Origin of the sequence: Nostoc sp. (genome assembly GCF_036919555.1) — a bacterium.
GTDB lineage: Bacteria > Cyanobacteriota > Cyanobacteriia > Cyanobacteriales > Nostocaceae > Nostoc.
The window spans coordinates 115,343-228,682 of the sequence record NZ_JBALCS010000008.1 but is presented as its reverse complement, the minus strand read 5'-3'; the positions used below and the strand labels follow the sequence as shown (position 1 = coordinate 228,682).

At 41.4% G+C, this 113,340-nt stretch carries 80 protein-coding genes, 2 tRNA genes, 5 pseudogenes and 1 CRISPR repeat array (1 of these 88 running past the window's edge); of the genes and pseudogenes, 45 read left to right on the top strand and 42 right to left on the bottom strand.

The window, feature by feature from the left end; all coding sequences use genetic code 11:
* Positions 1-405: 405 nt before the first annotated feature.
* From V7K36_RS03520 to V7K36_RS03510, 3 pseudogenes are all read left to right on the top strand, one after another.
* Positions 406-720 (top strand): annotated as a pseudogene (locus V7K36_RS03520) (GDP-mannose 4,6-dehydratase); the annotation flags it as partial.
* A gap of 171 nt (positions 721-891) precedes the next feature.
* Positions 892-1,440 (top strand): annotated as a pseudogene (locus V7K36_RS03515) (NAD-dependent epimerase/dehydratase family protein); the annotation flags it as partial.
* A 93-nt stretch (positions 1,441-1,533) separates the two neighbouring features.
* Positions 1,534-1,999, top strand: a pseudogene (locus V7K36_RS03510) (IS4 family transposase); the annotation flags it as partial.
* A gap of 216 nt (positions 2,000-2,215) precedes the next feature.
* On the opposite strand, the gene V7K36_RS03505 reads toward V7K36_RS03510, so the two are convergent.
* A complete protein-coding gene (locus V7K36_RS03505; protein ID WP_334826425.1) occupies positions 2,216-2,920 on the bottom strand; it encodes a mobilization protein in 705 nt (234 codons plus the stop codon).
* 737 nt (positions 2,921-3,657) lie between these two features.
* On the opposite strand from V7K36_RS03505, the gene V7K36_RS03500 reads away from it, so the two are divergent.
* The 6 genes and pseudogenes from V7K36_RS03500 to V7K36_RS03475 form a co-directional block, all read left to right on the top strand.
* A complete protein-coding gene (locus V7K36_RS03500) occupies positions 3,658-4,695 on the top strand; it encodes a J domain-containing protein (protein WP_335113229.1) in 1,038 nt (345 codons plus the stop codon).
* A gap of 525 nt (positions 4,696-5,220) precedes the next feature.
* Positions 5,221-5,373, top strand: coding sequence for a hypothetical protein (locus V7K36_RS03495; RefSeq protein WP_335113227.1), 153 nt, complete (start codon positions 5,221-5,223; stop codon positions 5,371-5,373).
* Between the two features lie 6 nt (positions 5,374-5,379).
* Positions 5,380-5,589 carry a hypothetical protein gene (locus V7K36_RS03490; RefSeq protein ID WP_335113225.1) on the top strand — a complete coding sequence of 70 codons (210 nt, stop codon included), beginning with the start codon at positions 5,380-5,382 and terminating at the stop codon, positions 5,587-5,589.
* A gap of 63 nt (positions 5,590-5,652) precedes the next feature.
* On the top strand, positions 5,653-7,317 hold the full coding sequence (locus V7K36_RS03485) for an FAD-dependent oxidoreductase (protein WP_335113223.1): 1,665 nt from the start codon (positions 5,653-5,655) through the stop codon (positions 7,315-7,317).
* A 412-nt stretch (positions 7,318-7,729) separates the two neighbouring features.
* Complete coding sequence (locus V7K36_RS03480; protein ID WP_335113221.1) at positions 7,730-9,127, top strand: sensor histidine kinase; 1,398 nt, start codon at positions 7,730-7,732, stop codon at positions 9,125-9,127.
* A gap of 182 nt (positions 9,128-9,309) precedes the next feature.
* Positions 9,310-10,129 (top strand): annotated as a pseudogene (locus V7K36_RS03475) (IS4/Tn5 family transposase DNA-binding protein); the annotation flags it as partial.
* A gap of 429 nt (positions 10,130-10,558) precedes the next feature.
* Here V7K36_RS03475 and glmM read toward each other — a convergent pair.
* Entirely contained in the window at positions 10,559-12,031 is a 1,473-nt protein-coding gene (gene glmM / locus V7K36_RS03470; protein ID WP_335113219.1) for a phosphoglucosamine mutase, read from the bottom strand.
* A gap of 570 nt (positions 12,032-12,601) precedes the next feature.
* Here glmM and V7K36_RS03465 point away from each other — a divergent pair.
* The 3 genes from V7K36_RS03465 to V7K36_RS03455 all read left to right on the top strand — a co-directional run bounded on the left by V7K36_RS03465 (position 12,602) and on the right by V7K36_RS03455 (position 15,691).
* Positions 12,602-13,318, top strand: a complete 717-nt coding sequence (locus tag V7K36_RS03465) for a biliverdin-producing heme oxygenase (protein ID WP_335113218.1) — start codon at positions 12,602-12,604, stop codon at positions 13,316-13,318.
* A gap of 658 nt (positions 13,319-13,976) precedes the next feature.
* The gene (gene cobW / locus V7K36_RS03460; protein ID WP_335113216.1) at positions 13,977-15,017 is read left to right on the top strand and encodes a cobalamin biosynthesis protein CobW; all 1,041 of its coding nucleotides are present in this window, start codon (positions 13,977-13,979) and stop codon (positions 15,015-15,017) included.
* 203 nt (positions 15,018-15,220) lie between these two features.
* Entirely contained in the window at positions 15,221-15,691 is a 471-nt protein-coding gene (locus V7K36_RS03455; protein WP_335113214.1) for an ABA4-like family protein, read from the top strand.
* Between the two features lie 262 nt (positions 15,692-15,953).
* Here V7K36_RS03455 and V7K36_RS03450 read toward each other — a convergent pair whose 3' ends face one another.
* From V7K36_RS03450 to moaC, 5 genes are all read right to left on the bottom strand, one after another.
* Complete coding sequence (locus V7K36_RS03450) at positions 15,954-16,169, bottom strand: acetyltransferase (protein ID WP_335113212.1); 216 nt, start codon at positions 16,167-16,169, stop codon at positions 15,954-15,956.
* 280 nt (positions 16,170-16,449) lie between these two features.
* Complete coding sequence (locus tag V7K36_RS03445) at positions 16,450-16,758, bottom strand: DUF3181 family protein (protein ID WP_334832227.1); 309 nt, start codon at positions 16,756-16,758, stop codon at positions 16,450-16,452.
* Positions 16,759-16,877: 119 nt separating this feature from the next.
* Positions 16,878-17,135: a 2TM domain-containing protein gene (locus tag V7K36_RS03440; protein ID WP_335113210.1), complete on the bottom strand. Its 258-nt coding sequence runs from the start codon at positions 17,133-17,135 to the stop codon at positions 16,878-16,880.
* Positions 17,136-17,211: 76 nt separating this feature from the next.
* Positions 17,212-18,300, bottom strand: coding sequence for a HoxN/HupN/NixA family nickel/cobalt transporter (locus V7K36_RS03435; RefSeq protein ID WP_335113208.1), 1,089 nt, complete (start codon positions 18,298-18,300; stop codon positions 17,212-17,214).
* A gap of 453 nt (positions 18,301-18,753) precedes the next feature.
* Positions 18,754-19,260: a cyclic pyranopterin monophosphate synthase MoaC gene (gene moaC, locus V7K36_RS03430; RefSeq protein WP_335113250.1), complete on the bottom strand. Its 507-nt coding sequence runs from the start codon at positions 19,258-19,260 to the stop codon at positions 18,754-18,756.
* Between the two features lie 37 nt (positions 19,261-19,297).
* On the opposite strand from moaC, the gene V7K36_RS03425 reads away from it, so the two are divergent.
* Positions 19,298-19,371 (top strand) — tRNA-Arg (locus tag V7K36_RS03425).
* 38 nt (positions 19,372-19,409) lie between these two features.
* Here the strand turns inward: V7K36_RS03425 and V7K36_RS03420 are convergent.
* From V7K36_RS03420 to V7K36_RS03410, 3 genes are all read right to left on the bottom strand, one after another.
* Positions 19,410-20,663 carry an MFS transporter gene (locus V7K36_RS03420; RefSeq protein ID WP_335113206.1) on the bottom strand — a complete coding sequence of 418 codons (1,254 nt, stop codon included), beginning with the start codon at positions 20,661-20,663 and terminating at the stop codon, positions 19,410-19,412.
* Positions 20,664-20,826: 163 nt separating this feature from the next.
* On the bottom strand, positions 20,827-21,840 hold the full coding sequence (locus V7K36_RS03415; protein ID WP_334832235.1) for a glycosyltransferase family 2 protein: 1,014 nt from the start codon (positions 21,838-21,840) through the stop codon (positions 20,827-20,829).
* Positions 21,837-22,559: a C40 family peptidase gene (locus V7K36_RS03410; RefSeq protein ID WP_335113204.1), complete on the bottom strand. Its 723-nt coding sequence runs from the start codon at positions 22,557-22,559 to the stop codon at positions 21,837-21,839. Before V7K36_RS03410 ends, V7K36_RS03415 begins: the two co-directional genes overlap by 4 nt.
* Before the next feature lie 9 nt (positions 22,560-22,568).
* On the opposite strand from V7K36_RS03410, the gene V7K36_RS03405 reads away from it, so the two are divergent.
* The 5 genes from V7K36_RS03405 (at position 22,569) to V7K36_RS03385 (ending at position 26,237) form a co-directional block, all read left to right on the top strand.
* Positions 22,569-23,501, top strand: a complete 933-nt coding sequence (locus tag V7K36_RS03405; RefSeq protein WP_335113202.1) for a serine hydrolase — start codon at positions 22,569-22,571, stop codon at positions 23,499-23,501.
* A gap of 642 nt (positions 23,502-24,143) precedes the next feature.
* Positions 24,144-24,452 (top strand): toxin HicA, encoded by a 309-nt coding sequence (locus V7K36_RS03400; RefSeq protein WP_335113200.1) that lies wholly within the window; start codon positions 24,144-24,146, stop codon positions 24,450-24,452.
* Complete coding sequence (locus V7K36_RS03395) at positions 24,445-24,771, top strand: type II toxin-antitoxin system HicB family antitoxin (protein WP_335113198.1); 327 nt, start codon at positions 24,445-24,447, stop codon at positions 24,769-24,771. Before V7K36_RS03400 ends, V7K36_RS03395 begins: the two co-directional genes overlap by 8 nt.
* A 151-nt stretch (positions 24,772-24,922) precedes the next feature.
* Positions 24,923-25,759, top strand: a complete 837-nt coding sequence (locus tag V7K36_RS03390) for a hypothetical protein (RefSeq protein ID WP_335113196.1) — start codon at positions 24,923-24,925, stop codon at positions 25,757-25,759.
* Entirely contained in the window at positions 25,740-26,237 is a 498-nt protein-coding gene (locus V7K36_RS03385) for a type II toxin-antitoxin system VapC family toxin (RefSeq protein ID WP_335113194.1), read from the top strand. The genes V7K36_RS03390 and V7K36_RS03385 overlap by 20 nt, the downstream gene beginning before the upstream one ends.
* Before the next feature lie 309 nt (positions 26,238-26,546).
* Here the strand turns inward: V7K36_RS03385 and V7K36_RS03380 are convergent, their stop codons facing one another.
* Positions 26,547-26,687, bottom strand: a complete 141-nt coding sequence (locus V7K36_RS03380; protein ID WP_335113192.1) for a hypothetical protein — start codon at positions 26,685-26,687, stop codon at positions 26,547-26,549.
* A 120-nt stretch (positions 26,688-26,807) separates the two neighbouring features.
* Between V7K36_RS03380 and V7K36_RS03375 the strand changes: the two genes are divergently transcribed.
* Positions 26,808-27,587 (top strand): MBL fold metallo-hydrolase, encoded by a 780-nt coding sequence (locus tag V7K36_RS03375; RefSeq protein WP_335113190.1) that lies wholly within the window; start codon positions 26,808-26,810, stop codon positions 27,585-27,587.
* Between the two features lie 197 nt (positions 27,588-27,784).
* Here the strand turns inward: V7K36_RS03375 and V7K36_RS03370 are convergent, their stop codons facing one another.
* Positions 27,785-28,795 (bottom strand): mechanosensitive ion channel family protein, encoded by a 1,011-nt coding sequence (locus V7K36_RS03370; RefSeq protein WP_334832248.1) that lies wholly within the window; start codon positions 28,793-28,795, stop codon positions 27,785-27,787.
* A 104-nt stretch (positions 28,796-28,899) separates the two neighbouring features.
* Between V7K36_RS03370 and V7K36_RS03365 the strand changes: the two genes are divergently transcribed.
* The 10 genes from V7K36_RS03365 to V7K36_RS03320 all read left to right on the top strand — a co-directional run bounded on the left by V7K36_RS03365 (position 28,900) and on the right by V7K36_RS03320 (position 47,984).
* Positions 28,900-29,817: a histone deacetylase family protein gene (locus V7K36_RS03365; RefSeq protein WP_335113188.1), complete on the top strand. Its 918-nt coding sequence runs from the start codon at positions 28,900-28,902 to the stop codon at positions 29,815-29,817.
* Positions 29,818-29,988: 171 nt separating this feature from the next.
* Positions 29,989-34,473: a translation initiation factor IF-2 N-terminal domain-containing protein gene (locus V7K36_RS03360; RefSeq protein WP_335113186.1), complete on the top strand. Its 4,485-nt coding sequence runs from the start codon at positions 29,989-29,991 to the stop codon at positions 34,471-34,473.
* A gap of 156 nt (positions 34,474-34,629) precedes the next feature.
* Complete coding sequence (locus V7K36_RS03355; protein ID WP_335113184.1) at positions 34,630-35,226, top strand: Uma2 family endonuclease; 597 nt, start codon at positions 34,630-34,632, stop codon at positions 35,224-35,226.
* A gap of 393 nt (positions 35,227-35,619) precedes the next feature.
* Positions 35,620-35,856 (top strand): hypothetical protein, encoded by a 237-nt coding sequence (locus tag V7K36_RS03350; protein ID WP_335113182.1) that lies wholly within the window; start codon positions 35,620-35,622, stop codon positions 35,854-35,856.
* 360 nt (positions 35,857-36,216) lie between these two features.
* Complete coding sequence (locus V7K36_RS03345; RefSeq protein ID WP_335113180.1) at positions 36,217-40,503, top strand: translation initiation factor IF-2 N-terminal domain-containing protein; 4,287 nt, start codon at positions 36,217-36,219, stop codon at positions 40,501-40,503.
* A complete protein-coding gene (locus tag V7K36_RS03340; protein ID WP_335113178.1) occupies positions 40,481-42,313 on the top strand; it encodes a hypothetical protein in 1,833 nt (610 codons plus the stop codon). The genes V7K36_RS03345 and V7K36_RS03340 overlap by 23 nt, the downstream gene beginning before the upstream one ends.
* A 188-nt stretch (positions 42,314-42,501) precedes the next feature.
* On the top strand, positions 42,502-43,641 hold the full coding sequence (gene gshA / locus V7K36_RS03335; RefSeq protein ID WP_335113176.1) for a glutamate--cysteine ligase: 1,140 nt from the start codon (positions 42,502-42,504) through the stop codon (positions 43,639-43,641).
* A gap of 438 nt (positions 43,642-44,079) precedes the next feature.
* A complete protein-coding gene (locus tag V7K36_RS03330; RefSeq protein ID WP_334947239.1) occupies positions 44,080-44,541 on the top strand; it encodes a tRNA (cytidine(34)-2'-O)-methyltransferase in 462 nt (153 codons plus the stop codon).
* Positions 44,542-45,433: 892 nt separating this feature from the next.
* Positions 45,434-47,743, top strand: coding sequence for a peptidoglycan DD-metalloendopeptidase family protein (locus V7K36_RS03325; RefSeq protein ID WP_335113175.1), 2,310 nt, complete (start codon positions 45,434-45,436; stop codon positions 47,741-47,743).
* A gap of 167 nt (positions 47,744-47,910) precedes the next feature.
* Positions 47,911-47,984 (top strand) — tRNA-Met (locus V7K36_RS03320).
* Positions 47,985-48,507: 523 nt separating this feature from the next.
* A CRISPR array of direct repeats spans positions 48,508-49,050; the repeat unit is 37 nt; unit sequence CTTTCAACCCGCTCAACACGGGAAGGGTCATTGTAAC.
* A 454-nt stretch (positions 49,051-49,504) separates the two neighbouring features.
* On the opposite strand, the gene cas12k is transcribed toward V7K36_RS03320, so the two are convergent.
* Complete coding sequence (gene cas12k, locus V7K36_RS03315) at positions 49,505-51,430, bottom strand: type V CRISPR-associated protein Cas12k (protein ID WP_335113173.1); 1,926 nt, start codon at positions 51,428-51,430, stop codon at positions 49,505-49,507.
* A gap of 121 nt (positions 51,431-51,551) precedes the next feature.
* On the opposite strand from cas12k, the gene V7K36_RS03310 reads away from it, so the two are divergent.
* Positions 51,552-51,818 (top strand): helix-turn-helix domain-containing protein, encoded by a 267-nt coding sequence (locus V7K36_RS03310; protein ID WP_335113171.1) that lies wholly within the window; start codon positions 51,552-51,554, stop codon positions 51,816-51,818.
* A 127-nt stretch (positions 51,819-51,945) separates the two neighbouring features.
* Here V7K36_RS03310 and V7K36_RS03305 read toward each other — a convergent pair whose 3' ends face one another.
* Positions 51,946-52,251 carry a hypothetical protein gene (locus tag V7K36_RS03305; protein WP_335113168.1) on the bottom strand — a complete coding sequence of 102 codons (306 nt, stop codon included), beginning with the start codon at positions 52,249-52,251 and terminating at the stop codon, positions 51,946-51,948.
* Between the two features lie 196 nt (positions 52,252-52,447).
* Between V7K36_RS03305 and V7K36_RS03300 the strand changes: the two genes are divergently transcribed.
* Positions 52,448-52,705 carry a hypothetical protein gene (locus tag V7K36_RS03300; protein ID WP_335113166.1) on the top strand — a complete coding sequence of 86 codons (258 nt, stop codon included), beginning with the start codon at positions 52,448-52,450 and terminating at the stop codon, positions 52,703-52,705.
* 264 nt (positions 52,706-52,969) lie between these two features.
* Here the strand turns inward: V7K36_RS03300 and V7K36_RS03295 are convergent, their stop codons facing one another.
* The 12 genes from V7K36_RS03295 to V7K36_RS03240 all read right to left on the bottom strand — a co-directional run bounded on the left by V7K36_RS03295 (position 52,970) and on the right by V7K36_RS03240 (position 72,098).
* Positions 52,970-56,299: a Swt1 family HEPN domain-containing protein gene (locus V7K36_RS03295; protein ID WP_335113164.1), complete on the bottom strand. Its 3,330-nt coding sequence runs from the start codon at positions 56,297-56,299 to the stop codon at positions 52,970-52,972.
* 148 nt (positions 56,300-56,447) lie between these two features.
* The gene (locus V7K36_RS03290) at positions 56,448-59,177 is read right to left on the bottom strand and encodes a DUF1156 domain-containing protein (protein ID WP_335113248.1); all 2,730 of its coding nucleotides are present in this window, start codon (positions 59,175-59,177) and stop codon (positions 56,448-56,450) included.
* Positions 59,087-60,922, bottom strand: a complete 1,836-nt coding sequence (locus V7K36_RS03285) for a helicase-related protein (protein ID WP_335113162.1) — start codon at positions 60,920-60,922, stop codon at positions 59,087-59,089. Before V7K36_RS03285 ends, V7K36_RS03290 begins: the two co-directional genes overlap by 91 nt.
* 12 nt (positions 60,923-60,934) lie before the next feature.
* On the bottom strand, positions 60,935-62,407 hold the full coding sequence (locus tag V7K36_RS03280; protein WP_335113160.1) for a DEAD/DEAH box helicase: 1,473 nt from the start codon (positions 62,405-62,407) through the stop codon (positions 60,935-60,937).
* Between the two features lie 254 nt (positions 62,408-62,661).
* Entirely contained in the window at positions 62,662-63,183 is a 522-nt protein-coding gene (locus V7K36_RS03275) for a TniQ family protein (protein ID WP_335113246.1), read from the bottom strand.
* Position 63,184: 1 nt separating this feature from the next.
* Positions 63,185-64,012, bottom strand: a complete 828-nt coding sequence (locus V7K36_RS03270; RefSeq protein WP_335113158.1) for a TniB family NTP-binding protein — start codon at positions 64,010-64,012, stop codon at positions 63,185-63,187.
* A 9-nt stretch (positions 64,013-64,021) separates the two neighbouring features.
* The gene (locus tag V7K36_RS03265) at positions 64,022-65,764 is read right to left on the bottom strand and encodes a Mu transposase C-terminal domain-containing protein (protein ID WP_335113156.1); all 1,743 of its coding nucleotides are present in this window, start codon (positions 65,762-65,764) and stop codon (positions 64,022-64,024) included.
* An 851-nt stretch (positions 65,765-66,615) separates the two neighbouring features.
* On the bottom strand, positions 66,616-67,164 hold the full coding sequence (locus V7K36_RS03260; protein ID WP_335113154.1) for a hypothetical protein: 549 nt from the start codon (positions 67,162-67,164) through the stop codon (positions 66,616-66,618).
* Between the two features lie 55 nt (positions 67,165-67,219).
* On the bottom strand, positions 67,220-67,474 hold the full coding sequence (locus V7K36_RS03255) for a hypothetical protein (RefSeq protein WP_335113152.1): 255 nt from the start codon (positions 67,472-67,474) through the stop codon (positions 67,220-67,222).
* A 480-nt stretch (positions 67,475-67,954) separates the two neighbouring features.
* Positions 67,955-68,449, bottom strand: coding sequence for a zinc ribbon domain-containing protein (locus tag V7K36_RS03250; RefSeq protein ID WP_335113150.1), 495 nt, complete (start codon positions 68,447-68,449; stop codon positions 67,955-67,957).
* Between the two features lie 225 nt (positions 68,450-68,674).
* The gene (locus V7K36_RS03245) at positions 68,675-69,652 is read right to left on the bottom strand and encodes a DUF4351 domain-containing protein (RefSeq protein ID WP_335113245.1); all 978 of its coding nucleotides are present in this window, start codon (positions 69,650-69,652) and stop codon (positions 68,675-68,677) included.
* Positions 69,653-69,935: 283 nt separating this feature from the next.
* Entirely contained in the window at positions 69,936-72,098 is a 2,163-nt protein-coding gene (locus V7K36_RS03240) for an amylo-alpha-1,6-glucosidase (RefSeq protein ID WP_335113149.1), read from the bottom strand.
* Positions 72,099-72,228: 130 nt separating this feature from the next.
* Here V7K36_RS03240 and V7K36_RS03235 point away from each other — a divergent pair, with 130 nt between their 5' ends.
* Together V7K36_RS03235 and V7K36_RS03230 are read left to right on the top strand one after the other, a co-directional pair.
* Positions 72,229-72,840: a peroxiredoxin gene (locus V7K36_RS03235; RefSeq protein ID WP_334832267.1), complete on the top strand. Its 612-nt coding sequence runs from the start codon at positions 72,229-72,231 to the stop codon at positions 72,838-72,840.
* 722 nt (positions 72,841-73,562) lie between these two features.
* Positions 73,563-74,105 (top strand): peroxiredoxin family protein, encoded by a 543-nt coding sequence (locus tag V7K36_RS03230; RefSeq protein ID WP_335113147.1) that lies wholly within the window; start codon positions 73,563-73,565, stop codon positions 74,103-74,105.
* Here V7K36_RS03230 and V7K36_RS03225 read toward each other — a convergent pair.
* A complete protein-coding gene (locus tag V7K36_RS03225; protein WP_335113145.1) occupies positions 74,093-74,545 on the bottom strand; it encodes an HNH endonuclease in 453 nt (150 codons plus the stop codon). The two genes, V7K36_RS03230 and V7K36_RS03225, sit on opposite strands and share 13 nt — an antisense overlap.
* Before the next feature lie 366 nt (positions 74,546-74,911).
* Here V7K36_RS03225 and V7K36_RS03220 point away from each other — a divergent pair, with 366 nt between their 5' ends.
* Complete coding sequence (locus tag V7K36_RS03220) at positions 74,912-75,565, top strand: glutathione S-transferase family protein (RefSeq protein ID WP_335113143.1); 654 nt, start codon at positions 74,912-74,914, stop codon at positions 75,563-75,565.
* A 57-nt stretch (positions 75,566-75,622) separates the two neighbouring features.
* Here the strand turns inward: V7K36_RS03220 and V7K36_RS03215 are convergent, their stop codons facing one another.
* The 8 genes from V7K36_RS03215 to V7K36_RS03180 form a co-directional block, all read right to left on the bottom strand.
* Positions 75,623-76,630, bottom strand: coding sequence for a DnaJ C-terminal domain-containing protein (locus V7K36_RS03215; protein ID WP_335113142.1), 1,008 nt, complete (start codon positions 76,628-76,630; stop codon positions 75,623-75,625).
* 175 nt (positions 76,631-76,805) lie between these two features.
* On the bottom strand, positions 76,806-77,318 hold the full coding sequence (locus V7K36_RS03210; protein ID WP_335113140.1) for an AAA family ATPase: 513 nt from the start codon (positions 77,316-77,318) through the stop codon (positions 76,806-76,808).
* A gap of 86 nt (positions 77,319-77,404) precedes the next feature.
* Positions 77,405-78,694: a glucose-1-phosphate adenylyltransferase gene (locus V7K36_RS03205; protein WP_335113138.1), complete on the bottom strand. Its 1,290-nt coding sequence runs from the start codon at positions 78,692-78,694 to the stop codon at positions 77,405-77,407.
* Positions 78,695-78,948: 254 nt separating this feature from the next.
* Positions 78,949-79,248, bottom strand: coding sequence for a hypothetical protein (locus V7K36_RS03200; protein WP_335113136.1), 300 nt, complete (start codon positions 79,246-79,248; stop codon positions 78,949-78,951).
* Between the two features lie 168 nt (positions 79,249-79,416).
* Complete coding sequence (locus V7K36_RS03195; protein ID WP_335113134.1) at positions 79,417-80,916, bottom strand: pentapeptide repeat-containing protein; 1,500 nt, start codon at positions 80,914-80,916, stop codon at positions 79,417-79,419.
* Positions 80,917-81,080: 164 nt separating this feature from the next.
* Positions 81,081-81,455 (bottom strand): hypothetical protein, encoded by a 375-nt coding sequence (locus tag V7K36_RS03190; protein WP_335113132.1) that lies wholly within the window; start codon positions 81,453-81,455, stop codon positions 81,081-81,083.
* Positions 81,452-82,141, bottom strand: a complete 690-nt coding sequence (locus V7K36_RS03185) for a helix-turn-helix domain-containing protein (RefSeq protein ID WP_335113130.1) — start codon at positions 82,139-82,141, stop codon at positions 81,452-81,454. Before V7K36_RS03185 ends, V7K36_RS03190 begins: the two co-directional genes overlap by 4 nt.
* A 150-nt stretch (positions 82,142-82,291) precedes the next feature.
* Entirely contained in the window at positions 82,292-84,019 is a 1,728-nt protein-coding gene (locus V7K36_RS03180; RefSeq protein ID WP_335113128.1) for a S8 family serine peptidase, read from the bottom strand.
* 185 nt (positions 84,020-84,204) lie between these two features.
* Here V7K36_RS03180 and V7K36_RS33970 point away from each other — a divergent pair, with 185 nt between their 5' ends.
* The 5 genes from V7K36_RS33970 (at position 84,205) to V7K36_RS03160 (ending at position 88,099) form a co-directional block, all read left to right on the top strand.
* Positions 84,205-84,432, top strand: a complete 228-nt coding sequence (locus tag V7K36_RS33970; RefSeq protein WP_442948429.1) for a hypothetical protein — start codon at positions 84,205-84,207, stop codon at positions 84,430-84,432.
* A 23-nt stretch (positions 84,433-84,455) separates the two neighbouring features.
* Complete coding sequence (locus V7K36_RS33965; RefSeq protein WP_442948428.1) at positions 84,456-84,602, top strand: hypothetical protein; 147 nt, start codon at positions 84,456-84,458, stop codon at positions 84,600-84,602.
* A gap of 520 nt (positions 84,603-85,122) precedes the next feature.
* Entirely contained in the window at positions 85,123-85,407 is a 285-nt protein-coding gene (locus V7K36_RS03170) for an HU family DNA-binding protein (protein ID WP_292753636.1), read from the top strand.
* 26 nt (positions 85,408-85,433) lie between these two features.
* Positions 85,434-86,492 carry a threonine-phosphate decarboxylase CobD gene (cobD, locus tag V7K36_RS03165; protein ID WP_335113126.1) on the top strand — a complete coding sequence of 353 codons (1,059 nt, stop codon included), beginning with the start codon at positions 85,434-85,436 and terminating at the stop codon, positions 86,490-86,492.
* A gap of 152 nt (positions 86,493-86,644) precedes the next feature.
* Positions 86,645-88,099 carry a dihydrolipoyl dehydrogenase family protein gene (locus V7K36_RS03160; RefSeq protein ID WP_335113124.1) on the top strand — a complete coding sequence of 485 codons (1,455 nt, stop codon included), beginning with the start codon at positions 86,645-86,647 and terminating at the stop codon, positions 88,097-88,099.
* Positions 88,100-88,395: 296 nt separating this feature from the next.
* Here V7K36_RS03160 and V7K36_RS03155 read toward each other — a convergent pair whose 3' ends face one another.
* The 7 genes from V7K36_RS03155 to V7K36_RS03125 all read right to left on the bottom strand — a co-directional run bounded on the left by V7K36_RS03155 (position 88,396) and on the right by V7K36_RS03125 (position 97,003).
* Positions 88,396-90,039: a DUF4335 domain-containing protein gene (locus tag V7K36_RS03155; RefSeq protein ID WP_335113122.1), complete on the bottom strand. Its 1,644-nt coding sequence runs from the start codon at positions 90,037-90,039 to the stop codon at positions 88,396-88,398.
* 231 nt (positions 90,040-90,270) lie between these two features.
* Positions 90,271-90,876, bottom strand: a complete 606-nt coding sequence (locus tag V7K36_RS03150; RefSeq protein ID WP_335096626.1) for a DUF3038 domain-containing protein — start codon at positions 90,874-90,876, stop codon at positions 90,271-90,273.
* Positions 90,877-91,540: 664 nt separating this feature from the next.
* A complete protein-coding gene (locus tag V7K36_RS03145; protein WP_335113120.1) occupies positions 91,541-92,191 on the bottom strand; it encodes a Uma2 family endonuclease in 651 nt (216 codons plus the stop codon).
* An 11-nt stretch (positions 92,192-92,202) separates the two neighbouring features.
* Positions 92,203-94,626 (bottom strand): endonuclease MutS2, encoded by a 2,424-nt coding sequence (locus tag V7K36_RS03140; RefSeq protein ID WP_335113118.1) that lies wholly within the window; start codon positions 94,624-94,626, stop codon positions 92,203-92,205.
* Between the two features lie 63 nt (positions 94,627-94,689).
* A complete protein-coding gene (locus V7K36_RS03135; RefSeq protein ID WP_335113116.1) occupies positions 94,690-95,007 on the bottom strand; it encodes a DUF2288 domain-containing protein in 318 nt (105 codons plus the stop codon).
* A gap of 120 nt (positions 95,008-95,127) precedes the next feature.
* The gene (locus V7K36_RS03130) at positions 95,128-96,165 is read right to left on the bottom strand and encodes an AI-2E family transporter (RefSeq protein WP_335113114.1); all 1,038 of its coding nucleotides are present in this window, start codon (positions 96,163-96,165) and stop codon (positions 95,128-95,130) included.
* Between the two features lie 199 nt (positions 96,166-96,364).
* On the bottom strand, positions 96,365-97,003 hold the full coding sequence (locus tag V7K36_RS03125; protein WP_335113112.1) for a lysophospholipid acyltransferase family protein: 639 nt from the start codon (positions 97,001-97,003) through the stop codon (positions 96,365-96,367).
* A gap of 246 nt (positions 97,004-97,249) precedes the next feature.
* Between V7K36_RS03125 and V7K36_RS03120 the strand changes: the two genes are divergently transcribed.
* From V7K36_RS03120 to V7K36_RS03095, 6 genes and pseudogenes are all read left to right on the top strand, one after another.
* Complete coding sequence (locus tag V7K36_RS03120; protein WP_335113110.1) at positions 97,250-98,713, top strand: ATP-binding protein; 1,464 nt, start codon at positions 97,250-97,252, stop codon at positions 98,711-98,713.
* Positions 98,686-103,101 carry an ATP-binding protein gene (locus V7K36_RS03115; protein WP_335113108.1) on the top strand — a complete coding sequence of 1,472 codons (4,416 nt, stop codon included), beginning with the start codon at positions 98,686-98,688 and terminating at the stop codon, positions 103,099-103,101. Before V7K36_RS03120 ends, V7K36_RS03115 begins: the two co-directional genes overlap by 28 nt.
* A 132-nt stretch (positions 103,102-103,233) precedes the next feature.
* On the top strand, positions 103,234-103,485 hold the full coding sequence (locus V7K36_RS03110; RefSeq protein ID WP_335113106.1) for a hypothetical protein: 252 nt from the start codon (positions 103,234-103,236) through the stop codon (positions 103,483-103,485).
* Positions 103,442-105,178 (top strand): annotated as a pseudogene (locus V7K36_RS03105) (ATP-binding protein); the annotation flags it as partial. The gene V7K36_RS03110 and the pseudogene V7K36_RS03105, both read left to right, overlap by 44 nt.
* 73 nt (positions 105,179-105,251) lie before the next feature.
* On the top strand, positions 105,252-110,624 hold the full coding sequence (locus tag V7K36_RS03100) for an ATP-binding sensor histidine kinase (RefSeq protein WP_335113104.1): 5,373 nt from the start codon (positions 105,252-105,254) through the stop codon (positions 110,622-110,624).
* Positions 110,625-110,698: 74 nt separating this feature from the next.
* A protein-coding gene (locus V7K36_RS03095; RefSeq protein WP_335113102.1) for an ATP-binding sensor histidine kinase crosses the window boundary here: on the top strand, positions 110,699-113,340 show its start. It continues 3,220 nt past the right edge of the window; the window shows 2,642 of its 5,862 coding nt (coding positions 1-2,642); it begins with the start codon at positions 110,699-110,701; the stop codon falls past the right edge of the window.

Sequence of the window (113,340 nt, the reverse complement as noted above, 5' to 3'; positions counted from 1 at the left end):
ATGTTTGAGTGGTTTATTCGACACACTACCTTTGATTTTGCCACTCTTCAGATGTACGGAATTTGTTCAAAAATCAAATAGGAGTCCTATAGCTATGCAAAATTATTACTCTCATCTAACTTGAATTACTCCGATCTGCTGATCTGTTTTAGCTATTGATTTTTAACTGTATTTATTCTTTAAATTAAATTTTATTAATTAGTTAATTGAGAATTTTTATTGTTAGCAATTACTAAATAAATTTAGGAATTTATTTTAAATACAAGTATCTTAGTTTAATTATCTGTTATGTTGATAACCCTATAATAATGAATTTAAAAAATCCTCAATTAATAACGAATTATTGATTATAATTATTAACTCGTGACTATTAGAGATGAATCAGGATATAAAAAAATAGGCAACATGGCTAAAACTATCGTTACTGGAGCCGCCGGGTTTATTGGTTCTCATCTTGCAGAAACATTGCTGCAACAAGGGGAAGAAGTGATCGGAATTGATGAATTCAATGATTACTACGATCCGATGTTAAAGCCTAAGAATATTGTACACTTACATCGTTCACCTAGCTTTAGATTAATTGAAGGAGATATTCAGTTTTTAGATTGACAGAAACTCCTAAAAGATGTTGATGTAGTTTATCATCAAGCAGCACAAGCAGGTGTTAGAGCAAGTTGGGGTAAAGCTTTTCGAGGTTACACAGAACGAAATGTTAATGCTAAGTAAGTCGGCGCTAATATTCAAGCTATGTTAAGAAATTTAAATGTAGGGTGCGTTGTCGCCAAGCGCCGCACCATCAACGATTCAAGGTGCGTTAGCCTACGGCGTAACACACTCTACTTCAAATTCATATTTCTTCATATACATTGAATTTTTCTCACCGACTTACTTACACAAGTTTTGCTAGAAGCAGCTAAAGATGTTAAACATCTGAAAAGATTAGTGTTTGCCTCTTGATCGAGTGTATATGGTGATGCAGAAACATTACCTACTCACGAGATAATTTGCCCTCAACCAGTTTCTCCTTACGGCATTACAAAGCTAGCAGCAGAATTTTTCTGTGAACTGTATTACAAAAACTTTGGCGTACCCTGTGTGACATTGCGCTATTTTACAGTTTATGGCCCCAAACAACGGCCAGATATGGCATTTCATAAGTTTTTTAAGTCCATTTTACAGGATGAAGCGATTCCTATTTACGGTGATGGCCAGCAAACGCGAGAGTTTACGTTTGTTAGTGATATTATCGCTGCTAATTTAGCCGCCGCGATCGCACCCCAAGCAGTGGGAGAAATCTTTAACATCGGTGGCGGTAGCAGGGTAGTTTTAGCAGAAGTCTTGGATAGGATTGAAGAAATTGTTGGGAAATCAATCATAAGAAACTATATAGAAAAGGCAATGGGAGACGCCCACCACACTGCTGCTGCGTCAAGTATAGCAGTGGACAAAGCCGTTAGGACAATTCGGCGATAGACGCCTTCAACAAGCGTACATTGTGAATTGATTGTTGTCCTAAGCTTCCTGTCCGTTGCTATATCAGTTTTGTGGGGTAATACTTGGTATAAATATTTAACCAATGTGATTGACCCAGAGATCCTTTCGGCACAACAAATATGTGATTTATATAGACGACGTTGGCGGATTGAAGATGCTTTTTTACTTACAAAACGCTTACTGGGTTTATCATACCTCTGGGTTGGGGGAGCTAACGGCGTAAAGATGCTTTCTCTATGCAACCTGTATTTTTTACGCTGTACTTAACGACCTATGTGCTGATGTTGCTATTGCTCTACAGCAGCCTCTAGAACAAATTTCTATTGAGATGGTGTTCCGCAGTTTGTATTTCTTTAACCGTGCCTGCTTGCAGAACCCACAGTTAAAACTTATACCTTGGCTTCTCGAAAATCATCGCTTAATGGGACTTGTTAAAGCTGTTCGCAAACGGCATAGGGATAATGCCAAAAGGTCACTTGACATTTGGGAACCAGCCTTAACTTGACACCAATGGTGAGGACACCCATCCCACAAGAAAATTTGGGATGTTTTTTTATTGTAAATTAAAGGGTTTAAGACCCCTACCTCTACAGGTAGCTCGGAGGCGGAGTGTCTCTGACTCCGCTCAGTTTCAGTCAGGGTTTAAATCCCCTTATGTAAACGTCTAAAATGTTTTAATGCGTGAATTTTGAATTGTTAATTGTCAGTCTCTAGGGCTTTGCTATTCAACTTTTTCATACCAGATACCTACTCTCTCAAACGCACTATAGGAAAGCTTCAGAAAATTCACTACTCTCTGTCTCCCAATTATCCCAAATTCTTTATACTCTCTCGCCTCCGCAAACGTCAGACGATTTTGGTCAATTATGTTTCTTTCTCTATATGCTAACTTCGGAAAATCTATAACTTTTATCTTATATTTATTTACTATTTTCTGAAAGTTTGAGTCTGACTCTATATGCTCCCAATCATCACACAGCCCTAAATTCCTCACCAGAATATGAGGGATTCTCTCACCGTAGGTATTCAGTGACTGAGCAAACAGGTTCATGCTGTCGTATCCTCCTGTCGATACAAACCATTTGCAAAACATCACTCCCTGCGAACTCCCTAGTTCAAATAATTGATTAGAGTCAATCCACCCTTGTACTGCTCTATGCGATTGTGCGGCTAAATTCACAATTACTGGCTTCTCTATCGCCCACTCAAATATTTTATCTGCCTTATCTGCCTGTCGTTCATTCTCACTAAATACAGCATACTTACATATCTCCTTATACACCCCTGCTACGTCTGGATTCGACCTATCTGTATCCACTGGTACAAACGGGATTTTCTTATCCAGACAATACTGAATCATTGTCCTAGTAAAGAGAGACTTTCCTACCCCGCCTTTTTCACCATCCACCAAATGAATCGTCGGCATTACAGCCACCTCTAATACTTATTAAACTTGTCTGATACATCTTTCCCAGGCTGAGAACTTTTTGGCGGTTGCCGCCTAATAGTTTTGGTAGTTTTCTGAGATGCCTTTATCTCAAGGAATTTTCTGTCCTGGGGTTGTGCGTACCATTCGTTTTGTTGAATTGGCTCAAAATTTAATTAATCCTATCACCACACCCTCTTGTGTGCTTGATAAGATCATACATATTAATCAAACTTGATCCACTGAATGAACCAGTAGGCGACTTTTACCCCTTCCACTTTCTGAAACTCGCCAGAAAAGATGTAGTTACTCAAACTCCTTGGAATCACTAGGCATCCCTGACTAGGGTGTTGACTTTGAACCCTTTGAAATGATAGCTTTTCACACAGAACCTGTGCCACAAGATGTAATCTCGGAAGCCGCTCGTTGATGAAAAAGTTCAAAAGCCCAATCAGCCCTTATAAGAGAAGGCAGGAGGCAGACGGCAGTTCTTGGTGAGCAAACAATTATGAATGAAAACTTTACTTGGACAAGCTCAGTAACCATAGTTCTGGGTTTTATACTCAGTTAAAAAAGAAGAATTGTATGGAGACGTGCAGCGCGAGATACAAAGCGTCCTTGCGCCTGGATTCCAACTGAGCCTCCTGCCTTCTGTCTGAGGTGTCTTATTTTCGCATTGATCTAATAACTTTGACAGTTATAGTTTTTTTAAACCTTGAAAAAAGTATAAATCTTTTATGCCTCGAACCAACTCATCTCCATCCCACTCAACTAGAGTAACTCCACTGGCTCTTTCGGAATTACATCTGAGATTAGAGTTTTTAGAAAAAGAACATAAATCTCTACTGAAAAAGATTAAGAGAAAGCGAACGGAACTGAAGAACTTTGTTGAACAGATGCGAACTCTCGCCACAGAAATATTTCATCAAGCCAGTCCCAGCTTCCAAAAAATGGCTGAGTTAGACGATAATATTCATACTTTATTTGATGAAATCTTTACTACTAGAAAGTTTGGCAAACAAACTATCAAAAATATAGAAGCAGTTTATCTTAACCTCCAGATCACAGGAATCATTAGTCGGAAACAATTCAATACAGAGCTAGAGGAACTATTTAAAAGTTACGCTACAGAAGAAGGTTTCTCAGAAGAAACTGCTGAAGATCGCCATCAACATTGGCAAACACAAGAGTCTGTAGAATCTCCGTCTGTAACGAGAACAGAGGAATCTAGAAAAATTCGTCAAACATTTCTGAAATTAGCTGAAATCTTTCACCCTGATAAGGTAAAAGACAGTGAGACACAGAGATATTATACAGAAATCATGAAAGAAATCAATAAAGCTTACCAAGAAGGAGATTTGGCAAGACTTCTAGAAATTGAACGAATTCAGGAAGTCGGGGAAATTATTGACAATAATAACGAGGATGATTTAACTCGAAAATGTCGAACTCTAGAACAGCAAAATCAGATTCTGATCAATCAATATGAAAACTTTAAACGTGAACTACGTTTGGCAAAAAATACTCCAGAAGGAGCGATGGTTTCTGATTCTCGTCAAGCTGCTAAAAAAGGTATTGACTCTATGGCTATTATGGTAGAAACAATAGAATCTCAACTTGACGTTGTTTATCAGATTCGGGATTTTGTTAAGGACTTTAAAGAGCAGAAGATCACTATCAAAGAATTTCTCGCTGGCCCAGTAAGCTTGCACTCCTTAGACGAGGAAATTATGGAAGATATTCTTGAACAGATGTTGTCAGAATTAATCAGATAGTAAACGATCTTGCTCAAGCAAACGTTATTGTTTCTAAACTTTCGTGAAGAATAACTCCAGAATATCACTGCGATCGCTCGTGGAAACCGCGTCTACGAAGGGAAAAATAACGGCTTGTTAATTGATGACAACGGTATTTTAACAAGTCTCCGTGCCGCCCTTGCAAGATCCTCTCGCACGGAAGTAGGAAGCGAAGATGAAAGTATAAGAGGATGTTTGAAAAGTCTAAATTAATACCAGCCCCGGCGATTAGAAATCGCGGCTACACGAGACTTTACCCACCGATCTGGGTTAAAAATACTTGATTTTTTCTTAGTCCAGGTCGGAAGACGAGAGTTTGTGTAGTAGCGTTCGCGTCAGCGTGCCGGAGGCTCTATTCTATTTGCCCAATACTTTTCAAACATCCTCTAACACCTTGCCGTTTTTGATTTGCTTTGCTCATACATCCTCACGCTCAAAACCCGGCTGGTATAATTTCCGGATCAAAAATGGTTAACGATTAACATCAATGACCAAAATAGCTTTATGATTTTCTACGAAAGCAGATTTGAAATTATTCAGGTCTACTACCAAAATATTATCAAGCTCATTCTGGAACATGGTGAATCACCTTTAGGTAATTCCTACAATCCTGGTGTTGAACCTTCTGCCAGAGTCAAAGAAAGTACAGGGAGATGAAAAAGTATGGCTGAACATCCATTTAATGACCAACTGAGTTTAGAAGAACAAACTGAAAAACTTGGAAAGCAAGCACTAACATTAGGTTTGATTCCGAGCTTTGTGGTACATTACTTTGCCGATACCTGGGTATTTTATATACCTAATGAAAGTCAATCAGAACCACTGACACCAGAAGAGGCATACCTTCGTTTAAAGCAACTGCTTAAACAGTAGATATTTTCACCAGAGATTTTTGAAGATAACGGCTAGTACTGCAATTATTAAGTAACAGTAGTTATGGCGAAACCTGCAATTTTAACGGTCGATGATGATCCAGAAGTGTTGCAAGCCGTGTCACGAGACTTGCGGCATCAGTATGGCGATCGCTTCCGCATTGTCCGGGCAGATTCCGGTATTACCGCTCTGGATGCGGTGCAGCAATTAAAATTGCGGAATGAAGTAGTTGCTCTATTTTTGGTGGATCAAAGAATGCCCGAAATGGGAGGTGTGGAGTTCCTTGAACAGGCAAAAGGCATCTTTCCTGATGCAAAACGTGCTTTGCTGACGGCGTATGCAGATACAGATGCTGCCATTAAGTCAATTAATAGTGTCAGACTTGATTACTACTTACTTAAGCCCTGGAATCCACCAGAAGAGAGACTATATCCGATTTTGGATGATTTGCTAGATGACTGGCTAGCTGGATTCCGCCCACCCTTTGAAGGGATTCGAGTCATTGGTAATCGCTGGTCGCCTTTCTCCCATCAGGTAAAAGACTTTCTGGCGCGTAACCAGATTCCCTACAAGTGGTTGGATATTGAACTGGAGCCGGATGCAGCAAAATTAGTGGAATACGCAGAAGCTGATGGCAGACAGCAATTGCCCTTGGTGCTGTTTCCCGATGGTTCCCGATTAATCCAACCATCTAATTTAGAGATTGCCGCTAAAATTGGACTGCAAACCCAGGCAGAACGCCCTTTTTATGACTTGGCGATCGTCGGTGGTGGCCCTGCCGGACTAGCAGCAGCCGTCTATGGCGCTTCTGAGGGATTGAGTACGGTCTTAATTGAGCGTGAAGCGCCGGGCGGACAAGCAGGCACGAGTTCACGCATTGAGAACTATCTGGGGTTTCCTGTTGGCTTGAGCGGCAGCGATTTGGCCAGGCGGGGAGTCACTCAGGCGCGGCGATTTGGGGTAGAAATTCTCACTCCTGCCGTAGTCATCGGAGTTAGGCTGGAAGATCCTTATCGGGTTCTGCAATTGGGAGATGGCAGCGAGATTAGTTGCCATGCACTTTTAGTTGCAACCGGCGTTTCCTACCGTTGGTTAAATGTCCCAGGAGTCGAGAAGCTCACAGGAGCAGGAATTTATTACGGTGCTGCCATGACTGAGGCGATCGCCTGTAGCAATGAAGAGGTTTACTTAGTAGGCGGGGCAAATTCTGCGGGACAGGCAGCAATGCATTTTTCTAAGTATGCCAGCAAAGTGATCATTTTGGTGCGGGGTGAATCGCTTTCATCGAGTATGTCCCAATATTTGATTGACCAGATTGCAGCTACTGCAAATATCAAAGTTTGCACAGGTTGTAGCCTCGTGGAAGTAAAGGGAGATGAACATCTAGAAGAAATTGTGATTGCCCATGCTCAGACTGGACAAACTCAAACCCTGCCAGCGCGATCGCTTTTTATCTTCATCGGTGCTAGCCCTAAAACTGATTGGCTCGATGGTGTTATTCAACGCGATGCTCAGGGTTTTATCATTACAGGGCCGGACTTAATGCCTAATCAAAAATCTCCTCCAGGTTGGCGTTTAGAACGCTCTCCTTTTTTGCTAGAAGCCAGCGTTCCTGGGATCTTTGCAGCCGGAGATGTGCGATCCGGGTCAATTAAGCGGGTGGCATCCAGTGTGGGTGAAGGTTCAATCGCCATTCAATTCGTTCACCGCTACCTGAGCAATGTTTAGCTGGAGCAAGAAAAACTAAATACAGCATTTCATTAATTCATAGTAAATTAAATTTAGCAATACGTTGCAATGCTAAAACATCGGGATGCATTGTTAATGCGTCCCTCTACAATGCCAATGCATCCTAATACAATGTTAATGTGTCTCTGTGCAATGCCAATGCATCCCGATGCATTGTTAATGCGTCCCCTTGCAATGCTAATGCATCCCAATACAATGTTAATGCCTTCCCCCGCATTAAAAACGCTACGCTTTTACGCAAAACTGTACTAAGAAACGCGGATTAAATAAAATGCAAAACTTCATCCTGTCTCACGATCCCTCTCCTTTATAAGGAGAGGGATTGAGGGTGAGGTAAGCCAGGAACATAAATTGGATGTTATTTAATTCTTATTCTTAAGGAGGTTAATTGATGTTGTGTATTGAGGAATTGATTAACTTAGACCCCTTTCAACAGCTTCCGAAAGAGCAATTGGAGTGGGTTTGCGATCGCGCTCAAACAGTTGAACTCCGTGCCGGAGAAGTGTTGGCGCATGAGGGAGATCCTGGACACGGCTTATTTATCCTAGTTAAAGGTAAAATTTATCTTACCCGCCGCAGTCAAGGAGTTGAAATTCCCATCGGGCAACATGAAGCCCCATCCTTTTTTGGTGAAATTCCAGTCCTCACAGATGAACCTGTACCTGTGACAATGCGGGCATTGACAGATTGCAACCTCTATGAAGTTAAGGCAGAAGACTTCCGTAAACTGCTGCATGAATGTCGTGATTTTGAGCGGATGGTCTTCCGCATTATGGAACGTCATCTTCGGGGGCTAGAGTCTTTTATTCGTGGACGGGAAAAGATGGCAGCTTTAGGGACACTTGCCGCCGGTCTGGCTCATGAACTCAACAACCCAGCCTCAGCCCTCGTTCGGACTTTAGAGGAAATGCCAGCTGCCATCCTGGAGCTACAACGAATGAACTTAGTTTATGGGCAACGCAATGTTGACCAAGCCCATACTGAAAACTGGTTGAGAGTGCGTGATCAGGGCTATGATGCAATTTTGAATAATCGCCTAGATCCAGTGACACTAAGCGATCGCGAAACCGTGTTGCTGGAATGGTTAGAAGATTATGGTGTAAAACAGGCATGGAAATTAGCAGAACCTTTAGCGGAAGGTGGTATTGAGGTCGAAACCCTAGATCAGATGATGGAACGTTGGCGCAACGACGACACTGAATTGCGAGAAATGGGATTGCATTGGCTATCGCTTTCCTTTGAAGTCATGTCGATGATTAAACATGGTTTGCGAGGAGCCGAGAGGATTTCCGAACTTGTGCAAGCGATGAAGTCTTATACTTACCTCGATCAAGGCGTTCAGCAAGAAATGAATCTGCATCAAGGTTTAGAAGATACATTGCGATTGTTTGCTCATAAACTTAAGTGCGGTGTCCAAGTTCAACGCAATTACGATCAACATCTTCCGAAAATTCTTGCTTATGGCAGCGAACTGAATCAGGTGTGGACAAACTTAATTGACAACGCCATTGATGCAATGGATAGTAAAGGACTGCTGGAAATTACAACACAACATTGCGATCGCTTTGCCCATATTCACATCATCGATTCTGGCAGTGGAATTCCACCTGAAATTCAAACGCGCATTTTTGAACCTTTCTTCACCACCAAAGCAGTAGGGCGTGGTTCAGGACTTGGTTTGGAAACCGTTCGCCGGATTGTAGAAAATCGCCATCACGGTACCGTCTCATTTGAGTCGCAGCCCGGTAGAACTTTTTTCACCATTTGCTTGCCCTTATCAAATCAATAGACCTCTTGCATAAATCAAAAATAAGAACCCCACCCCGCCAAAGCTACGCTTTGTCTCCCCTCCCGAAGAGCGGCTATCCATTACCCGGATCTTTCTTAATAAAAATACAAGTTACTTAAAACAAGCCAAAAGGATTGATGAGTATAGTTTTGGAATGAGAAAGAAATCGGAGGTAGTGGATTATGTTCAAGTGGGCAGAAGAAGAATTGAAACAAGCAGATTTAGGAGACACAAGGCGGAGCAAACGTCTAGTACGCATAGTAGAAGATTTGGCAACACAGCCAGCAAGTAGTGTACCTCAAGCCTGTGGAAATATCGCAGCAACAAAAGCAGCATACAATTTTTGGAATTCACCTTACTTTGAAGCAGACGATATACGCAACGCCCAGAGCAAAAGTACAATCTCAAGAATAAAAGAACATAATGTTGTACTGATAATTCAGGACACTACAAATATAGATTTAACTAGCCATCCATCTACAAGTGGAATTGGTTATCTAGATCACAGAAAAAGTCTCGGATTAAAAGTACATTCCACATTTGCAGCAAGCAGTAGTGGAGTGCCATTAGGAATTATGAATCAGCAAGTTTGGGCACGAGATATAGAAAATTTAGGGATTGCCAAAAAACGCCGTCAACGTGAAACACAAGATAAAGAAAGTCAACGTTGGTTAGATGCATTAAATTGAAATGGTACACCTACCATTGGTTGATAGAACGCTATCACTATGTATTAAAAAGCGGTTGCAAAATGAAGAATTACAACTCGAAACTGCAAAGCGAATCAATATGGCATTAGCAACATATTCAATTGTGGCATGGCGTTTATTGTGGTTAACTTACGAAGCAAGACATAATCCTGATATCAGTTGCGATACTGTTTTAGAAACAGTTGAATGGCAGTCTCTATGTGCCACTATTAACAAAAACCCAATTCCACCTTCAAAGCCACCTTCAAAGCGGGAAGCCGTACGAATGATTGCAACTCTGGGTGGTTTCATACAAGCAGAGAAAAAATCAAACTGAATTTCAAAGCCTCTCTCCGCTTCGGGGAGAGGAATGGAAGTGGGGTAAAAAGCCATGTCACAAAACAAGAATCAAGACTTATGTATTTTTCTTTCTTCGGATGAAACCACCCTGCTCCCCGCTCTTCGGGAGGGGAGCGTTTGCTTTACTCAAATGCGGGGTGGGGTTCTTAATTTTTGATTTATGCAAGAAGTCTATTTAATAATTTGCGATTAAAAATGCTAAATCTGAATCTTTTTGAATTATCAAAAAGATTCTCTCCTGTTTGCAAAATATAAATTAGCCAGATATGATCTAAGAATACAAATAGAAATGTCACAGCTTCTACAGATCACCAAGGCTGGTTAATTTGCAGAAGCTATGAGGAAAAATTGGTGCTTGTTAAAAGCTGAGATAATAGCTAATTTAGTCCATCAGATGTTGCTGGACTTGGAAAACTAATTCATTTGTCCAGTGGTTGGCGAGTTCGGCATTGGCAGCTTCCACCATAACCCTGATCACTGGTTCTGTACCAGAGGCGCGAACCAAAATTCTGCCGGAATCACCCATTGCAACTTCAGCAAGAGCGATCGCTTGCTGTAGAGGTTGGCAATCTTGCCATCCTAAACGGCGATCGCGATCGATGACTCGCACGTTCCGCAACAATTGCGGATAAGTCTGGAAGCTTTGATCTACTAATTCTGCTAGGGAAACACCCGCCTCTTTCACCAAAGCTGCTACATATAATGCTGTTAACAAGCCATCTCCAGTCATAGCATAATGACGGCAAAGAATATGACCTGATTGTTCACCGCCTAGCATTGCCCCAGTCCGCAACATTTCGGCTTGCACGTATTGGTCGCCGACTGCGGTGCGAATTAAGTTACCACCCTGTTGCTGCCAAGCTTTCTCAAAGCCTAAGTTGGCCATGACAGTAGATACAATCAGGTTGTCTGGCAGTTGTTGCTTTTGTTGTAAGTGGCGTCCCCAGAGATAGAGAATGTAATCGCCGTTAACTTGCCTTCCGGTATTGTCTACTCCTAAGACGCGATCGGCGTCGCCATCAAAGGCAAAGCCAATGTCGGCGTTGTGTTCTTGTACTGTTGCTGCAAGAATATCTAGGTGTGTGGAACCGCAATTAACATTAATGCGATCGCCATCTGGTTCGTTATGCAAGCAGATTACCTCTGCCCCCATTTCTGTAAATACTGATGGTGCTAACCCGACTGCTGCTCCCCACGCCAAGTCTAAAACAATCTTCATTCCCTGAAGATTTAGGGCACTGTTCAAGGGTTTTTTTAACGCCGAGCTATAATCTCCCACTAACTCCAAACGTGAGTAATGCCGTCCGCAATTACTGACTCTAGTAATAGGTGATATCTTGCCACGCAGTCCGGCTTCTATTTCTGCCTGCAATATTTGCGGTAACTTCCCACCATCGGCATCAAAAATCTTAATACCATTATCCTCTGGGGGATTATGGCTGGCGGAAATCATCACTCCGCCGATGGCTTCACTGATGCTGGTGAGATAGGCAATGCCAGGAGTGGGACATAATCCTAAATACCAGACCTCTAACCCTGCTGCTATTAACCCTGCACTCAATGCCATTGCCAACATATCGCTGGAGTTTCTAGAGTCCTGTCCGAGAATGACTGGACCTACTTGAGTAGCATGGTTACGTAAAGTAATACCCGTCCAAAAACCAACTTGTAATGCTAGGGGCGCACTTAGTAATTCTCCCACTCGTCCGCGAATCCCATCTGTGCCAAACAAGGGATTTGCTGGTAGTGGGATTAAATTCAGTGCAAAACTGCTTTCAATCCCTTTGCCCAATCCCTCAACTTCGGAAGCAGAACCCCCAGGAATGCCCGATGTCCGAGTTATAGATGAAACCATATTTTTAAACACTCCACACAATCACACTGAAAAATAGCAGTTAAGACTTTATTCAGCAATTTTGACATGCTTTTTCTCTTTAGAAATTCATTCTAGATCAGACTAGCTTTACGTAATAATACTTAATTGCTAGCTTTTTGATTGTAAATCTTCCATGAAATCAGTATTGGTTTTTACACGATCAGTAAAGTCTCCACATTTTAGCTAATTATTCTTTTAATACCCTCAACTTTAGTCTTAATTTTTATCTGTATTAGTTCACACTTTGCAATGCTACTAACAAAGAATAAAATGTAATAAATATTACCCTGGTTTGATCACAAGTGTTTTTCAAGAAAGCTGAGAATGAAAGCAAAATTCAGCTAATAACAACAAAAAATCGAAACACCAAAATGTAAAGTTCTATTTCTTAGCCTTTTGGCTGTGTAAAAAACTACAAAATTATTGCAGCTTAAAAAATTTTAATATAAATTCTCATCAAATAGTTTTAAGGTAACGTTTTAATGGCTTTTTTAGCCGTTAGTGAATCAAAACTTCGGTAGTTGACTTTTTAAAGTTGAGAAATTTAGCATGAGCAGCAATTTAGCAACCAAATTACGTGTAGGCACTAAAAAAGCCCACACAATGGCAGAGAATGTAGGTTTTGTCAAATGCTTTTTAAGAGGAGTAGTCGAAAAAAACTCTTACCGCAAATTAGTTGCTAACTTCTACTTCGTCTACTCGGCGATGGAAGAGGAAATGGAAAAGCATCGCCAGCACCCAATAGTTTCTAAAATTAACTTTCCCCAGTTAAACCGCAAGTATACCCTAGAACAAGACTTGGGTTATTACTTTGGTGTCAACTGGAGAGAGCAAATCAAACTATCTCCCGCAGGTGAAGCTTATGTAAAGCGCATCCGAGAAATATCTGAAACAGAACCAGAACTGTTAATCGCCCATTCTTACACCCGTTACCTGGGTGACTTATCCGGGGGACAAATTCTCAAAAATATTGCTGTTACAGCAATGAATTTGTCTGATGGGCAAGGAACAGCCTTTTATGAGTTTCCAGAGATTCCTGATGAGAAGGCATTCAAAGCGAAATATCGTCAAACTTTGGATGAATTACCCCTTGACGATGCTACAACCGATCGCATAGTTGATGAAGCTAACGCCGCCTTTGGCACGAACATGAAGATGTTCCAAGAATTAGAAGGCAATTTAATCAAGGCGATCGGTGTAATGCTTTACAACAGCCTCACACGGCGTCGTACACGCGGTAGTACTGAACTCGCCACTGCTGAGTAAGTAAAGAGTGCGGAGTGTGGAGTGTGGAGTTAAAAGTCTAGATAGCCTTGTGAAGGGTAATTTATAGGTATCTCTGGAGAAAGAGCGATGTCTAGATTGGGCTACGCCGACGCCAAAAACGCTTAAAATAAAACATTTAGGGGCAATAGCCTTGTGACTGCTTTTGATTCGTGAAAGCAAGCATGGGGAAATTGCCCCTCAATTATGTTTAATAAATACTAAACTCAGATATTGATTGCACCAGTTTCAAAACCCGCCATAGGTTTCTAACCTATGGCTAATAGCGAAAGTCCTCTCAAGAGGACTCAACTCTTTCATGGCATGGATTTAAGCTATTACATCAAGTTCGGATAATTAGTTATGATTCCCACAGTCATTGCACCCCACCCCCAGCCCCTAAGAGCCGGCTCTTAACTCGGTGTCCCCTCTGGGGATTAGGGGCAGGGAGACAAAGTGTAGCTTTGGCGGGGTGGGGTTCTTGGGGTTTTATAAGTAATCAAGCGGACATGATATTAGCCAAAGAATAAATTCTCTGGGAGAAGATTGGGCAGGTGCTTTCAGCTTAAAATAACTAAGTCAATCTTCAAACCAAGCTTAATCTCAGTATTTAAGTTTGTAACCAGTGAAACTTCCCATACTGAGGAAATCAGGCAAAAATATGGCTACAAAAATTCCTGTCACAGTGATCACAGGCTTCTTAGGTAGTGGAAAAACTAGCCTAATTCGCCACCTGCTACAAAACAACCAAGGACGCCGCATTGCCGTTTTAGTCAATGAATTTGGCGAACTCGGTATTGATGGGGAATTGTTAAAATCCTGTCAAGTTTGCCCAGAAAATGGTGAGGGCGACACTAATATCTTTGAATTAACTAACGGCTGCTTATGCTGCACTGTGCAAGAAGAGTTTTACCCGACGATGCAAGAGTTAATCAAGCGGCGAGATAGCATCGACTGCATTTTGATTGAAACCTCTGGTTTAGCCTTACCAAAACCGTTAATAAAGGCTTTTCGCTGGCAGGAAATTCGGAATGCGGCCACTGTGGATGCAGTGATTACTGTGGTAGATTGTGCGGCGGTAGCGGCGGGGACATTTGCTAGTGATCCAGAAGCGATCGCAGCCCAACGACAAGCAGATGATAGTCTAGAACACGAAACACCTTTACAAGAACTGTTTGAAGATCAACTTGCTTGTGCAGACTTGGTGGTGTTGAATAAAATTGACTTGGTAGATGCCGAGACAAAAGCCAGAGTTGAGGAATTAATTAAACAAGAGTTGCCCAGAGTGGTGAAGATTGTCGAGAGCGGTCATTCTCAACTCGATGCCTCTATATTATTAGGATTCCAAGCCGCAGTCGAAGATAACTTAGATTCTCGTCCTAGTCATCACAATACTGAAGAAGACCACAATCACGACGAAGAAATTACCTCAGCTAATTTAATTTTAGATCGTGCCTTTGATCCAGAAAAGCTGCAACAGAAGTTGCAAACATTGGCACAACAACAAGAAATTTACCGGATTAAAGGCTTTGTGGCAGTGCCAAATAAATCGATGCGCTTAGTGATGCAGGCCGTAGGAACCCGATTTGATAAATTTTACGATCGCCCCTGGAAACCAGAAGAGGCCAGACAAACTCGCTTAGTTTTCATCGGTCGTGATTTGAAGTCTTCAGAAATCGAATCACAACTTGTAGCTTTATAAGTTAGAAGTTAGGAGTTAGCGACGCGATTAATCGCGTCTGTACAGGAGTTAGGAATAACTACTTAATTGGAAAACTAAAAAACAATGCTAATAACTTAAAATTCCTAATTTCTTACTCTTCATTCCTAACTTCTCCGTTTTAATTCATAACTTATCACTCCTCATTCTTAACTATAACTTTTCACTCTTCACTTTCCAAAAATATGACAATTTCTCAACTATTTAACGTTGCCAATCTTTTCGTTTTGCCCTTTTGGACATTGATGATTTTATTGCCCAATTGGAAAGTCACACGGCAGATAATGTCATCATATCTACCTTTTGTGCTGTTAGCTGGGGCGTATTTATATTTGTTTATCAACAGCATTACGCCAGAAAATGCCAAAGCTTTATCGAATCCCCAATTAGCTGATATCGCGCGATTTTTTGGAGATGAAACAGCTGCTGCAACCGGTTGGATTCATTTCTTAGTGATGGATTTATTCGTCGGTCGCTGGATTTATTGGGAAGGACAGAAAACGGGTATTTGGACAATTCACTCTCTGGCTTTATCTTTGTTTGCTGGGCCTTTGGGATTACTGTCTCACATCTTGACTGACTGGATTGCTAAGACATTTTTTCCGAAGTTTCAGCAGAAGGAAACGGCGACAGTAGCAGAAAAAGCTGCGTCATGATCTGGTATATATAGGACTCGTATTTGATTTTTGAAAAAACTCAGTGTCAACTTAAGCTCCAGCGAATAGAATAGAGCCTCCGGCACGCTGACCCGAACGCGGCTACACAAACGAAGTCCGCCTGCGCGGACTAAGGGAAACAAGGGGATTTTGCGCCTTGTCTGAAACCCACGGAGGTGGGTTTTGTTTGTGTAGACGCGGTTTCTAACCGCCCTTTTAACGTTAAGTTGACACTATTACGAATTACCTGATTTTAAAATTATTAACCGTTGTCGTGTCTATAGTCGGCATCTAACCAACAACGTGGTAGAACTTCACCTGAAGGAAAAACGAGATTTTCTTTTTTAAAAGTCTCAGGTTGCTGTTCTTCTTGACCTTCTTGGTCTTTTGCGTGAACAACATCACTATTCGGATCAAGTAATTCCTGAATCTCAACAACCTTTACCAATTCTCCACTATCTTTGACTTGTAAAAGCATAGAAATTGCCTCAATAAGTTTGCATGAAAGTCAAGAGTGAGTCTCAATATCAACTCACTCCCATCTCAACCGATTTAGAACGTCGAGATTCCTTAATTGTTAAAGGAAATTTTTACCAGATATGGACACAGAAATTACCCAAGATTTGTCTATGTGTATCTGTGGTTTTTATTTTTATAAAATTGACACACCAAACAAATTCCCAATTCAGCATCTGAAATTTAATCAGGGAATGCTGACCGAGAAAACTGTCTAATTCAAATAATCTTGATTTTAGCAATTAGATTTCGCGTAGATATTTTTCTAAAATATCTACTAAAGTCACCTGACATTGCTGTGGCAGTAAATCGATTAAAGGAAGTTCACTTCTACCGCCGCCAATTTTTATTGGAATTGATCCCAAGACTTCTAAAACTCGGTCTTCATTTACAGTGTTGGAAGTAATTAAGGGATACAGTTGCTCGGCAACAAGGGTATGCAGCTTGGCATTAGATAAATAAAGATGCCATTTGGCAACGTCTATGTAGACGTTTTCGCCAATTTCAGCTGCTAGGGCTTCCAGTAGTTCTGTGGTGTTAGTCTTAGCCATAAAAATAACCCTACATTAAGAAAGAGTGCGAAATCTCAGGCTTTGATACATTATCGCTCAATTAACAGGCTGATTCTACTACCACAGGTTACAATCGCCCCAGCATCAGTAGTCCGTCTTCAGGTGGATTTAGGTGGAGTTTCGGTGTAATTAGCGATCGCAGTAATATATATCAGATGCACCAACAATATTCCTGTCCAACTTAAAGTGACCCAAGGCAGCCACTCCCAAGTAGTGCCTTTCAAGATGTGGAAAAACCACAAGCCAGAATTAATACTAGCAGCGATCGCCACATGGATGGCAAAATTCATCCGGTCATCGATCTTGCGGTAATCAGGGTCTTTGCGATCGGGTTCGCGAGGCCAACGAGGAGGCATAAATATTTGTTACAGATTTAAATACACCCTACTCATTCTAAGGTTTTTGGGGCATTCATGTCACGCATAGGCTCAATCAATGCCTATTCCTCCCGTGTTTAGGAGTTGTAGCACTAGTGACTTCCAACTCATCATACTTATTGACTTTGTAGATGATGGTCGAAAGTAACCAACTGAATATAAAGATGGCAATGATTAAGTAACCAATTGTGCCAAAGTTATCACCTAGTTGACTAATGAAATCCCAAAACGGACTTTTCAGTTGTAACTGATCACCAATAATGTTCAGAGCCTCAATTCCGCCAATGACCACAGCAACTAATACAGAAACAAGGGTGATGGTCATGTTGTAGTAAAGCTTGCGGATTGGTTTGACGTAAGCCCAGCCATAAGCACCAAGCATTAAAATGCCGTCAGTGGTGTCAATTAGGGACATACCTGCGGTGAACAAAGCTGGAAACAATAGGATCGACCAGATAGGCAGACCTTTAGCTGCTTGATTGGCAGAAATCCCCAGCAGTGCTACCTCTGTCGCCGTGTCGAAGCCTAAACCAAAGAGGAAACCCAAAGGAAACATTTTCCAGCTACTATCTATCAACCGAAACAAAGGACGGAAGATGCGACCGAGTAGCCCACGTTGGTTCAAAAATTCATCTAAAGATTGCTCGTCGTAGATTCCTCCCCGCTTGACGCTTTGGAAGGTCTTATAAACATCCCACAGCACCACCATATTGATTGCTGCAATTGCTAGTAGGAAAAGTGCAGAAACGGTACTGCTAATTAGCCCCCCAACCTTTTCAAAACTGGGAAAGTTGTTATGGATGGTTGTAGTGGTTAACGCGATCGCCACAGAGGCGGCAATTACTACGGTGGAATGACCTAGAGAGAAGAAGAACCCAACAGCAACAGGTCGTTTGTTCTCCTGCATCAATTTACGGGTAACATTGTCAATCGCGGCGATGTGATCGGCATCTACAGCATGACGTAGACCAAAGCTATAAGCTAATACGGCAGTGCCAAGCAGAAGGGGGTAGCGATGGAATGCAATTAGGGCTACTACCCAGATCAAAATATTCACGCTAATCAGGAACGCATAAATGTTGATAACTTTACGTCTAACGTTTCTGGAACTATCGTTGAAAACACGCGAAAATCTGGATAGCATTTATCACTCCTCATAAAGGCATATTTCGACAAGGTGAAAAACGAATCAAACTCTGTATGAGCCGTAGCAATATACTGAGCCAGCTATTTCGGTTTAATTCATGAAAATTACTTATATTGACATTCACGTAAGGTTTAGTAAAACCTATCTAAATGACAAAGGTATTGCAAAACTATGTCAAAAGTGTGGCTAGTCGGTCATACTTCATAACGGTGAGCAGCATTGGCAGGCTGAAATCTTTATAAATAGGACTTGTCAGCCCAGTAAGAAAATCCCATTCTTACTTCTTTAGGACTTACGCACAACAGATCCCCTAACCCCCTTAAAAAGGGGGCTTTCAGGGTTCCCCACTCAAAAAGGGGGTTAGGGGGAATCTAGGTTTCAGGTTTTCAGTTGATGAGGAGTTTGAAAGCCCAACCGATCTCAACAAAGCTATAGGTGAGATAATCTAGGTTATTGCTCTGGCAAGGAGTAATCTCGTGATTTCCCGCCACTCTTACTGATTAAACGAATCGATTCAATTTGAATCGACTTTTCTAAGGCTTTTGCCATATCATATAAAGTCAGGGCAGCCACAGAAACGGCAGTTAAGGCTTCCATCTCTACACCAGTTTCAGCTTTGGTTTTGACTATGGCTTGAATTTGATAACCAGGTAGTTGCGGGTCGGATATGATCTCGACTGCGATTTTTTGCAAAGGCAAGGGATGACACAGAGGAATTAAAGTGGCTGTTTGCTTGGCTGCCATAATCCCAGCCAATCTTGCAGTTGCTAACACATCTCCTTTTGGCAGATTTCCGGCTTGAATGGCAGCGAAGGTGGCTGGTAGCATCCGCACTTTGGCCTCGGCTACTGCTTGGCGGATAGTGGGTGCTTTCTCAGACACATCTACCATCTGTGCCTGTCCTTGGTGATCTAGATGGGTTAAGTTGGCAAAATTAGATGGAAAATTATCTTGCATCATTTAGTTAGAACGTGTTAATATTGATTGTCGGTGAGGGCGTGTAGCTCAGTGGACTAGAGCACGTGGCTACGGACCACGGTGTCGGGGGTTCAAATCCCTCCTCGCCCGTTTTTAAAAGTTAAGAGTTGAAAGTTAGGAGTGAGGAATTAAATTTCCTCACTCCTAATTTTTAAATTGTTCAAGGCGTAGGCATCTGGAGCTAGACCTAGTGCAAAGCGCAGGGAGTTAGATAGGTCTTTGCTTGATTGCGTGAGGAAGATGACAAGTGCTAGAGAAGTGATCACAGCACCGTAACCAAACATATTGCGGTAGCCTACAAGTTCTGCTATTGTACCCAGAATAGGAGCTGCGATCGCAATCCCCAGGTCAAGTCCAGCTATGCATATAGCAAAAATCTGCCCCCGTTCTTGCGGCAGTGAGCGGTCTGCCATCATAGTGATGATCATCGAGATTAGTGTACCACCACCAGCACCTTCAGCGATCCCAGCTAGTAAGAACACGATCGCGCTGTCAGCCTGCCACAGCAGTATTAACGCTAAAACGTAGCAGAAAATACCAAAGGTGATAAATAAACCACGACCGAAGCGATCATTTGCCTTACCAGCAAACACTCTGATACTAAAACTCGAAATTGCCCCAGCTGTAAAAAACAATCCGCCATTGAAGTCCACCTCAGTGGATTTGAGGAACAATGACACAAAGGTATGTACAGCACCGACAGATAAACCAACCAGCAACATAACTATAGTTGGAACTCTCACCCGTGGACTGCCCAAAATTTGCCAAAAGTTGCGATCGTTTCCCTCAGTTTGCTCCTGTGTCTGCACTGGTGGATTAGTGACTTGGACGATCCCCAAGAGAGCGACAAAACCCAATTCGGCGGATAACAAAAATAATATCCCGTAACCACTTGTAGCTTCTAAATACCCTCCCAAGGCAGGGCCAATTGCTAAACCAAGGGGAGTTGCTAGCGTCATGTAACCAATGATTTCGCCACGAGTTTCATCGGGAGCTAAATCTGCGATTAAGGCACTGTAACCAGTGGTAAAAGCGGCAACACTAATACCGTGAAAAATCCGCACCAGGATCAATAGCCCAAGAGATCGAGTTGCCAAATAACCAAAGGGTGCGATCGCAGCTACTATCGTACCAATCAACAAGACAATTTTTCGACCACGTTCATCGGCTAACCGTCCCAGCATCGGGCGAGATAGCAATAAGCCAATGGCGAAACTGCCCATCACAATCCCAATTTCTTGCTTACTTGCGCCCACATCATCGATGTAAAGCGGTAGGGTTGGTAAGAGCGAAGCCATGCTCGACCAGAATAATAAACCTGCTGTAAATAAAACAAGCAGGTTGCGCCGTAGTTCGGCGTTAAAGGTATTAAATGCTTTCAAGGTAGATGCAATTTAATGAGTTTTTGTCAATAGTTAGGAGTTAGGAGTTAGGAGTTAGAAGTTGGGAGTTAGGAGTTAGGAGTAAACCAATATTTACTCTTGACTGTTTACAAATGCCCAATGCCCAATGCCCAATGCCCCATGCCCCATGCCCATTGTTACGTTACTTAACATTTTTTGCTACTACCTCCCGCACGCGATAGATAGGCCGTCCTTGGGATTCATGGTATGTACGCATGAGCAATTCTGCCAAAAGACCGAAGCAAAATAACTGTACTCCAGTGACTAGCAGGAGAACTGCTAAAATCAGCAAAGGGCGATTGCCAATCATCTCACCAAAAGCCAATTTGACGAAAGTCAAGTAAATTCCGATCGCTGTCCCTGAAACCATTGAAATCAAGCCCAACAGCCCAAAAACGTGCATCGGGCGGGTGAGGAATTTTTTCATAAACAGAATGGTTAACAAATCCATCAATACCCGGAATGTCCGCCAAATCCCATATTTACTGTTACCAAAGCGACGGGCGTGATGACGCACGGGCATTTCGGTAATTCTAGCTCCTTCGATGTACGCCAGGGCAGGTAAAAATCGGTGTAGTTCTCCGTAGAGGTTCATATCGGCCAACAGTTCTGCACGATAGGCTTTCAGTGAACAGCCATAGTCATGAATATTCACGCTAGTGGTACGGCGAATTAGCCAATTGGCAATTTTAGAAGGGAGTAACCGATTGAGGGCACCATCTTGGCGTTTTTGCCGCCAACCACTCACCAAATCGTAACCCTCGTCCAGCTTTGCTAATAATATGGGGATATCAGCCGGATCATTCTGAAGATCAGCATCTAAAGTAACGATCGCTTTACCGACTGCATAATAAAATCCAGCAGCCATCGCCGCAGTTTGTCCGTAGTTGCGACGCAAAATCACCGCCTTTAAATCAGTGCGGATTTGCGCCTCTTTTTTGAGAAATTCCCCGGAACCATCTGTAGATCCATCATCCACACAAATGATTTCATAATTTATTTGACTAGAGGATAAAATAGATGCGATCGCTTCTAGTAAAAGCGGCAAACTTTCCACCTCGTTATGTATCGGCACCACTACCGAAACATCTGGGACAATTACGGAAATCACCCCATTTTCCTCACTAGTCCTTTCGGAAACTAACCCACTCCTCATATACCTGTGCGTCCTGTGCGTCTCTGTGGTTCGTAACTCTGAAAAACTCTACCAGCACCTCGCAGCTGCTGATAATACGACTGACTAACTGTATCTCCCTGTTCCGAGAGAATATCAATCCCAATACCATTCCGTCCCTGCTCTTTCCCAGAACTATGGATATAATAACCATCGGCCAAATAAAGTCCGACATGAGTTGCTTTTTGGCTAGTTCCAAAAAATATTAGATCCCCGGCGACTAATTCTGCAATAGTAATTGGTTGAGTGAATCCTTCCTGTTGATAGGCATCTCTAGGTAGCCAAATACCCAGCGAAGCAAACGCTGCCTGCATCAACCCAGAACAGTCATAATTTGGCCCAACTGTACCGCCCCAAAGGTAATAATTTGATTGTTGCATCGCTTTTTGGGTAAAGGCAATAACCTCTGCTAGGAGTTTTTTAATCTCAGATTCAGAAAATGTTGCAGCCTGATAAGGTACAGTAGCAAATTGTAATGAATCAAAATCTGAAAGGGATACCCATCCCGGATAGTCATCTTCACACAAATACACCTCAACCACGGAAATTTGATGATTTGATGTTACCCATAAATGTCGCCCAGATGCGGCTTGAGTTGCTAAACGTGTACATTCAGGAGAATCATATAAATTCAGGTCAGCTAAACATTGATACTCCCCTGATTGGTAATTTGGAATTTGGGATTTTAGATTAAAGGACATTATTAGAGAATGGTTTTTTTTAATAAAGACGAACAACTCGAAAATCTTGGTAATGGCATTTTAGATGCAACTTGGGCAGAATTTCCGACCTTAGCCCGGAATCAAATCGCCCTGACTTGGGTTGTTTACGATCCACCAGTGCTAGTAAATACTGGTGGTGCGCTGACTCCCAACGCTTTTTGGGATCACCCAGTTCGTGGTTTCACTTATCGCGGTGTGGAGCGGATTTATCCCGCCAGTGTAGTCAAATTATTCTACTTGGTGGCGGTAAACGAATGGCTAGAAAAAGCCATGAGTCAAACTTCCAAGGAGTTGGAGCGAGCCTTGCGAGATATGATTGTAGATTCTGGTAATGATGCTACCAGCTTGGTTGTGGATATTCTGAGTGGTACTACTTCAGGGCCAGAATTACCAATCGGGCCTTTTGAAACCTGGAAATATCAGCGTAATATTATTAACCGTTATTACCAATCTTTGGGTTGGGAAGAAATGCAGACGATTAACGTCTGTCAAAAAACTTGGAGTGATGGTCCCTATGGACGAGAACGGGCGTTTGTGGGAGAGTTACTGGAAAATCGTAATATGGTGACAACAAATGCGATCGCTCGGTTATTGCATAGTATTGTAGGTGGAGTGGCGGTTTCAAGTGGGCGCTCGCAAGCAATGATGGCTTTGCTCAAACGCAATCTCCACGATTTGCCCACTGACAGAGATGAAGATCAGGTAACAGGCTTTTTAGGGGGTGGAATCCCTAAAAATGCTCAAATTTGGTCAAAAGCAGGTTGGACAAGTCAAGTTCACCATGATGCCGCGTATATTGAGTTACCAGATAAGCGCCCCTACCTCCTAGTGGTATTTACTGAAGGCAAAGCCCAGGCTAAGAGTCGGGCTATTTTGCCCTTTGTTTCTGGGCGAGTTGCTGATGCGATCGCTAGTCTATGATCTACTGCGATGCGATCGCAAAAATACTTATTTCTTTCTTTGCGTCCTTCTCTGCCAGACGCTGCGCGTAGCTTGCTTCGACCTAGGAGTATGCGGTTCATTAAACAAGTAACTTTTACGGAGTTCAACCACTCATTAATGACTCCCGGTTCGCCCATTTTAAATTGAGTTAGAAAAAAGCTGAACGATTTAATAGGGATTCCAACCTGTGATACTAACTATACTCTCGTCCCGACTTTGCGCGATGCCCCAAGGGGGCTGCCAAGGGCATCGCACAAAAATAGAGCTTTTAGAGCCGGGTGGTAGTTCAAGGTAAATTTAGGGAAATCGCTAAAACCATTACTAAACCTATATTTTCTGTTTTTCGGCAATTTCTCGAACTCCAAAAAAAATCAGCGAACCGGGAGTAATGAAGTACAAGAAAGCAAAATCTCTCTTTTTCATCAGAGAGTATTTTGCAATTAATAGGCTGAAACCTATATATAGTAAAGATTTTCCAACCATTGACACTAAAATAGTCATCATGCTTGACATAGTATCAATATTGATACTATTATTAATTTAACGCTAAAACCAAGTTGTTTTTAATCTGTCATTTCGTAGACACGTTCTACTCATTGACTACAACTTGGTATAAGACGTATGTCACAAATAGAAAAACTCCTTGCTAAATTAAAGAAAAATCCTAAGAATGTAAACTTTACCGATTTAATGAAGGTTTGCAATCACTACTTTGGAGAACCCAGACAACAAGGAACTAGCCATTGTGTCTATAAAATGCCCTGGTCTGGAGATCCGCGTATAAACATTCAAGAAAAGAATGGAAAAGCTAAGGATTCTCAAGTTAAGCAGGTTATAGAGGCAATTGAAAAATTAGAAGCAATTGAAAAATTAGAAGCGATTGAAAAATTAGAAGCGATTGAAAAATTTGAGGAAACGAAAGATGGTTAACTACGACCACTACACCTATAAAGTTACTTGGTCAAGGGAAGATGAGGAATTTGTAGGATTGTGCGTTGAATTTCCTAGTCTATCTTTTCTCGATAAAAATCGTAATACAGCACTCGAAGGTATTACAGACTTGGTAAAAGATGTAGTAGCTGATATGGGAGCGAATGATGAAACTATTCCAGAACCCATTTCAGAAAAAAATTATAGTGGTAAATTTGTAGTTCGTATACCTCCAGAACATCATCGTAGACTAGCTATAGAAGCAGCAGACCAAAACATTAGCTTAAATCGCTATGTAAGCCTTAAACTTGCGTGTTAAAGTTTTCGCTTTATCTATCCCAACGCTCTACAGCCCGTCATATCCAATCAATCGACCTCAATATCCAAATGTAAATAGTATTTAGTATAATATAAGGGACTTATACTTTTAGCAGTTGTGTCAAAAACAAAATTGTTTTGGAGAGGAAAAGATGATTACATCTTTATCGACAGAAGATAATATTCAGATTACAAATTCGCTTCAGGAATTTAGTTTCATTTTAAATAATACAATAGAAGAAATAAGTATAAATTTAAATAAGTTATTAAAATATGATAACACCGACATTATCATACATGAAATAACTGAATCTACAAAAGTTATCAGTGAATTCACCTTAAAATTTCAAGAATTAGAAAACCCATTACATAAAATAAACTTAATACGGGATTTCCGTACTAATCTTCAAAAAATTATCATAAAGCGTCAAGAATATACAACACATGAAGCCATAGGGGAACTTCTTCATGAAAGTCTCGTCAATCTTGTAACTTTAGAAACCAGTCTTGTACCTTTAGAAAACGATCTCACAACTTTAGTAAAAAAGTTAAAAGAGGCAGAAGACTTACAAATTACAATAACATATTTAGAAGCTTTTAATAAACCAGCTGATGACAAACTCAATTGGCTGGAAAACTTATATTATTCGATGTGTTATGTATTGGAAATACTAGAGGATGAAAATGCTTCTTTAATCCCAAAAAATGCACTCAAAAACATTGAGACTACTTCTGAAGCTCTATCTTCCAATAAAGGTTGGAGAGATTATATAAAAATACCCAAAATTGATGAGAAAGAACAAAAAATCAAAAATTATATCAATAGTATTAGACACGTCGCAAAAGCAATTTTATGGGAATTAAAAAAGCTAAAAGAAGATCAGCCTAATGTACAATCGCTGTTAAAGTTTATTCAATCTTCCCCTGAATGGAAAGGAGATGATTTTGAAGAATGTTTAGATTTTATCAATGAAGAAAGAAGAAAGTGAGGAGTCAGTGTATTTATTAGATACAAATCATTGTAGTTTTATAATTATTCAAAAAGACACGAACGTAATAAATAAATTAGAATCGCTACCGAAAGATACCATACTAGCTATTAACAGTATTATATATGGTGAGTTAATTTTAATGGCTGAAAAATCAGATAAAAAAAAAGAAAATACAGACTTAATAGAGTCCTTTGCTAAAAATTTAGTTATACATCCAATAGATCAAGATACATCTAAAATTTATGGTCAGTTTCATGCTGAAATTTTTGATAAATTTGCACCGAAAGACAAGAAGGATAGAAGAAAATTAAAAATAAAAGATATAGGAATATATACTAACGATTTATGGATAGCCTGTACAGCCATTCAGTACAATCTAACTATAGTATCTGAGGATAGTGATTTTAAACAAATCAGTACCGTAAGAAGTCTGAATTTAGAATGTTGGAAATCCAAAGCGGGTTCAATTGTTTAATATAATATAGGACTTACGCATTGACAGGAAAAACTAAATATGTAGTATGGATTTCAGCCATTAAACCTAGATTTTTCGACGCTTTTTAGGCGATCGTTATTTATCAAAGGATGATATTTAAAAGCCTGAAATGACGTATTCTCGTTGATGCACAAGATAATAAATTTGTACAGTGCGTAAGTCCTATAATATTTATTATTTCCTTGTTTTTAATAAAATACTCACATTAATTTGATTTAAATGAACAAAGTTGACGAGGCATTAGAGGTTGATTTTTAGGACAAGCAAAACAAGCAAAGACTAAAGATGCTACAAATCGCCCCAATCAAAATTCAGCAAGCGTCGAGCATTCAGCCTAGTATATTTTTCAGTGTGTTTGATATCGCGGTGTCCGAGAAAGTTTTGGATTTCCCTGGTGTTGTAGAGCGAACCAGCAGTAATGAGGCTCAAATACTCATTAATGGTATAAGATAAGAAGCATTTTTTATGCAACCTGTTGCAAAGCTGTGGCTACTCTAGCTGTATACGTTTGATAGATAATAAAGGTAGGCGTTATCTTCACATAAGTTTATGTTCTTAACTTGGTTAGACAGCAATAGTTGGTTACTGGAAATCGGCGAGAAACGAATATTAATTGACCCTTGGCTGGTTGGTTCGTTAATTTTCAGGAATTTGGATTGGTTCTTTAAAGGTTCGCGATCGCAAAATCGTCCAATCCCAGATAATATTGATTTGATCCTGCTGTCTCAGGGTTTAGAAGACCATGCTCACCCACCAACGCTCAAGCTACTCGATCACAGCATTAAGGTTGTAGCTTCTCCCAATGCTGCCAAGGTAGTACAGCAGTTAGGTTACACCCAGGTAACTACTCTCGCTCATGGGGAAACTTTCACTTTAAATAATCAAGTTCAAATCAAAGCTTTTCCAGGCTCTCCAATTGGCCCCACTGTGGTAGAAAACAGTTATCTCCTCAAAGACTTGGAGAGTGGTTTAACTGTATACTACGAGCCTCATGGGTATCATTCCCCACAACTTAAGCAAGCTGCACCAGTTGATGTGGTGATTACACCGTTTGTTGACTTAACGCTACCTTTGCTTGGGCCTTTTATTAAAGGAGGAAATAGCGCCTTAGAAGTAGTAAGGTGGTTAAAACCTCAAGTCATACTACCCACAGCTGCCGGAGGAGATGTGATGTTTGAAGGATTGATCACGAAACTCCTTCAGACTAAAGGAAGTGCTGAAGAATTTCGTTCGCTAGTAGAGAAAAACAATCTTTCGACGCAGGTACTTGAGCCGAAACCAGGCGATCGCTTTGAACTACCATTGGTAAAACGAGCATTAGCAATCTAAGCTAGCCCTAGCGATTAAAAATCGCGGCTATACAAAGGTTCGCGCAGCGTCTCGCAGAGAAGTCCACCTCTGTGGACTAAGAGAAAATCAAAGGTTTTTAACCCAGATCGGTGGGTTTTGGCTGTGTAGCCAAGCCAGTGCGGTCTTGGGGGTTTCCCCCATGAGCAACTGGCGCGCGATTTCCAGTCGCCGGGGCTTTATGAATTATCTTGCATATACACTTCTCTAATCGGAAAAGGAATTTGAATTCCTGCTTGCTGATAGCGTTTGTGTAATTTTTTGACAAATAGATGTTTACCAATACGCTGATCAAAGTATTCATTGACGCGCATATAAAGCGTAAAATCTATACTAAAATCATTAAAAGTATGAAATCTGATATATGGTTCATTTTCTTTTAATTCCGGTGCAATTTCTTGCATGACTTCTTTGGCAACTTCTACAGTCACTTTTTCAACTTCTTCCAAATCGCTATCATAACTTACACCCACATCGATTGTTAAAGTAATTTCCTTTGCAGGTAAATGATAGTTGGTGAAAATCGCCGCAGACAACTTAGCATTGGGAACAATGACTACATTATTTGAAATTTCTTTAATTGTCGTATTGCGCCAAGTAATATCTATGACATATCCCTCATGCCCAGCATCTAATTTCACATAATCTCCGGTTCTAACTTGCTTAGAAATAATTAAGTAAAAACCAGAAAACAAATTTGCAAGTGTGTCTTGAAGTGCCAAACCAACTGCTAAACCACCAATCCCTAAAGTTGTGATTATCGGCGTAATTTCAATACCCACCGTTTGCAAGATAATTAATGTTCCCAAAACTAAAACAGTAATCTTAGCAAGGTTAGAAATTAGTGATGTGGGAACCCCTTCTGCTCTGCGAATAAATAAATTAACAAAACCAGCAGTCAATTTGGCTAAGACTAGCGTTACTGAATACAGCAATGCCATCGTCAGAATTTTTTGCAGTACGATCGCAATATCTGGCTTGAGGGGAGAACTCAGAATTGCCCAAAAAAAACCGGCAATGACAAACCAAATAAATGTCATACGATGCAGGGAATAAAATATAATATCACCCCCGGCAATTCGTTTATTCTTAACGAATATTTCCAGTTTTTTGAAGATAACTTTTTCACCAATTATTCCAGCCAGTAAGCCAGCTAGAATAAACGCAATCGGCGGAATCCATTCCATCATATAAATTTGGAATTTTAGATTTAGGAGAGCAGCATTTTTGCTGTGATTATGGCTAAATTTTACCTTGTTAGTTGTCGGATTAGCTGCTTGAGATTTTCTGGATTATGGACTTGCCAATTATTTACCACCCAGATTACATTGCCCCCCTACCTGAAGGACATCGCTTCCCGATGTCTAAGTTCCAACAACTCTACGAATTGCTGTTAGCTGATAGTGTAGCTAATCAAGAACAATTTCACACTCCCGAACGTCCGCAACCAGAGTTGATAGAGTTAGTCCATACCCCAAACTATGTTAAAGCTTATTGCGAAGGAACCCTAGACCCCAAAGCACAGCGTCGCATTGGTTTGCCTTGGAGTCCAGCATTAGCGAATCGTACTTGTGTAGCGGTAGGTGGTACAATACTTACTGCTAAACTGGCACTAAGTCAGGGTTTAGCTTGTAATACAGCTGGTGGAACTCATCATGCGTTTCCTAGTTATGGGTCTGGTTTTTGTATTTTCAACGATTTAGCGATCGCCTGTCGCGTTTTACAAAAACTTGGACTTGTCCAAAAAATCCTAATTGTGGATTTGGATGTTCATCAAGGAGACGGCACCGCTTTTATCTTCCAAGACGACGACAGCGTTTTTACTTTCTCCATGCACTGCGAAGTCAATTTCCCCGGTACTAAACAAAACAGCGATTTGGATGTTCCTTTGCCGGTGGGAATGGAAGATGACGCTTATTTACAAACGTTGGCGAATTACTTAGCAGATTTATTGTCTAAAGTCAAGCCGGATATAGTATTTTATGATGCAGGTGTTGATCCTCATATAGGCGATCGCTTGGGCAAATTAGCTTTAACCGATGCTGGCATTTTTCGCCGGGAAATGCAGGTTTTGAGTACTTGTATGAGTAGTGGTTATCCTGTCGCTTGCGTCATTGGTGGCGGTTATGCTGATGATATGAAATCTCTAGTTTGGCGTCATTCCCTGCTGCATCGCGCCGCTAGTGAAGTTTATCAGCAGTATAAACTATAGTCATTTAGTGGGCAATACTACCCAAAATCGTAAAGTTTTTAAACGAAAAGGTATGCAGAGTGTTGCCAAATTTAATTCGTAGCGAATCGCACTAAAATAATATTTTGCGCTCCTCTGCGCCCCTCTGCGTTTAAATTTAAACCCTCATTGTCCACGAATTTACGAAACTGGATGAATAACGGCAAACTCAGAATCTACGAACTCGCAAAAGAATTAAATTTGGATAGTAAAAAGCTATTAGCAATTTGCGAAAAGCTCAACATTGCAGTTAAAAGCCATAACAGTACAATCCCAGAATCAGAAGCAGAACGCATTCGTCTAGCCGCAAATAAACTAACAGTAAAATCCTCAAAAATTAAAACAAACTCTGAAGATTGGGGCTATATGTTTATAGCTTCAGCAATTGATAGTTTTATCCGCCATCTTGAAGGTAAAACTGCCCTGGAAGCATATCCCGAATTTAGGGAGCGGCGCGATCGCGCCAATGAGTTAATGTTGGAATGTGTCGGGAAAAAGCCTTCTCTATTTTATGTGCGTCGCAAAGGTGCAGGGAAAGAAGCAAGAGAAGAAATTTGGGATTTGACAATCGCAACAGACAGCGATGATTTTCAGTTACCCGCAAGACTTGAGCAGCTCAGAAAAACATTAGGATTTAGAGCGGCTGTACAAAAAGATGGACGCGGCGGTTTAAAAATATTATCGGCTCAGTTGTTACAACCATCACGGGGACACGCCGATAGTTATGCTGTGCCTTGTCGCTTACGTTTGCTGTCCAATCATCAGCATCATCTCGACATTCCGCCAGCAACATTGAAACGCATCGCCGCCGCGCCAATCTGTGGCGATCATGTGCCTACAGAAGATCAGCTGAAAGCTTGGAAAGCGTTTTTACAAATTGAAGAGAAAATCGCTAAAGCGCGTCAATTTTGCGTGCGTTATGTAAGTCATAACTATAACTTTAAAAGACGAATCAGTTTTGAAATTGATGTAGCCTCAGCCACCCTTGACGGCTTTTATCAAAATTCCCTCGACGTAGAAAACTTTTGGGAACGAGCAAGACGGACAAAAAACGAAGATTTGAAACTTTTTGAAACTGCTCCCGTCGGAAAAAATTGGATTAGCGGTCGTCAATTAGGGACTGTTGAAGATGTTGACCCCAACCGTTGTATTATCAGTCTCAGACTAGAACGCGACTTAGCTGAATACATGGCAGCAGAGCGTTATCAATTACCAGCTACCGGATTTTTATGTTTCGAGGCAGTTGGTGATATTCAGCAGATTCAGCGCAAGAAAAAAGCTTTAGATGATTTGAATAATGGTTACACTCAAAATCCCTACTTGGGTAACTTTTTATTCGATGCTTCTCAGGCTAGACAAATCAAAACCACTGTTGAACTTCAACCAGAAGATTTATTATTATCTTCTGCTAATCCTGGTCAGAAAGCAGCAGTAGAAAAGGTACTTGCCGCTAAGGATCTTGTTCTGATCCAAGGGCCACCCGGTACTGGTAAAACTACCGTAATTGCCGAGATTTGCTATCAAATTGCGCTTCGTGGTGGACGAACTCTAATTGCATCTCAAGCCAATTTAGCAGTAGATAACGCCCTGAGTCGATTAGTTCACAACCCAGTTATTCGCGCTGTACGCAAGGGTAGAGCCGAGAAAGTTGGCGAGGAAGGACAGCCATTTTTAGAAGACCAAGTGATTGGCAGATGGCTAGAAAATACAGCAAATGACTGCGAAACGAATCTTACTAAACGGCTCGAAAATATCCAAATTTTCAGTCAATTAGTGGCATCCTCGCAAAGATTCACAGCCTACTTTCAAGCCGAGCAAGAATTCAATGAGCAACAAAATAAATTCCATCAAAACAAGGTAAAAATAGAGTCAAACTTTAAAAATAAAGAAAAGTCTTATAACGAAACCGTAGGAAAACAGAATGAGATTCAATCTCTAATTGCCGGTCTAGAAAACATCCTAAATACCGCACGAAATCTCAACTGGGAAGCTCCAGAAGTTACAGATTTTTTGCCACTTCTTAAGCCCTACACAGAAGGTAACAGTTTAATAGAAGAATTTTTAGGAAACGTTCGTAAAGCTATCAAATATACTGATGAACTTGGCTTTGTCCGTCCGGGGATTGGTGCTTTTGGTTTAGCGGTTTGGTTGCGTGAAACTGTAGCAATAGAAATTTCTGAATTTAAAACTGCTTTTACTTATGCTCAAGATGCAACCGAAGCCATGTCAGAAGTTGCAGCGCGGGTACAGGTTGTTAAACAGAATTTCGCCTCGTTAAATCAGCTACAACCAGATTATCAGCAATATCTAACCAAGCTACAAAACCTACAGCAAACAATCCAGATTTGGCAGAATCGCAAACGGGAAATTGATTATATTATCTCAGCAGTTAAGGAATGGAAATCTACAGCATTTTCCCATCTGTATCAAACCTTGAAAGAATGTCATCAATCAGGTTTACCACTAACAGAGAATTTAGTAGACTTACCACTAGGTTTGTTGATGTTTGCTAACACATTAAAATTACCAATAGTACCAAAGATATACAAAATTAACCTACCAGAATGGGAAGTCTTAACAAAGGCGATCGCTTATGAGATAGATGGAGGTTTTAGTGATAGGCGAGGTAAACAGCATAATTTTAGCTACTTTTTACAACAAAATTTTAGTCAGATTCCAATGGTGCTATCAAAGAGCGATCGCGATCGCACCCAATGGCATGAAACTTATCAACAGTTTAACAATTATCAACTACTTACCGTAAAACAACGAAAATTACTGGTTGAGAATACCCAGGTTTTTTTAATTAGAATGCAAAAAACCTATGGTGCATCATGGGAATGGAATAACATTGATTCTACTCTCACCCAGCTTACACACGAATTGCTCGATACTATCCTTATAAATGCGCGTCAATGTGTTTTAAAAGTAAAAACAGAAACTGAACAACAGCTTCAGTATCTGCAACGACAATTAAATGAACTTCAGACAAATGAAATCAGCCAACAGGAAATATCCATTACTCAAGCTGAGGTAGAAAAAGCACAGGAGAACGCTAATTTGCAACTTGGACGAGTTATTAATATCTTGCAAGAACTTAACCAACAGCCAAATATACCTGCTCAATTACGCATTCTAACTGAACAATATCTCGCAACACAATCAAATATTTGGGAGCAGCCCCAAGAATTCTCAAAGCAAGTGAATGATTGGGGAACTTGCATCAGTCAACTTGAAATATTAATTTTATCATTAGAACCTTTTGCTATGCTGGAGATAATTAAAAATTCTCTACATGAGCATTTGTCAAAGCTACAAGAAGAAACTGAAACTTCTCTACAGGAGCTTCATAAATTACAAATTAATCTCCGCGAAGTAGAAGAAAAATCACAACCACAGCCATCACAAAATTTAATAATAGAAAGAAGCTGGTGGTTGACAGAATGGCAAAGAATACCGGATAAATTTAAACCAGAAAAATTTGCTGCTGACTTATTTAATATAGAGTTATTGCGCGGTCTTAATATTCAGTTTGAATTTTGGCAAGAGCAACTCGAAAAAGAAGAAAATTATCTCAACAAATATCAGAATTTTGTACAAGATTGGATAAGAAAATTAAGACAGCCAACTGAAGGCGATAGCGACGATTTAAGGCGTATATATTTAGATAATGCCAACGTCGTCGGTATCACCTGTGTTCAAGCTGCAAACAGAGGTTTTTCTGAAGAATTTAAATCCTTTGATGTCGTCATTATTGATGAGGTTAGTAAGTGTACTCCACCAGAGTTACTAATCCCCGCCTTGAAAGGTAAAAAGTTAGTCATGGTAGGCGATCATCGGCAATTACCACCCATGCTTGATACTAGCACTTTAGAAGAAGTTGCTCAAACAATTGGTAATACACGAGAAGAACTACAATTCCTAGAAGAATCACTGTTTAAAAGTCAGTTTGAATCTGCTGATGAAAGCATCAAACAAATGCTAACTACACAATATCGGATGCACCCATTTATTATGGGAGCAATCAACCAATTTTACGACGGTAAACTAGAATCTGGTATTTTAGAGCCGGATACAAAACGCGCACATCATTTAGCAGGCAAAATCATCCAAGAATCTCAGCATCTTATCTGGGTAAAAACGCCTATCGAGAATCAGTTTTTAGAGCAACGAAACGGAACTTCTTACTTTAATACTCCAGAAATTGATGCGATTGAACGTTTATGTCAGCAGTTTGAAACTACTTGGGCTTCTAAAGTTGCTAATGGTGAACCAAAAAAAGAAATTGCTGTAATTACGTTTTATGGCGCTCAATTAAGAAAAATCGATGAACGTCTGCAATCTGAACTTTTCCCTTCGCTAGAAATTCGTACTGGTACAGTAGACAGATTTCAAGGGATGGAACGGCCTGTTGTAATCGTTAGTATGGTTCGCAACAATAGTAAAGGAGATGTGGGATTTGCTAAGAAGCCAGAACGGGTAAATGTTGCATTTTCTCGCGCTCAAGAACTGCTGATAATTGTGGGTTGTCATAATTTATTTACCCATCAATCAGGTAAGGTCGGAAGTATGTATTCAGAAGTTTCAAATATTGTCAGTCTTCATGGAGGTTTCGTTGATGTTTCTCTAATTATTTGAAAAGTGGTTATGTTGTTAATTAAAGACTTAGGTGAGAAACAGCAAATATAAAAAGGTGAGAAAAAATAATTTTTAAGCTCCTAGAAAGAAGTTACAATTAACAAACTGCCCTCCAAAACTGATTATTTCTCATTTAGAAAGAGACTGGAGACTTTTATGACCCCAGCAGCGATCGCAACACCCCTGAAAGAATCACCCCTTTTGTTTGAGGGACTGACTTGGAGAGAATTCAAAGCTGTTGAGCAGTTGTTAGACCGTCCAGGATATCGGCTGTCTTTCCTGGATGGTATTTTGGAGATCAGAAGAATGCCTGGAGAACTCCACGAAACTGTTAAGGAAAGGCTCGGCGCATTGTTGGAACTTTACCTGCTGATGGCAGGGTTTGACTTTACTCCAACTGGCTCAATGACTTTGGAAAGTGAATCGGGTACTGTGAAGCGAGAAGCAGATAAATCCTATAAACTTGCTCCTGGTCGAGTGCGTCCCGATTTGGCGATCGAGGTGGTGTTTACTAGTGGCGGGATCAACAAACTTGAGGCATACAAGCGGCTGTTGATTCCTGAAGTGTGGTTCTGGGAAGATGGCGTGTTAGAAGTTTATCACCTGCGTCAAGAGGGTAACGCGCTTCACTATGAAAGGGTTTCTAGTAGTGAGGAAGTCAAAGGAATCGATCTTAATTTGTTGTTACGCTGCATTAATATGGTAAATCATGTTGATGCCATCAAAACTTTTCAGCAGGCGCTTCAGAAATAGCTGGCGATTTTTGCTAAACTTGTTGATGATAATCTGAAAAATGTGATAGATAAAATTTTAGGCAATATACTGAGAAAACTAATCATTATTCAAGCTGATATTATTCGTCATAAAATTTTGTTTTGAGTCATCAGATAATTATCTCAAAAAATATCAGAATTTTGTACAAGATTGGATAGGAAAATTAAGAAACCCACGGAAGGCGATGCCTGCGGCAGGCTACGCCTACGCGACCATTTAAGGCACATATATAAAGATAAATAATATTTTTTTGCCTGTTGCCCTTACCCACAATCCCTTTCTCCCTTTTTCCTTCAACCGATAATTATTGAGATAAGAGATATTTCTGGAAAAGAGATTGTGGCATGTGTAGTCTAAAGCAAATATCACTTGATGCTCAATTTAGCTCAAGGGGGTCTAATGATTGATCGCTTTATAAATCTAATTTTTATCGATTCCTTCGCCGTGGCAATTAACCTGACATTTGGTACATTACTTCACACTAAAATCTGCAACTACTCATGGGATGGAATTGTAAGTGATGAGCTTCCAACACCAGAAAGTAGCGCTAGTTCTTCTGAATCGCCACCATCCTTGGAGGAGGTAGATATAATCAGTCCTATTTCATAAAGCCTGCCTGCTATTGTTGTCGAATTAGTTTAGTTGACGTTTTGTGTGATTTGTAAAGATTATTAAAACTTAATCTTTACTACATCAAAAGAGTCTGAGAATTGCATTATCTTAAGGCTTCTCAAGCAGCTTGGAAGACTTTCATGAATTCAATGACAGTACAGACTATATAGCAATCCTATTTGATTTGTGAAAATTGAAAGGCTTAGATTCCCGACTTCTCTAAGAAGTCGGGAATTCTATTGTTTGTGGGTAATACTACCCAAAATAAGCAAAGCAGCAAAAGTTGAAGATGTTGTTCCTTCCAAGCATTTGGGAATACTAGACCTAGAAAACTTTGTTGGCAAAGGCAAGCGGTGAATGAACAACGCCAAAGTCAGAATTTATGAGCTATCAAAAGAATTGAATTTGGAAAACGAAGAGATACTAGGAATTTGTGACCAACTCAGCATTGTAGTCAGAAGCCATATCAGCGCGATTTCAGAATCTCAGGCAGAACGAATCCGTTTGGCTGCTGAAAAACTTGTATCTAAAAATGTGACACCCAAAAATGAATTAGGTATAACTAGTCGTCAACCAAATTCACCAAAAATTATCTCTCCCAATCGACTTGCTCCATTTCACAAAGAAGAAATTTTGGAAATTCCTAAACCAAAAATCTTAACAAATCATGCATCTAATACCCCAAAGCCAATTCCGCCAAGGGAATTGGCACGGATGCCAGCCATGCCTACAGAAGATCATCTACGAATTTGGGAAGTATTTTTACAGATTGAGGAAAACATTGCTAAAACACGTCAATTTTGTGTACCTTTTTTCAGCCACAATGGTTTCAGAAGACGGATCACTTTTGAGATTGACGTAACCTCAGCTACTCTTGACGGTTCTGATGAAAATTCCTTGACTGTGGAAAACTTCTGGGAACGGCTAAAACGAGCAAGAAACGAAGAGATTAAGCTGTCCGAGACTACTCCCACAGGGCAAAACTGGCGCAACAGCCGCCAATTAGGGACTATTGAAGAAATTGACCCGAAGCGTTGCACCATCAGCGTGAGGCTAGAACGCGATTTAGCTGACTACATAGCAGCAGGGCGTTATCAGCTACCAGTTACCGGATTTTTGTTTTTCGAGGCAGTTGGTGACATCCAACAGATTAAGCGCAAAAAAGAAGCCTTGACACAATTAAAACAGGGACGTACTCAAAATCGCTATTTAGGAAACTTTTTATTTGACGCTTCCCAAGCAAGACCTATCCAAAAAACCATCGAATTGCGACCAGAGGATTTGTTGTTATCCTCTGCTAATCCTAGCCAGAAAGCAGCAGTAGAAACAGTGCTTGCAGCTGAGGATTTAGTTCTCATTCAAGGTCCGCCAGGTACTGGTAAAACTACCGTAATTGCCGAAATTTGCTATCAAGTTGCTCTACGGGGTGGACGCACTCTAATTACTTCTCAAGCCAATTTAGCAGTAGATAACGCCCTGAGTCGATTAGTTCATAACCCAGTGATTCGGGCTGTGCGAAAGGGAAAGGCCGAAAAAGTTGGAGAGGAAGGACAGCCATTTCTAGAAGATCGAGTGATTGGCACATGGTTAGAAAATACTGCTACTGACTGCGAAAAAAATCTTGCCCAACGCCTCGATAATGTAAAAGTTTTAAAACAATTGTTGGCAGCATCACAACGCTTCACAGCATACCTGAAAGAAGAAGATGTATTTAAGGGAGAGCAGAATTTATTACAGACGCGTAAAGCAAATTTAGAGTCAGTTTGTACGATTCAAAAAAATGAATACAATCAAGCTGTATCTCAACTGGGCGAGGTCGAATCTCTGAAAAGTGCTTTGGAGGATTTGCTAAATCAAGCACCTTCAGTAAACTGGCAAGATCCAGCACTTCTTAATTTGTGGGTGGGTCTGAAGAAATACACATCTACAGACGTTTCCTTGCGAAACTTTGCTGCAAATCTTCGGTTAGCAATTGATTTGACTTCTGAAATTGGTATAGTTCACCCAAATTACAGCTTATTTGGTTTAGCCGCCTGGTTGCAAAATACTGTAGCTTCTTGGATTACTGAAGTTCGCACAGCATTAGCCTACGCCAGTGATACAACTATGGTAATGACCGAAGCGGAGTTAGCTGCACAGACTTACACACAAAATTCAGAATTTCTTACTCGCCTAAAGTCAAATCACCAACAATTGCTTGCTAACCAGCAAAGTTTGCACCAAAGAATTAGGGAGCTAGACAACCGTGAATCTGAGAGAAGTTTAACAATAAATGACCTTGATATATGGCTGTCTACAGCTAATTTAAATATCGTCAATGTATTGAAACACTGCTTACAAAATCGTCAAGACTTTACAGTTGACTTAATCTCATTACCTTCAAGATTACGAAGCATGACGATCGCAGATCAATATCTACCCTGGCAACAAAGTCTTGATCAGTCTCGGGTAAAAGTTAATGAGTTAATTCAGAAATACCATGAAAGGGATAGGGTATACAGTTGGGTTAGTGAGATAAAAGATTTACTTGTACAGGGGCGAAAGATACTAGGTAATCGCTCAATCAATGAAGCTGCTATTTCTCAGGTAAGCGTTAGTAAAGTGCTAGACCCTGTGGAATTCCTCATAAAGCTGAAGCAACTAGCACAAAATAGCATCGATGAGATTGAGAAACCACTAGGAGTCTGGGGTCAGATTATTGAATGGGTGCTTGCGCTTGCTATCAAGCACAAAAGTTTGGATTCCATAGCTCAAAAGTTACGTCCATATAGCCGCCGTTATGCTGCGGCGGTAACTCTTGAGGCTATTAAGAGAAAAGCCCAGATTATACTTCAAAAAGTTCAAACTGTTGATAGTGAATCGGCTATCTCCCAAATTACAGAGGAGGTGGTCAACGGCATAGTTACGAGTGCGCGTACATGGATGAAGCAAGTACAGGCAGAAACAGAAAATGAGCAAAAGCAGCTTGAGATTCAATTAAATGAACAGATGAGGTTAGCGGCTAATGAACAGCAAAAAATATCTGCTAATCAAGAGCAGCTAGAAACTTCTCGCAGTGAAGCTGACTTCAAATTTAAAAGGGCGATCGCATTCTTACAAGAACTTTTCCCCTTCCCATATTTACCCAAAGAATTAAGACTTTTAGTGCAACAATACCTCGATAATCCTTCAAATATTCTGACTGAGACACCACAATTTATAGCAAAACTATGTAACTGGGAAAATCGGATAAAAAAACTTGATACTTTTATTTCCTTAATCGATACTTTTGCTACACTTTCGACTATCAAAGACCTGCTCATAATTCATATTACTAGCTTGCAGAAAAAAACTGAAACTTCCAAAAGCCAATTCATAGGAACTCAAAGCCAAATAGAGACAATTGTTGAGCATTTACACCAGCAATTAAAATATATCTCAAATGAGCGAACTTGGTGGCAGTCAATTTGGGAAGCTATTCCTGATAAATTCAAGCCTGAAATTAATTCTACAGACTTGTTGAATCTAGACTTTTTACGTAATATCAAAAATCAGTTTAAATTTTGGAAGCAGCAACTCCAAAAACAAGACAATTATCTTAACAAATATCAGTATTTTGTTCAAGATTGGATAGAAAAATTAAGAAATCCAAGTGAAGGCGATCGGACTGATTTAAGGCGTATTTATCTAGATAATGCCAACGTCGTTGGTATCACCTGTGTTCAAGCTGCAAATTACCATTTTTCACAAGAATTCAAATACTTTGATGTCGTCATTATTGATGAAGTTAGTAAATGTACTCCTCCAGAGTTATTAATCCCCGCCTTGAAAGGTAAAAAGTTGGTCATGGTAGGCGACCATCGACAATTACCACCCATGCTTGACACGAAGACTTTAGAGGAAGTTTCTCAAGAGATTGGTAGCACAAATATGGAACTACAATTATTACAAGAATCACTGTTTAAAATTCAGTTTGAAGCTGCTAATGATAGTATCAAACAAATGTTAACTACACAATATCGAATGCACCCCATAATTATGGGTGCAATCAATCAGTTTTATGACGGTAAACTAGAATGTGGTATCTTAGAACCTGACACCAAACGCGCACATAATCTAGAATGCGAAATAATTAAACCAGAGAACCATCTTATCTGGATAAAAATGCCTGAAGGACATGAGTTTAAAGAGGAAGAAGATGGAACTTCTTACTTTAATCCTAAAGAAATTGCTGCAATTCAACTTTTGTGTAAGCAATTTGAGAGTGTTTGGTCTTCTAAAGTTGCTAATGGTGAACCAAAAAAACAAATCGCGGTGATTACATTTTATGGCGCTCAACTCAGAAAAATTGATAAATGCCTGCAATCTGAACATTTTCCATCACTGCAAATTACCACTGGTACGGTAGACAGATTTCAAGGTATGGAACGACCTGTTGTAATTGTTAGTATGCTTCGCAATAATAGTAGAGGAGATGTGGGATTTGCCAAGAAGCCAGAACGGGTTAACGTTGCATTTTCCCGCGCTCAAGAACTACTAGTAATTGTAGGTTGTCATTCGCTATTTACTCAGCAGCGTGGACAAATTGGGAGTATGTACTCCAATGTTTCAAACATCGTGCGTCTTCATGGAGGTTTCGTTGATGTTTCTCGCCTCTTCTGCTAAACCTATTGATGACAATCTCAAAAATTTGGTAGACGAAATAGAAGCGCAAAGTCTTAGTTTATCAATTTTAGCAGCGCGTCAATTTCGCTATAGCTTGCGTCAAACTCCGATAGAAGTAAATATCAAAGAACCCCGCCAGTTTAACGTCCTCGAAGAATTTATCATCCGCGCTGCTATTGAATTTCAACCTCCGCCAACTGAGGATAAATTAGCCTCTGTACTTGGGCTTGATTCTGTATTTATCAAAACTACTACTGCAACTCTTCGGACATTACAAACTCTCTCAGCAACATCGCCAATTACAGTCACTTCTGAAGGTCGCTCATTTTATGAAAAAGGCTCTGTACCACAGCCCCCATATCCTGTACAGTTTAATGCTATTACAGACCCGTTAAGCGACAAAATAACCTTTCAATCGGAATCACTAAGCGAGACAGTAATAAATTTGCCTGACTTAGCAGATTTTATAAATATTGATAATAAAATTGCTGATATTTCCATATTAACGCTTGAGGAAATACAAAAAAATATTCAAGCTTCAGGTTTAGCACTTCATGTCCCAGAAGAGGGAAAAATTGTCACTTCTTATAAGGTACTAACTCCGACTCAAAAAATTTGGAAAAAGATATCCCTTTTCGTTATCTTCGATGCCCTTGAAGATAAGTTGAGCATCCAAATAAGAAATGGAAAGCAAATTTTAGAGTCAGCATCAAACTTATTGGAAGTGCTACACGCTGAAGGGAAAATATCTTTGCAAGCATTATGTAAATTGTCAACCGAAACCATCAATTTTGAACGTGAAGCCATTCTCAAGCAGAAAAATACTGAAATAGAAGCTAGACTCGAAAAGATTCGTCAAAAGGTACTAGTAACTGCCGCAAATTCCAGTGAGAAAGTAGATAATTCTACGGTGGTAGGTGAAGCAATACAGTTACGCGACGGACAAATTAGCCAAGCTTTTTCAGAAGTTTTAAATTCGGCTAAAAATCAGGTTCTGATTTATTCTCCTTGGGTAAATCAGGCAGTTGTAAATGAAAAATTTCTAACTCTGTTACAGAAATTAGCTAATCGTGGAGTTTGGATTTTAATTGGACATGGAATTGCGCGGCGAGAAGAAGATGAAGATAAACCAATCCCACTAGAAATAGAGAAAAAACTTCGAGCGATAAAAACACCTGATGGTTTATCATGTGTACAGATTTTTTGGTTGGGAGATTCCCATGTCAAAGAAGTAATAGTTGATCAGGAAATCCATCTTTGTGGTTCTCATAACTGGCTATCTTATCGCGGCGATTACCTACCACGAGGCGAGTCAGTTTATAAAGTTACAATTCTCCATCAAGTTCAGGAAGCTTATGATTTTCTCGCTAACCGCTTCCAAAATCACGCTCAAAAATTATGGGAAAATGCTATAGAAAACCGTGATTTTCAACTGGCTGTAGAGTCTGTATGTGTGTGGGGTGCGCTAGGTATGGAAGATATTGCACTCAAAGAGATTCAGCAAAACAATTGGCTGGAACTTCTGCCTGTGTGGTTGAATGTAGCACTACAGGGATTAAGATCGAAAAATTTACCAGGTGATTCAGCAAGTTTTAAAACTGCACTTTTGTTGCTGAATCAAGTTTCTATTGAAGAAGCTTTTGTTGAATTATTGCAACAGGGATGGCGTAAAGTTATCCGCGCGATCGCTACTAATAATCCTCAAACTGCTTTAAACTTACTGAGTGATGAAGTATGGGCGCAGTTTCTACGTCTCAATATTGCCCAAGAGAGTGATTCACCTGCTGATTTTATTCTTTCTCGTGAATAACACATATTAGGATATTTCTCATACTTCAATAGTAATGAATTTTCAGAAGACAACTAAAAAATCTGTCTTCCTGATTCCCCATGAGTTGGCAATTGAATGATTCTTAAGCTTTGATCGACTTAAAGATAGATACACAAATTCGTCTTATTCGATACAATTTATAGGCAGAGAGAGCCGAGGAGAACAAGGTGGTCTTATTAAAAGGCTTTGAGATTGAGATATACACTGGCACGCCTCAAGGTGAAATCGTCGGTCTCTCCGACAAAATTGTTGCAGCTTTGGATGGATTTATGCGGGAGCCAGATAGCCGCAACGTGGAATACATAACCGAACCATCCCCTGTTTACGAAAATTTATTGTGTGCCTTGCTGCGTCCCCGGCGAGAATTGCGAAACTACCTGAATCGCTTGGGCGATTACACCCTGATACCGGGGAGTACTTTATCTTTGGGTGGGAGCGATCGCTTTCGGCGTTCTGATCCCGCAAATCCCTATCATGACTACATTGAGAACACCTACGGGACGAAAGTAGTCACCGCCAGCGTACATATTAATATAGGCATCAGTGATCCAGAAGTATTAATGCGGGCGTGTCGGGTGATTCGTATGGAAGCACCTCTATTTCTCGCCCTCAGCGCCTCATCTCCCTTCCTGGATGGCAAAGCTACTGGCTATCACTCCACCCGTTGGGGACTCTTCCCGCAAACGCCTAGTCATGTGCCATTATTTGCCAGTCACGCTGATCATATTCAGTGGGTAGAAAATCAACTTGCTGCTGGAACAATGCAAAATATACGGCATTTGTGGGCATCAGTGCGCCCAAATGGCGATCGCCGTCCCTATGATTTGAATCGCCTAGAATTGCGAATTTGCGATTTAGTCACAGATCCCATTGCCTTACTGGGGATTAGTGCCTTATTAGAAGCGCGTTTGTTGCAAATAATCGAAAATCCCAGCATTGATCCCTTAACTCAAAGTACCTTCTCTGCTGAAGAACTCGTCATCCTGACTGCTGAGAATGAAGCTGCTGCTGCTGTTAGTAGTCTTGATGCTAATTTGAGGCATTGGCAAGATGGCAGAAGCATCCTAGCGAGAGATTGGATTTCCCAAATGTACCAAGATGTTTGGGCGATCGCTAAACAACAAGGCTTTAGCTGTTTCCTTTCCCCTTTGCAAAAAATCCTCCGCGAAGGCAATGAAGCTCAACAGTGGTTGCAATTACACGCAGTCGGTTTCGACAGCCAGCGCGTCATCACTCAAGCTATTGTCGCCACCCAAGAGCGCGAAATCGAACTCGAAGACAAATTGTGTTCGTCTCTGCTGGCTTAATATAATTCGTAATTCGTAATGACGCTCGCGGACTCGCTACCGCTACGCTAACGTAATTCGTAATTAAACTAAGGGGCATTGGGCATTGGGAAAACACTTTCTTTATCCCCTTGTCCCTCTGATCTCCTGCACTCGCGTACAGACGCGATTAATCGCGTCTCTCCCACTCCCGTCTTCAGACAAATGGTAGATTTTCTTGAAGACACTAGCCCTAAAAAACACAAGCACTTACTTTTTCTACATAAAACTTAATATTTCCTGATTTTAACCAAATATCCTCTCAGGCATTCCTCTGGGAGGGTTTGTGCTTCGTTTTAAAAATCTAACCGATGGAGGATGCCTGATTATTATTAATAAAAGCTATGAATCACCTCTACCTTTTGGTAGATTTAACATTGACAAAAAATTGTTTTATACAATACGAAAATTATACGGACAATGCCTCAGGTAGTTTTAGTTAACCCGCAAATCCCCCCTAATACAGGTAATATTGCCCGTACTTGTGCAGCTACGGGTACTGAGTTACATTTGGTGGGGCCTTTGGGATTTGAAATTAGCGATCGCTACCTTAAAAGAGCGGGCTTGGATTACTGGCCTTATGTCAAGCTACACTATCACGAATCGCTAGAAGCTTTTAAAACCTTGCATCATGAGCGTGGAGGCAGATGGTTGGGTTATACGGTTGGTGGAAATTTTAATTATGTAAGCTTTCAGTTTCAACCTGATGATTGGCTGCTGTTTGGTAGTGAAACTACGGGCTTACCACCAGCAATTTTGTCAGATTGCGATGCTACCCTGCATATTCCGATGAGCCAACCGGGGGTTCGCAGCTTGAATCTGTCAGTGAGTGTAGCAATTGGCTTATTTGAAACCCGTCGTCAGTTAGGCTATTTACAATAGTTGTTTACCTCCAGGAGTATAAGTAAACATACTTATAGAATCTCCATAAATCTACTATACGAGTTATTTGTGGCGACAAAAATTTTCTTGCTATAGCAATCCGAATTGAAACGTGAGAAAATACTGAGATTAAAAGTAGGTATTTTAAAGCCTTTCAGCGATTTTCTCTCTCACGAATGATTTAGGATTGCTATAGTGCAAAAAATTGTCAAAGAAAATACATATAATTAGATTTATCACCAAATTGTAGTGGAAGATACTTACAAGTATAGGAAGGTTGTTATAAGAAATTTGTATATGAAACTTGGGATATTGCCAAATTTGAATGATAGATTTTGATGAATTTGAAACATTCTAAATGGGGGAACAAAAGCACTAAAATCCAGTCAAATTATACATTTGAGCTATTGTGGCTCAATGAACGCCAGAAAGCAGCCCAAAAGTAGCCGATGCTTCATACGGTTGTTTTTAGGGAATAATCAACTTAAAGTCTCGTGTTGAGAAGACGGATTGGCTAGAAATATCTTGAAGATATCTACAGCAGGGGATATCACTTTTCCAGAAGTCGCAGCAATTTAATTCTCAACAGCGACTATGGACTTGGCAAATAGTTTGCCCAGTCCCCGCGATTGACGCAAGACAAGCGCGGACAATGGTAAAGAGTAAAACGTCCTAAGTGGTGTTAGGAGTGGTTCTGACAAGTAAACACAGCAGATTTTAAATTTTGCTAAAACAGGTGAACTTGTCTAAATCAGAGAAGCAGGTTAATCTTGCGTAAGCATCTCTGGTGAATGTGATCTTGATCTATCGTTCGTTGTGATCTAAATCATTGACTAGTATCCAACTGAAAAATCGAGATCAGTTAAGCGCTAGTGATCATAGGAGGTCGTCTTTGAAACGAGCATTGAAAAAGAGAGTAAAAGCTGTGTTGAACAATAACCCTAGCGATGATGATGCCCCGGTAAAACTGGTAAATGTGATGAATCCAAAAGTTAACCGCCGGGTGCGAACAAAAGCCGCGATGATTGGCTTGGCAATCTCTATGGGAGCAACCAGCCTTTTGGTGACTCGACAAAGCGATCAAGCCCAAGCAGCAGTGCCTGTAGGCAGCCAAAAGGCTTCTTCTTCGATTCCTGCTGTTCCTGACACTGAGGTGAAATTCGCCTCCACAAAGCTGGAGTCCCAAGCAGTCTCATCAGCGAGCGTGCCGGAAAATCCTGTGATCGTGGAACCAACGGCAGTCTCACAAGTGCCTGGGCTTGAAGCTAAATGGCAAGTTGCAGCAAGTGGAATGTCTTTGCAAGTTCCGGCATCAAACACGTTTTCTCAAGCAAGAACTGTTTATAAAAATTCCACCTACCTGAAGCCCAAAGTGGCACAGGGATTGAACAATACCTTAGCCGAAACCAGTTTCCCAACAGTCAATAATCTGTCTGACTATAGTGCTGATGGTGTTGGTAGTATAAACACATCACTAACTGCCCAGCCACAAACAGTGGCAACATCTGGCGCAGCCAACAGTGAAATAAATGCAGAACTTAAGGCGCAACAAGAGTTCGCACTGAATCGCTTACAAGAAAAATCGAACCGTTTAAGAAAGAGTCTGGCACAGTTGCGGTCTGGGGAAACTAATAATTTATCACAAGCTGATATGGGGTTGGTGCAGCCGACGACTGTCGTTGAGAAGACTGTATTAGCCCAGTCGGACACCTCTGGCAATGCAAGCAAAGCCAAGCTGATATCGAGGTTAAAACAGAAGACACAGACGACTGCACTTGTACCAGCCAGACCAACAGTTATTGCGTCCTCAACTCATACAGCCTACCAAGTTAAGCCTGGAGATACATTAGCAGCGATCGCCAGCAGATACAAGACTTCAGTATCACAACTAGTTAAGGCAAATAACCTCAATAATCCAAATGAACTGCAAATTAGTCAAAAACTGATTATTCCTGCTGTTCAAGTTGAGGCAATTGTCGCTAGTAACCCCACTTTTGTAGAGTCCAGCAATACTCCTCATGTTGCCACCTCCCATGATGTGAACATTGGTAGTGCCAACTCATATCTACCTACTTCACAATCACCAACTATTGCCGACAACAGTAGCGTTGCCGCCCCTACACCGGTAATTGTTCAGATTCAGGCAAATAGTGCGACCCACGACCAAACAGCCCCCACTCCTGTTACTTCTTATGGTGTCGGTGGTGACATTCCAGTGCCACAAGCTTTTGCCGAAATGCAACAGCCTAAAACACCAACAAACAGGATAGCAAGGGTAAACAATAACAATAATGATCGTTTGCGGGGCTTACAAGCGGAAATTCAAAGGTTACAGCAGAAATATCGCGCTCAACAGTCTGGGAACTTAATTGTGCCAGCAGCAGCTAGCGAAACTAATAATGCTGCGATGCTCACTCCTATTTCTAGCCCCAATAATTTCATTGTACCCAAGTCCGTAGTTCGACCGAATAATAATGTAGCGATCCAAATTCCAGTTCCTACACCTATTAGAGCTAACTATAGCTTTCAACCAATTAAGTCCCAATACCGTGCTACTATGCCGGCTAACGAGCCAGTAAACCCAGATTTCTTGCCCAATCTAGGCTCTGCTAGTCAGTGGACTCCCTCTGACAATCCATCTGGTAATCCATCTGGCACAAGGGTTAAAACGCCTGCTGGAAGAGTAAATGCCTCTGACTCCTTAGGAAAGATGCGGGGAACTACAGTTTCTCCACAGATGCGAATACCACCTTTGGCAGCAGTGGATCAATATCTGCCCAAACCAATTGACGAAACTATACCCCCTCCATCTAGCTCATCTATCGCTTACACATGGCCGGCAAAGGGCACTCTCACCTCTGGTTATGGTTGGCGCTGGGGTAGATTACACAAAGGAATTGACGTTGCTAACTCCACTGGCACGCCAGTTGTTGCCTCAGCTGATGGTACGATAGAAAAAGCTGGCTGGAACAATGGTGGTTACGGCAATCTCGTCGATATTCGTCATACCGATGGCAGCATGACTCGCTATGGTCATAACAGCAAGATTCTAGTGCAACCTGGTCAGCATGTGCATCAAGGAGAAACGATTGCTTTAATGGGTAGCACTGGTCACAGCACTGGCCCACACAGCCACTTTGAAATTCACCCCACAGGCAAGGATGCTGTTAACCCAATAGCTTTCCTACCAAATCGCCTGTAATTCTTGACTATCTGTAACTAAATCATTGGCTTGTTAGTTGAGGGAGTTCACCTCCCTCTTTTGCTTTCTATGACCTCAACAGTGATGGAAGTTCTAACAAAATTGCCAAAGGTGCTAGTCTTGAGCAAATTTGTATGCTATATTAGTTAATGATTTGAAGAAATTCTGGCTCAGTAGCTCAGTTGGTTAGAGCACGGGACTCATAAGCCTGGGGTCGTTGGTTCAACTCCGACCTGAGCCACTTTAAAATAAGAATAATATAAGGGTTTGAGCTTCTAGTTGTACATTCACAAATTAGATGTCGCCGTTCACAAATTAATGTCGTTTTTAACACATTAATGCCGCTCTTTAACTAATTGGTGTCGTATCTCATTCGAGAGAACCGTTCACAAATTAATGTCGCAATATTAGAGACTTATTGACTGTGTACGGTTACTGGTAAACATCAGACTTACAAAATAGGAGACATAAGCTTAAGTTTAACTCAAGCTCTAAAAACTTTTGTTATACCTTGCTTAAACAGAGAACTTTTTTTTTCATTTTGCAAAAAATTAGTCTAACCACCATACTTGGCAGCAAAAGTTAAGCAGGACGGAGTTGAACCCTTTCAACCCATACCAATATCTCGTAATCTTTATATTTTCACCAGCCCTGCACTAGAAGAATTTATATAACTTGTCCTTTCTTGCTCATCGTTAGATATTACATCTTCAATCCATTTTTGCAGCAAGGGTCACTGTCAGTAGATCGAAAACTTTTGGGACATTTCAACCCGCTCAACACGGGAAGGGTCATTGTAACCGTGTAATCTATCGTTTCTATAGTTGTCTGTGATCTTTCAACCCGCTCAACACGGGAAGGGTCATTGTAACTGCTCTCTTCTTGCTTAGTATTCGGTACTAAGGTAATCTTTCAACCCGCTCAACACGGGAAGGGTCATTGTAACGCACACGCTGTAAGTATGTCGTGTTGCCTTTCTCTTTCAACCCGCTCAACACGGGAAGGGTCATTGTAACGGCTTGCCACAGATCAAACAGATATTTCTCGGCGCTTTCAACCCGCTCAACACGGGAAGGGTCATTGTAACTTATAGCTTCTTAGCCTAAACGGTGTTGGCAAGATTGCACTTTCAACCCGCTCAACACGGGAAGGGTCATTGTAACTGGAATTGATTGGACTAAATACAGCTAACTGTAGCCTTTCAACCCGCTCAACACGGGAAGGGTCATTGTAACCGGTAAATTTTCTCTTTAGCCCCATAGACAGCATTCTTTCAACCCGCTCAACACGGGAAGGGTCATTGTAACCCCTTCCTCTATAGAATCCTTGTTTTGTGAAGGATTCCAGAGTTGATAGCGCGGATCGATATTCCATGCTTCTTCAACTACCGTTTGAATGGGCAATTTATGTGCCATTAAACGCTAAAACCCTTTCACTGCAAGCAAGCGCGAATCGACGGAAAATTTTTAATCTCTTCTAATGCCTGGAAACAAGGATTGGTATGGGTTCCCCCTTGGTCGGAGGTGAATTTAGTAGCCACTACAGCAGTATATCCGCGCCCTTATTGCTGGGAGCGCACCTTATTCCTGTCCGAAGACAGCAGCATCAGGGTGAGCAGCTACTAGGGTCAGAAAGCAAGACTATCTTCCAATAGTCAAACTACCCCAGATTTTTCACAGTTCAGCGGTTACAAAGAACATGAACTGCGGCGCTATTACTTATTTTATTGTCAAGGTTCGGTATATTTGCTCAATCTGAAGATTAAGATTTATTTTGACGAAAATAGTAAGCAGCGATCGCTAAATCTCGCGCTTTTTCTTGAGGACTACCTCGAATCGGTTGTGGGCCTTGTTCTATAGAAATCTTTGTCTTAGCTGCTTGGCTCTGAATACACTCCATCAATCTGTTGTAGCTCCAACGATGAATACTCTGGCGATACTGTTTAGCATACTGTTGCTGACCTTCTTTGTAATTAGGACATCTTTTCACTGCCCTAGTTTCTATTTCACTTTGGATGCTCTCGCGTACATTTTTCATTGTGGGTAGAACAATGCTGCCAGCTTGGTAATTTTTAGCTAAAGCGATAATTGCTTGTGCTAATAAGTTATCAATGTGGTTTCCTAACTCAGATTCTGACAACTTATTTGGCGTGTTACTTTTTTGAGCCTTGTGCCTTTCATGAGAGTTACGTTGCTGCTGCTGTCGTTGGCGGTTCAGCAGCTTGTAATTCTCACCAAGTAGCTGTTTAACACTGCGATACGCGAGAACTTTATTTGTTGAACCGTCAAAAATAGCTATTGTTACAGGCTTTTCTAACCCCAAGCTCACCCCAACGAGAACTGATGTTTTACCCGGAGACAAAGGTTGATTAGGACGTGGGTAAGAGTTGTTTATTTTATTTAGTGTTGAGTTAATGCGTTTGACATAATTCTGCTGATTCTGATTTAGGTTCTCATTTTTTTCCATGTCGGACAGCTTTTGAGTAATTTCATCTGCTTTTTCTTGCCTAAAATCCTGAGTACCTTCAGTTGTCCATAAGCGAGTATCAACAGTGCAATGAAGAGTTAAACTATGAATCTTCCAAGGAAAGTCATTTCCTTTATTCTGTTGCCACACTAAACGTCCTGAACGTAAAGTAAATAGAGCAGATGAATACTGTTCTTTGTTAATGCGTTTAATGTTCTGATCTTCTAAAAATCTTTGAAACCAATAAAGTTGTCTATTATTGCAGTAAATATCAAAGATATGATCACTTAAATCTTTAACTGAGAAGCTAACACAAATACGACCATTTTGATTTTTTGACCAAATTAGGTCTTCGCTGGTTGTGAATTGAACTGGAAATGGAATTGAGATATCCTTTTTTAACAGACGCTTCTGCCAGAGGCTAGCTTCATTTTCGCTTTTAGGAGCAGTGGAAGTTGCTACCAAGAGTGTTTGTAGCCACTCTTGCCCTGTCAAATCACGACCACTGGGTATCCTCGATTGCAGTTGCTCTTTAAGACGTTCAATCTCTTTAACTTTCTTACTACGACGTAGAGCATACTGATTAGGGTCTTCCTCTTGTTCGCTGACCTGACAATTATTTTTCAGTAAGTAAGCAATGGCACACCGATTAAGAGGATTTTTGGCTTTATCGTAAGCTTTAAATAAAACATCAAACAATGTAGAGTTATTATTTTTAGTTTTACTTTTTTTACTCTTCTTATCTTTTTGACCCTGAGTCTGATGATTATTATCTTGTTCAGATTTAGCAATATATTGCGGCAAAATTTTAATAGCTTGAGAGCGAATAGCATCTAAAGTACATTTACTTTCTTGCTCCAGTTCTACATCACTCTTGAGCATATTGAGCCAATGCTCTTTTTGCTCTATTTTTTGTTGTCTTTCTTTCTGTAATGCCAACCAAGACTTGTAAATATACTCGACTACTTCAATAGCTGATTTGTAAAAACGCTTAGGTTGGTTAACAAAGCGTTCTTGAGTACTGAGTGAGTCACACAGTGGTTTGATTACTCCATCAGGTAGTTTGCCCTTCTTCAACCACTGCTCCATATCAGGATGTATTCTTACCTGTTCAAGTAGTTTATTAATCAAAGGTGTATTCTTCTCCGCCATCAATTGCCACAAATGGCGGCGGGTATCTTCGCTGGCTACTAATCGACATTGAATCGTAATTAGGCTCATAGCGGTTTCTGTTCTTTATACTTCACTAAATACACTAGTATTCCCAAAATAACACTTATAGTGTGCAAAATAACATTTATTATGTGTAGATTTATTATCGGTACTACCTCACTATTAGGCTGTGAGGGAAAATAACATCAACATTGAATATCGTTTTGGAAAAGCGATAAGACGAAGACGGCGAGAACTGGATTACTCTCAAGAAGAACTGGCTGAAAAAGCTGGGCTTCACCGTAATTACATCTCAAGTATTGAGACAGGAACTCGTAATCCTTCTCTCAAAAATATTGAAAAGCTGGCAAAAGCATTAAAAATCTCCATTTCTGCTCTTTTTACTAATTACGGCATTGAGGCAGAGCAGAAATCAGAAAAAGATACTGAGTGTTAGTTTGTTGTTGTTTAGTACACAGGTACATAAATTTTTCCTTCCAGTACTACAAGAAAATACAAGCACGCTAAAAATTAAGAAAGAGACGTAAGGTTAGCCACGTCTCCATGTGATAGGAGAACAACCATTAAGCGGCTACATTCGCGACCAGTAACCCATTGACAGCAACGATCAAAAGTTGTGCTGAGGCAGATGTGTCACAGCAATGTCTTTTATCGCTATTACAGGGTTGTGTTACCCATTTACCCTCAAGATTCTGATAAAAAGTTCCCAGAAGTTGGGAACCGTTCCAAACTCGATACAGTTCTCCCCAATCATCTGGCACTGAGTCGATTTCAATTTCTGGTGCTACTACGTCAGCTAATTGGTCAACGTATTCCTCAAACCCTGCTTGAGCAGAGGCTTGGTTGTCAAACTCATCTTGTACAATCATCTGAGTAACCTCATTGATGGGGTTTAACAAAAGGCGATCGCAATCTTTGGACGGAGGGCGATCGCCTTTGTATTGTTACTCTATTGTAATTACTTGTTACTACTAAAGCAAGAGCGTTACTACAAAATTTTCAAAATTAGCCACAATTAAGGTAAATAGAGTTATTACAGATTGAGAGTTTCTAGCAGAAAGGAATATGGTAAAGCGGCAAACAACAAAATTGAGCAATCAAATCATTGTCAGAATGGACGATGAGACTAAGGAAGCTTTTATGGACAAAGCTAAAACTGAGGGCAAGACAGCCTCAGAATTAATCATGGGTTGGATTCGTTCTTACCTGGCTGAAGAATCCCAAGGAACTACAGATTTAGCCAAAATGCAAGTGGACTTAGAGACATTAAAACAAGAGGTTGCTGTACTCCAAAATGAATACTTGGGAAAATTAGCAGCCTGAGAGAAGAGAACGATTCTCTCAGGCGATGGATAGATGAAATTATCAGTTCTGCTCCCAAGATGCCAAAAAGCCCGTCAGATGTCTGACGGGTTTAGCTTTATTAAGACGATTGACTGTGATAGTTAATTAGTTACTACAGGTAATAGTTATGTATTTACTGTAACTACGATGGCGATGTCTACGACGGGCTATCCGTCGTCGCACTCTTGAGAGTGACGTAATGCTTTACCTCATTGCTATCTAACAAATTTATGTACCTCAATTTCATTCTTGTTCAAATCCCTGATTACTAAATTTGAGAACCCGGCAATTCTCGCTGACTGTGCGAATTACATTATCTGGTACACCTTCAGGGACAGTGACCTGAAGTTCCAAGGTAATTTCTACTTCAGCACCTACCAAGCTGCTGAGGTGTTGAATAACCTCGTCTGCTATTTGTGCTACGTCACGTCGTAGCCGCAATGCGTCCAATTTGACTGAACCATAGAAACGTTTTGGTGGAACTATGACAGTTACTTTGCTATCAGAGGAGCTATCTGCTGTTATTACAGTGTCAATAGTTTTTTCTTTTTCAGTCTTATAGCTTCCTGTTCCTTCTTTAACTAGTGGTGGAGTTAGAGGTTTAGCCATAGCAGCATCTGCCTCAAGCTGCCGTTGCGCTACTTCGGGTTTAACTATCAGGCTTTGACTACTCAGTGTTACGGTAATGTGTTCAGCCGTTTTCAAACCAAGGTAACGTCCTTTTGATTCATCCCACCCTGTGGCATAAGCAAAGTTTTCATTCCACAGTAACGCTGCAACTCCTTCTTTGATCGCTTCTAATAGCACTTGTTGATTTTTGATGCGTGGCAGGTAAAGGTAGTATGCTAAGTACTCCCACAACTTCTTAAGGTCGAGGTGGTTTACATCGCGCCAGAGATATGGATCAAGGGCTTCTAGGCGCAGGCGGCTGGCGGCATAGTTAGCAATCAAATGTTCTTCATGGACTGCTTTACGACTTGCTTGCACAATAGGAGAATCTTGCTTTTGCAATCGAATTTCTTGCCATTCAATTTCTCCTTGGGGGTCGGGTTGCATTGGCACTAACAACCAAATGTAAGCTTCCTGAATTAAACTTTTTACATCTTTGTCGGTTTGCTGTTGTTTAGTCGTCGCCTGATTGCTTTGAAAAACATCTAAGTTTAAGGCTTCTTTATCCCGAATAATCGAATTCCAGGCGAGGTACTGGCAAACAGATTGTTCTAATAGCTCCAGTTTTGCCTTGTCTGGTGCCAGAAACAGCAACATATTCTTGCAGTACCGAGGACTGGCTCCCTTTTGGTTCAGTATTTCTTCGGCTCTAGTGCGGGCTTGGGTTTCGCTTTCCTTATTTTTATGGGGATGTTGTGGCCCCATGACAACCAGCCTTACAGCCATTTCATCAGGAACATCTGCACAGGAGTCGGGAGCAATATGTACTCCAGCAAACTCGCCACGTTGCTTATCAGCCTTTAATCGGAGAATGATTTCATCCCAAACTTTATCTTGATCCTGTTGGATTTGCTCGGCTCTGTCTTGGGCAAGTCTGGTGACACTAGGCTGAGTTGAGAACCAGTAACGAGTGTTATCGACATAAAGATGTGTGGATTGGTCGGTAAGTCGGCGCAAAGCATCGCCAAAAGTTGCTGCACTTTCCCCTGGTTGAACACACCCTAACTTGATCCGATGATCTTCTACACCGCGATTAGCTGCTCTCAGAGTAGGAGCAGAACCAAGGTAAATTGTCCTGGCAACGCGGCGACAGGCAGAGTAACGTCCTAAGTTCGGGTTTTGCCGATCGCACGCCAATGGGAGAGAATTATATCCATCTACATCTTTTTCAATCACTGGCACCCAGTTATCTTCGAGGTAGCGAGTCAATTCTGTTTGTACCTGTCCGTCATCCATTGGCACGCTGGCAGGCATGATTAACAAACTCTTGTCCTGTCCTTCCCAAAGTGAATGAATCACCTTTGCCATCAGTCGCAGCACACCCCGCGTGCGTTGGAATTTGTCGAGAGTTGACCAGTCATTATAAAGTCGGTCAAACAGTTCTGGATGGATAGGGTAGGCATTTTCTAGCCGTCGTTTATAATTAGCTTCTCGGCACTCACTAGGAAACTCCTGAGATTGGTTTTGGTACATTTCTGCAAAGGCACGGATGATGGCATCACGGGCAATAAAGCCATTTTCTTCGGTAATGGGTTGAAATAGCCGCCGCCGCACAATTTCAAAGCTTTCATCAGCAGTTGCTGGTCGCCAAGGAGATTCAACTCTACCAATAGCATTTTTGAGTCTACTTAAGGCTGCTTTACCGCGATCGCCTCCAATCTCATTATCAGATGCAGGGATACTCACAACCAAAAGAGTTTGGTTAGCGTTTTTTGCCGACTCGCTCAAAGTCTGGGCAAAGGTAAAGTGAGTGTCAAAGCTGCCCCCCGGAAGGTCGTTTACTTCGTGAAGCTGTCGGGCATAAGCTACCCATTCATCAATTAAAATCAGACAGGGTGCATAGCGGTTAAACACGAGCCGTAGGGTATCGCCAGGGTTCGTTGAAGTTTCATCTGCTTCTCGAATCATATCGTAGGCTTCCCTACCGCCCAGTTGCCAAGCTAATTCGCCCCAGAGTGTGCGGACAACTGTGCCATCTTTTTTATGTTGAGGCTGACCGGGAGAAATTTTATTTCCTACCAGAACTGCTGTGTTAACTTTTGGCGGAGGTAAAACATTTGCCGCTTCCAGCACTGGTTCCAATCCAGGTAACTTGGATGCTGGAACTCCCATGAACAGGTGGTATAGTGCCAACATCGCGTGGGTTTTGCCCCCACCAAAGTTGGTTTGCAGTTCGATAACGGGGTCGCCTGCATTGCTAGCAAGACGTAGCAAGGCATTTGTGAGCAGTTGCTTTAGCCCTTCAGTGAGAAAAGTACGACTAAAAAACTCTGTAGGTATGCGGTATTCGTCGGAACCTTCATCTAAATAAACTTGCCAAAGGTCAGCAGCAAATTCTGCTTGTTGGTAGCTACCAGAAGCAACATCTGGGTGAGGTGTGACAATTTCCCGCCAGGGTTTTAAACCGCCTACAGGATTGCCCTCTAGAGGTTGGAGAGTAGCACGACGAGTTTCACGACGGGCTTGTTCTGTAAAGCGTACCCGCAAAAGTTCTTGTTTTTGTTTATCAACTTCATCTGCTTCTGGTGCGGAAAAAGCAGAAAGTAACCGCGATACGCTATCAAGAGCGCGATAGGCATCATCTGTAGAGAGTGGCTTGTTGTGCGCCCAAGAGTTGCGCGTGTCAATTAATTCCCCAACCAAGCTTCTTTCAGCATTGCCCAGAGTCTTTTTGAACACCTCACGCCACTGATTAGACATGAGTTTCAGCAGTACTGATTCGTCCTGCTTGAGAATTTGCTGGACAGTACGTCTGAGGCTGTGGTCTTCTGGAACAAAAGGTGTAGCGGCAACTACCCATTTATCGCCATAAACGGAACGCATTTCCCTTTCCACAAAAGGATATAAGCCATCTCTCAAAAGGTCTAGCACCCTGCCAACTCGTTCGCGGTTACTTACGGACATAGATTTTTTATACTAGTTTTTCTTTTAACTCAGGGCTGCTGCCTCACGTTGGCGCAGCCCGCCGTAGGCATCGCTACATCTACTCTGGATGTTAGAGCCACCTAAAATGTATTAATAGGCTGAGGCTAATAACGAGAGTCGAAAGTAATTAAAGTAAAGCCATTTGTAAGGGAGTCGATTCTTTGCTTTCAGCAGCGAGGCGAGAAATTTCTGGCCAGGAAATCACTAAGCTGTTGTAAGCGACACCTTCAGCAGCCCAGCCTTTTCTGTCGCAAATGTTATACAGCCGATAAGCTAATTCCCTTGCTGCTTCTCCTATGGTTCCCAGTTGAGAGAGTAAATTTGCAGCACCTTGATTTCCAGCACCGTCTTGCAATTCCCGAATCATGTGTTGTGTTGCTTCCCAGACAAGACAGTTATCGATTTGTGGGTTCCAATTTTTGGGTAATTCGTCGCGGCGCAATAGTCGCACTTTACCCGCCTTGGCAGTGAGGATGCCAGCGTCTACCAAGCCTTGCACGGCTGTATTCTTAGCTTTGGAGAGGGTTTCAGCATCGCCAAATAACCCTTCATTAAAGGTATGCTGTTCATACCAAATCAAAGCAAAGCAAGTTTCAGCATCAAATTCTCCTTCTTGTTCGGCGAAGAATTCATCTAAAGTTTGATTAATCAGCTGTAGGGCAGTACGCACAAGCATCCGTTCGCCATCTGATTCTAGGACTCTGCTATAGCGGGAGTAAATTGCCATACCAGGGCCAATGCTGGCTTGTGCTAAATCGACCGGGGCAATGTTGCCTTGTTGAAGTTTTTGTAACGCATCGGGAAGTTCACGTTTAAGGGTGTTGACGAATTGACGGCGGGTTGTGGATGGGGCGGTTTCTGGGCGAGGGCGGCAAACGAGTACAATAGACGATGCGAGGGCATTGCTGCCGCTTTCACGCAAGCGCCCAGAACGTTCTGTTCGCATTGGCCAAGTTCCAGTAATTGTAAACCCTGCATTGAGCAGTCCTTCTAGCATGGTTTCCCATCCTGTAGAAGCGGTACTCAAGACGCTATCCTTACACATATCGTTATCTTTATCCTTCTCATTTTCAGTCTGCTTGAAAGCATAGTAAATAGTGAAAGGATAGTCATTAAGTTGCAATGTGCGGATCAAAGAGAAAACTTTTCCTAAACCTTCTTCAAAAAATTTTTGCGCTTGTTTCCGACTGCCATGCCGATATAGGTCTGCTACTAGCTCTTGCGATTTAGGTGTAAGAAGCGTGCCAAATAAATCAGGGTAAATGCTGCCTAGTGACTGACGAAGCCAGACGTAAAAGAAGTCTGAAAGATCAGCGTATGGTACATTGTCGTAGTAAGGTGGGTCAGTTGAAATTAGTGAGGGAGTAGCTGATAGTGTAGTTGCATCTTTGTGGGTGACAAATCCTGAGCTTCTGTTTGCAATTGTTGCAATTGAATCAGCAACGATATCAACTGACTTTGTTGCTGAACCACCAATGCTTGAGAAAGGATTTACTTCTGCATAATCCCAAACCATAGAAATTGCTTGCCGTCCAAATAACATAGACGGACGATCTTCTTTGGCATACCACGGGACAAGAGAACATCCGTACATTGCAAGCTTATCAACTGCAAATGCTAAATAGATCGCTACTGCATCTGCATAAGCAGTTGCACCCGTGCCACCTTCACAAAGTGGTAGACAATTATCAGGCATCCCTTCTGCAATAGCATCAACAAGTACCTTTTCTCGTACTTCACTTATTAAGTCATTAAAGGTGGTTAAAGCTAATAGTTGACGTGATGTAAAAAGGTCGCAATAGCGAGTCATTCCATAACGAGGAGTAGCCATGTATTGAGGATGTGTAGAAAGTTCACTTTCTGGCTTCCACTTTGGCTGTGCTTTAATTGCCATTCCCTCGTGTTTTTCATCAGCTGTCAAATAAACTCGTTGACGTTGGGCTTCTGCGACAATAGCTAGTAATTGTGCGCCCATCCGTCCCGCTTGCCCTTCAGCCCGGATATGGTTCAATGGCACTGGTGTACCGCAACAAATACAAGTTGCTCCTTTGCGACTAACAGTTCCGCCTGGTGGCTTTCCCTTACCAGTATTTACTTGAAACCTTACTACAGCCGGGTGCTGACTGCGTTCGATAATTGGTTCTACCCAAACTTCTTTATTTTTCTTTGTCGAAAGCGCAAAAGAACGCATTAATGGCATCTGTGCGCCACAAACAGGGTTGGAACATTTCAATGTTCTTGCCCACAACCAAGCAATAACCATCCCCTCACCACCACCATATTCCTTTGGCAAATTCACTTTTGGGTACAGAGGTCCAATTTGTTTAAAAGCTAAATTCCGCATCAATTGTCCGTAGTAGCGTACATCTTCTGCTAATCCTTGTGTTCCATACCATTTTTGTAAAGGTAAACTACTGTTGACCCTTACTCTAGAATTAACTGGAGGCTGATCAGCAAACTTTGGCGGAATTTCAATCAAGGCTTTGGTAATTAAAACCGCTACTGGGTTAATATCACTCCCATGTGCTTCTAGACCTAATCTTTGAGCTTCCAAAGGTATACTGCCCCCACCACAAAATGGGTCTAGGACAGGCGGTGGATTATTATTTGTTGATTGCAGAATTTCTGCTTTCGCTTCGTTTAAAACTTTCTCATTATTAGTATTCTCCCACTTTACCAATTCTTCGATTATTTTGAATAATCTTTCTCTCTCTTCTTTTTGGCTCTCTTCTGTAGGGAATTTATCGGTATGACTGGACGGATCATCTACCAAAGATGCAAATAATACAGCTCGGCAAGCTGCCAAAGGTCGTTGTGCCCACCACTTGTGTATTGCTGAAGGATTACCTCTATAAATATAGTTTTCTCTTGCAGATTCTTTGTTAATTGCTTCCAGTGGTAACGCGACTTCGATAAATTGCGTTCTACTTCCATCACAGCCGTCATTGCTGCCTGTTCTACCCGTTCCGTCTCCCTAGCAAACATCGCTGTTGTTGCCTGTTGTTTGCCTTGCATTCGTTGCAGTAAGACTACTGAAACTACCAACGCACCCCCAACCACCACAGGCGGTAATGGCGATAATCTACGTTCTTGCTCTAATTCCTCCAAGCGTTGCATTAACCTTGCTTGCAAATCATCGGCTCGCTGACGTGCTTTACCTGAGTTAATTTTGGCATTAGGCTTGCCAGCTTCCTCTTGCATTTTCAGTTCTCCTGCCCGATGATCCCAGTAATTAATCTCCTTGGTTAATCTATCTTTTACTGCTGTCATCGTCTTAGCAATCAGTTCCTCTTTGCGCTGCTTGAGTTCTTGAAGATGTTGGGGAACAAGGTGAGCGATCGCATAACTCTTGGCTTTTGCTTCTAAATCTTCTCGCAACCAAGATTCTTCTAAAACTGTTTCCACAACACCCTTTTCCTCGTCTGTTAGCGGACGGTAATTCAGGTAAGGTGCGTAACCTGCATTGTAAGTATTGCCTTCTGGGTTGATTTCCACATATTGCATCCGCCGGGATACTAAACGCCTAGAGCCATTTAGATTTGTCCGTGCGTCTTGTATAGAATGTTGTAAGTAAACTAAGGCGCGGGTTTCTTCGCTGGAATCATTTTCATCCACTAAGATAGTGCCTTGTTTTAACAAATCCCGGTGTCGTTCCAAAGTCAAGTCAATTGTGGCATCAAGTAGAGAATGTCCAGAACAGATGAAAGCAGCTAGCGGTTTCCCAGAAATGCTGATCAAATCTTTTTCAAAGCAGATGCGTTCGTAGCGTAGCAGCAACGGTTCTCCGACACCAATTTGCCGCCCTCGATTGCGAATAACTGCCGGAACATTACTGATTTCGTAACGCTGGGGTTCACGTTGACGCAATGTTCCACCTAATTGGGTAAATGCTTCTAGGAAGAAAGAAGCAATAAAATGAGGTTGCAACCGTCGCGCTTGCGCCCTTTCCATTTCTTCCCGAATTTGCTGCACTTTGGCGATATCCATCGAATCTCGTGCCAAAGCCCGTTCTTCTAAAAGTTCGCGTAGTCGCTGTTGGTCGAGTTTATCATGTACGACTTGGTTCAGTCTATCTCGCACCTCTGGTTGATCGCCATAGCGAATTGCTTCAATCAATAACTCTCGTAATTCCGTCCCTGCGATCGCTTTTCCCAATACATCAAATACTTTACCTCCCAGTGCCTTCTGCTCTGCCTCTATCTTTTTCAATAACGCCAAATAGACATCGCCTTCACGAGTGCCTTTTGCCACTAAATTCCATAAGTGACATACCTCCGTCTGCCCAATCCGGTGAATTCGCCCGAAACGCTGTTCTAGGCGGTTAGGATTCCAAGGTAAATCGTAATTAACCATAAGGTGCGCCCTTTGCAAGTTAATCCCTTCACCCGCAGCATCCGTAGCTATTAAGACTTGTACTTCAATATCTTGGGTAAACGCCTCCTGCGCTTTGCGGCGTTCTTCGCGTCCCATTGCGCCATGTATATTTACCACAGCTTCATTACGTCCAAGTAGCGTCCGAATCCGATCTGTCAAATAATTTAATGTGTCCCGGTACTCGGTAAAAATCACGAGCTTGCGCCGATGTCCTTGGGCGTTGAACATTTCGGCATCATTTTACAAGAGATTCGAGAGTTCTTCCCATTTTTTATCTTTACCACTACGTCGCACTCGTAGTGCCAGTTGCTCTAATTCTTCTAAAAGCTTAATTTCTGTTTGTAATTCTGCGATCGTCCGTGATGCTGTAGCTAGGTCAACTACTTCCTGTTCTGTTGCTTCTCGTTCTTCACCAGGAATATCTTCTAAGTCTTCCAGATCCAGAACCTGCTTAAATTCAATGATGATTGCATTACTTCCACGCCTCAAAACTTCTTCTTGCCTCAGCCGTTTTTGCAACCTTTCGCGACGACGTAGCAGCGATTGATATATAGCTTCTGGTGAAGAAGCAAGCCGACGTTGCAAAATAGTCAAAGCAAAGCCAACATTACCTTTGCGCCCTTCATTTTCTAAAGCATCGGCACGATTAAATTCCTCGCGGACGTACTCAGTGACTCGCTTATAAAGTACCGCTTCTAAATCTGATAGCTCATATTCTATAGTGCTAGCTTGGCGTTCTGGAAATAGCGGTTTTCCATCAAATTTCAGCAAATCTTCTTTAACCAATCGCCGCATCAAGTCGGAAGTATCTGTTACGTGAACACCATCGCGGAAGCGCCCTTCAAATCTGTCACCATCCAACAATGCCATAAACAGCTGGAAGTCTTCCTCTTTCCCGTTATGTGGTGTCGCTGACATTAATAAAAAATGCCTGGTTAAAGTTGATAGTAACTTGCCAAGTTTGTAGCGCTTCGTCTCTTTAATTTCACCACCAAAAAACGAAGCTGACATTTTATGAGCTTCGTCACAAACAACCAAATCCCAGTCTGTCTGTGCTAGTTTTGCTTGTAAATCTTGATTACGGCTGAGTTTGTCCAGTCGCACAATCAGCAATGGCATTTCAGCAAAAGCATTTCCAGTTACTGCCGATTCAATGCGATCATTGGTGAGAATTTCAAAGCGTAAATGAAACTTTTGCGACAATTCATCTTGCCACTGTGGGGCTAAACTGCCAGGACAAATCACAAGGCAACGATGCAAATCGCCTCGAATGAGCAATTCCCGCATCAGCAACCCCGCCATAATAGTTTTACCTGCACCAGGGTCATCTGCTAAGAGAAAACGCAGAGGTTGACGAGTCAACATTTCCCCGTAAACGGCTGTTATTTGGTGTGGTAAAGGTTCCACTAGAGAGGTGTGAACAGCTAGCAAGGGGTCAAAGAGATAAGCTAGACGGATGCGGTGCGCTTCTGATGCCAGACGAAAATTAGCCCCATCAGCAGTGAAACTCCAAGCACCACCAGATGTGATTATTTCCAGGGTAGGTTCTCTATCTCGAAAGACCAACTCATTCCCTAGCGTGCCGCTAGCATCTTTGTATGTTAATTCCACAACATCAGAGCCATGCCATTGAGCATCGACGATGGCGACAATACTATTTGGCAGAATACCTTGCACTTGCGTGCCTTTCGTCAGATCCTCAAGTCTAATCATATTGCGGTGTTTTGCCTTTTGGCAGATGTCAGTGGCAATGTAGATACCAATGTTTTGTGATCTGACGTTGCTCCTTATGACCATAAGAGACACTAGACTGGTTGGTAGCTAGTATATTTACTGATTTTAGCTGTAGTAGTTTGATATTGCCTAGAAAATGGCGTTGCTTAATTGAGGGCTGATTTAAGCGATCGCAATATGATAACTATGTTCGAGGTACTGTATTGTCAAAGTATTAATAGAAATTTTCTTACTCAATAATGCTTTTGATATTCTCCCATTTCTGCAAAGGATGTAAAACATCGCTGGCATTGCCCGTCTATCCATAAAGCCGGAATGGGAAAGGGTTTTTCACAGACAGGGCATTTTGATAATAAGCGTAACTGATGGCGATCGCATCCCACTGTCTTTTTGAACTGCCACTCGATTTTATGGCAAGGTGACTCTGCATAACAGGCTCCACATAATCGAATTGGACTATGTTTCATGTCTACACCAGCAGGCGGTAACATATCTCGCAATCTATCTGCATCAATTTGCACCACAGTTGCTAGTGCTTCTAACTCCTGATGAGTAGGGAAGGGATTAAAGTAAAACTTTTCCCAACGTGCTAACACAGATCCAAGTCCTGCGACATCACCTAATCCACTAGGAGCAGAAAATTTATTTCCTTTCTCTCTACGAAATCTACCTAGAAAATGGCTAATGCTTTCCCCTTCATAAGGGTTTACTTTACTTAACCAAAGTATCTTTTCTTCTGCTAAATTTTCTTCCATATCATAGTTTTGAAGCACTAATTACTTCTTTTAAAACATCTTTATCAACCTTTTTATAACCTCTCAATAATGAACGAATTGCGGCTTTACGAAGAATCATATCTAACCTACCAATTAATTTCTTGGTTGACTGCTTCAAAATCTTTAAGTTATCTCCGCTTGCCAATTTGGATTCTTCGGGCAATCTAAGCACATCTCGTTCCCAAACTTGAATCATTTGCTTAAATTGATTGTCCTCCAGTTTATCTAGCTCAAACTGCTCTAGAAACCTATTAATAACTTGTTCATCGCGTTTTACAACTGCCAATAGCCGACTGGTAGTACCTACTAAGAGAACCGAGATTTTTAAATTATCATCATCGTAAATATGCCGCACGTCTGAAAAAGTTTCAAATTTTAAGTGATTTGCCTCATCAATAATTAGCATCTCAACTTGATGTATTTCAAGGCTATCAAGTGCGCGTTCCCTCAAATCAGAAATTGTTCCATTCGATGGTTTATTTAAAGCTTTGAGAATTTTAATGAAAAAATCTCTTGAACCACAGTTTTTGGGAATTTGAATATAGACGACAGGCTTTATTCGCTGTCCTTGTCCTTGCCGTAACTTGTTATAATTATTTCTAAAAGCTTTACAAGTAACTGTTTTTCCAGAGCGTGATTCTCCTACCAATAGACCAGTCATCTTAGAAAGAACTAACTCGTACATCCAAGTATGACAAAGTTTAACTTGGTCTAATTCTAAGTAAGGAGCGCGACTCAAACGTTCAATGTGAGCTTGGATTTCTGGCGTGGGTTCCTCAAAAAAGTCCAATTGTTTTGCATCTGTCATATTCTGTACCTAATCCTCTTCAAAAAATTCATCCATATAGCGAACTTGATACTTTGGTATTTCCGCTTCTGCATCACTTTCTATTTCAACTTCTTTAGGCTCAGGGACAGCAAATTTTTTAGCCACTGGCTCTACAGGATTAACTTGCTCATTTGCAGCTTGTCTGCGTTGTTTGCGGTTTTGTTTAATTGTTTGCTCTACAAATGCTTGCCGATCAAGCATTGCTTCTAAAATTGAGTCGTTATTTATTTCTTCGCTTGCTTCTTTTAACCGCTTATTAATTGCCTTGAGTTCTCGTAAAGATAGATGTTCTGTTTCCAAACCTTGAGCGTGGGCATAATCGAGAAACTCTTCTGTGCTGTCTGCATTAATTTTGTATACAAGAAGTGTTGTTACGTCGGCAGGGTCATATCTCAGTGCTACAGTTTCTCCATCTCGACCTCTCAAATGATCTGCACGATAGGTCAAGTTTTCAAATTGAATACAGCCATATTTTTGAACTTTGCGCCGTTCTTGCTTCATTAAACAAATCGCTAAGTCCAATTCATTATAAAGGTATGGTTCCGTCATCAATCCAGCTTCCCAGCGCCCAATTCGAGACTGGTCTTTCATTCTGGCATCTGTATGCTGGTTGTACTCATCAACGATGTAGCGCACTACAACTATCTCTAAATCTTTGAGAGTCAGGCAAGCATCTTTATCAACACTTTCTGGGCGTTTCTGCACATTTGATCCTGTATATCCAGGCAGAAGATTTAATACTTGCTCGTTAAGTGTTTTAAAAAAACGTTCAACAATTCCACCATCAGATGGTCGTCTTCTCAGAGCGCAAGTAAAACCTATTTGCACTGCAACCTGTTCTGTGGTGTGGATAGAAGTAAAATCTTTACCACCATCGGTGTAAAAGTAGTTAGGTTTTCCGTGAGTTAGCCACTCGTTACGTAGTTGGTACTCAGAGTCATAGGATTTGGGCAAAATTGTATGACGGAGAGCTAGGGCATCAATTTGAGAACTAGGACTATCAAATCCCAAATAAAAACCTACTAAGCAACGAGAGTAGGAGTCAATCACAATAGTTAACCAAGGACGGTCTAAAACTCCATATTCGTCCACCAGCCTTACATCTAAGCGAGTATGGTCGCACTGCCAGACATCATTACTGCCTTCGACTTCCAACTCTCGCCCATCACGGGTCATGTGAGTGAGTTTTTCTCCTGAGTAACTAGGACTACGTGCATTATTTTTTCTTTCTTCCTCCTCAATCTGTTTGTCTAGAATTCTATAAACTGACTGGTGGCTAGGATACTCACCTTTTTTAAGACCTTCTACCTTGGCTTTACCCTTAACTTTTAAAAACACCTGATGGCGAGTCATTCGCTTGCTACCCTTGTTGCCATCGGTGTAAGTATTAATTATGAAATCTACCCATTCTTGATCAAGGCGGTGTTTTCCTTTGTCTGAGCGTGTTGTCGCCAGCCCAACTAACCTTTCTTCCTGCCATTTTTTCAGTAACCGCTCTACCTGGCGAATTGACACACCCAATTTTTCGGCAGCTTCCTTCTTTTTCAAGCTGTAGATTTTGCGATCGCATGGCTCAGTTAGGCTTTGAATTACCTCCATTCTCAGCTTTACTTCGTCAGTAATTAACTCCTGTGACGGCAATTTAGACCAGGTTGTAGAATTTTGATGCTGTTGTAATTCAACAGCATCATCTTTGCTTACAAGATAAGTATCTTCTAATTTTTGATACATTGTTAACTTAACAAAAGTTTAAGTTAATTAAGAGCATTAAATAGCCTCTGAGGTTGGAGATTGCGATCAGAGAATTGGCTCAATTTATATTGCGAATTGGATTGCACGAATATTGTTACACTAACATATAGTGTGCAAAACTAAACTTATTGTGTGTAAAGTTATTTATCAATGGCTCCTCAAAATGCTTTTGTGACGTAAAACTTGAGTTTGGACTAATTTACATTTAGCAGCAATGAATAGGAGGCAAGAGAAAGTTACCCATTGCCCAGCTTTAGCTTGTGCCAACAGTTCAGATAATTGGCGGTCTACTTGAACTGCATCATTTCCTAAAAGTTCTGGAAGAAAGGGACGAATCTAACGGGTTCCCTCCAAAATATCTTCAGGTTCAAACACCACAACTCCAAACCTCATTATGTAAGATTAATAGCTAACTTTTTTAGTTGTACACTGAACACACTAGCGCAGTGAATTTTCTAACACTGATGCAGTCTATACCACTATTACTCAGGTTTTATTCCTTACATAAATACATTGCCGCTATCAAGGATGCGACACTTAATTTGTGAAGTTATTTAATAGCAGACTTTCTTAGATAATAAAATAAACGACCATTAAAATGTGAAAATTTTGCTTTTTCGACCTCAATTTGTGAAAACATTGAAAATCTCTAGTCACTTTTGGATAATCATATAAATTAATAAAAACCTTGTATAGCAAGGGTTTTGTAGGCTAAAATCAGCGACATTAATTTGTTAATCTACGACATCTAATTTGTGAATGTAGACTAGTTATCAATAGTACTAGGGAGCCTAATAAACTTTGTTTATCTTCAATTACCGCAATATTTTTTAAAGTATATCTATTATGCTTGCTATTTCAATTAGTCCAGTTCTTAACTCTTGAGCTTCCTTTTCAGTGGTTATAGGGCCATTATCATTTACATTTTCAACTTCTAAAATAGCTTTTTTAGTTTTGATTCTTAACTTCAGACTGTGAAAGGTAGTATCATTTTCTTGCTTTTTCTCCCAGACAATGAAGAAGTTTGGTTTGCCTGGAACCATATCTTGTACATTACTGTATAAATAATTAATTTTTGATTTATATACCTTTATACCAAAATATCCTCTACCTCCTGCCCCAGGATTCTTAGCTACACATTGGAACAATTGATAAGTGCCATTATCTACAAATTCTATAGAGCCATCTGCTATAGCTATTGCTCTATAATTAGCTGGAATAGATATTTTTATTCCCATATTAGTTAAGGTTACTGTCCTTTTAATCTCAGAAGCAGTCTCTTCATCAAAAGCGCATATAGTTGGTTTTGCTTGGGCTAATACTGGACAGGCTACTATGCAAGCCAGGATCATAGGTAAAAAAATTTTATTAAGTCTCATTTTTATCTAAGCTACTGAATTTACTTTTCCATTATTGGGATCTGAAACATAATCTTCAGTTTTTAGACAATATATTTATTCCCCCAAATAGAAGAACGCCTGTAGCTGCCCCAACTATTAATCCTCTTTGTATTTGATCTGAAAAAGTTTTATCTTTATCAATTGCAGTGAAGTTCATACTGCAATTATCAAAACTTCCTACTGCAAATGCACAGTAGCTGTAAGTGGAAGGTTTAATGGTGTTAGCTCCAATCAAACCTATAACTAAAGAAACAAATAAAGCAGCACTATATTTAATCTTATTAGACATTAATTTGAATACTATTAGAGCTTTTAATAGCTTATCCAGTAGATTATTTAACCGACAGAGAGAAAATACTGAATTTAGTTTTATCTTCAAAAAGACTTAAAACAAAGCCTTTATTGAGTTATAAAAAAGTTGTAAATAAAATTCTAGTCTGTAATCTTTACTGGGAAATAACTCTACTAAAAAACCTGCTAAGAACAATAAGCATAACCATAAAACCTTTATGCTATCTAACCTAGCAGGGATTGTAGAGAAGGGTAAACTTGTAATTCCTTATGATGAGCAGGACAGATTAAAGCAACTTAAAACTAAAATGAGATTTTATAAGTTAGATGACAAAGGTCTAAGCCACAGATACTGTTATGAGTTTAGCTTGAGCTGCTTATGCCTGGAAGAGAAGAGAGAGTAATAATACTTATTATGATGAAGAGGAAGCGGCAGATTATTTAATGGATAGAGTTGTGTAGGCTAATATAAAGGGTTTTAAACTAGAGCATTACCACAATGTTTACATACTGTAGCTTCTTTTTTCACAGTTTCTGCACAATAAGGACATATTTTATAAATTCCTTTGTTAATCATTGAATTTTCTGTTTCTTTTAAAAGAAGAGCATGAGGCAAAGCAAAAATAAACATTAGATGTCCATACATCCACCAATTATAAAAATTTCTTCCTTTGTTATATGCTATGAAGCCAGGAATTAATCCTATTAACCAAGCAAATATTACAGCAAAAAGTGACTCCCACTTATCTGTTGAACCAAAAATAATACTTGTCTGAGCTACTGCAATAGTTAGTAATAGCCAGTAATTAGCTTTACATAACATCTCATCAGTGCCTTTTTCTAAAGCATTAAGAACTCCTTCATTAAAAGGATAGCCTATTTTATTATTGAAATAATGTATTATAGGAATAATTAATAAAGGAACACATATCAAAGAAAAAGCTAAAAATCCTAGTTGTGCTTGTAATGTCATAAATTTATAGATACAATTCACAATTTTAGTTAATTTAACTGTTTGGTAGGCGGTTTTTTATTAATTAAATCACTAATTTTTTTACATGAACCTACAATCAACCCTATACCAAACCCATGAGCTCCGACCTGAGCCACTTTAAAAGTTATAAGTAGTGAGTGGTAAGTGGAGTTAAGATAGAGTAACTTTGACTGCTCTGTAAGAGGTAAGTTTGACCTCTAATACTCAGGACTCAGCACTAACTGTTTGATCAGTTTGTAGCCAGTTGAGCAAATCAGCGATCGCACTAAAATCTAACAAAGCCTCACCCAGTGCTTCCAATTGTTCTAGAGAAAGACTCTGAATCTGTTCTCGAACCTGTTGTGGTAACTCTCCTACCCGTTTTTGTAGCTGTCGTAGGACGAGTGCTTGCTCACCTTCCTGTTTTCCTTCTTCCTTGCCTCGCTCGTAGCCAATACGCTCGCCTGTGGTAATGTAACTCATGGTACGCTCCTGCTCGAATTGTTTAAACTCCTGCCAAAATTCTGCTTCTAATCCTTTTGGTAAAATCATAACCCAATCGATAAAACGATAGAGGTTACGAATATCCCTTTCTTGCAGCCCTTGTTCATACAATCGCCGAATTAAACTAAATTTCCATGTTTTCCTTTCTCCCAGCTGTTTAGTAGTTTGCTGGGTTTTCAAATGTGCCATTACCACCATAGCAAAGGGATTATCGCTCTTTTCTAACTCTGTCCATCGATTTTGATAATCGAGCAGTTTGACGGTTCCAAATCTAAAATGCAGACCACAATCGGGATAATTATAACTGTATTGATTTGGTCTCCAAGTCGAGTCAGCATCGCACAAAATTGCTAGGCTAATGGCTGGTTTAGCAAATTTTTCAAAAATTCGCAGGTTGTAGGAAAACATCCTTTGAGCAAAATTATCTTCCGATTTTGCCTGAATTTCGACATGAATCAACAGCCAAATTTCCTCTCCTTGAATTTGCCAGACTTTGACCAATTTATCTGCATATCTTCTACCAAGTTCTGCTCCCCGAACTATTTGTTGAAATTCCTTATCAAGAAACTCGTGGGGACGTTCCCAATTAATTAGTGCTGCTGTTTGCAAAAAGAAAAATTGCATTGCTTGGGGGAAGTAAGCTTCTAGGATTTCTTTCCACGGGGAATCATTATCGGCTCTTTCTCGTTCCTTGCTCATGTGATTGGTAGATTCATGTTCTTGATAATTAAGATGTGAGCAGCCGATATTTTTCAGCAGGTTAGAAGTTCCTCGGTCAAGAAAATTATATACAAAAGTCAGCAAACAGAGATTTTGGGATCAAAACCACCTTTTGATGGTGCTATTTTACTTGAACAACTAAATACTTTATCGCTGAAAAATTTTCATCAGAACAACTGGAAATTCAGGCTGTTGTTACACTTTTGGGATAAAAATTTACAAATAGTGAGTGGTGAGCTATAGCTATCTCTTATACTCAGCACTATTGAATGTGGCGGATGACTTCGGCAACTGACCAAGCTTGAGCGATCGCACCTCTGGGTGTATGAGGTGAATCGCCATCAAAAATCTCAGAAATAGAACCAAGACAAGCGTCAAATAGGAAGTGATCTAGCAGGGGTTGCCAATCAAAAGGCAGCGATCGCTGTGGATAAAAACGTTGCCAAGCCCGAATATATGGGCCAATTAGCCAAGCCCAAACAGTACCTTGGTGATAAGCGCGATCGCGTTGCTCTTGGTTGCCCTGGTATTTCCCTTTGTATTCTGGATCTCCTGGATCGAGACTGCGAAGACCATAGGGGGTCAGCAAGCTGGCAGTTGCCAAATCTAGTATCTGACACCCTTGCTGTTCAGAAAAGCCACAATGGTGCAGCGACAGCGCCAAAACAGCATTGGGACGAATTTGAAAATTACGGCGATCGTCCGGCTCAATAGTATCGTACAGATAACCCAGCTGAGGATTCCAGAACTTTTGCAGCGAGGTTTTTACGTGTTGTGCTTGTTGAGCATAACGCTGTGCTTGCTTAGTGAGACGCACTGGCGAACCATACTCAAGCTGGCTCAATCGCTCTGCCCACTGACTCAGCCAACATAAAGCAGAATACCACAGCGCATTGATTTCCACTGGCTTACCGTAACGGGGAGTGATAGGGTGTGACCCAATTACCACATCCATCCAAGTGAGGGCTACACCACGAGCATCCCAACTAACTAGCCCATCAGTAGCATCGACCTGGATATTGAAATGTGTACCACCGACAAATGCTTTGTAGATTTGCTGTACTACAGGGAATTCCTCTGCCAAAAAATTCCAGTCTTGGGTAGCTTCTAAATAAAGTCCTAAAGTTTCAATCCACCATAAGGCTGCATCAATACTGTTATAAATTGGTTCGCCATTGAGATCAGGAAATGCGTTAGGAATCAAACCGTAGCGACAATAATGCCCAAAAGTTCGCAATACTCCTTTTGCCAGATCAAAGCGCTGTGGAACTAGTGCTAACCCCGGTAAGGCGATTAAGGTGTCGCGTCCCCAGTCATTAAACCAGTGATAACCAGCAATAACTGTGGGGCCTGCAATTGAGGCTCGATAGACAATAAACTGATCGCTTGCTTTGAGTAGTTGTTGCCAGAGTGGGGAGTGGGCATTGGGCATAAGAGGCAGAGGGGCAGGGGGCAGGGTGCAAGGGGGAGAATTAAAATTACCTCTTTCCCCTCTGCTCCCTGCTCCCTGCTCCCTGCTCCCTGCTCCCCTGCCTCCCTCTCCCCATCCAAAAATCTCTGAGAGTCGGTCTTGCTCTGCCTCCACAGCTTCTGCAAAGGTTTTATCCGTCATAACACTTAGCATCGAGTCTGGAAAACCTACTCGTGCTTCTAGAGTCACTGCATCTCCTGGTTGGAGTGTGACTATCAAGTAACCAGGACTGTAGAGGTCTTCCTTGTCGCCTAATCCCCGTTTCGTCTCCTCAGGCAATCCATAATACCAATACCAGACTGCATCTGGTTGATAATTTCCTTGTGTCCAGCGCAAGTGCCAAGGTATACCGAAGCGCCCTGAATTGATTGCTTGCAGACAGACTTGCTGTTGTCCTAGCATTTGCGAGAACTGTAATTTTGCGCTAGCAGTCTGCTGATGGTGAAAGTCACGTTCTGCGATCAACAGTCGCAGCCGTAAAATCGCTGTATGACTTCCCTCGTAGCGATAGTGGATTAAAATCCGATGGCAAAATTGGGAGTAGGGAGTGGGAGAGACGCGATTAATTGCGTCTGTACGGGAGTCGGGAGTGGGATTCTCTTCGCTACTCCCTTCCCAACCATAAGGCATCACCAATTGTCTAGTTAACTGCCAGTTATCTTGACCCCAAATCCATTTTGGAACTGGGTTAATATCAAAAGAACGTAGCAGTTCGTAGCCCGTCGGCTCAATCTGACCGTTACCCCAAAAGTTTGTCCCCAGTGCTACAACGCTCCCTAATACTTCCAAGCTAGCTTCTAGGTGCGAAAACAATAGAGTCCGCCCAGAAGGCGGGTTTGTCGCGGCAAACAGCCAACCATGATAAGTGCGCGTGCGGACATCAGAAACTGTACCACTGGCAAAACTTCCCAAGCCATTGGTAAGTACCCATTCTCTTGTGTCTAAATCAAGCATTTGCTACTCAAAATCGTTATGAGTATGATATAGTCGTAACAGATTGTAATTAAACTGTGAGAGCGTGGATGGGTGAGTTTACTTAACCCGAATTCCAACGCTACTAAACGAATAAAGGAGAATTAGGCTAATGTCCCTTACTTACGGAACCGAAGCAAGCATCCGCGTTGGTCAACAAGCTCCCGATTTCACAGCAACGGCTGTGGTAGATCAGGAATTTAAGACAATCAAACTTTCCGATTATCGCGGAAAGTATGTCGTCTTGTTTTTCTATCCACTAGACTTTACCTTTGTTTGTCCCACTGAAATCACAGCATTTAGCGATCGCTACGAAGAATTCAATAAAATTAATACGGAGATCCTTGGGGCTTCCGTTGATAGTGAATTCTCCCACCTCGCTTGGATTCAAACAGATCGTAAATCTGGTGGCGTTGGCGACCTGAATTATCCTCTAGTCTCCGACATCAAGAAAGAGATTAGCGCCGCTTACAACGTTCTTGACCCAGCAGCAGGCATTGCCTTGCGTGGTTTGTTCCTCATTGATAAAGATGGTATCATACAGCACGCCACTATCAACAATCTAGCTTTTGGTCGCAGCGTTGATGAAACCCTGCGGACATTACAAGCAATTCAGTATGTTCAGTCTCATCCCGACGAAGTTTGCCCAGCTGGTTGGCAACCTGGTGACAAGACAATGAATCCTGACCCAGTGAAGTCTAAAGTCTACTTCTCTGCCGTCTAAATTTCGCTAGCTAGCAAACTCTAATCCATCCTGTTGGAATGGAGAGCAAAATCAATGAAAACCACAGATAAACAGAGAGGCACATTAAACAGTGTTAACCTCCGTATCTATCTGTGGTTTTTTCATAAAATAGTATTTAACGCGATGTGCAACTTAATATTCTGACCCCTCTGCTGCAAGGAGCTACGGTGTATACACAAGTGCTTTCTGAACGCTATTTCCGGTTAAGTCTCATACGCTCCTGAGATACCTCACCCTGGTTTTGCTACGCAAAATCTGTCCCTCTCCTTAGTAAGGAGAGGGATTAAAGATAGGACAGGGTGAGGTTTTAGAGGATTTTGGGTAATCGATAACTTGTGTATACACCGTAGCCTGCTTTTTGAGAGGCTTTGAATTCTCCCCTTGCCTGGTAGGCTATCCATTACCCGGATCTTTCTTAACATTTGTGAGAGTATTCACTCACGTTTTTTCTAAGCCTTATTCGTTCGTTGTTAATTCTCAATAAAAACCTAATTTTAGCGAGAAGACAAAGAGCTAATTTGTCAAGTATACCTGACACCTCAGTGTTCAAGATACTTATAAAACAAGCGTTTCAAGATTGTAAAGAAAGATGTGACTAATGGATAGCCTGGTAGAGAAGGGGGCTGGGGGGTTAGGTTTGAGTAAAAGTTGCACAGCGATTACCAATAACTCTTTCACAATCCAAAATCCAAAATGGTATTATGCTGACTTCAACTGATTTTAGTGGCTTATTAAATGAGCGATTCTTCCGCAATTTTTTACCAGTTCCAGCTAGCAATAAACTCAGGTTGGGAGTGGGAACACCAGACTTTCAATTGCCAGATATTACCAACGGAACTTTAGTAAAATTGTCTGATTATAAAAGCAAGCAACCAGTGTTACTTGCCTTGACTCGGATCTTTACCGAAAAGCAATATTGTCCATTTTGTTTTCCTCACATCAAAGCTTTGAATGAGAACTACGAACAATTTAAAAATCGCGGTATAGAAGTTTTAATGATTACTAGTACCGATGAACGGCAGAGTCAAATAGTTGTGAAGGATTTAGGTTTAAAAATACCGTTGCTGAGTGATCCTAGTTGTCGAGTGTTTCGTACCTATCAAGTAGGACAAGCACTTGGAGCGCCTTTGCCAGCACAGTTTGTATTAGATAAAGAAGGAAAACTCCGCTACTGGCATTTATTTTCTTTTCTGGATCACAACGCCAGTGTTGAGACATTGTTAAAACATTTTTATTCTTGTTGACATGGATCATCAATAGGTGGATGCCAACTTGCTGTTAACCAAAGTTGACGGGAATTTAGAATAAAACCATCATCGTGGTCTTGATTATTAAAATCAAACCGACTGCAAGTTGCACGACCTATAGGAGTTGTTCCAAGAATCTTTAACGCATTTTTTGTCCAGATAAAATGCTCTGACCAATTTTGATTTCTAGGATTAAATAATGGAACTTCTGTTTGTATTTCTGGATCAATCCCAGTTGTAAAATTATACCGGCTTTGATTACAACGATGACAAGCTAAAGCCAAATTCTTGAGGTCATCTGATCCTCCTAAAGATTGGTGAATAATATGATCAATGGTAAAGGGTGTAGCATTTGAGCGTTCTGGTGAGTGACAATATTCACACAAATATTTTGCCCTTTTGCGGACGTTTAAACGAATAAAATTGTTGATAACCACAATTAAGAAGCGAGTTTAGCGTTGATAAAACTAAAAATTTTTTCTAATTCCAATAAACCAGTTAACTCTGCTTGTTCATCTGGATTGAGTAGATTTTCTTTATTTTTTTCTAAGAGTTCCTCTAAACGAATCTGTAATTCTTCAGTAAAAGAAAAAGGACGAAATTGATCAGAAAGATTAAGTTTTATTCCATTTGGTAGCCAAGATGAAGGCTATTTCATTAATTCTTTCATGGGTATCTCCTTAATCGAGCATTTTGGTTATCAGGTTGACTGGGGTTAGATGGTAAAATATTCGACAATTTACTGAGGAAGGTTTAGTAGTTAAAGTTTGGTGTTAATATTATAATTTTTATTATTTTCTCTCATGCTGACCCTTTATCACCAGCCTTTTTCTCCCAACTCGCGCCGCGTTTGGATTACTCTCCTGGAAAAAGGACTTGAGTTTGAATTGGTAGAAATAAAAATTGATGGAGAGCAGTTTAAACCAGAGTTTTTGGCGATTAACCCCTTCCATCACATTCCAGTTTTGGTAGATGACGGCTTGAATGTAGTTGAATCTTTAGCAATTCTGGACTATTTAGAGGCAAAATACCCCACGCCTGTGATGTTGCCTAAAGATGCCAAAGATTTAGCGATCGCACGCATGGTACAACTGGTAACTGTAAATGAACTTTTGCCAGCAACCACCACCTTTCTACCTCAGTTTCTCGGACTGCCTGGAGGAGATCCAGAAAAAATCGAGAAGGCACAGCAAAAAATTGCCACAGTGCTGAAGTTTTTTGAAAGTTTACTTGACGATCGCCCTTACTTTGTTAGTCACAACCTGACTCTCGCCGAAGTTGTGGCTGGAACTGTAGTAAATGTATTGCCAAGTGTAGGCATTTCCTTAAGTGACTATCCAAAATTAAATGCTTGGTGCGATCGGTTAGTAGCACGTCCATCATGGCAAGCTACCGAGGCTACACCGGAGGCAATGGAAGAGTTCAAGTCCATTGTGGTAGCGAGAATGGCGCAGTAAATTCATACCTAATTAATTTAGAGACGCGAAGTTTCGCGTCTCTACAATCCAAAATATTTACAGCCTGACTTGCTGCAAATGACTGCGGGGATTATAAGTGCGTATAGCCCGGATTTTTTCATAATATTCCCGCTCTTGTTGGCTGAGGTCTTTTGGTGGTGCGATCGCCACCTTCACCAACTGATCGCCGCGTCCACCCTTGGCGAGAGGCCAACCTTTACCACGTAAACGCAGGGATTGACCAGAACGTACTCCCGCAGGCAGCTTAACATTAACTGAACCATCGGGTGTGGGTACATCAATAGACGCTCCCAAAGTAGCTTCATCTGGTGTGATTGCCACTTCGCAAACCAGATTATCGCCTTCCATTTGGAAGAACGAGTGCGGCTGAAGTTCGACTTTTAAGTATAAATCCCCTCGTTGTTGAGTCATGGGGTTGATTTGACCTTTACCCCGCACGCGCAGGCGAGTACCAGTTCTAGCCCCAGATGGGATGCGGACATCTATTGTTTCGTTACCTAAACTGAAGCGCTTTTCCACACCGTTAAATGCTTCAGCAAAAGTTAGAGCGATCGCAGCTTCACTATCTTGGGTAGTAGCCGCACCTGCATCTTGAAACCCAAAATCGTTAAAGCCATTAAAACCACTTGGCGCACCTGTAGGAGTGCGGTAAGAGTAACTTTGCGAGTAACTTTGTCGCCCACCACCAGGGGTAGCACCACCAAAGCGTCCTAACAACTCATTGATGAACTCATCAAAATTACCGTATTGGCTGAAGTCAAAGTTACCCATATCAGCACCAACGCCGCCGGATGGGAAACCTTCACCAGCTTGTTTCCAATATTGACCAAATTGGTCGTATTTTTTGCGTTTATCTGCATCTGAGATAACTTCGTAAGCTTCGCTAACTTCTTTGAAGCGTGCCTCTGCCTGTTTGTTGTTTGGATTAACATCAGGGTGATATTTGCGGGCTAGTTTCCGAAAGGCTTGTTTAATTTCCTCTGGAGTGGCAGTCTTACTAACTCCCAAAATAGCGTAATAGTCTTTGAAGTCGGTTGCAGCCATCTACCAGCCTCCTATAGAAATTCCCGTTATGTTTTTTTAAGATCAGAGATTTGTGGTTTGCCAGGTATAGTGCCAAGCAAAAAGAATCTGATTTTAAACTAACAAACAATATAGAAAATCAAGTGTGGTTCTTGCTCACCGAGCGATCGCAATTTCCGTACTCCGATTTTTCTGATCAGCGAATCAGGCTGTCTAGCCCTTCTTCCAGGCTTGGGGGGGCATCCCGGAGTTGACGGTGCATCCGCAAAATAATTTCTTCTGGAACCCGGCGCGATCGCCTTTTATTGCGTGCCAAACACAGCCAAACTGGCGTATCCACCCAAATTCCCCTAATGTGGGTAAAGCCCAAGTCACGGGCTAAAGCAATGACTTCACGACGATGGCGGCGCTGGGCATTGGTGGCATCGAAAATTGCTGTATTACCTGTGGCGATCGCTTGCTGAAACTGCCGCTCAATTTCACGCCAAATCAGCAGCCACGGACCCTGAATGGCTTGGGAACCGAACAGTTGCCCCCTGATGGTATCCGTAGAAATCAGCGACATCTGGGGACATTCTGCCAGTAATTGTTTTGCCAAAGTTGACTTACCGCTACCTGGAAGGCCAATCAACAAGATGAGTGCTGAGTGCTGAGTGCTGAGTGCTGAGTAAGAAGTCAAGAGTGAGGAGTGATTAGATGTTGTACTCATAACTTATAACTCCTAATTCCTAACTCCTGTAGAGACGCGATTAATCGCGTCTCTACTCCTAACTCCTAACTCATAACTCCTAACTATTAAATGATGGTTCCATCAGGAATTACAGCATTTTTCAGCACGACAACGATGCCACTGCGGATGTAGAAACCTTGACCTTCGCGGTCAGCTTCTTGCACATTATCTTTATTGATAATTTTGACATCGTGACCGATACTGGCGTTTTTATCGATGATGGCACGGCGAATCAGCGAGTCAGTACCAATACCTACGGGTATGTCACCTTTTTCTACGTTAGATTGGCGTTCTACAGAAGCTTGATAAAAATCTGCACCCATGAGCAAAGACTCTTCGATGACGCAGCCAGATTCAATCCGCGATCGCACTCCTAAAACTGAATGTTGAATGCGGCAATTTTTCAAAATACAACCTTCGCCAATAATTGATTCGGTGATGTGGCAATCTAAAAGTTTAGTCGGAGGTAAGTAACGAGGGCGGGTATAAATTGGCGCTTCTTCATCGTAGAAACTAAAGGGTGGCTGGGGTTGCTGAGTTAGCGCTAAGTTGGCTTGATAAAATGCTTCAATTGTTCCAATATCTTCCCAATAGTCATCAAACAGATAAGCTTGAACGTTGTAATCCTTAGAAGCATCAGGAATAATTTCTTTACCAAAATCCGTCCGTTCTAAAGATTCTTTCAACAACTTGATCAAAACATCTCTTTTAAAGACATAAATCCCCATTGAGGCGATGTAAGGCTGTAATTCGGCCTGTTCTTTCGTCAATCCCAGGATACTGGTATCAACGCGCATTTTGGTTAAGGCTTCACCTTTGGGTTTTTCGCTAAAATCAATTACCCTACCAGAATCGTCAATTTTCATCAAGCCAAAATCCGAGGCGCGGCGCTCGTCTATGGGGATAACTGAGAGAGTAATGTCAGCATTTGTTTCTCTATGGCGCTGGATAAAATGGCGATAATCCATGCGGTAGAGGTGATCACCGGAGAGGATCAAATATTCGTCTACATTCCATTCTTCCAACAGCCACAGGTACTGACGCACAGCATCGGCTGTACCTTGGAACCAGTTAGGGTTTTCTAGGGTTTGCTGTGCGGCTAGCACTTCCACAAAGCCTTCGGTGAAGCCACTAAAGTTGTAGGTACGGGCGATATGGCGATTCAGGGAAGCTGAGTTGAATTGTGTCAGGACATAAATTTTGAATATTTCGGAATTTATACAGTTACTGACAGGGATATCGATTAGGCGGTACTTCCCCGCTACTGGTACTGCTGGTTTAGCGCGTAGTTTCGTTAGGGGGTAAAGCCGAGTACCCGCGCCACCACCAAGAATCATTGATAATACTTTTTTCACAAAATTTCTCCTGACTGCCTTTCAACTCTCACTCTCAGTTTAGGACTGTATGTGGCAGCTGGTAAGGGTGATTATATGATTCTTAGGGATAAATTTTACAGAATGCTGCTGGTGATGAAAAGCACGGCTAATGACTAAAAAATTAGAACATTTGTATTAATGGAGATAAAGAATGGGAAGCGATCGCTGCGCCAACACCTTCGGTGAACGCTACACCCCACAAATGAACAGAGAATTGTTTAGGTAGCATCAGATCAAACACTGAAGCTACCTAAACTTTTCCTCTGATTAACCAAACCTAATTGCTGCGATCGCTTCAAATACTTCACCCAAGGTTGCTCTGACAACTGGGAAATCGCATTTGCTGACAGTGTTGCCGTGAAAATATCTTTGCCACTGGTAACACCACTGACGCCTAAACTTTCTAAAACAGCAGTTGCAGCAGAGTCTAAAATTTGTTCAGTATGGATGAAAACCGCTAAACTCTGTTCCTCTGGGTCTTGAGTATCATTGAGCGCTGTCGCCAGGGCAGCATCTAGCTTTTGATAATTCATGAGCAGTAACTTGGTAAAAAGGGTAGGCAATTTTCACTCACACTATATATAACTTATCAAATTTATAGGTTGTTATTGCCCACCCTTGTATAGATTTAATACACTAATTTCTACGTCCAATTACAGATTAACTGCTGTTATCTTTGGCTTCTGGGGTTTATTCTGTACCTAAATGCCCAGTATGCTTGTAAGAGTAGGCAGATAAGTTTTGAATACTTCAGCTAGTTTACTAGCATCCGTAACAGCAGATGCTATACCTTTAAGGGCATTGAGAGCCATTGAGCAGAGTTTGTTTACTCGTTCTCCTGATGGTTTTTTCCCTTCCTCTGCTATAGTTTCTACAGCTTCTAACGCCTCTTTTTTTTGATTTTCAGAAAGGGCTGGCTCATCATTGATAGATTTTTGCAAAGTGGTCAAAATCTTTGCTAGCTGGTCGCTAGTATCAGTACTAATATCCCTAAGTTGCTGAATCGAATTACTAACTTGACTGTTTGCATCTGCCAGTGTCAAGTTAGAGTTTGTGACATCGCCGCCTACGGTAATTTTATTACCCCTAGACATATCGACATTTTCACCTGCGCTGATGCTTTGATTTTTACTTTCCATAATATCACCTGCTTGATTCATCATATATACGCGATTTCCTTCGCCCTTGATAATAACTTCTCGTTTTGTCTCGGCAATTCCAGTAATTAATCCTTGAATAAATTTTTGCTGCGAATCATAGAAAGTTTGTAATCTTTGTATTTCCCCTTCTTTAGCTTGAAGCACAAGTTCGTACTTAGCCTCAATTGTGTTAACTGCTTGATGATAATGATTAGTTATTTCTTCGTGAATTGCACTTTTGTTAGTCTCTAGAGAAACACCTACTTTAGCAACAACTACGCCATCACCTTTATTTTCAATACTGTGAACAGATAAGCCTAATCCCTCATTATTAATAGCGGTTTGAGTCAGAGAAAATGCAAAAGCCCTCCAGTTCAGCCCATTTTGAAAAATTAAGTCAATAGTATCCCTGACATCTGTAATCCATTTTTCAAATTCGCCTGGTTGGAATTCTCCACTATCTGGTTTTGGTTCTAAAAAGTTTCCATGCAAGCTACACCTTAAATAAACACGTTTACAATCAACGTTTTTAAAGCGAGTGTTCTTGTTGATATTCCAGTCTTGGATACAGGCATCTGTAAGAAATGCTCCAGAAAAATCTGCATCTAATACTTGAGCTTTAACTAAAATTGCTTCTATCAAATCTGCACCTTGTAAATTCGCTCCTTGTAAATTTACTTCAGTAAAATCTTCACCACGACCCTTATTAGTAATTAACAGTTTTCTAACTCTGGGGTCTTCTAATATAGTGCCTTGTAATCGAGCCAATTCTAAACCAGTAACATCTTTAAAGCTAGTGCGGGTGAGATTTGCTTTCCTAAAATCTGTATGGCTCAAATCTATATTATCCAAGCAAATATCAGTTAAATCTGCTCCATAAAAAGATATACCACCTGTTGCCGCCCAGAATACTGCTTTTTCCCTAATCCAGGCAAACTTGAGTGAGCCTCTAATAGCTTTTTGTGCAATGATTGCGCCTGCAATAATGATTGCGAGCGCTGTGATAAAATTTATTATGCCTTCAGTGGGTGTTGATACAGGTGGGCGATTCATTGCAAGCATAGTAAAAATTGCAAGCATTAACCCAGACATTATAAAGATTAAGTATTGACCAAACTTTTTCCATAGTGAGTACATGAAAACTATAGAGATAGCTATAGTAATTTCTCCAAGCCATGCTACAAGTATACAGATACCAACAAGAAAAGTTAAACCTCCTAAGTTTTCTACAATTCCGCTAAAAAAAAACCGCTAACTACGCCAATAAAAACTAGTATCAAAACATTTACAAGTGACGCTACTTCTAATGCCCGAACTACAGGTATAAATAAACATGATGCAAATATTAAAATTAGTAATAATCGCCAAAATTCAATGGTAATTCTTTGATTAACTAGTAGTATATATATTGCTATTTGACCAGCAGCCATAGGTAGGATAGTGAGCATAGATGCTACGAAAATTCCGCAAATTACTAGTAACAACTTCCGTACATATCCCGAACCTTCTCTTAATTGTTGAATTTTCAGTTGAATATCATGGCTATCTTTTACGTCAGAATTTTTCATACTCCATTCTTTTAGTAATATATTAGCTTTCATTGACGATGAGGACATCCTGGAAAGCCGGGTGGAAGCCAATCGCAAATTTTCTTATCAATGATTCGTCTGCTACCTAATGTCATTACTAGTCCGCTTGGTAGTTCGTCTGTTTCTCCAACCAAACCAGGAAGAGCCAACGGTTGGGTAGTCATTAAATCTAAAAATTCATGAGGAAGCTCTGTGAGCATACTTAATGCATCTATGGTTAAACCTCTTTCTTGGACTAACTCTTGAAAGCGTAATTTAGTAGTTGGTAGTTCTGCTTCCTCCAGCAAATTTTCAACATTGCAATTTAGAGCTTCAGTGATTTTAGTCAAATGTTGATATTGGGATTCCATATCTTCTAGTTTTCGTTTACACATAGACTGTGTACTATAGAATGCCAAAAAAGCTAAGTCTAAATCAGAAAGCTTACTTAATTCTTCCAGGGTTAAACCTTTTTGTTCAGCAATTTCAAGAATCTTAAGCTTGAAAGCTTCTCGCTTGGCTACAGGCTTGACTAACTCCAATACAGGTACATTCAATTGGGCTGCTATTTTTCTAAGATTAGCTGCTTTTTCCTCTGTTAAAGTTTCAAGACTTGAATATGCCCGAATATCTTGTGTAGAAATGTCTGATAGCTTGCTAAGTTCCTCTAAAGATAGACCCTTAGCTTCTGCAATTTCTTGAATGCGAAGATTAATCATTGTTAGACTATTTACCTGGTTATAAAATTTTTGCCCTAATATTTACTATTCAGTGACTAGTAAAAAATCCGAAAAAATTTAATAATTATTTTATACTAGAGAAACAAATATTAACTTTAGAGACGCGATATATCGCGTCTCTCAGTATAATTACAGATTTAAGGCGTTAATCACTCCATAACCCCATTTGTGATCAAATGTGCCTGCGGGTTTTCCGGGAATAGCACTATTTTTACGTAGCAAATCTTTCACAGCAGCCGGATCAAGTTGAGGATCACGCTGCAACAGCAGTGCCACTAACCCACTAACCAACGGTGTCGCCATACTCGTACCAGCCTGAACCACAAATTTGGAATTAATCATCGATGAGCGGTCAAAATTTGCATCGGCGGAAAGCGTGGAAACAATCATTGCTCCTGGTGCTGCTACATCTGGCTTCTGTGCATCATTCCGTAGAGGTCCTTCGCTACTGAATTCCGAAATAGTATCCAATTCCAAGCCCATTTCTCGCACTTGGTCATCAATATCTATGTACGTAGCTTTAGTAGTATAGGCGGCAACTGTAACTGCACTGCTGGCGGCTCCCGGCGAACCAATTTTTACTGCATCCTTCACACTTTTACCTGTGAAAAAGACTGAGGAACTGTCATCTAGTGTCCACACATTTAAACGTGTGTCAGTTGAAGAAGCATTGCGGACTCGCAACTGCCAAACTCCTCCCATGACTGGCGAGGGGTCAATACCACGTATTTGCACAAAGAAATTATGGTCGCTATTGGCTTTATCTGGCCCTGGTGTCGCTAATTGCACCCGTGCATCTGGTAACTGGTAATCTTGTGCGGCATTACCAGAAGTAATTATTTTTTGGAAGGGGGTGACAAAACCGTTAGGACTCCGCAGCGACACTTGCAATTCGCTGTCTTTGGAATACCAACCGTTTAACCAAACTATGCCTACTTGATTCAAAGGAACATTAAAGCGCATACCACGAGTGCGTCCACTGGGTATCGTCGCTTGTCCATGAATGTTATCGTTTCCTTCGTTACCCGCAGCACAGCAAACAATTCTTCCAGGGCCAGTTTCGGCGTTAATCACCTTTGATAGGGAGTCGCTACCATCATGGGCATCAGCGTGTCCACCTAAGCTAAGATTCACCACTGCTGGGCGTCCCAACTCTCTAGCAACTCGGAAAATGTAACGGACGCCATCAGCAATGTGGGCATCCTGTAAATCTGACCTGACGACAACTAATTCCGCTTCTGGTGCGACACCGCCATAGGTAGCATCGGCACCGGCGGCAATTCCAGCAACGTGAGTACCATGACCCCCAGTATCCTGAGAAATTGTCAGTTGCGCTCCGGTAAATTCAGCCCCATAGCCGCCCTCTGTCACTCCTGGTCCTGGCAGTGTTTGATCCCAAATGTGTAAAATTCGTCCAGCAAAGGCGGGGTGTTTCGGATCAATGCCACTGTCTATAATGCCAATGATTACTCCTTTACCAGTCAGTCCGGTTTGGTTCTTGAACTCCGGCAGTTTGACTTTTTCCAGTGCAGTGTCCATCCTCAAATGAAGTTTGCGTGATGGCTTAATCCTCTGAATAACATCCTCTTCAGATAAGACATCTAAACTATCTAAGGGTAAGAAAGCCGTCCGCACACTCCCAGAGTTTTGATTAACTTCAATATTATATTGTGATAAATAACTCAAGTCTGTATCATGGTCGCAGTAGATAAAAACGACGCTTTTAGTAGGCTTGACTGGGCTTTTGTGGGCAATAATACCAAGGGATTTTTTGTGTTGAACTAAAGCTTTATCTCCTTCATTTTGATAATCTTGAAATGCCAAAAGTAGTCCAGGAGAAAGTTTTTCGTGCCTCATTTTTACCTCAAATTAAATTTATTATTTGATGCGACTATAATCTATTTTTTCTTAGATAACATCAAATAAGCTTAGGAGGCGGGAAGTTATTCTTAAGAATCAGAATTAAATAACATACAAGTTATGTACCTGGCTTACTCACCCTCAATCTCTCTCCTTATAAAGGAGAGGGATCGTGAGACAGGATGAAGTTTTGTATTTTATTTAATCCCCGTTCCTTAAGACAATTGCTAACTCCTAATCGCCTTGATCCGATCCATGCCAGCCAATGGAGATTTTGTAACGATTTGAATGCTTTTAATACAACTTATACAACCCACACAAAATTCAAACGTGATGATCAAGAAAATATTTACATAGCAATCGACCCACCCCCAGACTTGGTGAGGTGGAACATTCCAGGTCTGCAATAGACAAGCTGAGGCTTTATGCTGCGATGGCAGTCCCCGAATTCTGGCATTATAACGGTAGTGTGTTGCGAGTTTACACACTTACAGGTGGGCAATATTCAGAAGTCCAAACCAGCCCTACTTTTGTGCCTGTGTCGGTGAAAGAGATTCCCCGCCTTATATCCCACCACTGATTCTCAGTACAGAATGAGCGTGGAGGACGTGGGCGTAAAAGTTAATTTTAAGTTGACACGCATGACCAATGCTGTGCCCCTACCATAGATCTAGCTTAAATACATGAAAACTTGTGGCAGGACGAGATATTTACTTATGACTCAGCAACAACTCTTCAACATCGGTAATTAATCCCAACAAATACTAACGATCTCCCACCTCCCCACTCGTCTGTTTCCCTTGCAATCGCGGTATTTAATAGGTATTTTTTCCTAGTTTTGGGGTGTTTTTTCGGGAAACAATTACCCTAATATTACAAAACATCCTGAAATCTATATAAATTAATGGTTTCATCTATCCACATTAGGCTACAACACCTTAGAATGATTCATTGAAAAGTCGAGCCGATGGGATGTACAGCGATTTTGAGTAAAAATACTCCCAAAGGATGATTTTTGTATTTCCGCGAACCGAGATTTCAGTACAGATGTGTCAAGGTGCATCCGTAAAGAATCTCAAGTAAACCTTCAGGAGTTTGATATGAACAAGGGTGAATTAGTTGATGCCGTAGCTGAAAAGGCTGGTGTTACCAAGAAACAAGCGGATCAAGTCTTAACTGCCGCTTTGGAAACGATTATTGAAGCGGTTTCCTCTGGTGATAAGGTAACGTTGGTGGGATTTGGCTCATTTGAATCACGGGAACGTAAAGCCCGCGAAGGTCGCAACCCGAAAACAAATGAAAAGATGGAAATTCCAGCGACGAGGGTTCCTGCGTTCTCGGCAGGAAAACTGTTTAGAGAAAAGGTAGCACCCCCAAAAGCATAGGTTCTGTCTTCGGGAACCCTTTTTTAATGCGGCAACCTGCACACGGGGGGAATTTAGCCTGGGCAGCAGCACTGGCTGGCTGTCCCCCTGATGCTATTCTGGATTTTTCTGCTAGCATCAGCCCGTTGGGGCCTCCAAACAGCGCGATCGCTGCTATAATGTCCCAAATTGGTAATCTTAAGCACTATCCAGACCCAAATTATAGTGAACTGAGACTAGCTCTCAGTCACTTCCATCAATTGCCGCCTGAGTGGATTCTGCCGGGTAACGGCTCCGCAGAATTACTCACTTTAATCGGTAGGGAATTAGCTCAATTAGCCGCGACAATTTTAATAACTCCAGCCTTTGGCGACTACTACCGAACCTTGGCAGCGTACAACGCTAAAGTGCTGGAGTGTCCTTTGTCATTAGTCGTTGGTCATTGGTCATTGGTCATTGACAAAGGACAAAGGACAAAGGACAAAGGACTGCTTCTGAATAATCCCCACAACCCAACCGGAAAGCTATTTTCGCGGGACTCTATTTTGCCCTATCTGGAGCAATTTGCTTTGGTTGTGGTGGATGAAGCATTTATGGATTTTGTGCCGCCCAATGAGGAACAAAGCCTGATTCCGGTGGTACAGGAATATCCGAATTTAGTAGTATTGCGATCGCTGACCAAATTTTACAGTCTCCCAGGACTGCGATTAGGATATGCGATCGCACACCCCGACTGCCTAGCTAAATGGCAGCTATGGCGTGACCCCTGGCCCGTAAACACGTTAGCGGCGGCGGCGGCGATTGCGGCACTCCAAGATACGGAGTTTCAGCAGCAAACCTGGGCATGGCTACCACCTGCACGAAACCAACTCTTTCAGGGTTTAGCTAAAATCCCAGGATTGCAACCCCAAGCAAGTGCTGCTAACTTTTTACTGGTTGAGTCCCAAGAGTCTACTTCGCAGTTACAGCAACAATTACTCAAGCATCACCAGATTTTAATCCGCGATTGCCTTAGCTTTAAAGAACTAGGCGATCGCTTTTTCCGGGTTGCTGTACGTGAAGAGTCCGATAACCAACGCTTACTAATAGCGCTAAAAAAAAGTTAGGAGTTATAAGTTAGGAGTTATAAGTTGAAGAAGGGTTTTAATTCTTAACAGACGCGATTAATCGCGTCTCTCCTAACTCCTAACTCCTAATTCCTGTACAGACGCGATTAATCGCGTCTCTCCTAACTCCTAACTCCTAACTTTAAATTCGCGTGACCGTTGACTACGATATTGTAATTATTGGCGGCAGTCTTGCTGGATACTACGCTGCCCTTGCTGCAACTCAACTACGTGCTACAGTTGCCCTGGTGGAACCGAAAGTAGACTACGGATTTACTCATCACCATGCTCTTACCGAAATTGGTAAACTGGCGCAAAAGTTGAATGATGCCCCTAGTTTTGGTATTCATGCCACACACACTCATACCTCAGAAGAATGCCATATATCTATGGCATGGCAAGAAGCGATGCTGTATGCTCAATGCGTCGCCTCAAATCTCAAAGAACAGCATTCTCCCGCCATCCTAGCCGCGCGGGGAGTCGATGTTATCGTTGGTAGTGGTGAATTTCAATCTTCACCCCAACTGGCTTTTGCCGTTAATAATCGTCTACTACGCGCCCGTACCTATTTGCTGGCCACTGGTTCGCGTCCAGAAATTCCAGAAATTGAAGGATTGCAAGCCACTAGCTATCTAACCCTATCCAATATTTGGCAATCCTTAAAGGGAACGGCATTACCCAAAAATTGGGTCATTCTCGGCGGAATTCCCCAAAGCATTGAAATCGCTCAAACTTTAGCGCGGTTTGGTTGCAGTGTGACGCTGGTAGTCAAGCATCCCTATATTCTCCCATATCTAGACCCGGAGATCGCCATGCTGCTTCAGGGGCAGTTGGAAATCGAAGGTGTGCGCGTCCTCACCAAAAAATCAGTAACTCAGGTGAGGCTAATTGAGGATAAAAAGTGGATTCAAGCAGGAGACAAGGCAATTGAAACTGATGAAATTTTAGTGGCGACTGGACATCAGCCGAATCTTGAATCTCTAAATTTGGCAACAGTAGGTGTGAAATGGCATCGGCGTAGCTTAGTGGTGAATGATAAACTGCAAACCACTAACCACCGCATTTTCGCTTGTGGTGATGTAATTGGTGGTTACGACTTTGCCAATATTGCTAATTATGAAGCAAAAATTGCGCTGAACAATGCACTCTTTTTCCCCAGATTACGAGTCAATTATTGCTCCATTCCTTGGGCAATGTTTTCTGTGCCGATGCTGGCGCAAGTGGGTTTAACAGAGGCGCAGGCAAAACGTCAATTTGGTCGAGATCAAGTCTTAATTTTGCGACAGTATTTTAAAACTGTGGCAGCAGCCCAACTTCGGGACGAAACCACTGGTATGTGTAAATTAATTGTGCTACGCAATGGGGAAATTTTGGGAGCTTCGATATTGGGGTCAGAAAGTGGAGAGTTGATTAATTTGATTGCTTTAACAATCTCACAAAAAATTAAAGTCAAAGATTTAGCAAATCTATCTCCCGTCTATCCTAGTTTCTCAGAAATTATAGAACAAACTGCAAGAGAGTGGAGTAAGCAAAAGTTAAATAGCAATATTGCTTTGCAAGAGTTTTTAGAAGGCTTCTTCCATTTCCGCCGCAACTGGAATTTGTGAGTGGGGAGTATGTCTTAGTTGACAAATAAATAGACAAATAATATATACAATCATTCTTAAAAAAGCTATTGACAATCCGGCGCTAAATCTGACAGTTAAACAGCTTTAGAACTTACCCAAGAAGAATTCAGAATACATCCGCCTGAATCCAGAATGGATTCTGTGCTACTGGATGAAGAATCGAGGTTTAGAGCAAGGGATTTTAATCGTGGAGAATAAAAAATTGCTTACCTTATCGAAACCCCTGACTTCAGCCGTGGGGTATTCTGAATTCTGTCTTCAGCAGGACTTCTCAATTATTTATCTGGAAAAGTCTGTACCTTGCCATCAGGACTGAGAACAACTCGAATTCTGACATTTTGTCCGCGTGTATTGCCAGAAACAAAAGGTTTACCAACTTCAGGTATCCCAGCGCTATCAACGAATTCTCTTGCTGCCTTATTAAGGGGAAAAATTCGTTCAATTGTGCCGTCAACACCGACTGTCAAACTGTACTCTAATGTTTGTGCTAGTCCAGTAGGTGGTTGCCAACGCTTTGTTAGGTATTTTCTAGCTTCTGCTATTTGAGGTGTGTCAAATAATGTCCCTGTAGCTACTTCTGTGGATGTGGGGGTTTTGCCTCCATCTCCTAATTGATCGATAAACGGATTATTATCCGCAGTTCTAGAGGTGGGAAGTTGTGAAGCAGGTTTCTCTCCAGCAGAAGTTGGCTGTAGGGAATTGATTTTTTCCTCTAGCTGCTGTTGTGAGTTTAGTGAGGATGGTTGGGTAGGGGTATTGCCACCATTATTATCAGGTATAGTGCCAAGAGATGGGGGGACTGCTGAGATATTAGTTGGTAAGCTGTCCGTGGTAGAAGATAGTCTGGGTGGCAAATTCCGCCGTTGAGGAAGGGGATCAGCTTGGGGACTTGACCCTGTAAGGTTCTGTCCCAGATTTGGTAATATGGCTATTTCCTGGCCTGGGATTTTGCTAGATGGTGCGTTAGCTAAGCTCGCCGTTCGCGTAGCGTCTCGTAGAGAAGGCATCGCTCGATTGCTGGAAAGGTTTGCAGTCGTTCTCTGAGGTATTGTCAATGCATTTAGAGGGGGCGGTGTAGAGAAACTAGAACTAGGGGCTGTTAGAGGTGCTAGGGGCAAACTGGATGTAGGAAGTGGAGGCGTGGAACCTAGTAAGTTATCTGATGGAGTGCTGAGTCCGGGTTCAGGCGTGGGAAAGTTTAGTGAAGTTGAAGGTTCTAAAGCAGTCTTTATCGCTGCTGGATCTGCTGTTTTGGCTGTCTGCTGTTGCTTTTCTCTAATGTTGTTAGCATATTGCCAAGTAACTGGTAACAAACCTACACCTAATACTAATACTGCGGCAACAGGCGCCCAAGTAGGGAACCTTAGACTCGAACTCGTGTTGTTGAGAGTAGGGAGTGCCATGACATCAGTCGAGTATTCATCTAAAGCACTTGCCAAATCAAATAGTTGCAGCAGACTGAGTTTAATTACGGGGCCAGATGAGTGGTTGGCGAGAGAACCGAGAAATAAATTGTGAGTTAAATAGCTGTTTGGTTCTAAGTGGATATTTGCCCCGGAAATCTGGGTACTAAAGGAATTTAATGTTTTTATTGAGGACTTTAATTCCGGCTCATCCAGCGCTGTGCTTGAGTCCTGGGTACCGGAGAAACTGACCCAAAAGCTTTCTGGAGACTGTTGGAGGAATTCTTGTACGTAGCTTGTTACGGCATCACATAAGGCTTCGAGTTGATCGCGATCGCCCCGAATTGGAACTCTGTTTTCTTCTGGTAGTCGGGGATCATCAAAACGTAGCTCAAAGCTTAGGTGTTTGAGGACAGTTTTCCCCATCCAACGGGACAGAGGTGAGCTTTGCGCGAATACTTCTAGCGTGCAAGTCGGGGGTGTGTAGCAACGAATGACAGAATTTGATAGAGGCATGGCAGGAACTGCGAGGAAGACTATTTGGGATTTTGCAAAAAAAGAAAAGTTTAAACGGCGGATTCCTCCACTCAGAATTTTGTCAGGTTCCTTCCGTTATCCAAACTGATGTGCAAGTAGGAAGCAGTGCTGATACTGTATTGCCCAACAGCTAAGGACTATCAAAAGGGAATCCTTGTCTAGCAAACAAATTACAAGCGAATTTTGGTTGAGGAATTTCAAATCTAAAATTTAAAATTTTGTTGAACGGTCTATAAGTGCTAGCCAGAGACGGCGATGCCCACCAGGAGCACTGTAAAAAAGTAAATCTACAAGCAGTTTTAGTGCCAGGTTCGTTAGTAAATCCGTTGAGATTTGCTCGTCCTCTTCCATCCGCTCTTGGTAGGTGTTGCAAAAAGCATCAATATAATCTCCAAGTAAAGCAGCCTGGTGAGGTTCCCGGTTATTTTCTGCCATTTGTTCCAACAGTCCGACAGCACGGCGAATTAATTCCTGGTGCTGTTTGGCTAGGTAGCAAGTGATCAGAACAAGCGATCGCGCTTCTTCGATATCTAGCTTTTTTCGCCCTCCTTGACCTTTGCGTAGGGGATTTGATTGGCGCAGTCGCCATAAAGCTACGCGGTCGGGCACTCTTGACTCTAAATTCAGATCAGTTGCCGCCGAAAGCATAGCCTCTGAACCAATCCCAGTTAAGGTTTCTAGTGCCAACAGCACCAAGTCTAATTGGGTTTTGATATTATCCCATTGAACTGTGTTTGGGGCTGGAAGCTTGATTAAATCCTCCCACTGGGAATTTGGAGTGGCTGAGTTGGTGGCCGAGTGCATAACTTTTAGCATAGGTGATCAAGCTGATAGAGGATGTTGCTGTTACCCATTTTGAAACCAGACTCTCAAGCGTCAAGCTTGGTTTCCCATAGCTATGAGCCAGAGGCTTCAGCTAGATTTTTTCTATGTGGTAAACAGCAGGTATCTTTGTCCTACTCTAAATGAAATTTTATTTTCGACAAAGTAGAAAATTATCAATTCTATTTAAGGTTTACCCGACTTTCGCTGCTAGCTCCGTACAATAGTATAAATAAACTATTGTTTTGAATGCTAACCGCTAATTATCGCTAACTAATTAATTATGTAGAATACCTTCTAATTTGTCTGCGGTTTTAAATTTGGAAATTTGTTGATGTTTATTACTTAGTCTTACTTTATACACAATTACTATACAAATCTTTTGCCTGTTTGCTAAAGGCGCTTCTTGCTGCTGGACATCATCCCACCCCATTTTCGTTTGTGTGCAGCCTGTTATTTCAGGACGGGCTGGGCAACATCAGGACGATTAATGCCTCATAGCTATTAGATAAAAAATAAGTGGCGTGGTTTGCTAACTTGAAAACCATGCTGGGTGCATCTCCTAGTGTTTAGTTTGGCAAAAGATAAATAGCAAAATATCACTACTTTTATACTATTAGCCACAAACTTTTTGAGTAGCCAGTTCTGACAATTTTAACTAAATCGGGTTACTATTTTGCTGTCTTATCCACGCCCGAAATACTTTCATTGTCGCATTTCTGCCATTGGTTTTACTCAGCATCAAATATTCGGGAATCACTTGGTAAATTGGGAGATTTGGGAAAATATAACTGATATTTGATTCTACATATTTACCATCTAAAAGCACGTTTATTTCCAAGTTATTTCCATTCCATCGCCACAGTTCTGGTACTCTCAAAGCTTGATAATTATTGAAACGAGTGCGGGAGGTAATATCAATTTCCAGAGCCAAATCTGGAGGCGGGTCTGTTTCTAAATTGATTCTATCTTTGCCCCTAATTTTAGCTTCATTTTGGATATAGAAACAATCATCGGGTTCTACCCCAGCATCCATACTTTCTTTATCAAAAGTCGTAGAACCCAAACTCCAAAATTCCAGATCGAGTTCTTCTAATAAAACTTTTACCAAGTCCCCAATAATAACTTTAGCTACTTCATGCTCTGGTAATGGAGCCATTATTTCCAGCACCCCTTGACTGTAACCTATTCGAGAACTGCGATCGCCTCCCAATTCTGCCAAGATACGTTTGTATACCGACCAGGAGATATCTTTAATCAACAACTGATGACCGGCTCTAACAATTAGTTGATTGAGTTCAAGTAACATAGAAAATAACTTTATTTGATATGAGCAACGGTAACACCACTACCCCCATCTGCTTGTTCTGCTGGTTCGTAGTTGTTAACTCTGGGATGGTGTTGCAAAAAGGCGTGAACTCCTTGCCGCAGTTTACCAGTGCCGTACCCGTGAATAATCCAAAGTGGGCTTGTAGCTTCCGAAATGGCTTTATCTAAAATGTATTCGGCATCAGCTACCCGTTTACCACGCAAATCGATGGTATTTTGGGAAGTCCGAATTTCTGGAACACTTTGCGGTGGTGGGGTTACTGCTGCTGGGGCTGGTTTGGGTTTAACGACTGGTTCGGGTTTTTGACCATCTAGAGATTCTATGTCTTCTAACTTCACCGTCATCTTCATTAGCCCAAAGCGAACGCTTAACTCCCCATCTTCATTAGGGGCGGCGATCACTTCTGCTACCTGTCCCAATTTGGGAACCCGGAGCCGATCGCCTATTTTGGGCATAAACCCAGCTTTTGGTTTTGCTGGTGTTGCTGGCTGATATTGTTGGCCAATTTGATTCAAAGCATTGGTGGCTTGCTGGGCTTCTTGGGCTGTGGGGGCACCTTTCTGCAAACGGCGAATCACTTGGGCAATTTCACCTTTTGCTTGAGCGATCGCTTGTTGGACTGCTATTTCCTGTGAAGCCCGCAAACTGCTTTCCCTCTCCTCCAAACTTGCGGCTTTTGCGGATACTTCTTTGTATAAACGTTCCGCTTGCTGCAACAAACTTTGGGCTTCCGCAGCTTTGGTTTCCTGGCGGCGGCGTTGCGCTTCTAAGCCAGCAATCACCTGGTTAACTTCATCTGTGGCCTCTCCCACTTGAGTTTTTGCCTCTTCTACCACTTCTGGTTTTAATCCTAAGCGTAGGGCAATAGTTAAGGCATTAGAACGTCCAGGGATGCCCCACAGCAGACGGTAAGTAGGCGAGAGAGTACTTTCGTCAAATTCTACAGAGGCATTTTCAAACCGCTCATTTTCGTATTTCAGCGCTTTAAGTTCACCGAAGTGAGTGGTGGCGATCGTTAGCTGGGCATGGTTGGCTAGATATTGCAACAAGGCGATCGCTAAGGCGCTACCTTCAACTGGATCAGTGCCGGCACCGACTTCATCGAGTAAAACTAGGGAATTGGGAATTGGGCATGGGGCATTGGACACTTCCTCATCTCCCTTATCTCCCTCATCGCTAATGGCCTCCAAAATCCGACTAATGCGGCGAATGTGTCCAGAGAATGTGGATAAACTTTGCTGTAAGGATTGTTCATCGCCAATATCTGCCAGCACTTGATCAAACCAAGGTATTTCTACTGGTTCACGGGCGGCGACAAATAAACCCACTTTCGCCATCAATGCTGCTAACCCCAAGGTTTTTAAGGTTACAGTTTTACCGCCAGTATTTGGCCCGGTAATCGTCACTACCCGAATTTGCGGACTAATTAGCAAATCTACAGGAACTACTGGTTGTCCTTGTTCATGCTGTTGCTGCCACACTAACAGAGGATGTCGTAAGTTCCGCAAGGTAATGATTTCATTGTCTTCACGCTGGATAAATCGCGGCGGATTCGCTCCTAGCCAGTAACTATATCGTGATCTAGCGGTTGCCAGATCCAAAGTGGTAGCGATCGCTAACAACCTCTCCAAATCTGGTTTGACTGCGGCTACAAGTTCGGTCAAAACGCGGCGAACCGCTTCTTCTTCGGCTTGCTCTCTTCTGATGATCTGCCGCAGTTGGTTGCCCAGAGGCACTACTGAATTCGGTTCTACGTACAGCGTCGCACCGCTAGTAGAGGTATCGTGGACAATACCGGGGATGGCATCTTTTTGGGGTGCTTTCACGGGGATCACAAAGCGATCGCTCCGTTGCGTAATCAGCTGTTCCTGAACTGCGCCAGATTTTGCCTGTAATATATTTTGCAGCTTTTGAGTAATCTGAGTACGTAATCGCCGCAAGTCTGTGCGAATTTCTCCCAGTTTTTGACTCGCGCGGTCAGTTACCTGGGCCCGTTCATCAATACATCGGTGAATTTCCTGCTCTAGTTCTGGATAAGTCCGCAAATCGGCAACCAACTCAGTCAGTATGGGCAAATCTTCCTGATTGTCAATGAGACGGCGCAAATTTCTGACACCAGCGAGGGTGGTAGCGATCGCTAATAGTTCATCCCCTGTCAAAATTCCGCCGCGTTCTGCCCGTTCTAGGGAATCGCCAATATCTTGAATTCCCTCAAATGAGAGTCCCGTGGTTAGGCGAGTTTCCAGTTGGTAGACTTCTTTGGTTTGCTCTAGTAACTGTTCGCTTTCGGTCTGAGAATCGGGTATTTTCAGATGACGCGCAGCTGTCGCCCCCAGCTTAGTTGCCGCAAAGGTGGCAAGGTGCTGACAGAGGCGATGCCATTCTAATAGTTCTAAGGTTTCAGATTGGATCAAGGTTTCAACATCAAATCTGAAGTTATAGTAACAATTCTAGCCGTTCTGTGACACTTATTTAGCTCATACTGCGGCTATTTCTTGCACTAGTACGTAAGGCTGGACGATGAGGGTATTAAATCGCTTAGTGCGTTGGCGTAGCTCGCTGAAAGCATCGCTATTCCATTCTCCTACCTGTACTGTCGTGGGTTTGGTAATCAATTGCTGCTCAATCCACTGTTGCACTGATGGTATGTGATCACTGGCGATCGCTACTCCAACATCCAGCAAGTTTAACTCAGGTGCCACCAAAATTACTGCATCTCGTTGTACATGAGGAATTAGCCACTCCCACTCTGCCTCATCCAAAATTTTTGTTAATTCCGCTCTTAAATCCGACATTATTACTCAATTTGTATTGGCTAAGAAATTATTTTAATTTTACATTAATTACTACTTTTAACAGACGTAATTAATCGCGTCTTCACCTTTTGTACAGACGCGATTCATCGCGTCTCCTAACTAAACTTCAGCTTTCATTTCATCAATTTCAAATAAAGATACAATTACTCCAGCGATGGGAATAGATATAAAAACTCCCAGTAAACCTGCTCCTTTAGCGCCTACTAGTAAAGCAAAGAACACTACTACAGGATTAAGATTCAGTGCATCTTGCATAATTCGAGGCGAAATCAAGTTGTCTTGTATCTGCTGAAGGACAATACAAGCTATCAATACTTTCAATGCTAACCAAACACCTTGAGACAACACAACTAAAGTAACTGTGCTTACTCCTAATGTCGCTCCTATACCAGGAATAATATCAAGAACTCCAACTATCACTGACAAGATTAAAGCAAAAGGGACTTTTAATATTAAAAAGACTAAAAAAGTTGTACTTGTGAGAAATGCACTTAATAACAGCTGACCTCTAAAAAATCCGAGAAAGGAGCGTCTGATTATACTTGTAAATCTATTACGGCGCTGTTTTGGTACTATTTTTATGGTAAAATTCCACAATTTGTCTCCATCTAGCAACATAAAGAAAGCCACAACTGCAATCAATATAAAGGTAAGGAAATTCGTCATAAAGCCTTGTAAAATAGCCAAGCTAGTAACAAGAGTAGATACAGCTTGGTTTCGCAATTGTTCTTGAATGAAACTTAAATTAATCTGCAAATTCTGGCTTCGCAAAAATCCTTCTAGTTCCTCTAATAAAGGTATTAAAGAATTTACAAAGCCAGTTATACTATCAATTAATTGTTGTCCTTGAGATAAAACCGTTAAGCCGACGGTAATTATCACAGTGCCAATAATCACAATGCTGAACAAAAAAACGACAGCGACAGCTACGCCGTGGGGCAAAAAATGCCGCAGCCATTTTACAGGATAGCTGAGTAAAAAAGCCAAAATTGCCGCAAATGTAAAAATAACAATGACCGTTTCAAAGTAAGCTAAAAGTTGTACAATTGCCCAGCCAGAAGCAACTAAAAGCAAAAAGCGGACTAACGCCAGATTATTTAATCGCTCCCAAAAATTTTTGGCTTGCAAGCCGCTCATAATAATTTGTAATTCGTAATTCGTAATTGAGACGCAAAAAAGCTAGTTGTGTAGCGTGAGAAAGTTGCCCACCCTGTAAGATGAATGATTTATTTGTTGGAAGTCCCTTAGTTGATTGTCAGAGTGAATTTATTTTAAGATTAGAGGAACCTAATAGCGATCGCTACCTCCTGAAAGCATATATCTGAGTTTGTGTAACTCATCGTCCTAAATTATGCATCTCGTTAATTACCGTGGCACACTTTTGTGTCAATGCTTCCAATTCCTCTTTATTAGTGGAACTGGGAGCATCAATCAAGTTACCAATTCTCACAGTGATGGGAACTGCGCGAGGTAGGGACGATCCTTTTTCTAAAATCGCCTCAGTACCCCAGACACTTACTGGCAATATTGGGGCTTTTGCTTTCGCCGCCAGCAGCAATGCACCTCTTTTGGGGTCTGTAATTCGACCATCTGGGGTGCGGGTACCTTGCAAAAAAACACCGACAGCCCAACCTTTATCGAGATATTCTAGGGCGGAACGGATGGCAGTGCGATCGGCATTTCCCCGACTCACCGGGTAAGCGCCGTACAATTTAATCGCTTGTGCCAAAATGGGAATATTAAATAACTCTTCCTTAGCCATGTACGCTACTGGACGACGTACACAGTTGGAGACAATCGGCGGGTCAAAGTAACTAGCGTGATTACTCACTACCAGTAGCGCCCCTGATTGGGGGACATTTTCCGTACCATAAATCTGTCCCCGAAAATAGGCGTGAAGTATGGGGCTGACGACCGACCATTTAAAGGTGTGGTAAAGTGCCAGACTGATAAACGGTTCGCGGTTTTTGTCCACAGAAGATAATGCAAATCAAACTGAACTTAGCATAAGCGATCGCCAGTCCCAGAGCAAACTCAACCAAGCTGTAGAAAAGCAAGCTACTGATTTCGACAATTTCAGTTGATACTTAGTGAGCTTTTTTACTACATTCCCTACCTTTTAAAATATGCTTTTAAGGGATTCCAATTAAAAAAATATCCAATATGAATTGTTTCACCCATTTGGGAATACTAGATATGGAAATCGTCAGGATTTAGCAGTATGGTTACTATTCCCGGATATCAAGTTAACGAACAACTTTATAATGGTTCGAGAACCCTAGTTTATCGGGGGTATCGAGAAACTGACTCGTTAAGAGTAGTGATTAAACTGCTGAAAAATCCTTATCCCAGTTTCAGCGAACTCTTATCGTTTCGCAATCAATACACCATTGCCAAAAATCTCAACTCACCCCTAATCATCCAAACCTACAGCTTAGAACCTTACCAAAATAGCTATGCGTTGGTGATGGAAGACTTTGGAGGGATTTCTCTTAAAGAATGGGGAACAGGGTCAAGCCTACGAAATCTCACGGAGTTTTTACAGATAGCGATCGCACTGTGCAATACCTTAGACATACTCTATCATCAGCGCGTTATTCATAAAGACATCAAACCCGCAAATATTCTAATTAATCCCGAAACCAAACAAGTTAAATTAATTGACTTTAATATTGCATCTTTATTACCGCGAGAAACTCAAACGCTTATCAGTGCCAATGTGTTAGAAGGGACACTCGCTTATATTTCTCCAGAACAAACAGGAAGAATGAACCGGGGGATTGACTACCGGACTGATTTTTATTCTTTAGGTGTAACTTTCTACGAATTACTTACAGGAGAGTTACCCTTTCAATCAAATGATCTGATGGAGTTAGTGCATTGTCATATTGCAAAACTTCCACCAAATATGAATAAACCTCACCTGTCTTCGGCACCCTCTCCTTACCAAGGAGAGGGTTGGGGTGAGGTTGATTTGACTATTCCCCAAGTTCTCTGTGATATCGTAATTAAATTGATGGCGAAAAATGCCGAATCCCGCTATCAAAGTGCATTAGGAATTAAATTTGATTTAGAAAATTGTTTAACTCAACTCCAAGAAACTGGTGAAATTAAGAGTTTCCCAATTGCGCGTAGGGATGTGTGCGATCGCTTTATTATCCCTGATAAACTTTATGGACGAGAAACAGAAGTAGAAACCTTACTCCAAGCATTTGAAAGAGTTAGCCTTGGTGCGACAGAAATGATGCTGGTAGCGGGTTTTTCCGGTATTGGTAAAACCGTTGTAGTTAACGAAGTTCATAAACCCATTGTGCGGCAACGAGGTTATTTTATCAAAGGGAAATATGACCAATTTGGGCGCAATATTCCCTTCAGTGCATTTGTGCAAGCCTTCCGAGATTTAATGGGGCAATTATTAACAGAAAGCGATGCTCAAATCCAGCAATTTAAAACCAAGATTTTAGCGGCTGTAGGTGATAATGGACAGGTAATTATTGAAGTCATCCCGGAATTATCAAGAATTATTGGTCAACAACCACCTGCTACAGAATTATCAGGAACTGCGGCACAAAATCGATTTAATTTATTATTCCAGAAATTTACCCAAGTCTTTACCAGTGACAAACATCCATTAGTGATGTTTTTAGATGATTTGCAATGGGCAGATTCGGCATCACTGATTTAATGCAGTTATTAATAGCTGATACAAAGCATCTTTTCTTAATTGGTGCTTATCGTGATAACGAAGTCAACCCAGCACATCCGTTAATGTTGACTTTGAATGATATCCAAAAAACAGCAGCCACGATTAATACGATTAGTTTAGCGCCACTGAGTCAAGGGCAAGTGAATCAATTAGTTGCTGATACGCTGAAGTGTTCAGAAAATTTAGCTTTGCCTCTTTCTCTATTGATATATCATAAAACTCAAGGTAATCCGTTTTTCGCTACACAGTTTCTCAAGGCATTACACCAAGATGGATTAATTGAATTCACCCCTCCAACCCCCCCTTACCAAGGGGAGCCAGTGCGTTGCGGGGGTCTCCCCCATTGTAGCATCTGGGGTGGAGCTACGGGGGGGTGGCAATGTGATATCACCCAAATAAATCAGCAGGCAGTTACAGATGATGTCGTTAAGTTCATGGCATTTCAATTACAAAGACTGCCTCAATCAACTCAAAATGTGTTGCAGTTGGCCGCTTGTATTGGGAATCAATTTGATTTAGCAACTTTGGCAATTGTTTCGGAAGAATCAGAAATTGAAACTGCTGCTAGTTTATGGAAAGCTTTACAAGAAGGATTGATTTTACCCATTAGTGATGTTTATAAATTTTATCAGGATTCGTCATTATTCATTGGTCATTTGTCATTAGAAAATAGCGAACAAAAGACCGTATATTATAAATTTTTACATGACAGAGTGCAACAAGCTGCCTATTCTCTAATTCCTGATAACCAAAAACAAGCAACTCATCTCAAAATTGGACAATTACTTCTAAAAAATTCCTCTTTGATAGAACAAGAGGAAAAACTGTTTGATATTGTCGGGCATTTGAATTTAGGAAAAGAGTTAATTACTCAACCAAGCAATCGCCAAGCATTAGCTCAACTGAATTTGCAAGCTGGAGTGAAGGCGAGAAATTCTACAGCTTACGCCGCAGCCAGGGTTTATTTGCAAAGGGGGATGAAGCTACTGCAAACAAACTGCTGGCAATATCAGTATGAATTGACTTTGAATCTGTATGTTGCAACTGCGGAAATTGCCTATTTGAATGGTGACTTTGAGGGCATGGAACAGCTAGCAGCTATACTTTTGCAGCAAGCACAGACGATTTTGGACAAGGTGAAAATCTACGAAATTCAAATCGCGGCACAGACAGCCCAGAGTCAAATGTTAGGGGCGATCGCGGTTGGCAGAGAGGCTTTAGCCCAATTGGGGGTAGAATTACCGAAAGAAGTAGACGAAGCCACGATTGGCAAAGCCTTACAAGACCTAAACCACCAACTCCAGGGGAGACAAATTGCCGAACTGGTTGATTTACCAGTGATGAGCGAAACCACCGCTCAAGCTGCAATACAACTGTTAGGAATGTTGTTTCCACCAGTGTTGCAGGGAATACCAGGTTTACTGCCCCTGTTGAGCGCGACAATGGTGAAGTTGTCGCTCCAGTTTGGCAATGCACCCGCCTCGACGGCAGGATATGCAATTCATGGCCTGGTGCTGTCTGCATTTTTGGGCAAAGTTGAAACAGGCTACGGATTTGGTAGATTAGCACTCTCGTTGCTGGAACGGTTGAATGCCCAGGGAATGAAACCCATCACTCTAAATCTGTTTGGGGCTTTCATCCAACATCACCAAGAAGCTCTGAGGGCAACGATACCGACGCTAAAAGATGGCTACACCACTGGCATCGAAACAGGCGATTTTCTCTCTGCTGGCTACAGCATTATATCTTACATGAATATTGCGCTTTTTGCAGGTATAGACTTGGACACTTTGGAACCCGAATTTGCCGCTTACAGTGCTACCCTAACTCAGTTGAAACAAGACTCGGCGCGTACTCATTCGGACATAACGCGGCAAGTAGTGCAGCATTTGAGAGAAACGGTGAGCCAACCAGATTGCTTAATTGGTACTATCTACGATGAAACGGTGATGCTGTCAAAGCACCAGCAGAATAACGATTTCACCCTGATAGCCCTTTCCTACATCTACAAACTGATGCTTGCCTACTACTATGGCAATTATCAGGCTGGCCTCGACCACATTACCCAAGGCAAGCCCTATTTGATGGGAGTATCGGGATTGGTTTTTATTCCGATTTTGCATTTCTATGCAGCCCTGACGCACCTGGCACTATTTTCTACCCAGCCAGAAATTGAGCTTTCCGAAATTCTCGCCCAGGTAGAAATCCATCAAACCACTTTGCATCAATGGGCAGAAAATGCTCCGATGAATCATCTGCATAAATGGCATTTAGTTGAGGCTGAAAAACAACGAGTGTTGGGCAATAAAGCAGAAGCACTTGAACATTACGATCGCGCCATCTCCCTCGCTAAAGAAAACGAATACCTTAATGAAGAAGCACTTAGCAACGAACTGACAGCTAAATTTTACCTCGACTGGGGCAAAGAAAAAGTCGCCCAAGCATATATGTACCAAGCATACTACTGCTACGCTCGCTGGGGAGCAAAAGCGAAAGTGGAAGATTTAGAAAAACGCTATCCTCAGCTACTCCAACCCATCCTGCAACAGCAACGAATCAACCTCAACCCCCTAGAAACTATTGCTTTTCGCGGGACTTCCTCTTCCACTCGCACTTCTAGCACTGGCAGCACCAATATTTCCGATGTTCTAGATTTTACCTCAGTTCTCAAAGCAGCTCAAGCTATCTCCAGTTCTCTAGAATTAGATCAACTCATCGCCAGTCTCACGCGTATTATCTTAGAAAACTCTGGCGCGAAAAAATCTGCACTAATTCTTGCCCAAGACGACACTTGGCAAGTACGAGCAATTACCTTTATTGAGCATGAGGAAATACAAACTATCCTCGAAACACAATTACTAGACAATTGTCAAGATATTCCCGTAAACATTATCCATTACGTCAAAAATACCAAGCAAACAGTTATTATAGACAATTGCAAAACAGATATTATTGGTTTAATTGGGGAATATATGTTGTCACATCAACCCCAGAGTGTATTTTGTACTCCGATTATTAATCAAGGGCGTTTGGTAGGGATTCTTTACCTAGAAAATCAACTAACTCAAGGGGTATTTACTAGCGATCGCCTTTCTGTGATAAATTTTCTCTGCACTCAAGCTGCGATTTCTTTGGAAAATGCTCAATTATATGATCATCTCCAGGAGCGAGAAAAGTTTCTCAGTAGTATTTACGAAGGTGTTGGCTGTCTCGTTTTTGTGATTGATATCCGGGATAATGGTAGGTTTGAGTACACAGGATGGAGTAAATCCTGCGAACTAGGGGTTGGTATACTTGCTTCAGAAGTGCTGGGTAAAACTCCCCAAGAATTCATGGCTGCTGATGAAGGTGCAGCAGTGGAGCAAAAATATCTGCATTGTTTCCAAACCGAAATACCTATCACCTATGAAGAATGTCTAACATTTAATGACCAAAAAACTTGGTGGTTAACCACACTCAGTCCATTAAAGGATGAGACGGGCAAAGTTTATCGCCTAGTCGGTACAACTATTAATATTAGTGATCGCAAACAAGCTGAGTCAGCGTTAACAGAAAAATCTCAAGCACTCGGAACAGCCTTAGAAGACTTACAACAAGCGCAATTACAAATTGTTCAGAGTGAGAAAATGTCTGCATTGGGTAATTTAGTTGCAGGGGTAGCCCATGAAATGAATAATCCTTTAGGCTTTATTTCTGCTAGCCTCAAACAAGCTAAACCCACCGTTGCAGATATTGTTGAACACTTGAAACTATATCAACAAAGTTTACAAAATCCCAGTGATCAAATTCTCGCTCATGCTGAAGACATCGACTTAGATTATAGCTTAGAAGACTTACCCAAGGCAATTGATTCAATGGTGATGGCGTGCGATCGCCTCAAAAATATCAGCACCAGTCTCCGCACTTTCTCCCGTGCTGATAAAGATTACAAAGTGCCTTTTAATATCCACGAAGGTATCGACAGTACGATTTTAATTCTCAAACATCGCCTCAAAGCAAACGAACAGCGTCCCGCAATTGAAGTGATTACCAATTATGGCAATTTATCTAAGATTGAGTGTTTTCCTGGACAATTAAATCAGGTATTTATGAATATTCTGGCAAATGCTATTGATGCGCTGGATGAATCAAATACGGGACGGAGTTTTGCAGAAATTAAGGACAATCCCAACCAAATTATAATTAAAATATCCCTGAAAAATGAAGGCGTGAAAATTTCTATTGCTGATAATGCTCAGGGGATGAATGAATCAGTGAAACAAAAGATTTTTGACCACTTATTTACTACAAAATCTGTGGGTAAAGGAACGGGATTAGGATTAGCGATCGCTCGTCAAATTGTCGAAGAAACCCACAGTGGAAAATGAAGTTTTAACTCTGTTTTGGGTGAGGGGACAGAATTTTTTATTGAAATTCCACTGTAAAGTTTTGAAGATTGTTGGTAAACAACTACACTATCCGGGAACACTAAATTTGGAAGTCTTAAACATGAGCGCAGTATGGTTAGCACTAAAGTCAGCATTCCCGGATATCAACTTAACAAAGAACTATACAATGGTTCGAGAACCCTAGTTTATCCAGGGTATCGAGAAACTGACTCGTTAAGAGTAGTGATTAAACTGCTGAAAAATCCTTATCCTAGTTTCAGCGAACTCTTGTCGTTTCGCAATCAGTACACCATTGCCAAAAATCTCAACTCACCTCGCAGCAGAACGGTGTCGAGTATTGGGACAAAATGCAGAGGTCAGTGAACATTACGATCGCGCGATCGCTGGAGCCAAAACAAACGAGTATATTCAAGAAGAAGCGATCGCTAACGAACTAGCAGCGAAGTTCTACCTCCAATGGGGCAAAGAACGCATCGCCAAAGATTATTTGATTCAAGCCTACTATGCTTATTCCCGGTGGGGAGCAAAAGCCAAAGTTACCGATCTAGAACAACGCTATCCCCAATTACTTCAACTCATCCTGCAACAGCAACGACTTAACCTCAACCCTCAAGAAACTCTTGACTTTCATGAGACTTTCTCATCTACTCGCACGAATCCCACTGGCGGCACCAAGATTTCCGACATTTTAGATTTTACCTCTGCCCTGAAAGCGGCTCAAGCTATTTCCAGTTCTCTGGAATTAAATACACTCATCACCAGTCTCACCCGGATTATCTTAGAAAACTCTGGCGCGAGAAAAGTTGTACTGCTGCTTCCCGATGAAGATACTTGGCAAGTACGAGCAATTACTTTTATTACTGATAATCAAATACAAACCATTCTGGAAAAACAGCCACTCGACAATTGTCAAGATATTCCCGTAAAAATTATTAATTACGTCAAAAATACTCAACAAACAGTTGTGATAGACAATTGCAAAACAGATATTCCTGGGGTAACTGGGAAATATATGTTGTCACATCAACCCCAAAGTCTATTCTGTACCCCAATTATTAATCAAGGGCATTTGGTGGGGATTCTGTACCTAGAAAATCAAATGATTCAAGGGGTATTTACTAGCGCTCGCCTCAGCGTGATTAACTTACTGTCTTCCCAAGTAGGAATATCTCTAGAGAATGCTCAACTTTATCAACAAGCTGGGCAAGCACTACAAGACTTACAACAAGCACAGCTGCAAATCGTCCAAAGTGAGAAAATGTCTGCATTGGGTAACTTAGTTGCAGGGGTAGCCCATGAAATGAATAATCCTTTGGGATTTATTTATGCCAGCCTTCAACAAGCTAAACCCAACCTTGCAGATATTGTTAAACACTTAAAACTTTATCAAGAAAGTTTCCCTAATCCAGGTGATGAAATTATCGACCATGCCGAAAAAATCGACTTGGATTATAGCTTAGAAGACTTACCCAAGATTATTGATTCAATGGTCATGGCGTGCGATCGCCTCAAAAATATCAGCACCAGTTTACGTACTTTCTCCCGCGCCGATCAAGATTACAAAGTAAAATTTAACATTCACGAAGGCATTAATAGCACAATTTTAATTTTGAAACATCGTCTCAAGGCGAATCAACAACGCCCTGAGATTGAAGTTGTCACCAACTACGGTAATTTCCCTCAAGTAGAATGTTTTCCTGGTCAATTAAATCAGGTATTTATGAATATTATAGCTAATGCTATTGATGCCTTAGATGAATCTAATCATGGACACTCTTTTCAGGAAAATAAAGCCAATCCTAACTGCATTAAAATTACAACCTCGGTCGAAAATGATTTAGTTAAAATTGCCATTGCTGATAATGGTCAGGGGATGAATGAATCAGTGAAACAAAAGATTTTTGACCACTTATTTACTACTAAAGGTGTGGGTAAAGGGACAGGATTAGGATTAGCGATCGCTCGTCAAATCGTTGAATCAACCCACGGTGGCAAATTGAGTTTTAACTCTGTTTTGGGTGAGGGGACAGAATTTTTTATTGAAATTCCAGTATAATTTTTGCTTTTGTTGTTCAACAACCTCAGATATTTGGGAATACTAAATCTAGAAGTCTTAAGGATTTAGCAGTATGATTACCACTCTTGTCAATATTCCCGGATATCAAGTAGGCGAAGAACTCTACAATGGTTCGAGAACCCTAGTTTATCGTGGTTATCGAGAAACTGACTCCTTAAAAGTAGTGATTAAACTACTGAAAAATCCTTATCCGAGTTTCAGCGAATTGGTGCAGTTTCGCAATCAGTACACCATTGCCAAAAATCTCAACTCACCCCTAATCATCCAAACTTACGGCTTAGAACCTTACCAAAATGGCTATGCGTTGGTGATGGAAGACTTTGGGGGAATTTCTCTTAAAGAATGGGAAATAGGGTCAAGCCTACGAAATATCACGGAGTTTTTACGGGTAGCGATCGCACTATGCAATATCTTAGATATACTATACCGCGAGCAGATTATTCATAAAGACATCAAACCCAGCAATATTTTAATTAATCCCAAAACCAAACAAATAAAATTAATTGATTTTAGTATTGCATCTTTACTACCACGAGAAACTCAAACGCTGATCAGTCCCAATGTGTTAGAAGGGACACTCGCTTATATTTCTCCAGAACAAACTGGAAGGATGAATCGGGGGATTGATTACCGCACAGATTTTTATTCTTTAGGTGTAACTTTTTATGAATTACTAATAGGAAATTTACCCTTTCAATCAAACAATCTGATGGAGATGGTGCATTGTCATATTGCAAAACTTGCCGCTCCTTTGGAGCAATTCCAAATTCCGCAAGTGATTTCAGATATCGTCATGAAATTGATGTCGAAGAATGCTGAAGACAGATATCAGAGTGCATTAGGAATTAAATTTGATTTGGAAAATTGTTTAACTCAACTTCAGTTAACTGGCAGAATTGAGAGTTTTTCAATCGCCCAACAAGATGTGTGCGATCGCTTTATTATCCCCGACAAACTTTATGGACGAGAAACAGAAGTAAAAATTCTACTGCAAGCATTTGAAAGAGTCAGCCTCGGTGCAACAGAAATGATGCTGGTTGCGGGTTTTTCCGGTATTGGTAAAACAGTTGTAGTTAACGAAGTTCATAAACCGATTGTGCGTCAACGCGGTTATTTTATCAAAGGGAAATTTGACCAATTTCAGAAAAATATTCCCTTTTCGGCATTTGTACAAGCGTTTCGGAATTTGATGGGGCAATTGTTAACTCTAAGCGATGCAGAAATTCAACAATGGAAAAGCAAGATTTTAGAGGCTGTAGGTGAGAACGGACAAGTAATTCTTGAAGTAATTCCCGAATTATCAAGAATTATTGGTCAACAATCACCTGCTCCAGAATTATCAGGAAGTGCGGCACAAAATAGATTTAATTTATTGTTCCAAAAGTTTACCCAAGTCTTTACAAGTTTTGAACATCCATTAGTGATATTTTTGGATGATTTGCAATGGGCAGATTCGGCATCGCTGAAATTGCTACAATTGTTGATGGAACAGACAGGACATTTATTAATCTTGGGTGCGTATCGGGATAATGAAGTATCACCGACTCACCCGTTTATCCTAACCGTAGATGAGATCGTCAAAACTGGGGCAGTGGTCAATATCATTACGCTGCAATCGTTAAGTCTAGTTGATCTGAATCAGTTGGTGGCGGATACGTTGAATTGCGATCGCTCCCTGGCTCAACCGTTGACCGAACTGGTATACCAAAAAACCAAGGGTAATCCCTTTTTTGCGACTCAGTTTCTCAAGGCACTCTATGAAGAAGAACAAATTACTTTTGACTGGGAAGCACGGCATTGGCAGTGTGATATTGCTCAAGTCAGAGCTTTAGCGATCACCGATGATGTCGTCGAGTTTATGGCATTGCAATTGCAGAAGTTGCCGACACAAACTCAGGATGTGTTGAAGTTGGCGGCTTGTATTGGAGCAGAGTTTGATTTGACGACATTGGCGATCGTGTCCCAGCAGTTTCCTTTATATACGGCTGCTGCACTGTGGAAAGCATTACAAGAAGGTTTAATTATTCCGAATACGGAAATCTATAAATTTTTTATTCAGTTTGACAGTGCGTCGGTTTCTGATGCAGCAGCTAATCCAACTTATCGCTTTTTGCACGATCGCGTTCAGCAAGCGGCGTATTCCCTGATTCCAGAAGAGCAAAAGCAAATCACCCACCTCAATATTGGACGTTTGCTGCAACAAGCAACCAGTGCGAGTCAACAGGATAAGCAGATTTTTGCGATCGTTAACCACCTCAACAAGGGGATATCTCTGATTGAGGATGAGACGGAGCAACAGGAACTCGTGCAGTTAAACTTGATGGCTGGACAGAAAGCTAAGGGTGCAACGGCTTATGGGGCGGCTTTAAACTATTTCAACACAGGCATTTCTTTGTTGAGGGGCAATTGCTGGCAGAGCCACTACACTCTCGCCCTCGTTCTGTATGAAGGTGCAGCTAATTGTGCTTTCCTGGGCGCTAACTTTGAACAAATGGAGCAGTTCGCAGAAGTTGTACTCACTCATGCCTGCTCTTGGCTTGATCGGGTTAATGTTTACGACACGAAGATTCGGGCTTGCATGGCTCAAAACCAACTTTTAGAAGCGTTGCAGTTGGCGCGGGAAGTACTGGAAACTCTGGGGGTGCATTTGCCAGAACAGCCTACCCCGGCAGACATTGGGCAGGCACTCCAGCATACCCAAATCCAACTCAGCAACAGATCGATGGAATCTTTGCTGTATTTACCGGAAATGACTGCGCCGGATAAAAAAGCCGCAATGATGATTCTGTCCACCATCATGTCGCCTGCTTATCAAGCTGCCCCAAACCTGATGCCCCTGGTAGTCTTTGCCCAGTTCGATCTATCGGTGCAGTACGGAAATGCTCCAGACTCAATTCATGGCTACAGTCTGTATGGGTTAATGTTGATTGCCATATTAGGTGATATTGAAGCAGGCTATTGCTTTGGGCAGCTGGGGATAAACCTCCTGCAACACCTTCACTCACCCAAGCTTGTTGCTACAGCCCTTTTTGACTTTAACTGCTTCTTCAAACACTGGAAAGAACCTGCAAAAACCTGCCAGGCAGGACTACTGCAAGCCTATTCCAGTGGATTAGAAATTGGTAATCTCAATCTTGCAGCACTCAGCCTACTCGTGTATGACTCTAATGCCTATTTCTGTGGACAGGAACTGTCTTCCCTCAAGTTAGTGATGGAAGAACATCGCAAGGTGATGCAGCAACTGCGCCAGCATACCTATCTCCACACGCAAAGTCTTTACCATCAGGTAGTCGTGAATCTGTTGGGGGCGTCAACAGAGCCACATCGGTTGGTTGGTGAATACTGCGATGAGCGTGAAATGATTCAGCTTTACCAGAAAACGGGTGAAGTAACCGCACTGCACCAAGTTTATCGCCATAAGCTGATACTTTGCTACCTGTTCCAAGACTATGAACAAGCATTGGAAAACGCCAATAAAGCAGCCCAGTATTTGGGTGGAACGGCAGGACTGATGGGTGTTCCGGTTTTCCATTTCTACGATGCGCTAGTACAATTAGCGCTTTATCCAGATGCCAGCGAAACAGACCAATCAAGCATTCTAGAACGGGTTGCTACCAACCTGGAAAAACTCAGTGGGTGGGCAGCTTATGCACCGAGTAATCAGGCTCATCGCTGCGCCTTGATTGTCGCAGAACGGTGTCGGGTCTTGGGGGCTAGAGCCGAAGCAATAGAAAACTACGATCGCGCGATCGCCCTTGCCAAGGAACACGAATACCTCAACGAAGAAGCTCTCGCCAACGAACTCGCCACCAAATTCTATCTCGAATGGGGCAAAGAACGCATTGCCAAAGATTATTTGATTGAAGCCTACTATGCTTATTCTCGGTGGGGAGCAAAAGCCAAAGTTACCGATCTAGAACAACGCTATCCCCAATTACTTCAAGTCATCCTGCAACAGCAACGACTCAACCTCAACCCTCAAGAAAATCTTGGCTTTCATGAGACTTTCTCATCTACTCGCACGAATACCACTGGCAGCACTAATATTTCCGACGTTTTAGATTTTACCTCCGCCCTGAAAGCCGCTCAAGCTATTTCCAGTTCTCTGGAATTAGATACACTCATTGCCAGTCTCACCCGGATTATCTTAGAAAACTCTGGTGCCAAAAAAGCTGTACTGCTGCTTCCTCAAGAAAACACTTGGCAAGTCCGAGCAATTACCTTGATTCATCATCAGAAAATACAAACCATACTTGATCCACAATTACTAGATACTTGTCAAGATATTCCTATAAAAATTATCAATTATGTCAAACATACTCAAGAAACCATTGTTATAAATAATTGCCAAACAGATATTCCTGGGGTAATTGAGGAATATATGCTAGAGTATCAACCGAAAAGTATTTTATGCACACCAATTATTAATCAAGGGCATTTGGTAGGGATTCTTTACTTAGAAAATAAACTCACAAGCGAGGTATTTACTAACGAACGTCTGCAAGTTATCAATCTACTTTCTTCCCAAACTGCAATATCCCTAGAGAATGCTCGACTTTATCAACAAGCTGGGCAAGCATTACAAGATTTACAACAGGCACAATTACAAATCGTCCAAAGTGAGAAAATGTCGGCACTGGGTAACTTAGTGGCAGGGGTAGCACATGAAATGAATAATCCTTTAGGATTTATTTATGCCAGCCTTCAACAAGCTAAACCCAGCTTTACGGATATTGTTGAACACTTGAAACTCTATCAATCAAGTCTTCCCAACAAGAGTGATGAAATTATCGACCATGCCAAAGAAATCGACTTGGATTATAGCTTAGAAGATTTACCTAAGATGATTGATTCTATGACAATGGCGTGCGATCGCCTTCACAACATTAGTACTAGTTTAACAACTTTCTCCCGCGCTGATAAAGATTACAAAGTGCCGTTTGATATCCATGAAGGCATTGATAGCACAATTTTAATTCTCAAACATCGTTTGAAAGCAAACGAACAACATCCAGCAATTGAAGTGATAACTGACTATGGCAATTTACCTAAGATTGAGTGTTTTGCTGGACAATTGAATCAGGTATTTATGAATATTCTGGCAAATGCCATTGATGCGCTGGATGAATCAAATACGGGACGGAGTTTTCAGGAAATTAAGTCCAATCCCAATCGAATTACAATTAAAACCTTTCTGGAAAATGAAGGCGTGAAAATTGCTATTGCTGATAACGGTAAGGGGATGAATGAATCAGTGAAACAAAAGATTTTTGACCATTTATTTACTACAAAAGGTGTGGGGAAAGGGACGGGATTAGGATTAGCGATCGCTCGTCAAATCGTTGAAGAAACCCACAATGGCAAATTGAGTTTTAACTCTATTCTGGGTGAGGGTACAAAATTCTTCATTGAAATTCCAGTATAATTTTTGGTTCTTTTTAGTAAATAACTTCAGATATCTGGGAATAATAAATCCAGAAATTGTTAGGATTGAGCAATATGGTTAGCACAAGAGTCAATATTCCCGGATATCGTATCAGTGAAGAACTATACAATGGTTCGAGAACCCTAGTTTATCGCGGTTATCGAGAAACTGACTCATTAAGAGTAGTGATTAAACTGCTGAAAAATCCATATCCGGGTTTTAGCGAACTGGTGCAGTTTCGCAATCAATACACCATTGCCAAGAATCTTAACTCACCCCTAATCATCCAAACTTACAGGCTAGAACCTTACCAAAATGGCTATGCATTGGTAATGGAAGACTTCGGGGGGATTTCTCTTAAAGAATGGGGAATAGGGTCAAGTCTACGAAATCTCACGGGGTTTTTACAGATAGCGATCGCACTGTGCAATATCTTAGATATACTCTACCGCGATCGGATTATTCATAAAGATATTAAACCCGCAAATATTTTAATTAATCCAGAAACAAAACAAATTAAATTAATTGACTTTAGTATTGCATCTCTACTACCACGGGAAACTCAAACACTAATCAGTCCCAATGTGTTAGAAGGGACACTCGCTTATATTTCCCCAGAACAAACTGGAAGAATGAATCGGGGGATAGACTATCGCACAGATTTTTATTCTTTGGGTGTAACTTTTTATGAATTACTCACAGGAGAGTTACCATTTCAATCAAACGATATGATGGAGTTAGTGCATTGTCATATTGCCAAACTTCCACCAAATATGAATCAACCTCACCCCACCCCTCTCCTTAGCAAGGAGAGGGTGCCGAAGGCGGGTGAGGTTTCTTTTCATATTCCCCAAGTTCTCTGTGACATCGTGATGAAATTGATGGCGAAGAATGCCGAAGAACGCTATCAGAGTGCATTAGGACTGAAATATGATTTAGAAAATTGTTTAACTCAACTTCAGTCAACTGGCAAAATTGAGAGTTTTCCAATTGCACAAACAGATGTGTGCGATCGCTTTATTATCCCTGATAAACTTTATGGACGAGAAACAGAAGTAAAAACCTTACTCCAAGCATTTGAGCGAGTCAGCAAAGGTGCAACTGAAATGATCCTGGTGGCTGGTTTTTCGGGTATTGGGAAAACTGCGGTTGTTAACGAAGTTCATCAACCCATTGTTCGTCAACGTGGTTATTTTATTAAAGGGAAATATGACCAGTTTCAACAAAATATTCCCTTCAGTGCGTTTGTGCAAGCATTCCGAGATTTAATGGGGCAATTGCTCACAGAAAGCGATGCTCAAACCCAGGAATGGAAAAGTAAGCTTTTAAAAGCTGTCGGGGAAAATGGGCAGGTAATTATTGAAGTAATTCCGGAATTAAAAAGAATTATTGGTATCCAACCACCAGCACCTGAATTATCAGGAACTGCGGCACAAAATCGCTTTAATTCATTGTTCCAAAAGTTCACCCAAGTCTTTACTATTACCGAACATCCATTAGTAATATTCTTAGATGATTTGCAATGGGCAGATTCAGCATCGTTAAAGTTAATCCAGCTATTAATGACTGATACAGGGCATCTTTTGATCATTGGTGCGTATCGTGATAACGAAGTAAATCCAGTACATCCGTTAATGTTGACCTTGAGTGAAATCGAAAAAGCACTCTTCATGATTAATACGATTACTTTAGCACCACTGAGTCAAGTGCAAGTGAATTACTTGGTTGCTGACACACTTAAGTGTTCAGAAAATTTAGCTCTGCCTCTTTCTTTACTAGTATCTCAGAAAACTCAAGGTAATCCGTTTTTCGCTACACAATTTCTCAAAGCATTGCATCAAGATAAATTAATTGAGTTCAGCTTTGAGTTAGGCTGTTGGGAATGTGATATTACACGAGTGACTCAGCAAGCGGTGACAGATGATGTTGTTGCTTTTATGGCATTTCAATTGCGAAGACTGCCGTCATCAACTCAAAATATATTGCAGTTAGCTGCTTGTATTGGAAATCAGTTTGATTTAGGAACTTTGGCTATTGTTTGGGAAAAATCAGAGATAGAAACAGCAGCTTGTTTGTGGAAAGCCTTACAAGAAGGGTTGATTTTGCCTACTGATAATATTTATAAATTTTATGTCGGGCAAGATAGTCTTGCAGTTACTCAAGAAATTTATCAGACTGTCAAATACAATTTTTTGCACGATCGCGTCCAACAAGCTGCTTATTCTCTGATTCCAGATGAGCAAAAGAAAACAACTCATCATCGGATTGGTCAACAGTTACTGAAGAACACATCTGAGAGTGAACAAGAAGAACGAATTTTTCAGATTGTTAATCAAATCAATGTTGCTGTCGAATTAATTGAACAGCCGACAGCACGAGAGGAATTAGCAAAGTTAAATTTAATCGCTGGGCGCAAAGCTAAAAATTCTACTGCTTATAATGCGGCGGTTAAATACTTTGCAGTTGGGCGCAATCTCTTAGCAGGCGATCGCTGGCAAAGTCAGTATAATCTAACACTAAATTTATACGTTGAAGCAGTGGAGGCAGCCTATCTCAATACTGATATAGATGAAATGGAACAGCTTGTAGAAGTGGTACTGCAACAGGCAAAAACAGCATTGGATACAGTCAAAGTGTATGGTGTGAGAATTAATGTGTACACATCACAGGGTCAGCTACTCGAAGCCATCAACACTGGATTGACGATATTAAAGCA

What these genes read in the sequence shown, in the direction of transcription:
- V7K36_RS03505 (WP_334826425.1), bottom strand. Translation starts at nt 2,920, where the DNA reads ATGCCGACGATTCATTTGGTGGATGGTGAAAAAGGCGGGGTAGGAAAG.
- V7K36_RS03500 (WP_335113229.1), top strand. Translation starts at nt 3,658, where the DNA reads ATGCCTCGAACCAACTCATCTCCATCCCACTCAACTAGAGTAACTCCA.
- V7K36_RS03495 (WP_335113227.1), top strand. Translation starts at nt 5,221, where the DNA reads ATGATTTTCTACGAAAGCAGATTTGAAATTATTCAGGTCTACTACCAA.
- V7K36_RS03490 (WP_335113225.1), top strand. Translation starts at nt 5,380, where the DNA reads ATGGCTGAACATCCATTTAATGACCAACTGAGTTTAGAAGAACAAACT.
- V7K36_RS03485 (WP_335113223.1), top strand. Translation starts at nt 5,653, where the DNA reads ATGGCGAAACCTGCAATTTTAACGGTCGATGATGATCCAGAAGTGTTG.
- V7K36_RS03480 (WP_335113221.1), top strand. Translation starts at nt 7,730, where the DNA reads ATGTTGTGTATTGAGGAATTGATTAACTTAGACCCCTTTCAACAGCTT.
- glmM (WP_335113219.1), bottom strand. Translation starts at nt 12,031, where the DNA reads ATGGTTTCATCTATAACTCGGACATCGGGCATTCCTGGGGGTTCTGCT.
- V7K36_RS03465 (WP_335113218.1), top strand. Translation starts at nt 12,602, where the DNA reads ATGAGCAGCAATTTAGCAACCAAATTACGTGTAGGCACTAAAAAAGCC.
- cobW (WP_335113216.1), top strand. Translation starts at nt 13,977, where the DNA reads ATGGCTACAAAAATTCCTGTCACAGTGATCACAGGCTTCTTAGGTAGT.
- V7K36_RS03455 (WP_335113214.1), top strand. Translation starts at nt 15,221, where the DNA reads ATGACAATTTCTCAACTATTTAACGTTGCCAATCTTTTCGTTTTGCCC.
- V7K36_RS03450 (WP_335113212.1), bottom strand. Translation starts at nt 16,169, where the DNA reads ATGCTTTTACAAGTCAAAGATAGTGGAGAATTGGTAAAGGTTGTTGAG.
- V7K36_RS03445 (WP_334832227.1), bottom strand. Translation starts at nt 16,758, where the DNA reads ATGGCTAAGACTAACACCACAGAACTACTGGAAGCCCTAGCAGCTGAA.
- V7K36_RS03440 (WP_335113210.1), bottom strand. Translation starts at nt 17,135, where the DNA reads ATGCCTCCTCGTTGGCCTCGCGAACCCGATCGCAAAGACCCTGATTAC.
- V7K36_RS03435 (WP_335113208.1), bottom strand. Translation starts at nt 18,300, where the DNA reads ATGCTATCCAGATTTTCGCGTGTTTTCAACGATAGTTCCAGAAACGTT.
- moaC (WP_335113250.1), bottom strand. Translation starts at nt 19,260, where the DNA reads ATGCAAGATAATTTTCCATCTAATTTTGCCAACTTAACCCATCTAGAT.
- V7K36_RS03415 (WP_334832235.1), bottom strand. Translation starts at nt 21,840, where the DNA reads ATGAGGAGTGGGTTAGTTTCCGAAAGGACTAGTGAGGAAAATGGGGTG.
- V7K36_RS03410 (WP_335113204.1), bottom strand. Translation starts at nt 22,559, where the DNA reads ATGTCCTTTAATCTAAAATCCCAAATTCCAAATTACCAATCAGGGGAG.
- V7K36_RS03405 (WP_335113202.1), top strand. Translation starts at nt 22,569, where the DNA reads ATGGTTTTTTTTAATAAAGACGAACAACTCGAAAATCTTGGTAATGGC.
- V7K36_RS03400 (WP_335113200.1), top strand. Translation starts at nt 24,144, where the DNA reads ATGTCACAAATAGAAAAACTCCTTGCTAAATTAAAGAAAAATCCTAAG.
- V7K36_RS03395 (WP_335113198.1), top strand. Translation starts at nt 24,445, where the DNA reads ATGGTTAACTACGACCACTACACCTATAAAGTTACTTGGTCAAGGGAA.
- V7K36_RS03390 (WP_335113196.1), top strand. Translation starts at nt 24,923, where the DNA reads ATGATTACATCTTTATCGACAGAAGATAATATTCAGATTACAAATTCG.
- V7K36_RS03385 (WP_335113194.1), top strand. Translation starts at nt 25,740, where the DNA reads ATGAAGAAAGAAGAAAGTGAGGAGTCAGTGTATTTATTAGATACAAAT.
- V7K36_RS03375 (WP_335113190.1), top strand. Translation starts at nt 26,808, where the DNA reads ATGTTCTTAACTTGGTTAGACAGCAATAGTTGGTTACTGGAAATCGGC.
- V7K36_RS03370 (WP_334832248.1), bottom strand. Translation starts at nt 28,795, where the DNA reads ATGATGGAATGGATTCCGCCGATTGCGTTTATTCTAGCTGGCTTACTG.
- V7K36_RS03365 (WP_335113188.1), top strand. Translation starts at nt 28,900, where the DNA reads ATGGACTTGCCAATTATTTACCACCCAGATTACATTGCCCCCCTACCT.
- V7K36_RS03360 (WP_335113186.1), top strand. Translation starts at nt 29,989, where the DNA reads ATGAATAACGGCAAACTCAGAATCTACGAACTCGCAAAAGAATTAAAT.
- V7K36_RS03355 (WP_335113184.1), top strand. Translation starts at nt 34,630, where the DNA reads ATGACCCCAGCAGCGATCGCAACACCCCTGAAAGAATCACCCCTTTTG.
- V7K36_RS03350 (WP_335113182.1), top strand. Translation starts at nt 35,620, where the DNA reads ATGCTCAATTTAGCTCAAGGGGGTCTAATGATTGATCGCTTTATAAAT.
- V7K36_RS03345 (WP_335113180.1), top strand. Translation starts at nt 36,217, where the DNA reads ATGAACAACGCCAAAGTCAGAATTTATGAGCTATCAAAAGAATTGAAT.
- V7K36_RS03340 (WP_335113178.1), top strand. Translation starts at nt 40,481, where the DNA reads ATGTTTCTCGCCTCTTCTGCTAAACCTATTGATGACAATCTCAAAAAT.
- V7K36_RS03330 (WP_334947239.1), top strand. Translation starts at nt 44,080, where the DNA reads ATGCCTCAGGTAGTTTTAGTTAACCCGCAAATCCCCCCTAATACAGGT.
- cas12k (WP_335113173.1), bottom strand. Translation starts at nt 51,430, where the DNA reads ATGAGCCTAATTACGATTCAATGTCGATTAGTAGCCAGCGAAGATACC.
- V7K36_RS03305 (WP_335113168.1), bottom strand. Translation starts at nt 52,251, where the DNA reads ATGATTGTACAAGATGAGTTTGACAACCAAGCCTCTGCTCAAGCAGGG.
- V7K36_RS03300 (WP_335113166.1), top strand. Translation starts at nt 52,448, where the DNA reads ATGGTAAAGCGGCAAACAACAAAATTGAGCAATCAAATCATTGTCAGA.
- V7K36_RS03295 (WP_335113164.1), bottom strand. Translation starts at nt 56,299, where the DNA reads ATGTCCGTAAGTAACCGCGAACGAGTTGGCAGGGTGCTAGACCTTTTG.
- V7K36_RS03285 (WP_335113162.1), bottom strand. Translation starts at nt 60,922, where the DNA reads ATGTTCAACGCCCAAGGACATCGGCGCAAGCTCGTGATTTTTACCGAG.
- V7K36_RS03280 (WP_335113160.1), bottom strand. Translation starts at nt 62,407, where the DNA reads ATGATTAGACTTGAGGATCTGACGAAAGGCACGCAAGTGCAAGGTATT.
- V7K36_RS03275 (WP_335113246.1), bottom strand. Translation starts at nt 63,183, where the DNA reads ATGGAAGAAAATTTAGCAGAAGAAAAGATACTTTGGTTAAGTAAAGTA.
- V7K36_RS03270 (WP_335113158.1), bottom strand. Translation starts at nt 64,012, where the DNA reads ATGACAGATGCAAAACAATTGGACTTTTTTGAGGAACCCACGCCAGAA.
- V7K36_RS03265 (WP_335113156.1), bottom strand. Translation starts at nt 65,764, where the DNA reads ATGTATCAAAAATTAGAAGATACTTATCTTGTAAGCAAAGATGATGCT.
- V7K36_RS03260 (WP_335113154.1), bottom strand. Translation starts at nt 67,164, where the DNA reads ATGAGACTTAATAAAATTTTTTTACCTATGATCCTGGCTTGCATAGTA.
- V7K36_RS03255 (WP_335113152.1), bottom strand. Translation starts at nt 67,474, where the DNA reads ATGTCTAATAAGATTAAATATAGTGCTGCTTTATTTGTTTCTTTAGTT.
- V7K36_RS03250 (WP_335113150.1), bottom strand. Translation starts at nt 68,449, where the DNA reads ATGACATTACAAGCACAACTAGGATTTTTAGCTTTTTCTTTGATATGT.
- V7K36_RS03245 (WP_335113245.1), bottom strand. Translation starts at nt 69,652, where the DNA reads ATGAGCAAGGAACGAGAAAGAGCCGATAATGATTCCCCGTGGAAAGAA.
- V7K36_RS03240 (WP_335113149.1), bottom strand. Translation starts at nt 72,098, where the DNA reads ATGCTTGATTTAGACACAAGAGAATGGGTACTTACCAATGGCTTGGGA.
- V7K36_RS03235 (WP_334832267.1), top strand. Translation starts at nt 72,229, where the DNA reads ATGTCCCTTACTTACGGAACCGAAGCAAGCATCCGCGTTGGTCAACAA.
- V7K36_RS03230 (WP_335113147.1), top strand. Translation starts at nt 73,563, where the DNA reads ATGCTGACTTCAACTGATTTTAGTGGCTTATTAAATGAGCGATTCTTC.
- V7K36_RS03220 (WP_335113143.1), top strand. Translation starts at nt 74,912, where the DNA reads ATGCTGACCCTTTATCACCAGCCTTTTTCTCCCAACTCGCGCCGCGTT.
- V7K36_RS03215 (WP_335113142.1), bottom strand. Translation starts at nt 76,630, where the DNA reads ATGGCTGCAACCGACTTCAAAGACTATTACGCTATTTTGGGAGTTAGT.
- V7K36_RS03210 (WP_335113140.1), bottom strand. Translation starts at nt 77,318, where the DNA reads ATGAGTACAACATCTAATCACTCCTCACTCTTGACTTCTTACTCAGCA.
- V7K36_RS03200 (WP_335113136.1), bottom strand. Translation starts at nt 79,248, where the DNA reads ATGAATTATCAAAAGCTAGATGCTGCCCTGGCGACAGCGCTCAATGAT.
- V7K36_RS03195 (WP_335113134.1), bottom strand. Translation starts at nt 80,916, where the DNA reads ATGCTTGCAATGAATCGCCCACCTGTATCAACACCCACTGAAGGCATA.
- V7K36_RS03190 (WP_335113132.1), bottom strand. Translation starts at nt 81,455, where the DNA reads ATGAAAGCTAATATATTACTAAAAGAATGGAGTATGAAAAATTCTGAC.
- V7K36_RS03185 (WP_335113130.1), bottom strand. Translation starts at nt 82,141, where the DNA reads ATGATTAATCTTCGCATTCAAGAAATTGCAGAAGCTAAGGGTCTATCT.
- V7K36_RS03180 (WP_335113128.1), bottom strand. Translation starts at nt 84,019, where the DNA reads ATGAGGCACGAAAAACTTTCTCCTGGACTACTTTTGGCATTTCAAGAT.
- V7K36_RS33970 (WP_442948429.1), top strand. Translation starts at nt 84,205, where the DNA reads ATGAAGTTTTGTATTTTATTTAATCCCCGTTCCTTAAGACAATTGCTA.
- V7K36_RS33965 (WP_442948428.1), top strand. Translation starts at nt 84,456, where the DNA reads ATGGCAGTCCCCGAATTCTGGCATTATAACGGTAGTGTGTTGCGAGTT.
- V7K36_RS03170 (WP_292753636.1), top strand. Translation starts at nt 85,123, where the DNA reads ATGAACAAGGGTGAATTAGTTGATGCCGTAGCTGAAAAGGCTGGTGTT.
- cobD (WP_335113126.1), top strand. Translation starts at nt 85,434, where the DNA reads ATGCGGCAACCTGCACACGGGGGGAATTTAGCCTGGGCAGCAGCACTG.
- V7K36_RS03155 (WP_335113122.1), bottom strand. Translation starts at nt 90,039, where the DNA reads ATGCCTCTATCAAATTCTGTCATTCGTTGCTACACACCCCCGACTTGC.
- V7K36_RS03150 (WP_335096626.1), bottom strand. Translation starts at nt 90,876, where the DNA reads ATGCTAAAAGTTATGCACTCGGCCACCAACTCAGCCACTCCAAATTCC.
- V7K36_RS03145 (WP_335113120.1), bottom strand. Translation starts at nt 92,191, where the DNA reads ATGTTACTTGAACTCAATCAACTAATTGTTAGAGCCGGTCATCAGTTG.
- V7K36_RS03135 (WP_335113116.1), bottom strand. Translation starts at nt 95,007, where the DNA reads ATGTCGGATTTAAGAGCGGAATTAACAAAAATTTTGGATGAGGCAGAG.
- V7K36_RS03130 (WP_335113114.1), bottom strand. Translation starts at nt 96,165, where the DNA reads ATGAGCGGCTTGCAAGCCAAAAATTTTTGGGAGCGATTAAATAATCTG.
- V7K36_RS03120 (WP_335113110.1), top strand. Translation starts at nt 97,250, where the DNA reads ATGGTTACTATTCCCGGATATCAAGTTAACGAACAACTTTATAATGGT.
- V7K36_RS03115 (WP_335113108.1), top strand. Translation starts at nt 98,686, where the DNA reads ATGGGCAGATTCGGCATCACTGATTTAATGCAGTTATTAATAGCTGAT.
- V7K36_RS03110 (WP_335113106.1), top strand. Translation starts at nt 103,234, where the DNA reads ATGGTTAGCACTAAAGTCAGCATTCCCGGATATCAACTTAACAAAGAA.
- V7K36_RS03100 (WP_335113104.1), top strand. Translation starts at nt 105,252, where the DNA reads ATGATTACCACTCTTGTCAATATTCCCGGATATCAAGTAGGCGAAGAA.